At 70.3% G+C, this 115,343-nt stretch carries 97 protein-coding genes (2 of these 97 cut by a window edge); 64 read left to right on the forward strand and 33 right to left on the reverse strand.

Annotation, left to right across the window (positions count from 1 at the left end; translation table 11 throughout):
• Together Vse01_RS00495 and Vse01_RS00500 are read right to left on the reverse strand one after the other, a co-directional pair.
• Positions 1–293, reverse strand: the beginning of a protein-coding gene (locus tag Vse01_RS00495; protein WP_093402152.1) for a YybH family protein. Its footprint begins 547 nt before the window's first position; the window shows 293 of its 840 coding nt (coding positions 1–293); the start codon lies at positions 291–293; its stop codon lies beyond the left edge, outside the window.
• Between the two features lie 65 nt (positions 294–358).
• Positions 359–1,348: a sigma-70 family RNA polymerase sigma factor gene (locus Vse01_RS00500; protein ID WP_093402450.1), complete on the reverse strand. Its 990-nt coding sequence runs from the start codon at positions 1,346–1,348 to the stop codon at positions 359–361.
• 272 nt (positions 1,349–1,620) lie between these two features.
• Between Vse01_RS00500 and Vse01_RS00505 the strand changes: the two genes are divergently transcribed.
• The 3 genes from Vse01_RS00505 to Vse01_RS00515 all read left to right on the forward strand — a co-directional run bounded on the left by Vse01_RS00505 (position 1,621) and on the right by Vse01_RS00515 (position 4,618).
• Positions 1,621–2,979 carry a TrkH family potassium uptake protein gene (locus tag Vse01_RS00505; RefSeq protein ID WP_239104263.1) on the forward strand — a complete coding sequence of 453 codons (1,359 nt, stop codon included), beginning with the start codon at positions 1,621–1,623 and terminating at the stop codon, positions 2,977–2,979.
• Positions 2,972–3,652: a potassium channel family protein gene (locus tag Vse01_RS00510; RefSeq protein WP_093402154.1), complete on the forward strand. Its 681-nt coding sequence runs from the start codon at positions 2,972–2,974 to the stop codon at positions 3,650–3,652. Before Vse01_RS00505 ends, Vse01_RS00510 begins: the two co-directional genes overlap by 8 nt.
• Before the next feature lie 108 nt (positions 3,653–3,760).
• A complete protein-coding gene (locus Vse01_RS00515) occupies positions 3,761–4,618 on the forward strand; it encodes a DUF4253 domain-containing protein (RefSeq protein ID WP_198413127.1) in 858 nt (285 codons plus the stop codon).
• A 12-nt stretch (positions 4,619–4,630) separates the two neighbouring features.
• Here the strand turns inward: Vse01_RS00515 and Vse01_RS00520 are convergent, their stop codons facing one another.
• Together Vse01_RS00520 and Vse01_RS00525 are read right to left on the reverse strand one after the other, a co-directional pair.
• Entirely contained in the window at positions 4,631–5,443 is an 813-nt protein-coding gene (locus tag Vse01_RS00520) for an endonuclease/exonuclease/phosphatase family protein (RefSeq protein WP_093402155.1), read from the reverse strand.
• 97 nt (positions 5,444–5,540) lie between these two features.
• Positions 5,541–6,935 carry a short-chain fatty acyl-CoA regulator family protein gene (locus Vse01_RS00525; RefSeq protein WP_093402156.1) on the reverse strand — a complete coding sequence of 465 codons (1,395 nt, stop codon included), beginning with the start codon at positions 6,933–6,935 and terminating at the stop codon, positions 5,541–5,543.
• Positions 6,936–7,152: 217 nt separating this feature from the next.
• Between Vse01_RS00525 and aceA the strand changes: the two genes are divergently transcribed.
• Both aceA and aceB read left to right on the forward strand, forming a co-directional pair.
• Positions 7,153–8,424, forward strand: coding sequence for an isocitrate lyase (gene aceA / locus Vse01_RS00530; RefSeq protein WP_093402157.1), 1,272 nt, complete (start codon positions 7,153–7,155; stop codon positions 8,422–8,424).
• The gene (gene aceB / locus Vse01_RS00535; protein WP_093402158.1) at positions 8,421–10,031 is read left to right on the forward strand and encodes a malate synthase A; all 1,611 of its coding nucleotides are present in this window, start codon (positions 8,421–8,423) and stop codon (positions 10,029–10,031) included. Before aceA ends, aceB begins: the two co-directional genes overlap by 4 nt.
• 338 nt (positions 10,032–10,369) lie before the next feature.
• On the opposite strand, the gene sthA is transcribed toward aceB, so the two are convergent.
• The 5 genes from sthA to Vse01_RS00555 all read right to left on the reverse strand — a co-directional run bounded on the left by sthA (position 10,370) and on the right by Vse01_RS00555 (position 15,502).
• Positions 10,370–11,773 carry a Si-specific NAD(P)(+) transhydrogenase gene (sthA, locus tag Vse01_RS00540; RefSeq protein WP_093402452.1) on the reverse strand — a complete coding sequence of 468 codons (1,404 nt, stop codon included), beginning with the start codon at positions 11,771–11,773 and terminating at the stop codon, positions 10,370–10,372.
• A gap of 131 nt (positions 11,774–11,904) precedes the next feature.
• On the reverse strand, positions 11,905–12,876 hold the full coding sequence (locus Vse01_RS00545) for an ATP-binding protein (protein WP_093402159.1): 972 nt from the start codon (positions 12,874–12,876) through the stop codon (positions 11,905–11,907).
• A gap of 21 nt (positions 12,877–12,897) precedes the next feature.
• On the reverse strand, positions 12,898–14,046 hold the full coding sequence (locus Vse01_RS00550) for an LLM class flavin-dependent oxidoreductase (RefSeq protein WP_232511072.1): 1,149 nt from the start codon (positions 14,044–14,046) through the stop codon (positions 12,898–12,900).
• Positions 14,036–14,428 carry an SCO5389 family protein gene (locus Vse01_RS29200; RefSeq protein WP_232511073.1) on the reverse strand — a complete coding sequence of 131 codons (393 nt, stop codon included), beginning with the start codon at positions 14,426–14,428 and terminating at the stop codon, positions 14,036–14,038. The genes Vse01_RS00550 and Vse01_RS29200 overlap by 11 nt, the downstream gene beginning before the upstream one ends.
• A gap of 114 nt (positions 14,429–14,542) precedes the next feature.
• Positions 14,543–15,502, reverse strand: coding sequence for a TIGR03557 family F420-dependent LLM class oxidoreductase (locus Vse01_RS00555; protein WP_093402161.1), 960 nt, complete (start codon positions 15,500–15,502; stop codon positions 14,543–14,545).
• A gap of 134 nt (positions 15,503–15,636) precedes the next feature.
• Here Vse01_RS00555 and Vse01_RS00560 point away from each other — a divergent pair, with 134 nt between their 5' ends.
• From Vse01_RS00560 to Vse01_RS00570, 3 genes are all read left to right on the forward strand, one after another.
• The gene (locus tag Vse01_RS00560; protein ID WP_093402162.1) at positions 15,637–15,999 is read left to right on the forward strand and encodes a metalloregulator ArsR/SmtB family transcription factor; all 363 of its coding nucleotides are present in this window, start codon (positions 15,637–15,639) and stop codon (positions 15,997–15,999) included.
• Entirely contained in the window at positions 15,996–16,493 is a 498-nt protein-coding gene (locus Vse01_RS00565; RefSeq protein ID WP_093402163.1) for an SRPBCC family protein, read from the forward strand. Before Vse01_RS00560 ends, Vse01_RS00565 begins: the two co-directional genes overlap by 4 nt.
• A gap of 103 nt (positions 16,494–16,596) precedes the next feature.
• The gene (locus tag Vse01_RS00570; RefSeq protein ID WP_093402164.1) at positions 16,597–18,858 is read left to right on the forward strand and encodes a catalase; all 2,262 of its coding nucleotides are present in this window, start codon (positions 16,597–16,599) and stop codon (positions 18,856–18,858) included.
• Positions 18,859–18,980: 122 nt separating this feature from the next.
• Here Vse01_RS00570 and Vse01_RS00575 read toward each other — a convergent pair whose 3' ends face one another.
• From Vse01_RS00575 to Vse01_RS00595, 5 genes are all read right to left on the reverse strand, one after another.
• Positions 18,981–21,611 (reverse strand): DUF6493 family protein, encoded by a 2,631-nt coding sequence (locus Vse01_RS00575; RefSeq protein WP_232511074.1) that lies wholly within the window; start codon positions 21,609–21,611, stop codon positions 18,981–18,983.
• Positions 21,608–22,945 carry an SWIM zinc finger family protein gene (locus Vse01_RS00580; protein WP_093402165.1) on the reverse strand — a complete coding sequence of 446 codons (1,338 nt, stop codon included), beginning with the start codon at positions 22,943–22,945 and terminating at the stop codon, positions 21,608–21,610. Before Vse01_RS00580 ends, Vse01_RS00575 begins: the two co-directional genes overlap by 4 nt.
• A gap of 53 nt (positions 22,946–22,998) precedes the next feature.
• Positions 22,999–24,225, reverse strand: a complete 1,227-nt coding sequence (locus tag Vse01_RS00585; protein ID WP_093402454.1) for a multidrug effflux MFS transporter — start codon at positions 24,223–24,225, stop codon at positions 22,999–23,001.
• A gap of 379 nt (positions 24,226–24,604) precedes the next feature.
• Positions 24,605–26,290 (reverse strand): sodium:solute symporter family protein, encoded by a 1,686-nt coding sequence (locus tag Vse01_RS00590; protein ID WP_093402166.1) that lies wholly within the window; start codon positions 26,288–26,290, stop codon positions 24,605–24,607.
• The gene (locus tag Vse01_RS00595; protein WP_093402167.1) at positions 26,287–26,640 is read right to left on the reverse strand and encodes a DUF4212 domain-containing protein; all 354 of its coding nucleotides are present in this window, start codon (positions 26,638–26,640) and stop codon (positions 26,287–26,289) included. The genes Vse01_RS00590 and Vse01_RS00595 overlap by 4 nt, the downstream gene beginning before the upstream one ends.
• A 393-nt stretch (positions 26,641–27,033) precedes the next feature.
• Between Vse01_RS00595 and Vse01_RS00600 the strand changes: the two genes are divergently transcribed.
• The 10 genes from Vse01_RS00600 (at position 27,034) to Vse01_RS00645 (ending at position 37,834) form a co-directional block, all read left to right on the forward strand.
• Positions 27,034–27,447: a hypothetical protein gene (locus tag Vse01_RS00600; RefSeq protein WP_093402168.1), complete on the forward strand. Its 414-nt coding sequence runs from the start codon at positions 27,034–27,036 to the stop codon at positions 27,445–27,447.
• Positions 27,448–27,651: 204 nt separating this feature from the next.
• On the forward strand, positions 27,652–28,320 hold the full coding sequence (locus Vse01_RS00605; RefSeq protein ID WP_093402169.1) for a hypothetical protein: 669 nt from the start codon (positions 27,652–27,654) through the stop codon (positions 28,318–28,320).
• An 85-nt stretch (positions 28,321–28,405) separates the two neighbouring features.
• A complete protein-coding gene (locus tag Vse01_RS00610; RefSeq protein WP_093402170.1) occupies positions 28,406–28,924 on the forward strand; it encodes a sigma-70 family RNA polymerase sigma factor in 519 nt (172 codons plus the stop codon).
• The gene (locus Vse01_RS00615) at positions 28,914–29,663 is read left to right on the forward strand and encodes a hypothetical protein (RefSeq protein ID WP_093402171.1); all 750 of its coding nucleotides are present in this window, start codon (positions 28,914–28,916) and stop codon (positions 29,661–29,663) included. The genes Vse01_RS00610 and Vse01_RS00615 overlap by 11 nt, the downstream gene beginning before the upstream one ends.
• 222 nt (positions 29,664–29,885) lie before the next feature.
• On the forward strand, positions 29,886–30,647 hold the full coding sequence (locus Vse01_RS00620; RefSeq protein ID WP_093402455.1) for a DeoR/GlpR family DNA-binding transcription regulator: 762 nt from the start codon (positions 29,886–29,888) through the stop codon (positions 30,645–30,647).
• Between the two features lie 57 nt (positions 30,648–30,704).
• A complete protein-coding gene (locus tag Vse01_RS00625; RefSeq protein WP_198413128.1) occupies positions 30,705–32,072 on the forward strand; it encodes an ABC transporter substrate-binding protein in 1,368 nt (455 codons plus the stop codon).
• A gap of 56 nt (positions 32,073–32,128) precedes the next feature.
• A complete protein-coding gene (locus Vse01_RS00630; protein ID WP_093402172.1) occupies positions 32,129–33,061 on the forward strand; it encodes a carbohydrate ABC transporter permease in 933 nt (310 codons plus the stop codon).
• Positions 33,058–33,900 carry a carbohydrate ABC transporter permease gene (locus Vse01_RS00635; protein ID WP_093402173.1) on the forward strand — a complete coding sequence of 281 codons (843 nt, stop codon included), beginning with the start codon at positions 33,058–33,060 and terminating at the stop codon, positions 33,898–33,900. The genes Vse01_RS00630 and Vse01_RS00635 overlap by 4 nt, the downstream gene beginning before the upstream one ends.
• Positions 33,897–34,883, forward strand: a complete 987-nt coding sequence (locus tag Vse01_RS00640; RefSeq protein WP_093402174.1) for a zinc-dependent alcohol dehydrogenase family protein — start codon at positions 33,897–33,899, stop codon at positions 34,881–34,883. Before Vse01_RS00635 ends, Vse01_RS00640 begins: the two co-directional genes overlap by 4 nt.
• A 155-nt stretch (positions 34,884–35,038) precedes the next feature.
• Entirely contained in the window at positions 35,039–37,834 is a 2,796-nt protein-coding gene (locus Vse01_RS00645) for a DEAD/DEAH box helicase (protein ID WP_232511076.1), read from the forward strand.
• Positions 37,835–37,887: 53 nt separating this feature from the next.
• Here Vse01_RS00645 and Vse01_RS00650 read toward each other — a convergent pair whose 3' ends face one another.
• From Vse01_RS00650 to Vse01_RS00660, 3 genes are read right to left on the reverse strand one after another with little or no spacing between them, the layout of a single operon-like run.
• The gene (locus tag Vse01_RS00650; protein ID WP_093402175.1) at positions 37,888–38,109 is read right to left on the reverse strand and encodes a hypothetical protein; all 222 of its coding nucleotides are present in this window, start codon (positions 38,107–38,109) and stop codon (positions 37,888–37,890) included.
• The gene (locus tag Vse01_RS00655; protein ID WP_232511077.1) at positions 38,106–39,299 is read right to left on the reverse strand and encodes a helix-turn-helix domain-containing protein; all 1,194 of its coding nucleotides are present in this window, start codon (positions 39,297–39,299) and stop codon (positions 38,106–38,108) included. Before Vse01_RS00655 ends, Vse01_RS00650 begins: the two co-directional genes overlap by 4 nt.
• Positions 39,300–39,327: 28 nt before the next feature.
• Positions 39,328–39,465 (reverse strand): hypothetical protein, encoded by a 138-nt coding sequence (locus tag Vse01_RS00660; RefSeq protein WP_170863320.1) that lies wholly within the window; start codon positions 39,463–39,465, stop codon positions 39,328–39,330.
• A 247-nt stretch (positions 39,466–39,712) separates the two neighbouring features.
• On the opposite strand from Vse01_RS00660, the gene Vse01_RS00665 reads away from it, so the two are divergent.
• Complete coding sequence (locus Vse01_RS00665) at positions 39,713–39,949, forward strand: GntR family transcriptional regulator (RefSeq protein ID WP_093402177.1); 237 nt, start codon at positions 39,713–39,715, stop codon at positions 39,947–39,949.
• Between the two features lie 95 nt (positions 39,950–40,044).
• Here Vse01_RS00665 and Vse01_RS00670 read toward each other — a convergent pair whose 3' ends face one another.
• The 3 genes from Vse01_RS00670 to Vse01_RS00680 form a co-directional block, all read right to left on the reverse strand.
• Positions 40,045–40,545 (reverse strand): hypothetical protein, encoded by a 501-nt coding sequence (locus tag Vse01_RS00670; RefSeq protein ID WP_139233089.1) that lies wholly within the window; start codon positions 40,543–40,545, stop codon positions 40,045–40,047.
• A gap of 89 nt (positions 40,546–40,634) precedes the next feature.
• On the reverse strand, positions 40,635–41,090 hold the full coding sequence (locus Vse01_RS00675; protein WP_093402179.1) for a GNAT family N-acetyltransferase: 456 nt from the start codon (positions 41,088–41,090) through the stop codon (positions 40,635–40,637).
• Positions 41,091–41,184: 94 nt separating this feature from the next.
• Positions 41,185–42,357, reverse strand: a complete 1,173-nt coding sequence (locus tag Vse01_RS00680; protein ID WP_093402180.1) for an MFS transporter — start codon at positions 42,355–42,357, stop codon at positions 41,185–41,187.
• Positions 42,358–42,399: 42 nt separating this feature from the next.
• Between Vse01_RS00680 and Vse01_RS00685 the strand changes: the two genes are divergently transcribed.
• The gene (locus Vse01_RS00685) at positions 42,400–42,855 is read left to right on the forward strand and encodes a MerR family transcriptional regulator (RefSeq protein ID WP_093402181.1); all 456 of its coding nucleotides are present in this window, start codon (positions 42,400–42,402) and stop codon (positions 42,853–42,855) included.
• Between the two features lie 100 nt (positions 42,856–42,955).
• Here Vse01_RS00685 and Vse01_RS00690 read toward each other — a convergent pair whose 3' ends face one another.
• Both Vse01_RS00690 and Vse01_RS00695 read right to left on the reverse strand, forming a co-directional pair.
• Positions 42,956–43,762: an SDR family NAD(P)-dependent oxidoreductase gene (locus Vse01_RS00690; protein ID WP_093402182.1), complete on the reverse strand. Its 807-nt coding sequence runs from the start codon at positions 43,760–43,762 to the stop codon at positions 42,956–42,958.
• Positions 43,759–44,607, reverse strand: coding sequence for a fumarylacetoacetate hydrolase family protein (locus Vse01_RS00695; protein ID WP_093402458.1), 849 nt, complete (start codon positions 44,605–44,607; stop codon positions 43,759–43,761). The genes Vse01_RS00690 and Vse01_RS00695 overlap by 4 nt, the downstream gene beginning before the upstream one ends.
• A gap of 240 nt (positions 44,608–44,847) precedes the next feature.
• Between Vse01_RS00695 and Vse01_RS00700 the strand changes: the two genes are divergently transcribed.
• From Vse01_RS00700 to Vse01_RS00735, 8 genes are all read left to right on the forward strand, one after another.
• A complete protein-coding gene (locus Vse01_RS00700; RefSeq protein WP_170863321.1) occupies positions 44,848–45,312 on the forward strand; it encodes a universal stress protein in 465 nt (154 codons plus the stop codon).
• A 31-nt stretch (positions 45,313–45,343) separates the two neighbouring features.
• A complete protein-coding gene (locus Vse01_RS00705) occupies positions 45,344–45,976 on the forward strand; it encodes a M23 family metallopeptidase (protein ID WP_093402184.1) in 633 nt (210 codons plus the stop codon).
• Between the two features lie 38 nt (positions 45,977–46,014).
• Positions 46,015–46,476, forward strand: coding sequence for a hypothetical protein (locus tag Vse01_RS00710; RefSeq protein WP_093402185.1), 462 nt, complete (start codon positions 46,015–46,017; stop codon positions 46,474–46,476).
• Positions 46,477–46,675: 199 nt separating this feature from the next.
• Positions 46,676–48,211, forward strand: coding sequence for an ABC transporter substrate-binding protein (locus tag Vse01_RS00715; RefSeq protein ID WP_093402186.1), 1,536 nt, complete (start codon positions 46,676–46,678; stop codon positions 48,209–48,211).
• An 18-nt stretch (positions 48,212–48,229) separates the two neighbouring features.
• Complete coding sequence (locus tag Vse01_RS00720; protein WP_093402187.1) at positions 48,230–49,174, forward strand: ABC transporter permease; 945 nt, start codon at positions 48,230–48,232, stop codon at positions 49,172–49,174.
• On the forward strand, positions 49,171–50,061 hold the full coding sequence (locus Vse01_RS00725) for an ABC transporter permease (RefSeq protein ID WP_093402188.1): 891 nt from the start codon (positions 49,171–49,173) through the stop codon (positions 50,059–50,061). Before Vse01_RS00720 ends, Vse01_RS00725 begins: the two co-directional genes overlap by 4 nt.
• A complete protein-coding gene (locus tag Vse01_RS00730) occupies positions 50,058–51,041 on the forward strand; it encodes an ABC transporter ATP-binding protein (RefSeq protein ID WP_093402189.1) in 984 nt (327 codons plus the stop codon). The genes Vse01_RS00725 and Vse01_RS00730 overlap by 4 nt, the downstream gene beginning before the upstream one ends.
• Positions 51,038–52,111 carry an ABC transporter ATP-binding protein gene (locus tag Vse01_RS00735; protein WP_093402190.1) on the forward strand — a complete coding sequence of 358 codons (1,074 nt, stop codon included), beginning with the start codon at positions 51,038–51,040 and terminating at the stop codon, positions 52,109–52,111. The genes Vse01_RS00730 and Vse01_RS00735 overlap by 4 nt, the downstream gene beginning before the upstream one ends.
• Before the next feature lie 27 nt (positions 52,112–52,138).
• Here the strand turns inward: Vse01_RS00735 and Vse01_RS00740 are convergent, their stop codons facing one another.
• Positions 52,139–53,335, reverse strand: a complete 1,197-nt coding sequence (locus tag Vse01_RS00740; protein WP_093402459.1) for an epoxide hydrolase family protein — start codon at positions 53,333–53,335, stop codon at positions 52,139–52,141.
• A 101-nt stretch (positions 53,336–53,436) separates the two neighbouring features.
• Between Vse01_RS00740 and Vse01_RS00745 the strand changes: the two genes are divergently transcribed.
• On the forward strand, positions 53,437–54,369 hold the full coding sequence (locus Vse01_RS00745; protein WP_170863322.1) for a low temperature requirement protein A: 933 nt from the start codon (positions 53,437–53,439) through the stop codon (positions 54,367–54,369).
• A 49-nt stretch (positions 54,370–54,418) separates the two neighbouring features.
• Here Vse01_RS00745 and Vse01_RS00750 read toward each other — a convergent pair whose 3' ends face one another.
• The gene (locus tag Vse01_RS00750; RefSeq protein ID WP_093402192.1) at positions 54,419–55,384 is read right to left on the reverse strand and encodes a glycoside hydrolase family protein; all 966 of its coding nucleotides are present in this window, start codon (positions 55,382–55,384) and stop codon (positions 54,419–54,421) included.
• A gap of 74 nt (positions 55,385–55,458) precedes the next feature.
• A complete protein-coding gene (locus Vse01_RS00755; protein ID WP_093402193.1) occupies positions 55,459–56,484 on the reverse strand; it encodes a LacI family DNA-binding transcriptional regulator in 1,026 nt (341 codons plus the stop codon).
• A 375-nt stretch (positions 56,485–56,859) separates the two neighbouring features.
• On the opposite strand from Vse01_RS00755, the gene Vse01_RS00760 reads away from it, so the two are divergent.
• From Vse01_RS00760 to Vse01_RS00780, 5 genes are all read left to right on the forward strand, one after another.
• On the forward strand, positions 56,860–58,221 hold the full coding sequence (locus tag Vse01_RS00760; protein WP_093402194.1) for an ABC transporter substrate-binding protein: 1,362 nt from the start codon (positions 56,860–56,862) through the stop codon (positions 58,219–58,221).
• On the forward strand, positions 58,218–59,186 hold the full coding sequence (locus Vse01_RS00765) for a carbohydrate ABC transporter permease (RefSeq protein WP_093402195.1): 969 nt from the start codon (positions 58,218–58,220) through the stop codon (positions 59,184–59,186). Before Vse01_RS00760 ends, Vse01_RS00765 begins: the two co-directional genes overlap by 4 nt.
• Positions 59,186–60,013: a carbohydrate ABC transporter permease gene (locus Vse01_RS00770; protein ID WP_093402196.1), complete on the forward strand. Its 828-nt coding sequence runs from the start codon at positions 59,186–59,188 to the stop codon at positions 60,011–60,013. Before Vse01_RS00765 ends, Vse01_RS00770 begins: the two co-directional genes overlap by 1 nt.
• A 4-nt stretch (positions 60,014–60,017) precedes the next feature.
• Complete coding sequence (locus Vse01_RS00775; protein ID WP_093402197.1) at positions 60,018–61,166, forward strand: serine hydrolase domain-containing protein; 1,149 nt, start codon at positions 60,018–60,020, stop codon at positions 61,164–61,166.
• A gap of 81 nt (positions 61,167–61,247) precedes the next feature.
• Positions 61,248–62,048, forward strand: coding sequence for an inositol monophosphatase family protein (locus tag Vse01_RS00780; protein ID WP_093402198.1), 801 nt, complete (start codon positions 61,248–61,250; stop codon positions 62,046–62,048).
• 11 nt (positions 62,049–62,059) lie between these two features.
• On the opposite strand, the gene Vse01_RS00785 is transcribed toward Vse01_RS00780, so the two are convergent.
• A complete protein-coding gene (locus tag Vse01_RS00785; protein ID WP_093402199.1) occupies positions 62,060–62,521 on the reverse strand; it encodes a VOC family protein in 462 nt (153 codons plus the stop codon).
• Positions 62,522–63,278: 757 nt separating this feature from the next.
• On the opposite strand from Vse01_RS00785, the gene Vse01_RS00790 reads away from it, so the two are divergent.
• From Vse01_RS00790 to Vse01_RS00805, 4 genes are all read left to right on the forward strand, one after another.
• On the forward strand, positions 63,279–64,343 hold the full coding sequence (locus Vse01_RS00790) for a sugar ABC transporter substrate-binding protein (protein ID WP_093402200.1): 1,065 nt from the start codon (positions 63,279–63,281) through the stop codon (positions 64,341–64,343).
• Positions 64,340–65,881 (forward strand): sugar ABC transporter ATP-binding protein, encoded by a 1,542-nt coding sequence (locus Vse01_RS00795; protein WP_093402201.1) that lies wholly within the window; start codon positions 64,340–64,342, stop codon positions 65,879–65,881. Before Vse01_RS00790 ends, Vse01_RS00795 begins: the two co-directional genes overlap by 4 nt.
• Positions 65,874–66,914, forward strand: coding sequence for an ABC transporter permease (locus Vse01_RS00800; RefSeq protein WP_093402202.1), 1,041 nt, complete (start codon positions 65,874–65,876; stop codon positions 66,912–66,914). Before Vse01_RS00795 ends, Vse01_RS00800 begins: the two co-directional genes overlap by 8 nt.
• Before the next feature lie 73 nt (positions 66,915–66,987).
• Positions 66,988–68,316 carry an enolase C-terminal domain-like protein gene (locus Vse01_RS00805; RefSeq protein ID WP_198413134.1) on the forward strand — a complete coding sequence of 443 codons (1,329 nt, stop codon included), beginning with the start codon at positions 66,988–66,990 and terminating at the stop codon, positions 68,314–68,316.
• Between the two features lie 281 nt (positions 68,317–68,597).
• Here Vse01_RS00805 and Vse01_RS00810 read toward each other — a convergent pair whose 3' ends face one another.
• Positions 68,598–69,293, reverse strand: coding sequence for a FadR/GntR family transcriptional regulator (locus Vse01_RS00810; protein ID WP_093402460.1), 696 nt, complete (start codon positions 69,291–69,293; stop codon positions 68,598–68,600).
• Between the two features lie 169 nt (positions 69,294–69,462).
• Here Vse01_RS00810 and Vse01_RS00815 point away from each other — a divergent pair, with 169 nt between their 5' ends.
• Complete coding sequence (locus Vse01_RS00815; RefSeq protein ID WP_198413129.1) at positions 69,463–69,798, forward strand: L-rhamnose mutarotase; 336 nt, start codon at positions 69,463–69,465, stop codon at positions 69,796–69,798.
• A gap of 388 nt (positions 69,799–70,186) precedes the next feature.
• The gene (locus tag Vse01_RS00820) at positions 70,187–73,189 is read left to right on the forward strand and encodes a glycoside hydrolase family 95 protein (protein ID WP_093402205.1); all 3,003 of its coding nucleotides are present in this window, start codon (positions 70,187–70,189) and stop codon (positions 73,187–73,189) included.
• A 109-nt stretch (positions 73,190–73,298) separates the two neighbouring features.
• Here Vse01_RS00820 and Vse01_RS00825 read toward each other — a convergent pair whose 3' ends face one another.
• Complete coding sequence (locus tag Vse01_RS00825; RefSeq protein WP_139233090.1) at positions 73,299–74,609, reverse strand: hypothetical protein; 1,311 nt, start codon at positions 74,607–74,609, stop codon at positions 73,299–73,301.
• 505 nt (positions 74,610–75,114) lie between these two features.
• Here Vse01_RS00825 and chvE point away from each other — a divergent pair.
• The 12 genes from chvE to Vse01_RS00885 all read left to right on the forward strand — a co-directional run bounded on the left by chvE (position 75,115) and on the right by Vse01_RS00885 (position 91,995).
• Positions 75,115–76,245: a multiple monosaccharide ABC transporter substrate-binding protein gene (gene chvE, locus Vse01_RS00830; RefSeq protein WP_093402207.1), complete on the forward strand. Its 1,131-nt coding sequence runs from the start codon at positions 75,115–75,117 to the stop codon at positions 76,243–76,245.
• A gap of 80 nt (positions 76,246–76,325) precedes the next feature.
• Complete coding sequence (gene mmsA, locus Vse01_RS00835; RefSeq protein WP_093402208.1) at positions 76,326–77,873, forward strand: multiple monosaccharide ABC transporter ATP-binding protein; 1,548 nt, start codon at positions 76,326–76,328, stop codon at positions 77,871–77,873.
• Positions 77,870–79,117, forward strand: coding sequence for a multiple monosaccharide ABC transporter permease (mmsB, locus tag Vse01_RS00840; RefSeq protein ID WP_093402209.1), 1,248 nt, complete (start codon positions 77,870–77,872; stop codon positions 79,115–79,117). Before mmsA ends, mmsB begins: the two co-directional genes overlap by 4 nt.
• Positions 79,118–79,226: 109 nt before the next feature.
• Positions 79,227–80,480, forward strand: a complete 1,254-nt coding sequence (locus Vse01_RS00845) for an ROK family transcriptional regulator (RefSeq protein ID WP_093402210.1) — start codon at positions 79,227–79,229, stop codon at positions 80,478–80,480.
• A 167-nt stretch (positions 80,481–80,647) separates the two neighbouring features.
• The gene (araB, locus tag Vse01_RS00850; protein WP_093402461.1) at positions 80,648–82,318 is read left to right on the forward strand and encodes a ribulokinase; all 1,671 of its coding nucleotides are present in this window, start codon (positions 80,648–80,650) and stop codon (positions 82,316–82,318) included.
• Positions 82,315–83,007, forward strand: a complete 693-nt coding sequence (locus Vse01_RS00855) for an L-ribulose-5-phosphate 4-epimerase (protein ID WP_232511079.1) — start codon at positions 82,315–82,317, stop codon at positions 83,005–83,007. Before araB ends, Vse01_RS00855 begins: the two co-directional genes overlap by 4 nt.
• 121 nt (positions 83,008–83,128) lie before the next feature.
• A complete protein-coding gene (locus tag Vse01_RS00860; protein ID WP_373870606.1) occupies positions 83,129–84,133 on the forward strand; it encodes an ABC transporter substrate-binding protein in 1,005 nt (334 codons plus the stop codon).
• A 179-nt stretch (positions 84,134–84,312) separates the two neighbouring features.
• Entirely contained in the window at positions 84,313–85,854 is a 1,542-nt protein-coding gene (locus tag Vse01_RS00865; protein WP_093402212.1) for a sugar ABC transporter ATP-binding protein, read from the forward strand.
• The gene (locus Vse01_RS00870; protein WP_093402213.1) at positions 85,851–86,924 is read left to right on the forward strand and encodes an ABC transporter permease; all 1,074 of its coding nucleotides are present in this window, start codon (positions 85,851–85,853) and stop codon (positions 86,922–86,924) included. Before Vse01_RS00865 ends, Vse01_RS00870 begins: the two co-directional genes overlap by 4 nt.
• Before the next feature lie 76 nt (positions 86,925–87,000).
• A complete protein-coding gene (gene yjfF / locus Vse01_RS00875; protein WP_093402214.1) occupies positions 87,001–87,987 on the forward strand; it encodes a galactofuranose ABC transporter, permease protein YjfF in 987 nt (328 codons plus the stop codon).
• A 27-nt stretch (positions 87,988–88,014) separates the two neighbouring features.
• Complete coding sequence (araA, locus tag Vse01_RS00880; RefSeq protein WP_093402215.1) at positions 88,015–89,517, forward strand: L-arabinose isomerase; 1,503 nt, start codon at positions 88,015–88,017, stop codon at positions 89,515–89,517.
• Positions 89,518–89,898: 381 nt separating this feature from the next.
• Positions 89,899–91,995, forward strand: coding sequence for a family 43 glycosylhydrolase (locus Vse01_RS00885; RefSeq protein WP_093402216.1), 2,097 nt, complete (start codon positions 89,899–89,901; stop codon positions 91,993–91,995).
• Between the two features lie 195 nt (positions 91,996–92,190).
• Here Vse01_RS00885 and Vse01_RS00890 read toward each other — a convergent pair whose 3' ends face one another.
• A complete protein-coding gene (locus Vse01_RS00890; protein ID WP_093402463.1) occupies positions 92,191–93,987 on the reverse strand; it encodes a family 43 glycosylhydrolase in 1,797 nt (598 codons plus the stop codon).
• Entirely contained in the window at positions 93,984–95,636 is a 1,653-nt protein-coding gene (locus Vse01_RS00895) for a glycoside hydrolase family 27 protein (protein WP_373870607.1), read from the reverse strand. The genes Vse01_RS00890 and Vse01_RS00895 overlap by 4 nt, the downstream gene beginning before the upstream one ends.
• Positions 95,637–96,214: 578 nt before the next feature.
• On the opposite strand from Vse01_RS00895, the gene Vse01_RS00900 reads away from it, so the two are divergent.
• The gene (locus tag Vse01_RS00900; RefSeq protein WP_170863337.1) at positions 96,215–97,204 is read left to right on the forward strand and encodes a LacI family DNA-binding transcriptional regulator; all 990 of its coding nucleotides are present in this window, start codon (positions 96,215–96,217) and stop codon (positions 97,202–97,204) included.
• Positions 97,205–97,310: 106 nt separating this feature from the next.
• Here Vse01_RS00900 and Vse01_RS00905 read toward each other — a convergent pair whose 3' ends face one another.
• On the reverse strand, positions 97,311–98,684 hold the full coding sequence (locus Vse01_RS00905; RefSeq protein WP_093402219.1) for an endo-1,4-beta-xylanase: 1,374 nt from the start codon (positions 98,682–98,684) through the stop codon (positions 97,311–97,313).
• Positions 98,685–99,149: 465 nt separating this feature from the next.
• Positions 99,150–101,894 carry a beta-L-arabinofuranosidase domain-containing protein gene (locus Vse01_RS00910; RefSeq protein WP_093402220.1) on the reverse strand — a complete coding sequence of 915 codons (2,745 nt, stop codon included), beginning with the start codon at positions 101,892–101,894 and terminating at the stop codon, positions 99,150–99,152.
• An 80-nt stretch (positions 101,895–101,974) separates the two neighbouring features.
• Between Vse01_RS00910 and Vse01_RS00915 the strand changes: the two genes are divergently transcribed.
• The 6 genes from Vse01_RS00915 (at position 101,975) to Vse01_RS00940 (ending at position 108,166) form a co-directional block, all read left to right on the forward strand.
• Positions 101,975–102,133, forward strand: a complete 159-nt coding sequence (locus tag Vse01_RS00915) for a hypothetical protein (protein WP_170863323.1) — start codon at positions 101,975–101,977, stop codon at positions 102,131–102,133.
• 97 nt (positions 102,134–102,230) lie between these two features.
• Positions 102,231–103,556 (forward strand): MFS transporter, encoded by a 1,326-nt coding sequence (locus tag Vse01_RS00920; RefSeq protein ID WP_232511080.1) that lies wholly within the window; start codon positions 102,231–102,233, stop codon positions 103,554–103,556.
• 15 nt (positions 103,557–103,571) lie between these two features.
• Positions 103,572–104,453 carry a bifunctional helix-turn-helix transcriptional regulator/GNAT family N-acetyltransferase gene (locus Vse01_RS00925; RefSeq protein WP_093402222.1) on the forward strand — a complete coding sequence of 294 codons (882 nt, stop codon included), beginning with the start codon at positions 103,572–103,574 and terminating at the stop codon, positions 104,451–104,453.
• 81 nt (positions 104,454–104,534) lie between these two features.
• A complete protein-coding gene (locus Vse01_RS00930) occupies positions 104,535–105,839 on the forward strand; it encodes a M48 family metalloprotease (RefSeq protein ID WP_093402223.1) in 1,305 nt (434 codons plus the stop codon).
• A 102-nt stretch (positions 105,840–105,941) separates the two neighbouring features.
• Positions 105,942–106,541 (forward strand): TetR/AcrR family transcriptional regulator, encoded by a 600-nt coding sequence (locus Vse01_RS00935; RefSeq protein ID WP_093402224.1) that lies wholly within the window; start codon positions 105,942–105,944, stop codon positions 106,539–106,541.
• A complete protein-coding gene (locus Vse01_RS00940) occupies positions 106,538–108,166 on the forward strand; it encodes an isovaleryl-CoA dehydrogenase (RefSeq protein WP_093402225.1) in 1,629 nt (542 codons plus the stop codon). Before Vse01_RS00935 ends, Vse01_RS00940 begins: the two co-directional genes overlap by 4 nt.
• Positions 108,167–108,212: 46 nt before the next feature.
• Here Vse01_RS00940 and Vse01_RS00945 read toward each other — a convergent pair whose 3' ends face one another.
• Entirely contained in the window at positions 108,213–109,295 is a 1,083-nt protein-coding gene (locus Vse01_RS00945) for a glycoside hydrolase family 19 protein (RefSeq protein ID WP_093402226.1), read from the reverse strand.
• 323 nt (positions 109,296–109,618) lie between these two features.
• On the opposite strand from Vse01_RS00945, the gene Vse01_RS00950 reads away from it, so the two are divergent.
• The 5 genes from Vse01_RS00950 to Vse01_RS00970 form a co-directional block, all read left to right on the forward strand.
• Positions 109,619–111,727 (forward strand): cellulose binding domain-containing protein, encoded by a 2,109-nt coding sequence (locus tag Vse01_RS00950; protein ID WP_093402227.1) that lies wholly within the window; start codon positions 109,619–109,621, stop codon positions 111,725–111,727.
• Between the two features lie 194 nt (positions 111,728–111,921).
• On the forward strand, positions 111,922–112,752 hold the full coding sequence (locus Vse01_RS00955) for an alpha/beta hydrolase family protein (protein WP_093402464.1): 831 nt from the start codon (positions 111,922–111,924) through the stop codon (positions 112,750–112,752).
• Positions 112,753–112,868: 116 nt separating this feature from the next.
• A complete protein-coding gene (locus tag Vse01_RS00960; RefSeq protein ID WP_093402228.1) occupies positions 112,869–114,026 on the forward strand; it encodes an acyl-CoA dehydrogenase family protein in 1,158 nt (385 codons plus the stop codon).
• Complete coding sequence (locus Vse01_RS00965; protein WP_093402229.1) at positions 114,023–115,144, forward strand: acyl-CoA dehydrogenase family protein; 1,122 nt, start codon at positions 114,023–114,025, stop codon at positions 115,142–115,144. The genes Vse01_RS00960 and Vse01_RS00965 overlap by 4 nt, the downstream gene beginning before the upstream one ends.
• Positions 115,145–115,231: 87 nt before the next feature.
• Positions 115,232–115,343: the 5' end (the start) of an ABC transporter ATP-binding protein gene (locus Vse01_RS00970; protein WP_093402230.1), read on the forward strand. The gene runs 671 nt beyond the window's last position; the window shows 112 of its 783 coding nt (coding positions 1–112); its start codon is at positions 115,232–115,234; the stop codon falls past the right edge of the window.

A 115,343-nucleotide genomic window follows, 5' to 3' on the forward strand; every position in this document is an offset into this window, starting at 1 on the left:
GCCAGGTCCGCCGGCGTGCCGCAGCGCAGCAGGGCGTACGCGAATGCCACCTCGTCGCCGGCGGTGACCTCCAGCGACTCGATGTCGAACGACGCACCCTGAGCCTGCCAGCGGAAGAACGGCGGCCAGGTCTGCCGGTACGCGTCGAGGCCACGCACTCCCTGCTGCGGCGGTGGCACGTCGAACATCACGATGTCCTCGGCGTGGTCGGCGAGGACCGTGCCGAGGTCCCCCCGGTGTACCGCCCTGGCCCAGCGTTCGATCAGTTCGCGAATCTGTTCCTCGTGGGTCATGCTCGGCTCGGTCCTTCCGGGTCGATCGGGTCCGTCACCCCTACAACCCCGATCGGCACGCGAACTCACCGCGAGGTGGCCAGGTCGTCCTCGGAAAGTCGGGCGGGCAGGCCGAATTCCGGGAACGGTGCGTCGAGGAAGGAGACCACCTCGCTGACCCGGCTGCCGTCCAGCGTCAGCAGATCCAGACCCGCCGGCCGGTAGCCGCCCTGGGCGTCGTCCCAGAGGTACGTGCCGAACGCCAGCTGTCCGTTCGCCGAGGCCGGCAGGAACCGCCAGCGGTGTGACAGCACCGCCTCGGCGAGGAAGCCGCGGATCGCGGTGCGGCCCTGGTACCAGACCCGTTGCGGCGGCATCGAGTAGCGCGCGTCCTCGGTCAACATCGCCACCAGGGTCTCGACGTCACCGGTCTCCCAGGCTGCCGCGTACCGCCGGGCGAGATCGCGCCGCGCGGGGTCGCCGAGCGCGCCGAGGGCTCGTTGCTGGGTCCGGTCCGGCAGTAGGCCGGCGAGCACCGCACGGGCCCGCCGCAACGCACTGTTGACCGCCACGACCGTGGTGTCCAGCAGGTCGGCGACCTCGCGGGCCGGATAGCCGAGCACGTCACGCAGCAGCAGGACCGCGCGTTGCCGGGCTGACAGGTGTTGCAGCGCGGTGACGAACGCCAACTCCACGCTTTCCCGGGCGATCACCCGAGCTGCCGGGCCCAGGTGGTCGGCCCAGGCCATCAGCCGATCCGGGTACGGCTCCAACCAGGCGACCTCGCTCGTCGGCCTGGTGTCGGCGCGCAGGTCGGTGGGCAGCTCCCGCCGGTGTCGCCGCCCGATCAGGGTCAACGCCCGGTTCGTCGCGATCCGGTACAGCCAGGGCCGGATCCCGGCATGGTCGTCGAGGCGATCCAGACCGTGCCAGGCCCGATCGAGCGTGTCCTGTACCGCGTCCTCCGCGTCGTGCAACGAGCCCAGCATCCGGTAGCAGTGCGCCCGCAAGTCGTCGCGCAGCGACCCGACCAGAAGGCCGAACGCCGCACCGTCGCCGGCGCGTGCCGCCGACAGCAGCTCCGCCTCCGACCCTTCCGCCCGGCGCGGTCGCTGCCCGGGCGTCCGATCAGGCTCCACACCGGCACGGTACGCCGCCGGACCTTGATGCGCCGGTCACCTCCACCTGCCGGGCCGGGACCGGGACGGTTCGACCGTGGGAGGATGCGCCCTATGGTGATCGCTGCTGACCAGAGGCGACCGGTGGACCGGTTCGTCGGACGGGTTGTCAGCACCTCGGATCGTCCCAGCCGGCGCGAGCAAAGGTCGGGCGGCCGATCGTGCGCCCGTTGACCCGACGGCCCGCCTGGCAGCGACGTGGTGACCGGTTTCGACATCCGGCGCAGATGATCGCCGTGGGCTTCGCCGGAGCGATCATGGTGGGCACCGGTCTGCTGTCCCTGCCCGCGGCGACGCGATCGGGAAATCGCACAGAACTGGTGGACGCACTCTTCACCGCCACCTCGGCGGTGTGCGTCACCGGCCTGGTCACCGTCGACACCGGCAGCTACTGGTCCACCTTCGGGCAGGTGGTCATCCTGCTGCTCATCCAGATCGGTGGCCTCGGAATCATGACCCTGGCCACGCTGTTCACCGTGCTGCTGTCGCGTCGGCTCGGGCTACGTGCCCGCTTCCTCGCGCAGGCCGAAACCAAGAGTCTCAACCTGGGCGACGTACGCGGCGTGGTGCGTCGTATCGTCGTGTTCAGCCTCGTCAGCGAGGCAGTCGTAGCCACGCTGCTCACCATCCGGTTCGCCACCGCGTACCAGCGCCCGTTCGGTACGGCGCTCTACGAGGGCGTCTTCCATGCGATCTCCGCGTTCAACAACGCCGGCTTCTCCACGTACGCGGACAGCCTGATGGGTTACGTGACCGACCCCTGGATCACCCTGACCATCACGGCGGCGGTCATCCTCGGTGGGCTGGGATTTCCGGTCGTGTTCGAACTGGTCCGCACCTGGCGTCGCCCGGCGTACTGGTCGGTGACGACCCGGATAACCGTCGCGCTCACCGTCGCGCTGCTGGCGATCGGCACCGTGGTGTTCACTCTCGCCGAGTATGCGAATCCGGGGACGTTCGGCCCGTTGAACGGGCCACAGAAACTGCTGGCCGGGTTCTTCGCCTCCGCGATGACACGTACCGCCGGTTTCAACAGCGTCGACATCGGTGCGATGCGTCCGGAGAGCCTGCTCGCCAGCGACGTGCTGATGTTCATCGGCGGTGGCAGCGCGGGGACGGCCGGCGGCATCAAGGTCACCACCTTCGGGCTGCTCGCCTTCGTGCTGTGGTCCGAGATGCGGGGCGAGACTCAGGTGAACGTGGGCCACCGCCGGATTCCTGCCAGCAACCAGCGTCAGGCTCTCGCGATCGTTCTGCTCAGCGCGGGCACGGTGGCCGTGGCCACTTTCATCCTGCTGGCCATCACCCCGTACCGGCTCGACGCGGTCCTGTTCGAGGTGGTGTCGGCGTTCGGCACCGTCGGCCTGTCCACCGGCATCACCGCTGACCTGCCGCCGCAGGCCGACGTGCTGCTCGTACTGCTGATGTTCGCCGGCCGGATCGGACCGCTCACGTTGGCCTCCGCGCTGGCGCTGCGGGACCGTAATCGGCGTTTCGAACTACCCGAGGAGAGGACGATCGTTGGCTGACATCCGTAACGAGCCGGTCGTCGTGATCGGTCTGGGCCGCTTCGGCAGCGCTCTGGCTCTCGAACTGGCCAAGCGGGGTACCGAGGTGCTCGGCATCGACAGCCAGCCGAAGACCGTGCAGAGCCTCGTCGGGCAACTTCCGCACGTGATCACCGCGGACTCGACCGACATCGAGGCGTTGCGGCAACTCGGTGTCGGCGACTTCCACCGGGCGGTCGTGGCGATCGGCACCGACATCCAGGCCAGCATCCTGACGACCAGCCTGCTCTCGGAGCTAGGCATCCCCGACATCTGGGCCAAGGCCGTGAGCGGGCAGCACCGCAACATCCTGACTCGCGTCGGCGCCCACCACGTCATCGCACCCGAGCACGACATGGGTGAACGCACCGCCCATCTGCTCACCGGCCGCATTCTCGACTACGTCGAGGTGGACGCGGACTTTGCGGTCATCAAGACCAAGCCTCCGCACGACGTGGTCGGCATGCCGCTGCGTGAGTCCCGGCTGCGCAGCCGGTGGGGGGTGACAGTGGTGGCGGTGAAGCCTGAGGCGGCCGTGGGCGGGCGACGGCCGGGTTTCACCCACGCGACCCCCGACACTGTCCTGAGCTACGGGGACCTGATCCTGGTCGTCGGCCCGGTCGACAACGTCGAGAGATTCGCCGCTGCGGAGTGAGCGGGCCTGACCTTGACGGCGGTCCGGCTTCTCGGCTGCGTCCACCGCCCGGCGACCGGCCGGCCTGTCGCGGAGGATTGTCGGAGTTGGCCGCTATCCTCACGCGTCGTGACCGCACAGCTGAACGAGATGCCGCCCGACCTGCTGGAGCTGTTCGTGGACGCCGCTGCGCGTCCCCGGACATTGTCCGTGCCGCTGCCGCCCGGCCGGACGGTGCGCGGTGACGGGGGTGACGCGGACCGGCCCACGCTGTGGCTCAGCGACGATCCCGCGCCGGCCGGGCTGTGGTCGCGGTTGCACGCGGCGCACGGGCAGTCGGGGCTGTGGCCGTTGCTGCTGGAGGGTTACGACGGTGAGCCGACGCGGCCCTGGGAGGACGGCGAGTTCTGGCCCGAGCGTGGCTCGTCACCGGCCGAGCACGATCCGGACCAGCTGCTCGCCGGCTGGTGGGCCGGCCAGACGGCCCCCTACGACGGTGACGACCAGCTGTCCAACGACCGGCGGGTCGCCGTCACCGCCCCGTACGGGCTGGACTGGCCGGGGCTGGCGCCGCCCGGCGAGCCGTGGATGGCGCCGGAGCGGCACGCGGACCACTGGGCCGAGCAGCTGTCGCTGGCCCAACCGGCGATGCGCCTCGGCCTGGTCCCCGCCGAGCGGGGCAGCGACGCCCTGGCCGTCCTCGGCTGGCTGGGCGCGGCCAACCACACGAACGATCCCGGGATGCTGTCGGCCGTGCTGCGCAGCTGGGAGGACCGGTTCGGGGTCCGGGTGATCGGTGTCGGCTTCGCCGAGCTGTATCTGAGCGTCGCCGCGCCTCCGGAGGAGACCACCGAGGCGTTGCGGGTGGCGGCCGAGCATTTCGCCTTCTGCCCCGACAACGTCTGGCAGGGGCAGCGGCCGTGCACCCTGGCCGCCTACGCCGAACGCATCGTCGACGCGCCGACCTGGGCGTTCTGGTGGGACTGACCCGGGTGGTCCTCAGTGGGCGGGGTCGCCCTGACCGGGCAGGGTGAGCGTCACCAGAAAGGCCGCGTGGTCGGTGGTCCGTTCCATGCTGACCGACCTGGTCGCCTCGATCCGCAGGTCCGCCGTGGCCATGAACTGCTGCACCCCGCCGTCGTGCCGGTGGCGGTAGTCCTCCGGTACGCAGGAGCGCACGTCGGGCGTGCCACCCTGCCGCAGGTTGAGGTCGCCGCTGACCACGGTCGGCCGGTAGCGACCGTCGGCGTGCAACTGCGGGATCGCCGTGCCGACCAGGTGTGCGCACTGGGCGAGGGCCAACGTCGAGCTGGTGTACGCCAGGTGGGTGGTGCAGGCGAAGAAGAGGGTGCGGGCCTCGACGCAGAGCCAGGCCCGCTGCTCGGGGTCGGCCGGGTCCTGTGCCGGGTAGATCCCGGCGTGCACCTCGTGGTCGCCGGCGGGTGCCGCGATGTGCGTAAGCACCCCGACTCCGTACTGCTGCCCGTTGACGCAGCGGTACGGCTCGCCGGTGCGGCCGTTTCGCGCCGGCTGGAAGGCGGCCACCACCGTGCCGTCGTGCACCTCCGTCATCGCCCGTTCCAGGGTGTCCACGTCGCCGGAGCAGATCTCGTTGAGGGTGACGATGTCGGGGGCCTCGGCCCGGATCACCTCGGCGGCACGGGCCACCGAGCGGCCGGTGTAGCAGCCCGTGGCCATGCCGCTGTTGCACAGGTTCAGCTGGAGCACCCGCAGCGGTGCCGGTGCGACAGGTGCGACGACCGAGCAGCCGACCAGCAGCACGGCGACCGAGAGCAGGGCGATGGCGGCCACCAGTGGCCGCGGAACTGTCGGACGAGAAACCATGCACCAGCCCTGGGCTCGCGGAGGGGCTGAAAGTGTATCCGTACCGGCGGGCGGTGGTCCGGGGTCAGGTCCGCAACGGGTACGGGATGAAGGTGCTGCGATTCTCGTCCACGTCCAGTTGTCGGCTGATCGGCGGGGCGGCCCGCTGCGGGCAGGTCATCCGCTCGCAGGTCTTGCAGCCCGGCCCGATCGGGGTTGCGGCCTCGGCCGCGTGCAGGTCCATCCCGGTGGAGTAGACCAGCCGGCTGGCGTGCCGCACCTCGCAGCCCAGCCCGATTGCGTACACCTTGCCGGGTTGGCCGTAGCCGCCGTGGTGCCGGGTGATGGTGCGGGCGATCCACAGGTAGCGCTGCCCGTCCGGCATCGCGGCGACCTGGGTCACCACCCGCCCCGGCGCGCCGAACGCCTCGTAGACCGTCCACAGCGGACAGGTGCCGCCGGTACGCGAGAACGGGAAACCGGTGGCCGACTGGCGTTTCGACATGTTGCCGGCCCGGTCGACCCGGACGAAGGAGAACGGCACGCCACGCGCCCGGGGCCGCTGCAAGGTGCTGAGCCGGTGGCAGACCGTCTCCCAGCCCATCGCGTAGTGCTGGGTGAGCAGGTCGATGTCGTACCGACGCTGCTCGGCGGCGGCCAGGAAGTGTTCGTACGGCAGGATCAGCGCCGCCGCGAAGTAGTTGGCCAGGCCGACCCGGGTGAGGATCTGGGTCTGCACGTCGTCGAACTCCTCCGACTCGACGATCTCGTCGATCACGTCGGCGAACTCCAGCAGCGCGATCTGTGCCGCCATCCGCATCGCCTCCTGTCCGGCGCGCAGCGACGTGGACAGGTGCAGGGTGCGGGTCTGCGGGCGGTACCGGTGCAGCTCACCGCCGAGTGCGGCAGCGTCCTCGCGGGTGACGTGTACGCCGTGCCGCTGCGCCAGCCGGTCGCGGAGCAGGGCGCGGACCTCGCCGCGACGCAGCGCCATCCGCCCGGCCAGCCGCTCGGCCTCCTCGTCGAGATCCGGTACGTAGTTCTGTCGCCGGTAGAAGAACTCGGTGACCTGGTCGTGCGGGCTGCGACCGATCCGCTCGCGGTCGCCGACCAGCTCGGCGAGTTGCTCGTCGGCCTGCTGGTAGCGACGGTGCAGCTCGATGACCGCCGCGGCGACCTCCGGCAGCCGGTTGGCCAGTTCGGTGAGTTCGGTCAGCCCGGCGCGGCCGGGCAGGGCCTCGCGCAGCCCGGCGACCAGCCGCGGGGTGTCGTGCGCGGCGAACACGGTCGGGTCGACGCCGAACAGTTCGGTGATGCGCAACAGCACCGGGACGGTCAGCGGCCGGCTGTCGTGTTCGATCTGGTTGAGATAGCTGGGGGAGATGCTGAGGTGTCGGGCCAGCTCCGTCTGACTCAGCCCACGCTCCTCGCGCATCCGGCGTAGCCGGGCCCCGGCGAAGGTCCTGGCGACGGCCCTCACCTCCCTGGTCCGGCAGTCTGATCCGGCCACATTAGCACTGCTGCGAATAGGCGCTTTCACAACTTCGCAGAATCGCCCGTCGACTTTTCAATAATTGGCTTTTTCCGTCCCTCGACCACCTCCGGCGTGCCGTGTGACCGTGGGCAACACACCCGGCGACCCGGCGTCTCGCGCAGCGTCACCAGGTGACGACGGAATTCGAAGGGAATGAGCAACGATGGTTACCGCGGTCGAGCAGTTGCAGCACGAATGGGACACCAACCCCCGCTGGCGGGGTGTGCGACGCAGCTATCGCGCTGAGGACGTGGTGCGGTTGCGTGGCGCGATCCAGGAGGAGCACACCCTGGCCCGACACGGCGCGAACCGGCTGTGGCGGTTGCTGAACAGCGAGGACTACATCCACGCCCTCGGTGCCCTCACCGGCAACCAGGCCGTGCAGATGGTCCGGGCCGGGCTCAAGGCGATCTACCTCTCCGGCTGGCAGGTTGCCGCCGACGCGAACCTGGCCGGGCACACCTACCCCGACCAGAGCCTGTACCCGGCCAACTCGGTGCCTGCGGTGGTGCGCCGGATCAACAACGCCCTGCTCCGCGCCGCCCAGATCACCACCGCCGAGGGCGACAACTCCGGCATCGACTGGCTGGCACCGATCGTCGCCGACGCCGAGGCCGGCTTCGGCGGAGTGCTCAACGCGTACGAGCTGATGAACGCGATGATCGCGGCCGGCGCAGCCGGCGTGCACTGGGAGGACCAGCTCGCCAGCGAGAAGAAGTGCGGTCACCTCGGCGGGAAGGTGCTCATCCCCACTGGCCAGCACATCCGCACCCTGGAAGCGGCGCGGTTGGCCGCCGACGTGGCGGGCGTGCCATCGGTCGTCATCGCCCGCACCGACGCCCAGGCCGCCACGCTGCTCACCACCGACGTCGACGAGCGGGACCAGCCGTTCGTCACCGGCGAGCGCACCGCCGAGGGCTTCTACCGGGTCCGCAACGGCGTCGAGCCGTGCATCGCCCGTGGCCTGGCGTACGCGCCGCACGCCGACCTGCTCTGGATGGAGACCAGCACGCCGGACCTGGAGGTCGCTCGGCGTTTCGCCGAGGCGATCAAGGAGGAGTACCCGGACCAGCTGCTCGCCTACAACTGCTCGCCGTCGTTCAACTGGCGCAAGCACCTCGACGACGCGACCATCGCCAAGTTCCAGCGGGAACTCGGTCACATGGGATACAAGTTCCAGTTCATCACCCTGGCCGGCTTCCATGCCCTCAACTACTCGATGTTCGACCTGGCCCGGGGCTACGCGGCCGACGGCATGTCGGCGTACGTTTCGCTCCAGGAGCGGGAGTTCGCGGCCGAGCCGGCCGGCTACACCGCGGTCAAGCACCAGCGCGAGGTGGGTACCGGTTACTTCGACCTGATCAGCACGGTGCTCAACCCGGCCGCCGAGACCACCGCGCTGCGTGGCTCCACGGAGGAGGAGCAGTTCGCATGAGATACGAGATCATCGGCCCGATGGCCGAACGCTTCGACGAGGTCCTCACCGGCGAGGCGCTGGACTTCCTGGTCGCGCTGGACAGCGAGTTCGCCGCCCGCCGGGTGGCCCTGCTGGACACCCGCCGGGCCCGTCGCGACCGCTACGCCACCGGTCAGCTGCCCGACTTCCTGCCGGAGACCGCCGCTGTCCGCGACGATCCGACCTGGCAGGTGGCGTCGCCCGCGCCCGGTCTGGAGGACCGGCGGGTCGAGATCACCGGGCCGCCGGACCGGAAGATGACCATCAACGCGTTGAACTCCGGCGCCAAGGTGTGGCTCGCCGACTTCGAGGACGCCACCGCGCCGACCTGGCACAACGTCATCGGCGGTCAGCTCAACCTGATCGACGCGCTGGACCGCCGGATCGACTTCACCGACGCGCGTGGCAAGCGGTACGCGCTCGGCGACGAGTTGGCCACGATCGTGGTCCGGCCGCGCGGCTGGCACCTGGTGGAGAAGGGGATCGTGGTTGACGGGCGGCCGATCTCGGCCAGCCTGGTCGACTTCGGGCTGTACCTGTTCCACTGTGCCCGGCGGCAGCTCGACGCCGGGAAGGGCCCGTACTTCTACCTGCCGAAGTTGGAGAGCCACCGCGAGGCGCGGCTGTGGAACGACATCTTCGTCTTCGCCCAGCGCTACCTCGGGCTGCCACAGGGCACCATCCGGGCCACCACGCTGATCGAGACGATCACCGCCGCGTTCGAGATGGAGGAGATCCTCTACGAGCTGCGCGAGCACTCGGCGGGTCTGAACGCCGGCCGGTGGGACTACATCTTCAGCATCATCAAGAACTTCGGCCAGTGGCCGGACTTCATCCTGCCGGACCGCGCCGCGGTGACGATGACCGTGCCGTTCATGCGCGCGTACACCGAACTGCTGGTGCGCACCTGCCACCGGCGTGGCGCGCACGCGATCGGCGGGATGGCCGCCTTCGTCCCGGCCCGCGACCCGCAGGTCAACGAGGACGCGTTGCGCAAGGTGCGGGCGGACAAGCAGCGCGAGGCCGGCGACGGCTTCGACGGGTCCTGGGTGGCCCACCCCGGCCTGGTGGCGACCTGCCGGGAGGTCTTCGACGGGGTGCTGGGCGAGCGCCCGAACCAGCTGGACCGGCGCCGCGACGAGGTGACTGTCACCGCCGCCGAGCTGCTCTCGGTGGACAAGACCCCGGGACAGGTCACCGAGGCGGGGGTCCGGGCCAACGTGGCGGTGGCGCTGCGCTACATCGACGCCTGGCTCGGTGGCACGGGCGCGGTGGCGCTGTGGAACCTGATGGAGGACGCGGCCACCGCCGAGATCGCCCGCTGCCAGCTGTGGCAGTGGCTGCACCACGGCACCCCGCTGGCCGGCGGGGGATCGGTGACCGAGGAACTGGTCCGCTCGATGCTCGCCGAGGAACTGGCCACGGTGACCGAGGGGCGCGAGGGCGTCGAGCGGGAACGCGCCGAGCAGGCCGCGCGGATCGTCGAGGAGACCGCCCTCGCCGAGGACCTGCCGTCGTTCTTCACCACCAGCGCGTACGCCCGGCACCTGCGGCCCACCCGGGAGCCGGCCCTGGCAGCTGCCTAGGCCCTGTGTCGCGGTCCCTGGCCGGCTGCGGCTGGACCAGGGACCGCGACGGGCACCCGGAGGCACCAGCCGCGCGGCCGTTCACCATCCGTATCCGCCTCCCCGCCCACCTACCTCCCACCCCGCCTGCTTTACTCTGCTTCAACCCACGCAACGGTTACACGAAGTGACTGATCGCCGAGCCGGCCGACTACGGCCGCTGGAGTTTGCCCAGCTCAGTCGCTGCTGCGTTGGTTGAAGCAGAGCAAAGTGCGGAAAGAGGTAAGTGGCCGGGCGGGTGTGGCTGTCACGCCAAGTGACTGTTCTGGATCGAGTCTGCTGTTACTGAGGGTGAGGTGTCAGCCGTCGATCCGGGTGATGTTGCGGATCTTGTTGGACGCGTCCAGGGCGGCCACCTTGTACGCCTCGGCCAGCGTCGGGTAGTTGAACACCGTGTCGACCAGGTACTCCACCGTGCCGCCGCAGCCCATCACCGTCTGCCCGATGTGGACGATCTCGGTGGCGCCGGTGCCGAAGACGTGCACGCCGAGCAGTCGACCGTCCTCCGGCGAGACGAGCAGCTTCAACATGCCGTACGAGTCACCCACGATCTGGCCGCGCGCCAGTTCGCGGTAGCGGGCGATGCCAACCTCGAACGGAGTCGCGCTGTCGGTCAGCTCCTCCTCGGTCTTTCCGACGAAGCTGATCTCCGGGATGGTGTAGATGCCGATCGGCTGCAACTCGTGCATCGGGCGGTCCGGCTCGCCGCAGGCGTGCTGCGCGGCCAACCGTCCCTGCTCCATCGACGTCGAGGCCAGCGCCGGGAAGCCGATCACGTCGCCGACGGCGTAGATGTTCTCCACCGCGGTGCGGTAGTTCGCGTCGACCTCGATACGACCGCGCCGGTCCGCGGTCAACCCGGCCGCGGCCAGGTCCAGCCCGTCGGTCTGGCCCTGCCGGCCGGCCGAGTACATGACGGTGTCCGCGACGATCTTCTTGCCGCTCTTGAGGACACACAACGCGGCGGTCTGGTGCTTCTCGACCGAGGCCACCTCCTCACCGAAGCGGAATGTCACGGACAGGTCCCGCAGGTGGTACTTCAGCGACTCGACGACCTCCTCGTCGCAGAAGTCCAGCATCCGCTCCCGCCGTTCGACCACGGTGACCTTCGTGCCGAGCGCGGCGAACATCGAGGCGTACTCCATGCCGATCACGCCCGCGCCGACCACGACCATGCTGCGGGGCACGGCCTGGAGGTTGATGACACCGTCGGAGTCCACGATGGTCCGGTCGTCGAAGTCGACGCTGTCGGGCCGGGCCGGCCGGGTGCCGGCGGCGATGATGGCCTTGTCGAAGGTGACCTTGGATTCGCGTCCGGAGTCGCCGTCCACCCAGACCGAATGGGCGTCGGCGAACCGCCCGGTGCCGGTGATGATCGCGACCCGGTTGCGGGCCAACTGGTTGCGGATGACATCGGTCTGCCGGTTGATGACGTGCTGGGTCCGGGCGGCCAGATCGCTTACCGTGATCTCGTCCTTGACCCGGTAGCTGCTGCCGTAGAGGTCTCGCTGACTGAGGCCGGTCAGGTAGAGCACGGCCTCGCGCAGGGTCTTGGAGGGCACGGTGCCGGTGTTGATGCACACCCCGCCGAGCATGTCGCGCCGCTCCACCAGGCCGACCCGCCGGCCAAGCTTCGCGGCGGCGATGGCGGCCTTCTGACCGCTGGGTCCGGAGCCCAGCACCAACAGGTCGTAGTCATACACGATCACCAGCGTCGCAAGATGTCGCGCCCGGCGCCAGACCTGTCGCGTACGCGGCAGGTGACGTTAACCAGGTTGGAACAAACGCGACGGGCCGCCGGGCACGACGCGAGCCGGCCCGACAGCGCGGTGCCTCAGGCGTGGGAGACCGCGCCGGCCAGCGCGGCCGGTCCCATCCGGAAGTCCGGGTCGATCTGCGTGGTGAGGTCGATTCCGGCGCGCTCGTTGGCCCACGCCTCGGCGTTGCGTCGGTGGAACTCGTGGGCCCACCGGGTGAACGCTGTCCAGTCCTGGGTGGTGCCGTCGACGGCGTCGGCCATCAGGCTCAGCACGGCCCGGTTCGGCTCCTCCAGGTCGTCCAGCGGGCCGACCGTGCCGCGCTCGGCGCGGCGCACGTAGGCCGACCGGCTCATCCAGGTCAGCAGGTCGGCGCCGACGTGCTCGCGGAGGAACTCCACATCGGTGGCGTCCTCGACCTTGTTACCGATCACCGACAGGGCCACCCCGTAGTCGCGGGCGTAGCCGGCGTACTGGCGATAGACGCTGACGCTGCGCACGGTCGGCTCGCAGACCAGGAAGGTGCGGTCGAAGCGGGTGAACAGCCCTGAGGCGAAGGAGTCGGCACCGGCGGTCATGTCCACCACCACGTACTCGCCGGGGCCGTCGAGCAGGTGGTTCAGCAGCAACTCCACCGCGCCGACCTTGGAGTGGTAGCAGGCCACCCCCAGATCCTCGGCACTGAACTCGCCGGTTGCCGCCAGTCGTACGCCACCGACGGTGCCGACGCACTCCGCGTAGATCGGGTTCTCCTCCGCCACCCGGAGCAGCCGCGAGCCCCGCCCCGGTGGGGTGGTCTTCACCATCTGCGTGGCCGAGCGGATGCGCGGGTTGTCGCCGCGCAGGTACTCCTTGATTGCTGGCAGGTGCTCACTCAACGGCCGCATCGTGCCCACGGCGGCCGGGCCACCGAGAGCCACCGCGAGGTGCTGGTTGATGTCGGCGTCGATGGCCAGTACCGGGCGTCCCGCGGCGCTCAGGTGGCGGGCGTGGAACGCGGCGAGGGTGGTCTTGCCGCTGCCACCCTTTCCGACGAAGGCGATCTTCATCGGCGTCCCTCCACCGAAATGCTAACGGAAATCGTTTCCATGAATCGCATGGTAGCGGGTCGCTTCGCCGTCCGACGCCGAACCCGCCGCCTGACTCGCCGAGGTCGGCGTGAGCGGCTGAGGATCGCCGGCCGGGGCGAGGTCGAGCACGTCGGTGGCCAGCCGACGCATGTTGGCCAGGCCGATCTCGGGTCCGCCGCCGGCCTCTACCATGAACAGCAGATGGCGTACCCCGGGCAACGCGGCGGCCCGGGCGACCGCCTGTCGGCAGCGGTCGGGCGCACCCACCGGATGAATGTCGATCAAATGCTCGACGTAGCCGGCCGGGTCCCGTTGCCCCGCTGGTGCGCCATCCAGACGGACGTACTCCCGGGCGCCGGCCAGCAGTGGGGGAAGCCCGGTGGTGACCGCAAGACGCGCAGCCGCGTCGGTCTCCGCCACCTGGGCGAGGTGGGCGCTGGCATGCTCGATGCCGGCGGAATTCTTGCCGTGGGCCTCGGCCGTCCGCGCGTAGCGGTCGAGTAACTCCGCCTTCTCGGCGAGGTCGGCGTGCAGGCCGAGCAACAGCGGCAGGCCGTGCCGGGCGGCGACCTCGACCGTGCCGGTCGAGGTCGCCGCGACCCAGACGGGCAGCCGGCCACGCGGTCGCGGCACCACCGGCACGGCACGAAACGGAAAGCGATGGTTCCCGGCCACCGTCGGTTGCCCGGACAGCCACCGGGTCAACAGCTCCAGCGCGTCATGGAACCCGCCCGCGAACCGCTCCGTCCCGGTGCCGAAGACCTCCAGATCCACCCAGGGGCCACCCCGACCGACGCCGAGCCGGAACCGCCCACCGGACAGTTCGTGCAGCAGCGCCGCCTCCTCGCCCAACGCCACCGGGTGTCGGTTGGACAGGATGCACGCGGCGGTGCCCACCTCGATGCGGCGGGTGGCCCCGAGGAGGTGTGCGGCGAAGGTGATCGCCGACGGGCAGACGCCGTAGGAGATGAAGTGGTGCTCGGCGATCCACACCCCGGCGAAGCCGGTCGCCTCGGCCGCGCGACCGTACCGGTGGGCGGTCGCCAGCGCCTCGGCGTGCGAGTCGCCGGGGCGCTGCCCGGCGAGCAGGAACAGGTGCGCACTCGCGCGCCCGCCGGCCCGCCGGGCCCCGCTCGGATCAGCAGTCACGCAGCTCGGGGGACTGGTTGAGCAGCTGGCCCCGCATCGAGATGAACCGGCGGTAGGTGTCGGAGTCGACGGCGGACGGCCGGAACGCCGCGACCCGGTGGCAGTTCTGGAAGGCGAGCTTGATGCCGAAGTGGCGCTCCAGGCTGGACCGGATGGCGTCACTGGCCAACGCCCGCAACAGCTGGCCCCGTTCCGCCTCGCTCGGCGGGGGCACCTCGTTGTCGGCGAACTCGGCGTCGGAGGACGCCAGCTCCGACGCCACCCGACTGACCGTCTGCCAGGCGTACGGCAGCGACTCGCGGACACAGGCCACGAAGTCCTCGTCATCGACGGGGCCGGACTCGGCGGCCCGCAGCAGGCTCGGCGGCACGGTGAGAGACATGCTCCTCCTCAGGTAACGATCACGGTTGTCATTATCGCTACGCTGGGAGCACATCACGTCACTGTCGGCGGTGTCAATGCTCGCCACACCGGCCGATGCCGGCCGGTGCGCAGGTCAGCCGAGGGACCGCAGCCGGGTGGCGAGAACGTCCTGGAAGAAGTCGAGGAAGCCGTCGGGGTCGGGACCGGCGTTCTGCAGCACGATGTGGTCGAAGCCCGCGTCGACGTACGTCCGCACGGCCTGGACGTGCACGTCCGGGTCGGGACCGACGGCGAACTGCTGCCGGATGTCGTCCTCGGTGACGGTGCGCGAAGCCGCGTCGAAGTTAACCGGGTTCGGCAGTTCGCTCATCACCTTCCAGCCGGTGACCGCCCAGCGGCTGGTCTCCCAGGCCGCCCGCACGGCCTGCTGCTCGTCGGGCGCCCAGGCCAGTGGCACCTCGGCGTAGCGTGGCCCCTGTCCGCCGAGTCGCTGGTACGTCTGCACGAGGTCGGCTTCGGGCTCGGTGGCGAACAAGCCGTCGCCGAGTTCTGCGGCGATGGTCACGGACGCCTCGCCGCTGGCGGCGACGGCGATGACGGGCAGTTCATCGGGCAGGTCGAACACGCGGGCATCGTCCAGTTGAAGATGCTTCCCCTCGTACGACCGGTAGCCGCCGGACCAGAGCAGTCGGATGATCTCTAGCGCCTCGCGGAGCCGTTCGTGTCGCCCCCGCGCCCCTGGGAAGCCCTGGCCGACGACGTGTTCGTTCAGGCGCTCGCCGGCGCCGACGCCGAGGGTGAACCGGTTGTCGGAGACCAGGGCGAGTGTGGCGGCGGCCTGAGCGATGATCGCCGGGTGGTAGCGCACGCTCGGGCAGGTGACCCCGGTCGCCAGTTCGAGCCGGTCGGTCCGGGCGGCGATCGCCCCGAGCACCGTCCAGGTGAACGACGAGTGACCCTGGCTGTCCAGCCAGGGGTGGAAGTGATCACTCATCTCGACGAAGTCGAACCCCACCTGCTCGGCGCGCACCGCCTGCCGGATGATCTCGTTTGGCCCGAAGCCCTCACTGGACAGCTTGTATCCGATCCGCATCAGATCTCCCGACCATGAATCAGCTCTGTCTCTGCCACCTTTGCACTAGTTCGGGCGGTGCGAGGACGAATTCTGGGAGGCTGCGGCCCGCTGCCTGGGCTCCGAAAGCGTAACCCATAGGTTACGCTTTGACGGTGGACGACGTGGCCGCCGCGATCGCGGACCCGGTGCGGCGGCGCATCCTCGAACTACTGCGCGAGCGTCAGCTGCCGGCCGGACGGATCGCCGAGGAGTTCGAGATCAGCCGTCCGGCGATCAGCCGACACCTGCGCGTGCTGCGCGACTGCGGCCTGGTCCGCGACACCGTCGTCGGCCGCCAGCGGTTCTACGAACTGGATCCGACCCGGCTCGCCGAGTTGGTCCGGTGGCTGACCCCGTTCACCCGGACCGCGCTCTGGGAACGTCGCTTCGACGCCCTGGAGACCGAGGTCTACCGTGCCCGCCGCGACCGCCGATCCGGCGACTCGCCACCCGCCACACAGGAGCGCACCGCATGACCCACGTACCGACCGGCCGACTCTTCGGCACCGAGAACGGCATGGACCTGGTCCTAACCCGTACGTTCCCCGCCCCCATCGACGACGTGTGGGCCAGCCTCACCGAGTCGGAACGCACGGCACGATGGTTCGGCCCGTGGGAGGGCGACGCCGGGCCCGGCCGCACCATCCGGGTGCAGATGGCTCTGGAGGAGGAAGCGCCCTGGTCAGATCTGCGGATCGACGCGTGTGAGCCACCCCGGCGGCTTGCCGTCTCCATGCGCGACGAGTACGGCCACTGGGTGCTGGAGCTGCTGCTGACCTCCCACGGCGAGCGGACCGAGCTGCGCTTCGTCCACCACCTCGACGACGCCGATGGCATCGGTGAGGTGGGGCCGGGCTGGGAGTACTACCTCGACTGTCTGGTGGCCGCCCGCGACGACACGGCGTTGCCGTCGTTCGACGACTACCACCCGCCGATGAAGGCGTACTACGAGCAACTGCGGCCGGAGTGATCGAAGATACCCACATCCGCGCCATTCGCTCCGTTTTGCTCGGTCTTCCCCGGGTACCGCCCTGGCCATCTGGCTCTCGTGCCCCAGGGAGGTACCTGTCAAGATGAACGCCCGCAACCCCGCCGAGGCGGTAAGGAATGTCGTGGAGGCCGCGGCGGAGAAGGTGACCGACGCCCTCACCCCGCAGGTGCCCGGTGCGCCGGGCAGCGCTCCGCCGACGCTCGACGAGCCGACGACGCCGCACGAGCCGCTGCCACCGAAACCCGAGCAGGGTGCCCCGCAGACCCGTACGCCGACCGGCGCCGAGACCGGCGCGCCGGCCACCGCCAACGGTCAGCAGGGCACCTTCCTCACCACCGCGCAGGGTGCGCGGCTACGGGACACCGACCATTCCCTCAAGGCCGGCCCGCGCGGGCCCGTCCTGCTCCAGGATCACCACCTGCGGGAGAAGATCACCCATTTCGACCACGAGCGGATCCCCGAGCGGGTGGTGCACGCCCGCGGGGCGGGCGCGCACGGCGAGTTCACCGCGTACGGCACCGCTGAGGCCGTCACCCGGGCGGGCTTTTTGAAGAAGGGGCGGACCACCGAGGTCTTCGTCCGCTTCTCCACGGTGCTCGGTTCCCGGGGCTCGGCCGACACCGTCCGCGACACCCGGGGCTTCGCCACGAAGTTCTACACCGACGAGGGCACCTTCGATCTGGTCGGCAACAACATGCCGGTCTTCTTCATCCAGGACGCCATCAAGTTCCCCGACATCATCCACGCTGGCAAGCCGCATCCGGACCGTGAGATCCCGCAGGCCCAGAGCGCGCACGACACCTTCTGGGACTTCGTCTCGCTGCACACCGAGGCCCAGCACCACACCATGTGGAACATGTCCGACCGGGGCATCCCCCGCTCGTACCGGACCATGGAGGGCTTCGGCGTCCACACCTTCCGGCTGGTCAACGCGGCGGGCGAGACGGTGCTGGCCAAGTTCCACTGGAAGCCGAAGCTGGGCGTGCACTCGCTGGTCTGGGAGGAGGCCCAGCTGCTCGGCGGCATGGACCCGGACTTCCACCGACGTGACCTCTACGACGCCATCGAGGCCGGCGCGTTCCCCGAGTGGGAACTCGGCCTTCAGGTCTTCCCCGACACGCCGGAGGAGACCTTCGCCGGCATCGACCTGCTCGACCCGACGAAGATCGTGCCGGAGGAACTCGCACCGGTGCAGCCGGTCGGCAAGCTCACGCTGAACCGCACGCCGACGAACTTCTTCGCCGAGACCGAGCAGGTCGCCTTCCACGTGGGGCACCTGCCGCCGGGCATCGACGTCACCAACGACCCGCTGCTCCAGGGACGGCTCTTCTCGTACGTCGACACGCAGTTGACCCGCCTGGGTGGGCCGAACTTCGCGCAGATCCCGATCAACCGGCCGCACGCTGCGGTCAACGACATGCTGCGCGACGGCTTCCACCAGCAGGCCGTCCACGCGGGCGTGGCACCGTACCGGCCGAACTCCCTGGACGGTGGCAACCCGTTCCCGGCCGGCGCGGACGACGACGCGTTCGTCGACGTGCCGGTGCAGGTGGCGCAGGCCCCCAAGATGCGCGCCAACCCGGCCTCGTTCGACGACCACTTCAGCCAGGCCCGCCTGTTCTGGCTGAGCATGTCCCCGGTCGAGCGGGAACACATCATCCGGGCGTACACCTTCGAGCTGGGCAAGTGCTACCACCAGGCGATCAAGGAGCGGCAGCTCCAGTGCCTGGCCAACATCGACCCGGTGCTCTGCGCCCAGGTCGCCACCGGCCTCGGTCTGCCCGCGCCGGAGCCGACAGTGCCGGTGGCCGACGTCGAGCCCAGCCCCGCGCTGTCCCAGGTGGGCCGGCAGTGGCCGGCCGACGGGCGGATGGTGGGCATCGTCGTCGACCCCGAGGTCGACCTGGACAGCGTCCGGGCGGTCCGCGAGGCGGTCTTCGCCGCCGACATGGTGCCACTGCTGATCGCGCCGCACGGCGGAACCATCGGCGACCTGCCCGCGCAACGCAGCTTCGCCACCGGCCGCTCGGTCGAACTCGACGCGCTCCTGCTCGCCTCGGCGCCCGCGCCGGCCCCGGACGCGATGCCGGCCCGCGACGCCAAGGCGGGCGCGGCCAGCTCGACCGCCGTCGACCCCCGGGTCCTGCTGATGGTCGAGGAGTGCTGGCGGCACGCCAAGGCCATCGGCGCGTGGGGCAGCGGCGTCACGGTGCTGGAGCAGGTCGGCGTCGCCGACACACCCGGCGTGGTCACCGGCGACTCCGCCAGCGACGTCCTGACCGCCGTCCAGCAACTCATGGCCGACCACCGCGTCTGGCACCGCTTCCCCACCTCGGTCGCCTGACCCACCTCGCGCCGTAGGAATCTTGGTCCGTGAGCGCCCCCAGGAGGGTGCTCACGGACCAAGATTCACCGTGTCAGCGGACCACGCGAGGTTCGGTAGGTCCGGGGTGGCGTACCGGTACGTCAGGTCTCGGACAGGGCCTTGTGCAGGCGGCGGGCTTCGGTGACCACGCGGCTGGAGCCGCTCCGCCCGGCGAGGTCGGCCAGGCCGGGCACGTCGATCCGGACGCCCGTCGTGGTGGCCGTCTCCGCTGCCAGGGTCAGCAGATCCGGCACGCCACGCGGTGGCGTGGGCGCGGCCAGCACCGCCGGAAGCGCGGCGGCCAGCAGCCGCCACACGGTCAGCGGCGCGCCAGCCTGCGCGGCGTCGCGCAGCGGTTCGACGACCCGGGACAGCTTCACCAGTTGCCGGGCGGCCAGCGTGCCGAGCTGCTCCCCGGTGCCGGCGGCGTCGAAGTCACCGGCGGCGGCGAGGGCGAGCAGCGCATCCACCGTCGCCACCCGGTCCGGGCCGTGCCGGGCAGCGAGCCCGTAGGCCACCGCCAGGTCGAGAGCCACCCCGCCAGGGCCACCGACCTCCGCGAGCAGGGGCAGCACCGTCGCGCCGCCGCGCTCGTCCATGTCCGCGGCACCGGCGACCAGCGGCAGGGCGTACGCGGTGACCGCACCGCGGTGGCTGGGCAGCAGCGACGGCCACAGGTGCACCCAGCCGGAGTGGTCGCCGCCGAGCGGGGTGGCCGGCGCGGTGAGCAGCCCGTAGCGGTCGATCGTGCCGGTGGGTGGTGCCAGCTCGACCAGGATGCGCTCGGCCGGCATGTACGCCCACTCCCAGTGGCGGTTGCCCCGGCGCGGGTCTCGGGTGACGGTGCGGGACCGGATGACCGGCTGTGGCAGGCCGCCGTCGCGTAGCCAGCCGGCGAGCCGTTGGCCGGCTGCGGTGCCGAGCGCCGCCGCCTTCGCGGCGACTGACTCGTCGACGTCGGCTGGCAACCGCAGCAGCGCCTGGGTGAGATCCCAGTGGCCCGGCTCCCGGTGACCCAGCGCGGTGAGCCGTTCCAGGAGGGCCATCGGGTCGAGCAGACCGTTGGTCGAGGTGGGCAGTGCCAGCAGGCCGAACTGTCCCGGCTCGTCGAGGTACGCGCCGATCTCGGCCAGCCGGGCACGCAACAGCCGGTGGATCGGCGGCACCTTGGGATCGGTGACCGCCAGCTCCGGCACCGCGTCGGGCCGATGTACCGCCTTCAGCAGTTTCTCCCACCGCTCCCGCCGCCGGTCGGTGCGGCTGACGCCGGCACTGCCGAGCACCTCGACCACCGTCTCGCAGAGACAGAGCGGATCCCAGCGGTGCTCGTTCGCCCACGACCAGTGCCGCCGCTCGATCACCGGGTCGAGTGCGGCGCGTACCCGGGGCCCGTCGGCTGCGGTGAGCCGGACCAGCCCGTCGAGGATCCGCTCCAGGGGTGCCCCTTCGTACGGCGTGCCCAGCAGGGCGGCGACCTCCTCGGTCAACTCGTCCACGTCGTTGATCGGGCCGGAGGCCGGTGCGGGCGGCGCGGGCGGGGACAGGTCGTCGCCGCGTGGCCGGGTCAGCGCCGGGATGACCGGTGCCGGCTCGACACCGTGCCGGGCCGCCAGAGCCGCCGCCCGCTCCCGCAGCTCCACCGCCGGATGGTCGGCGGCCACCGCGATCACCTCGCCGATCTCGGCGGCCCGGTCCCGGTGCTGGCGGGCGAGTTGGTCGAGCCAGGTGAGCTGGGTCCTGACGAGTGTCTTGTCGGGTCGCGTGAGCATCTGCCGGGCGGCGTCGAGGATCGGCTCCAGCTCCAGCTCGGGCAGTTTCCGCAGCGCCTTCTGGGCCATGGTGGCCACCGGCGCGGGAGCGTCGACGAGCAGCCGCAGGTAATCGGTGACCCGGGCGGTGACCTCGGCGGGGGTCGGCGCGAGCTGGTCGAGCAGGGTGGTGAAGGCGCGCAGCGCGGCGGGCCGGTCGCCGCGCAGCAGCCGACTGATCGAACCGTCGAGCAGCATCATCCGGTCGACCACCCCCTCGGTGGCGAGCTGGGCCAGGGCGGCCGGCAGGGCGGGCTGACCGTGCTCGTCCCAGTTGTCGTGGGGGGCGACGAACATCATCTGCACGCCGATGCCGTCCACCTCGAACAGCCGGGGCAGCATGGCGGCCAGGAACGGATCGTCGCGCAGCCGGTCGACCACCGGCGCCGGCTGGCCCTGGTGGAACCGGTCGGGGGCCTCGACCCCGGTCAACCACAGCTGCACGCACCGGTCGTCGGTGGGTGGCGCGCCCCCCTCGGCGTGCAGCAGCGCGGCGATGAAATGCCACCGGCCCACCCAGGTGTCCTGACGGAACCGAGCGGCGATCCGGTGGGCCAGGTCGACGAGCCAGTCGACACCCCGCTCCTGCGCTGTTCGACGGATCAGCTCGGCCGCGCGCCGACCGTGCGGGTTGACCGAGGGACGACCGAGGATCGCCGCGGCCTGAGCTGCGGTGGGCAGGCAGCCGACCACGGCGACCGCCAGGGCGGTCCCGGTGCCGGCCGCCCACCAGGTGTCCCGCTGCTGCTTGAACCAGGCGGTCAGCTCCACGCCGATCTCCCGGCGGCGCTGCTCCGGCAAGCCCTCCAGCGCCGCCGCGACCGAATCGGCGTCACCGCTGCTCACCAGGTCGAACAGGTCGCTCGTGCCGCCGGCCGCCAACTCCCGCCGACGACGTACGGTGCTCTGCACCGGCCGCGTCACACCCGCTCCTCGACCCGCTCGGCGGCCAGCATCCGGGTGGCCAGGGCGTGCCGGCACGGCCCGCGTTGCCCCCGGTGTTTCGCCCACCAGGGGCAGGTGCAGGTCAGCCCGCCGTCGGGGAGCTGGCGGACCCGGTACACCTGGTCCCCGCTGCGTACCGTCGCTGCCGTGCCGTCGAGCTGCACCGCCTCGGCGTCGAGCAACGCCCGCGCACCGACCAACCGGGGGTTGTCCCGCTCGGCCCGGCCGGCGTCGTACGGCATCACCCGGTGGAAGTACGCCGCCTCGGCCACGTCGTAGCCGACCCGACCGGCGGTGCCGAGCTGGGCCAGTGCGCCCCGGACCCGCTCCGCGTCGATGCCGGCCTGCTCGGCCAGCCGGTCGGGCTCGATGGTCGGATCCCAGGAGAGCAGGGCGGAGATGAGGTCGGCGTCGTCGACGACATCGTCTCCGGCGAGCGCGGCGAGAGCGGCCCCCTCGCCGGAGAAACCCCGATACGGCTCGGGGGAGAGGGTCAGCGACAGCCGCAGCGCGCCGGTGTCCAGTTCCCAGACGCTCGGGGCCGGGGCGGCGCCGGGAGGCACCGTCGGCCCGTACACCCGGAGGGTTTTCGCGAAGCGCAGCATCGGTTGCAGCGCGACCAGTCGGCCGGCCCCGGCCAGGCAGACCGCTCCGGGAACGGGTCGGGAGGTCAGCCGCAGGGACCGGCCGGCCGGTACCACCCAGAGCACCGACCGTTCGCTGCCCCTGGGTAGCCGGCGCAGGAAGGCGCTGGCCTCGGCGGCCGGCAGCTCCGCCCGAGGCTCGAAGCGGGCCGCGAGGACCTGAACCTCGGCGAAGCCGCGCAGCCAGCGCGCCGGCAGCGGCACCTTCTTCTCCACCACCGCACCGTCCAGTGTGGAGACGGTGAGATCGTCGGGACCGACCGACAGGTGCAGCGGATCCAGACCACCGACCCGGGCCAGTGCCTCGCGCAGCGGGGTGTTCACGTCGACGTTCGTGGTGCCGTGCTCGGACACGTCACCGTCGAGCCCGGTGGGCAGCACGTCGAGCCGCGCGTACACCCCGCAGCAGCCGGAGAATGATTCGAAGCGGAGCCGGTCGCGGCTGCCGGTGACCACCGGGTCGAGGCTGGCCGGGCTGACCGGCCGGTGGTAGCGGGTGCGGGCCACCTCGGCCACCGCCAGCAGACCCACCGCGGCTGCCTGCCCAGTGGTGAGAAAACCGGTGAAGAAGCGGGGATTCGGCGCGGGACCGCCGCTGGTCTGCAGGGCGAGTGATCGCTGCGCGAGGGTGGAGGGGGCGAGATACCGGTACGTCTGGACTACGCTCACGCCGCCGCACGGTAGTGCAACCCACCGACACCGGAGCGCCGTGCCGGGAGTCCTCAGTGGGCGGCGACGGCCATCGCCTCCACCGGCTCCGGCACGGCCAGCTGGCCGGGGCGGACCACCACGACGAGCACGAGCAGGGCCGAGACCATTCCGCCGGCGATCACCAGGGCCATCGCCACGGCACCGGTGCCGAGCACGCCCACCAGCGGAGCGGCCACCGCCCCGATGCCGAACTGCACCGCGCCGAGCAGAGCGGAGGCGGTGCCGGCCGCCTCGCCGTGTCGGGTCAGGGCCAGCGCGGGAGCGTTCGGCAGCGCCAGGCCGGCCGCCGCGAGCACCACCCAGAGCGACGCGAGCAGGGCCGGCAGGCCGCCGATCCCGGTCGCGGCGAGGCCGAGCAGCAGCACGCTGGCGGCGGAGCCCACGATCAGGGCGGTCACCAGGATTCGTTGCGGGGACCAGCGACGCAGCAGCCGTACGTTGCCCTGGGTGGCCGCGATCAGCCCCACCGCCCCGGCGCCGAAGGCCAGCCCGAACTGCTGCTCGTCGAGCCCGTACCGCTCCTGCAGGACGAACGATGAGCCGCCGACGTAGGCGAACAGAGCCGCCATGGCCAGCCCGGCCACCAGCACCAGCCCGACGAAGGCGCGGTCACGCAGCAGTGCGCCGTAGAGCCGGACGGTGGGCAGCACCCCACCGCGTTGACGCCGCAGCGGTGGCAGCGTCTCCGGCAGGCCCAGCATCGCGATCAGCAGCAGCAGTACGCCGAAGACCGCGAGGGCGGCGAACACGCCACGCCACTGGGTCCACCGCAGCAGTTCGCTACCGAGGGTCGGCGCGAGGATCGGAGCGGCGCCCATCACGAGCAACAGGCGGGACAGCAGTTGAGCGAAGGCCGCGCCGCTGAACAGGTCGCGGACCACGGCCATGGCGATCACGGCAGCCGCCGCCGCGCCCAGGCCCTGGACCACCCGCAGCGCGCCGAGCACTGTGATGTTCGGGGCGAGGGCGCAGCTCACGGACGCCACGATGTGCAGTGCGGTACCGGCGATCAGCGGTGTCCGCCGGCCGACGGCGTCGGAGAGCGGACCGATCAGCAGTTGTCCGAGGGCGAGGCCGATCAGGGTGCCGGTGAGCGTCAGCTGGACCGCCGCCGAGGTGGTGCCGAAGTCGTCGACGATCGAGGGCAACGCCGGAAGGTACATGTCGATGGTGAGCGGGCCCACCGCGATCAGCGAGCCGAGGACGAGAATGAGGCGGAGGCGCTGGCGACGGCTCATCAGGTCGCCCGGCATCAGCGCGGCCGGCGGCGCGGCGTCGTCGACGGCGCTCACCGGGAGGTCTCCCGCCGGACCGGAGCCGGGGCGGATCGTGGTGCGACGGTCATACCTGGCTCCAACCCGCAGCCGCCGACCTGATTCCCCACAACACCGGTAACACACCTCACACATCCCACCGCCCCCAGCACGCCCCTCCTGACGGCGACACCGGCCGAGGGGGACAACATCGGGGAACCTGCTGCCTCCGGCCGGGCTGGGGCAGCAGGTTCCCCGATGTTGCGCGGATCTTGAGCGGACCCAGGTCCTCCGGAACGGGCCGGTCGCCGGCCCCATCATCGATGGTGGGACCGGCGACCGGTGATTCTCGATATGAGGTGGGTCAGGCGGCGTCGGCGGCGGTGCCGGCGGTCACCTCCCGCCGGGCGGCCGGGTAGCGGATGCTCTCCACCATCTCGACGATCTCGTCCGGCGGTGGCGCCGTCATCTTCGACACCACGATGGTGACGACGAAGTTGACGATCGCGCCGATGGTGCCGATGCCCTCCGGGCTGATATTGAAGATGTGCGGGTTGGCCGCGGTGCCGAACACCGGCAGCGTGTAGATCATGTAGCTGGCGGTGAAGATCAGGCCGGTCACCATGCCGGCCGCCGCGCCGGTGGCATTACATCGTTTCCAGAAGATGCCGAGCACGATGGCCGGGAAGAAGGTCGACGCCGCCAGGCCGAAGGCGAAGGCGACCACCTGCGCCACGAACGCCGGCGGGTTGATGCCGGCGTAGATGGCGACCAGCACCGCGAGGCCCATGGCGATCCGGCCGGCGAGCAGTCGCTGCTGGTCGGTGGAGTCGCGCTTGACCCGGCGGAAGTACAGGTCGTGCGAGAACGACGACGAGATCACCAGCAGCAGGCCGGCTGCCGTGGACATCGCGGCGGCCATGCCGCCGGCCGCCACCAGACCCACGATCGGTGCCGGCAGGCCGGCGATCTCGGGACTGGCGAGGACCAGGATGTCGTTGTTGACGATCAGGTCGGCGCCGGATGTCGGGCTGTTGCTTACCGTGTTGATGGTCGTCGCGCCGTCGCTGACCGTGACCAGCCCGGTCGCCGCCCAGTTCTCGATCCAGCTGGGCAGGGCGTTGGCCGAGACGCCGTTGACGTCCTGGAGCAGGTTCAGCTTGGTGAAGGCGCCCACCGCCGGGGCGGTGGTGTAGAGCAGGGCGATGAAGAACAGCGCCCAGAACGCCGAGTAGCGGGCACCGCGTACGGTCTTCGTCGTGTAGAACCGGACGATGACGTGCGGTAGACCGGCGGTGCCGATCATCAGCGCCATCGTCACCAGGAACACGTCGATCTGTGGCCGGGCCGCGAACGCCTCGGTGTACTGGTTCAAGCCCATCTCGACGCTGATCGCGTCGAGTTCGGCGAGGATCTGCCCGAACGACACCTGTGGGACCGGAAATCCGGTCATCTGCTGCGCCACCGCGAAGGCGGGAATCAGATAGGCGACGATCAGCACCGTGTACTGCGCCACCTGGGTCCAGGTGATGCCCTTCATGCCGCCGAGCACCGCGTACAAGCCGATGATCACGGCGGCGAGGATGACGCCCTGGGTCACGTCCAGCTTCAGGAACCGGCTGAAGACGATGCCGCCACCGCGCATCTGCCCGACCACGTAGGTGAAGGAGATGATGATCGCGGCCACCGCGGCGATGGTGCGCACGGTTTCCGAGTACCGGTCGCCGACGAACTCGGGCACCGTGAACTTGCCCCACTTACGCAGGTAGGGGGCGATCAGCAGGGCCAGCAGCACATAGCCGCCGGTCCAGCCCATCAGGTAGATGGTGCCGTCGGAGCCGAGGAAGGCGATCAGGCCGGCCATCGAGATGAACGACGCCGCCGACATCCAGTCGGCGGCCACAGCCGCACCGTTGGCGATGGTGGGGATGCCCTGGCCGGCGACGTAGAAGCCGGCGGTCTCCTTCACGCGGCTGCGCCAGGCGATGTAGAGGTAGACGGCGAACGAGCCGACGATGAAGACGAGGGTCCAGATCTGGATCTGACTCATTTGCCAGCCCCCTCGGTCTCCTGCTCGTCAACACCGAACTGGTTGTCGAGGCGATCCATCATCTTCGCGTACACGAAAATCAGAATCACGAAGACGTAGATCGATCCCTGCTGGGCGAACCAGAACCCGAGTGGGAATCCGGCGATGACGATGTTGTTGAGCGGTTCGACGAGCAGGATTCCGAAGCCGAACGAGACAACGAACCAGATGGCCAGGAGAATCACCATGAGCCGCAGATTGCGGCTCCAGTACTCTTTGCGCCAGCTGTTGTCCGGCGGGGAAGCCGGTGGTGGTGCCGCCGGTGGCGGTTCACCGCCACGGGTCTCCTTATCGGGGGTTACCTCGGTCATGTCTGGAGCCTCCTAGTCGGTATGGAACCGGTAGATCCGGCGAGGGGCCTGCGACACGGCGCCCGGTTGGTGGTGACGCGGTGCTGGTGCCGTGGCCCGACCCGCCCAGCCGCGTCGCCGTACTGCTCGACGTGGTTGTGCGGTCGGTCACACCTTTGGTCTGGGAAGCGAACGTGATGCAGCCTGGCCAGGCAAGAGTTGATCCGTCAGGTGCGGCCTCGGGTCGCTGAGCGGTCTGTTGGACCCCGCGAACGGTCGAGTGGGGCGAACCGGAGCGCGAAATCGTCCCGTTTCGCGGTTTTCGCGGGCCCGGCCTGTCCGCCCACCGACCCCGCCCGACCGCTCACCGATCGGCCCGTTCGATCAACGGTGCGGAGCGCCTAGCATCCGGACATGGCCGACACCGCATCCACCGCCGCCCCGGTTCGCCGGCGCGTCTTCCACGCCGGCAGTCTCGGCATGATCGTCGGCGGCGTGCTCGCGCTTGTCGGCTCGCTGCTGCCCTGGGTCATCACGCCGTTCGGCTCGCTCTCCGGCGCGGCCGGTCCCGGTCTCTGGACGTTGAGCATGGCGTTCCTGGCCGTCGCCGGTGCCCTGCTGCCGTACCGCAAGGTGGCCATCGCGCACAGCCTGATCCCCGGGTTGGTCGTCGCCGCGATCGTCGGATGGCAGGTGGCCCGCCTGATCAGCCTCAGCGCCAGCACCGGCGCCTGGGGGCAACTGATGCCCGGCGTCGGCCTGGTCATGGCCGCCGGTGGCGCGGTGGTCCTGATCCGCACCGGCATGCGCCTGGTCAAACTGAGCTGACGGCCGACCGCGCCGCGCCGACAGGTACCCCGCCGGCCGCGCCGGGCCCCAGCCTGTCGGCCGCGCCGAGTCTGAGGTGAGAGATCCGGCCGAGCCGTGAAACCTTCCGCCGCCGGTACGCGTCATCCCGCTGAATCGACCGAGGATCACCCGCCACCCGCCACCCGGCGGCTGGCCTCGGTGCCGACCAGCTCGGGAGGAATCGTGTCGCTGGGTAGGTGGCTCGCCGCTGCGGGCCTGGTGGTGCTGACCGGCACCGCCGTCGCGGTATACACCATGGGTCCGGCCTCCGGCGACGGGCCGGCGCGCGAGGCGGCGACGCCCGTGGAAGCTCCGGCGGGGGTGGCAGCGGGACGGACGCCGCCGCCCGTGGACGCCCCGTCGGGGGTGGCAGCAACGCCACCGCCCACAGTGGCGGCGGACCCGCTGCTGTCCGGCAAGCGTCGGATCACCATGGTCCGGGTCGGTGCCTTCGAGTCGGGGCTGGCGCTGCTCGACGGCGGCCGGCTGGCCGAGGTGGACGACGACCGGGGCCGACAGGTGTTCGTACCGACGCCGGTGGGTTCGGGACAGTTCCTCGTCAAGGCGTACCACGGTGGCGGCGCCGGGCAGCCGGTCTGCTGGCAGGTGCGCAACCCGGGCGACACCCGGCCGCTCCACGTACGGGGCGCCGTCTGCCGGGCCGACGACCCCGCCCAGCGTTTCGAGATCACCGCCGTGGCCGACGGTGGTCCCCGCGAGTACCTGATCAGCAACCGGTGGGCCTACCTGCGGAACTCCGCACGATCCGGCCTGATCATGGAGGAGTTGGGGGATGCCCCGCCGGCGAGTAGCTTCCGGTTCACCGACACCGGACCGGCACCCCGGAGGTAGGGCGCGGTCACGCCCCCCGGGCACCGGTCCCGGGGGCGTGACCGCCAGGCCACGACAAGCAGCGACAGTACGGGTGGGAACGTGAGTGAAACGCGACGCTGAGGAGTTCGACGCCTTCTACTCGGCGTCGGCGCAGCGGGTGCTGGGCCACCTGGCGGCGATGACCGGCAGCCGGGCCGAGGCCGAGGACGCGGTGGCGGAGGCGTACGCCAGAGCGTGGGACCGCTGGGCGTCGGTACGGGAGTGCGACAGCCCGGAGGCGTGGGTGCGCCGGGTCGCGTACCGGATCGCGGTGAGCGCCTGGCGCAAGACGGTGAACCGGCTCCGTGCCCACCGCCGGGAGATGGCCGGCCAGCAGGTCGAGCCGACCTCGGTCGATCACGTGGCGGTGGTGTCGGCGCTGCGACGCATCTCCGCCGAGCAGCGGCGGGTGGTGGTCCTGCACCACCTGGTCGGGCTGAGCGTGACCGAGATCGCGGCGGAGATCGGCAGCAACGTGAACACCGTCAAGACGCGGCTCGCCCGGGGACGCCGGGCCCTCGCCGCGCACCTGAGCGACGACGCATACGAGACCACCGGCGGGGGAGGCAGTCATGGGTCCTGAGCCGCGTCTCGACGAGGCCCTGCGGGCGTTGGCCGGGCATGGCCGGCAGGGGAGGGTGCCGGCCGCCGTCGACATCCGACGTCGGGGCGACACCCGTCGCCGCCGCCGACGTACCGCTTCCGCCGCCCTGGGCGTCGTACTCGTCGGTCTGCTCGGTGCCGGCGCGGTCCTGGCCCGTCCCACCGGGGGCTCGGACTCCCTCCCCGTCGGCCCGGCCGGCCCGACGACACCGCCGGCGGCCGCGTCGGCGACTCCCGACGCGGCCGGCACGTCCGGTCCGCCGAGCAACGATCCGCTGCTGTCGGGGCGGCGGCAGGTGACGATCGTCCGGGCGGCCGAGCAGAGCGGCGGGCTCTCCCTGCTCGCCGACGGTCGCCTCGCCGAGGTCGACGGCGACGAGGGCCGCCAGCTGTTCGTGGTCACACCGCAGGGGCCCGGCACCTATCTGGTCCGGGCCGCCGAGCGGGGCGGCGAACCGACCGACAGTTGCTGGGAGGTGCGGTCGTCGGGTAGCCAGCCGCTGCGGGTGGTGGCGGCCACCTGTGCGCCGGAGGAACCGAGGCAGCAGTTCACCATCGTCCGGGACGGGCAGCGCGGCGGCGCGCCGACGTACGCGATCAGCAGCCAGTCGGCGTACCTGCAGAACTCACCGACCCGTGGCCTGATCCTGGAGGAGCTGGGCGACGCACCACTGACCACGCGGTTCCGGCTGGTCGACAACGGAGCGGCACCGGGATGACCGGTCCCTGCCCGAGCGGGCAGCGCGGGTACCGGTCGGGCAGGCAGTGCCACGAAACGGGCAAGGTATTTGCGCCGGTTTGCCGGCCGTGACGGATATGGGCTGCCCGTTCGGCGGTGGAAGCCGGTCACCAAATCCACTGGATTGAACGGCAGGTGACCGGGGTCACCTGCCGTTCATCGGTGTTACAAAAAAGCACCCGAGCCGAACGGAGGTGTGCAGGTGGACCCGACCCAGCGCCGGCAGCACATCCTCACCTTGGCTCGCCGTCAGGGTGACGTCGACGTGCGTAAGCTCGCCGCCGACCTGGGCGTGGCGCCGGAAACCGTCCGACGTGACCTGAGCCTGCTGGCCCAGCAGGGGCTGGTGCGCCGCACCCACGGCGGGGCGTACCCGGTGGAGACGGCCCGCTTCGAGACGACCCTGGAGACCCGGGCCACCCGGATGGTCGTGGAGAAGCGACGGATCGCCGCCGCGGCGGTGGAACACCTCGGCGACGCCGAGTCGGTCTTCATCGACGAGGGCTACACCCCGCAACTGATCGCCGAGGCGCTGCCCACCCACCGCCCACTGACGGTGGTGACCGCCTCCCTGCACACCGCTGCGGCGCTGGCCGCGTACCCGAGCCTCACCGTGCTGTTGCTCGGCGGCCGGGTCCGTGGCCGGACCCTGGCCACCGTCGACCACTGGGCCACCCGGATGCTTGCCGGATTCGTCATCGACCTGGCCTACGTCGGGGCCAACGGCATCTCCCGCGAGCACGGGCTGACCACGCCCGACCCGGCGGTGGCCGCCGTCAAGGCCCAGGTGATGTCGGTGTCCCGGCGGGTGGTGTTCGCCGGGGTGCACACCAAGTTCGGTGGGCACAGCTTCTGCCGCTTCGCCGACGTCGCGGACGTCGACACCATCGTCACGGACACGGCACTGCCGGCGTCCGAGGCGCACCGCTACTCACTGCTCGGCCCGGTGGTGCTGCGCGTCTGAGCGCCGCCGTCCGACCCACCTTTCCCTCACCACCACACCCCACCATGGAGGTTCGCTGTGCCTGAAACACGAACTCCTCGTCGACGGCGTGGGCCGGCCGCGCTCGCCGCCGTCCTCGCCGTCACGTTGGTCTCGACCGCCTGTTCCGGAGCGGGCGGTGGTTCCTCAAGCGACGGCACCGCCATCACCGTGCTGATGGTCGGCAACCCGCAGATGGAGGACCTGGCGAAGGTCACCGCCGACAACTTCACCAAGGACACCGGAATCGAGGTGCGGTTCACGATCCTGCCGGAGAACGAGCTGCGCGACCGGGTCACCCAGGACGTCGCCACCCAGGGCGGCCAGTACGACGTGGCGACGATCGGGGCGTACGAGGCGCCGATCTGGGCGCAGAACGACTGGCTGCACGAACTCAGCTCGTACGCGGACGCCGACACTGCGTACGACAAGGGTGACCTGCTGGAGCCGATGGTCGCCTCGCTCTCCGGCACCGACGGGAAGCTCTACGCTGCCCCGTTCTACGGCGAGTCGTCGTTCCTGATGTACAACAAGGAACTCTTCGCCGCCGAGGGCCTGACCATGCCGGAGCGGCCGACCTGGCAGCAGGTGGCCGAGTTCGCCGAACGGCTCGACGACGACGCGGCCGGCGTCTCCGGCATCTGCCTGCGCGGGCTGCCCGGCTGGGGTGAGCTGTTCGCCCCGCTGACCACCGTGGTGAACACCTTCGGTGGTACCTGGTTCGAGCAGGACTGGACGCCGAAGGTCAACGCACCCGAGTTCACCGAGGCGACGAAGTTCTACGTCGACCTGCTGCGCGAACACGGCCAGCCCGGCGCGCCGCAGTCCGGCTTCACCGAGTGCCTGAACACCTTCGGGCAGGGCAAGGCGGCCATGTGGTACGACGCCACCTCCGCCGCCGGCACCCTGGAGGACCCCAACGCCAGCACCGTCGCCGGCAAGGTCGGCTACGCGTACGCGCCGGTCGACAAGACCGAATCGTCCGGCTGGCTGTGGGCGTGGGCCCTGGCCATGCCGAAGACCACGAAGAACGCCGACGCCGCCTGGAAGTTCATCTCCTGGGCCACCGGCAAGGAGTACGAGAAGCTGGTCGGCTCGTCACTCGGCTGGTCCCGGGTGCCGGCGGGCAAGCGTCAGTCCACCTACGAGATTGCCGAGTACCGGCAGTCCGCCGAGGCGTTCGCCGACATCACGCTGAAGTCCATCCAGGAGGCCGACCCGGTCAGCCCCGGGGTGCAACCGCGCCCCGCCCTCGGCGTGCAGTTCGTCGGCATCCCCGAGTTCGCCGACCTGGGAACGAAGGTGTCGCAGGAGGTGTCGGCCGCCATCGCCGGCCAGACCACCGTCGAAGAGGCGCTCGCCGACGGCCAGCGGTTGGCCGAGGAAGCCGCCAGCAACCACCGGTAGCCGCCCGCCGGGGCCGGTCGACCGACCGGCCCCGGCCCTGCCCCCGAGGCGGATCGATGACCACCACCAGCACCACCGGTGCGGACGCGCCCCCGCGACCCACCGTCCGTCCCACCCGTGACGACCGGCGACACCGTTGGACCCGTCGGGCCCCGCTGCTGCCCGCCCTGGTCTTCGCCATCGTGGTGACGCAACTGCCCTTCCTGTTCACCCTCTACCTGTCCACCCAGAGCTGGAACGCGCTGCGGCCGGGCAGCCGCGAGTTCATCGGCCTGGCGAACTACGCGACCGTGCTCACCGACGGTCGACTGCGTGCCGCGCTGCTCAACACGGTGGTGCTCACCGCCTCGTCGGTGATCGCCTCCGTGCTGCTCGGCCTCGGCCTGGCCATCCTGCTCGACCGCAAGTTCCCAGGTCGGGGGATCGTCCGCACCCTGCTCATCACCCCGTTCCTGGTGATGCCGATGGCGGCGGCGCTGCTGTGGAAACACGCGATATACAACCCGTCCTACGGCCTGATCAACGGCATCCTCGGCGGCAGCACCGACTGGGTGTCGCAGTACCCGATGGTCTCCGTGGTCGCCGCGCTGGTCTGGCAGTGGACCCCGTTCATGATGCTGATCATCCTGGCTGGCCTGCAGAGTCAGTCCCTGGAGACGCTGGAGGCGGCCCGGGTCGACGGCGCCGGCCCGTGGCAGACCTTCACCCGGATCACCCTGCCCTACCTGCGGCCCTACCTGGAACTGGGTGCCCTGCTCGGCTCCATCTACCTGGTGCAGACCTTCGACGCGGTCTTCACCATCACCCAGGGCGGCCCGGGTCGGGCCACCACCAACCTGCCGTACGAGATCTACCTGACCACCTTCCGCAAGTTCGAGTACGGCGAGGCCGCCGCGGCCGGCGTCGTGGTGGTGATCGGCACCATCATCGTCGCCACCTTCGCGCTGCGGGTGATCTCCAGCCTGTTCCGGATGGAGGACGCACGATGACCCGTACCGCGAGTCCGGCCCGGCGCAGCGCGGGCCGCACCGGGGCCGCGTGGACCGTCCTGGCGTGGCTGGCCGGCCTGCTGTTCTTCCTGCCGGTGGCCTGGATGGTGCTCACCGGCTTCAAACGCGAGGTCGACGCCGCCAGCAACCCGCCGTCCTGGTTCTTCACCCCGGTGCTGGACGGCTACCGGCAGGTCTTCGACCGGGACATCACCCCGTACCTGCTCAACTCGGTGATGGCCAGCGTGCTGTCCACCCTGCTGGTGCTCGTACTGGCCACCCCGGCGGCGTACGCGCTGTCGATCCGGCCGGTCGAACGTTGGCGCGACGTGCTGTTCTTCTTCATCAGCACCAAGATGCTGCCGGTGGTCGCCGCGCTGCTGCCGATCTACCTGCTGGTGCAGGACCTCGGCATGCTGGACAACGTCTGGACCCTGATCGTGCTCTACACCGCCATGAACCTTCCGCTCGCGGTGTGGATGATGCGGTCGTTCCTGCTGGAGGTGCCGGCGGCGCTGATCGAGGCGGCGGCGATGGACGGCGCCGACCTGCTCGTCACCATCCGGCGGATCCTGGTACCGATCGTGGCGCCCGGCCTGGCCGCGACCGCGCTGATCTGCTTCATCTTCAGCTGGAACGAGTTCTTCTTCGCGGTCAACCTGACCGCCACCCGGGCCGGCACCTCGCCGATCTTCCTGGTCGGCTTCATCACGTCCGAAGGGCTGTTCCTGGCCCGGCTCTGCGCGGCGGCGACAATCGTGTCGCTACCGGTCGTGCTGGCCGGCTGGATCGCCCAGAAACAACTCGTCCGAGGACTCTCCATGGGGGCGGTCAAGTGAAGGCAGCAGTCATCGTCAAGCCGGGCCAGATCAGCGTCGAGTCGGTACCGGACCCGACGCCCGGCACCCGGGACGTGGTGGTCGAGGTCGCCGGGTGCGGGATCTGCGGCACCGATCTGCACATCATGGACGGCGAGTTCGCGCCCGCGTACCCGATCGTGCCGGGCCACGAGTTCGCTGGCACGGTGGTCGCGGTGGGGCGGGACGTCACCGAGGTGCGCGTCGGCGACCCGGTCGCCGTGGACCCGTCGCTGCACTGCGGCGAGTGCTACCAGTGTCGCCGGGCCCGGGGCAACCTCTGCGAACGGTGGAACGCCATCGGGGTCACCGTCTCCGGTGGGGCGGCGGAGTACGCGCTCGCCCCGGTACGCAACTGCGTGGTGCTGCCGTCCGGTGTGGCCCCGGCCGACGCCGCCCTCATCGAACCGCTCTCCTGCGCGGTACGCGGCTTCGACGTGCTGCCCCGCCGGCTGGCCGACCACTATCTCATCTACGGTGCCGGCACCATGGGCCTGATGATGCTGGAGCTGGCGAAGCGCTGCGGTGCGGCGTCCGTCAGCGTGGTCGACCTGAACCCCGACCGCCTCGCCACCGCCGTCCAGTTGGGCTGCTCGGCGAGCGCCGCCAACGCGGACGAGCTGGACCGCCCGCGCGGCTGGGACGTCGTGATCGACTGCACCGGCGTCGAGGCGGCGATCGCCGACGGCCTGACCCGGGTGGCTCCCGCCGGCACCTTCCTCCAGTTCGGCGTCTCCGAGTACGCCACCCGGGTGCCGGTCGAGCCGTACCGCATCTACAACAAGGAGATCACCGTCACCGGCTCGATGGCCGTGCTGCACAGCTTCGACCGCGCCGCCGAGCTGTTCGCGGCCGGCGTCCTGGACCCGCAGGTCTTCATCAGCCACCGCTTCCCCCTGGCCGCCTACGCCGACGCGATGTCGCAGTTCCGCTCCGGCATCGGCCGCAAGCTCCTCATCACCTGACCCTGCGCCCACCCCCCACCCACCCACTGGGAACCTCCCCGACGGGGAACGGAAGCAGCAACATCGGCGATGTTGTCCCCTCAAGGGCGCCCGAGGCAGCAACCTCGGGGAAGTTGCTGCCTCATGGCGGTCAGCTGTGCGGCATGCTCGGGTGGGTGGCGGGGTACCGGGCCGGGGTGCGGATGGACAAGGCCGAGCGCGTAGAGCTGCGTCGGCTCGTGGCGGACTTCAGGCGGTGGGGTCGGCTCGCCCAGGACGTACGGGACTGGCACCGGGGCGTCCAGCAGGCGGCCAGCAGCGCCGAAAGGGGATTGCGGGACCGCAGCGTTGTGGTCGATCGCTCCGGCCAGGGGGCGTGGCGCGTGCTCGCGTTGCGGGCGAACGACCGTGACGCCGTCCGGCGACTCCAGGAGCGGGCCGTGCTTCCCGCGACGACAGCCGCCGACCACGCCCTGCTGCGCCTGCTCACCGATGACGCCCCGCGCGCCGTCGCCGACCTCGCGCCCATGCTCGACGTACGCCGTCACCTCGCCGGGCCGGCCAGGAAGCAGTCAGCGGCCACCGCCGCGATGTTCCTCCGCGACCGGCACGCGCAGGTCATCGCCACTGGCGGTCCCGAGCGCCTGGCGTACCTCGGCGTCCCCACCGCAGCTTCCGACCCGGTCCGGGACGACGTCCGCGACCTGCTCGACCCGTCCCTTCGCTTCGCACTCCTCGCCGAGCGCACCGGCCCGGAGCCCGAACTTGTCGAGCAGACGGGGCAGGAGCGCGGGCCCACCGGCCGGATCGGACCGGAGCGGGAGTCGGCCGGGTGGACCGGTCCGGAGCCGGAGCTGGTGGACCGGTCGGTCTTCGGAGGGCTGCCGGCGGCACTTGCCGCCATCGACAAGGTCGTGGCCGGCGAAGCCTCGTACCGGTCGGCGGCCCGTGACGCGGGCGAGCAGGTCAGACAATCCGAGGTGCACCGCATCCTGCGGGACATGCCGGTGGAGGCGCTGCGAACCGTCACCCGCGACCGGTTCCGCCTCGGGCCACTGGCCGACGCCGGAGTCGTCACGGTGCAGGACGTGCTGCACCATGGCCCGTCGCTTCAGGCGCTTCCGGGTGTCGGGGAGACCTCGGCTCGTCGCCTGATCGGAGCTGCCCGCACCCTCTGGCAGACCACCTACGACGAGACGCCGGTCCGCATCGACGTCGACCACCGCCACCCGGAGACCACTCTTCTGCTGCGGCGGCTCGCCGAGTGGGACGCGCGCCGGCGCACGCGTGGCGCGGCAGCCGACCTCGAACGCGCCGCGGAACTCGCGCCGCTGGGCGGCACCGTCGACCGCCGGACCAGCCACCTGCTGGTGGTGCCGATCCGAGGGCTCGCCGCCAGCGATCTCCGCGAGAGCATCGAGATCGTCGAACGACGGGCCGAGTTGCTCGGCAGATCCTCCGCACCGGGTCGGCGGAACCTGCCTGCCGACCCGTGGGACGACTTCCTCACTCGCCCCGCCGACTACTTCGCGATGCTCTCCGAGCTGGGGTTCGCCAGCGGCGACGGGAACGCCGCGCACGGCGACCTCCCGGACGAGATCATCGAGGCGGTACGCGACCAGGTGCTCGACGGCGCACACCTGACCGCTTCGCTGCGCGGCTACCAGAGCTTCGCGGCGCGCTTCGCCCTGGTCCAGCGCAAGGTCATCATCGGGGACGAGATGGGCCTCGGCAAGACAGTCGAGGCGCTCGCGGTACTGGCGCACCTGCGCAGCAGCGGAAGCACTCACTTCCTGGTGGTGTGTCCCGCCGCCGTGGTGACCAACTGGGTCCGCGAGATCAGCGGCAAGTCGAGGCTGCGTCCACACCGGGTGCACGGCCCGGAACGCGAGACCGCCGCCCGTGCCTGGCAACGGGACGGAGGCGTGGCGGTCACCACGTACGAGACCCTCGCCTGGTGGGGGCCGCAACTGCGGGAAGTCCCCGAACTGGCGTGTGTGGTGGTCGACGAGGCCCACTACGTCAAGAACCCACAGGCGCAGCGGTCGATCAGGACGAAGGAGATTGTCGCGCGCGCCGAACGGGCCATCCTGCTCACCGGTACGCCGCTGGAGAACAAGGTCGACGAGTTCCGCAACCTCGCCCGCTACGTACGCCCCGATCTCACCGTCGACGCCACCGACCCGTCACCCGCGCGGTTCCGGCGGCAGATCGCGCCCGCGTACCTGCGCCGCAACCAGGACGACGTGCTCGACGAACTGCCCGAACTCATCGAGGTCGAGGAGTGGCTGCCGATGTCCTCGGCGGACACCACGCGTTACCGCGAGGCGGTCGAGCGGGGGAACTTCATGCAGATGCGCCAGGCAGCCATGCTTCAGGCCACCGAGTCCACAAAGGTGCAGCGCCTCGTCGAGATCGTCCGGGAAGCGGCGGAGAACGAGCGCCGCGTCATCGTCTTCTCCCACTTCCGGGAGGTCCTCGACCTGGTCACTCGTACCCTTCCCGGCCCGGTCTTCGGTCCGCTGACCGGCTCGGTGCCCGCCAACCACCGGCAGCGGATGGTGGACGACTTCTCAGCCGCCCGCCATGGGGCCGTCCTGGTGGCCCAGATCGTGGCCGGTGGTGTCGGGCTCAACATCCAGTCCGCCTCCGTCGTCGTCATCTGTGAACCGCAGCTGAAACCCACCACCGAGGCGCAGGCCATCGCCCGGGCACACCGGATGGGGCAGGTCCAGTCGGTGCAGGTCCACCGGCTGCTCTCCGAGGAGGGCGTCGACCAGCGGATCACCGAACTGTTGGCGGGCAAGCGACGCATCTTTGACGACTTCGCCCGGGTCAGCGACACGGCCGACGCGAGCCCGGAGGCGGTCGACCTGTCCGAGGCCGAACTGGTCCGAGAGGTGGTGGCTGCCGAGCGCCAACGCCTCCTCGACCCGGCACCCGAACTCCCGCCCCAGCACGCGCCGTCGTAACCCGTCGCCGAAGGATCCGTGGCGGCAAAGGCGTCAGATGGTCGGCGTGTCGACTACCGCGACTGCCACGGATCCAAAGTGTCACCGTCCCCGGTCCAGCGGGTCTGCCTGAGGGTGGTGAGGAGGTTGCGGGCGGCGGTGGCCACGGCACAGTCGGGGACGCGGCAGAGCGGGCAGCGGCCGTCGGAGCCGGGTTGGTGATCGCGCAGGGTCCAGCGGGCGGTCAGGGTGAGCCGGTTGAGGATCTGTGCCAGGGTGAGCAACGGTGCGGTCATGCGCGGGCCATCCCGAGGGTGGCGGCCAGCGCGACGATCGTGGCGGGAGCACCCGGATGGCGGACCGTGGCGGCGAGTACGTTGCGGGCGGCGGGTCGGCGGCGTACCTCGGCGGGGGCGGTCCGGTCGGCCTCCAGCAGCACCCGGGCCGCGTTCACCGGGTCGGCAACCTGAAGGTACGCACGCCCGGCGTCGATCAGGTGAGCGGCCCGATGCTCCGGCGGCAGCCACCGCCAGCCGTCCCGTCCGACAGCCTTTTCGTGTCGGACGATCGCCTCGTCCGGCGTACCCAACTCGATCGCGACAGCGACCCGGGCGAGCGCCACGGCCGTCGGTCCGAAGCTGGTGTGATGATGATCGTTGCCGTCGCCGACCTCGGCGGCCAGGTCGGCGGCCTCGTCGACGCGGGCGGCGGCCCGGTCGTCGCCGTGCCGGGCTGCCGCGAGCGCCGCCTGCACGAGCAACGTCCCGCAGAGCGACATGCGTGCCACGTCGAGGTCGGTCTGGCCGATCCGGTACGCCGCCGCCAGCGTCGCCGTGCCCGCCTCCCGCCCCCGACCAGCCGCCCGCAACGCCTGGCCGAGCTGCACGGTGGCGGCGGCCACCAGCAGCGGATCACCGATCGCGACCGTCATCGCCCGGTCGGCGGCGAGCCAGGCCAGCTCGGGCTCGTCGAGCTTCACCAGCAGCGACGCGGTCACCCGGTACGCCTCCACGAGCGGCACCCGGCCCGCCTGCGGATCGTGGGCGTGGCCGCGCTGCGCCCCGGCCAGCAACTCCGGCAGCAGACCGACAAGCGCCTGGTACCGCGCATGCTGGAAACTGGTCCAGGCATGCGCGAGGCCGCGCGCCAGCCGAGCGCCGTCCGGCGCGTCCCGGCGCGCCGCCGGCCGATCCAGTGCAATGTCGTACGCGGACAGTGCCGCCCGGATCAACTCAACGCCCTCGACCCTGGTGGTCGCCTCGGCAGGTCGACTCTCCTGACCGAGCAGCAACGCCTGATCGATCCGCAGCGCGGCGGCGATGTCCCGCAGCGTGGAAACCCTGTCCAGGGCCCGTACCCCGCGCTCGACCTTGTCCACCCAGCTCTTGGACTTGCCGAGCCGGTCGGCGAACACCTGCTGCGACATCCGCCGCCGCGCCCGCCAGTACGCCACCCGCCGCCCGATCGGCACCTCGTCCCTCTTCACGCCGCGCTCCTGTTCAGCTGCGCGTTGACTATCCATGGATTGCCGACCGGGGGCACTTGAGGAGGCCGAACGCCAGTTCCCGCAGTTCCTCTCCCTGATCGTCCAGGACACTGATCTCGTCCGGAGGTACGGCGGCATTCGACTGCATGTCAACGGGGTCGACCATGTGGCACCTTCCGCCCGGTGTCGAATAAGTGCCCACCCCGAACGTGGGCGTAGCACTGTCCGAGGTGGGTATGCGGGCCGGAACCGCGGAGTTTGCCGAAACCAGGGAACCGACCCGGACAGCAACCTACTCCAACAAGTTGGAGTAGGTCAAGGAGGCGCATGCAGCTAGAGCATGAAACTTGCTGGAACAGGTTCCCTCGTGATCAGATTGGCGTGCCGAAACCAGGGAACCGACGGAGATCGACATGCCGACCGAGAGAGTCGACTACCGCCGCATAGCGAACGAGATCACGAGCAAGATCAAATCTGGCGAACTCGCGCCGGGGGAGAAGCTGCCGTCCACGCGCCAACTCGCCGAGCAGTACGGCGTGCACATCTCCACGATCCACCGTGTCATGTCGTTGCTCAAAGACAGAGAGTTGGTCGAAGGGCATCCCGGGAAAGGCGTATACGTAGCCGAGCCGGAGCGCGAATCCGAGTAACTCGTTCATCGCTGACTATTCAGCTAACGGAATTTTCCAAGATCCCGTTCCTGGCTGACCGACAGTAAGCGAGGCGCTGGCGGTGCCGACGCAGGTCAGTCGACTCGGAGTGAACGGACGATCGCTTCGGCGACTGCCGGGTTGCTGGACACCGCGACGAGGAGTACCTGTCGGTCGGGGACCACCACCACCTGCCGCGTCCGGCCATCCGGCAGCACGTCGCCGCCCCCCAGGACGGGGTGGCCGAATGCCTCGCCCGCCTCGGTGGCGAGCTGGGCGACCGGGTCGAGATCGAGATTCGCGCGCTTTATCTCGGCGTAGTCGACGCGAGGCTGCGGCAACACGGCGCAGCCCGCGATCACATCGAGGTCCACGATGTAGGTGTCGCGCATCGGCGTACCGCATTTGAGGGCATTGCGTGGCCACTCAGCTGGCACCGAGATCCGTACGCCCTCGCTGGCCACCTCCTGCTGGGGAGTTCGACCTCGATCACGTATGGCCGCAGTCACCACCGTGGCGAGGGCGAGAACCGCCCCGATCGCGACAGCGGCGACCGCCATCCGTAAGCCCGGGCGGCTCCTCAGATCGAGGCTCATTCATGCCCCTCGCCAGTTGTCCCGTCACTCATGCGAACTTGGAATCGGCCCGAACCGAATCTATCCGTAGGCCGAGACGAGACCTGTGCTCAGAGGTCGAGCATGCCGACCGTCTCGCCGCCGCTCTGCTCGCCGGTAGGCCGGAAGCCGAGCTTCAGATAGAAGGCTTCCGGGCCGCCGGCCCGAGGCTTCCAGGTCGCGTACGCCCGCGTGCCGCCCCGGACCCGGATCTCCTGACACACGGCTGCCACGGCGAAGCGACCATACCCGCGTCCCTGGGCGTCAGCCGCGATGTTCAGCCGCCAGAGGCCGGACCGTCGGTCGTCGGGATCGCGACCGGAGTTCCACCGGATGTCCAGGAAGGCCATCAGGAACCCGACAAGCGAGTCTCCGTCGTAGATCAGTCTCGGCCAGGCGTTGTCGGGAAAGACATACGCTTCGGCGAGCGACTTGACCACCGGTCCGACCAGGTCCTCCTGGTCCGGGCGCACGGACAGCGCCAGCGCCGCCTCGTAGTTCTCCGGGGTGACCCTTGCCAACCGCATGCGGCGGACCGTAACGGGCTGGCGACGGCGCTGGCGACCCCGTTTCCACCGGCCTCGCACGCTCCGAGTTCCGCCGAGCCGGCAGACGCTCGCCTCACCGTTGAACCAACGCCTCGCGCGAAGGCCCACGCGACGACGTGACCCGGTGGAGGCGGGTGGCGACGATGGTGGCGGCCAGGACGGAGACGGCGGCGACCGGGCCGATCCAGGCCGGGCCGAGGCCGACGGCGAGCACCGTCCCGCCGAGCGCGGCGCCAAGGGCTCCGGCGGCACCGGCGACCGAGATGTTGACGGCGGCGACCAGGCCGGTGGTGGCCGGGTCGACCTGACCCATCAGCCAGGTCTGGACCAGCGGCACGACCAGGAACGCCGCCGCGCCCAACAGGGCCAGCCCGGCCAGCGCCAGCGGGGCGACCGGCAGCAGCAGCGGCTGCGCCAGCAGGATCGCGGTCAGCACGGCGACGGCGAGGGGCAGCCGGCGGGTGATCGCCTCGGGGCGTACCCGGCCGGCGAGGAGGTTGCCGGCGATGGTGCCGAGGCCGTAGCCGACCAGGCCGACGCTTACCCAGCCGGGGCTCAGTCCGGTGACGGTGCGCAGCATCGGCGCGACGTAGGTGAAGGCGGCCACGAAGCCGGTCAGCGCCAGCAGGGTGACGCCGAGTCCGGCGTAGATGCCGGGGCGCAGCAGCGCACCGATGCTGTCGCGGACACCGGCCGGTGGTGGGGTGGGAACGCGAGGGCAGAAGACGAGCACGCCGAGCAGCCCCAGCGCGGCCAGGCCGGCCACCGCCACGAAGGTGACCGGCCAGCCGTACGCCTCACCGATCAGGCTGCCCAGCGGCAGGCCGAGCACGGTGGCCAGGGCGAACCCGCCGAACAGTCGGGCCACCGCGACGGTCTGCCGCTCCGGCGGAACCGAGGCCATCGCCACCTGGGAGGCCACCGCCATGAACAGCGCCTGCGCCAGCGCCGACCCCAGCCGGGCCGACAGCAGCATCGGGTACGAGGTGGCCATGGCGCTGGCCACCGCGGACACCGTGGCCAGCGCCATGGTGCCGGCGAGCAGTTCCCGGCGTGGCAGCCGACGGGTCAGCACGGTGGCGACCGGGCCGCCCACGGTCACCACGATCATGTACGCGGTGACCAACTGCCCGGCGGCGGCCACGGAGACGTCCAGGTCGGTGGCGACCTGGGGGAGCAGGCCGACGAGCACGAACTCGGCGGTGGCCACGGCGAAGGAGCAGACGAAGAGTACGTAGATGATCACAGAGGGGACGCTAAAGCCTCACACCGACGTTAGAGTCAAGCGATGCGGATCGGTGAGTTGAGCGCGCGGACCGGCGCGTCGGTGCGGATGCTGCGCTACTACGAGGAGCAGGGCCTGCTGACGCCGGTACGCACCGAGTCGGGCTACCGGATCTATCAGGAATCCGACGTCGACCGGGTGGCCCGGATCCGGTGCATGCTGTCGGCCGCGCTGCCGTCCGGAGTGGTCGGACAGGCGCTGCGGTTCCTGCTGGACGGTCGGGCCGCGATCCCCGACGAGCCGGCCGACCGCGCCCGCCTGGCCGACACCCTTCAGGGCGAGTTGGACCTGCTGACCGAGAAGATCGAGTCGTTGCGGTCCAGCCGGGACCTGCTCGCCACAATCGTCGCCGACGTACGCGGTGACGTGGTGGGGCCCGGCCATCCCGGTGACCCGGGCGGCGGGGTGGCCCGCCGGTCGGTCCGCAAGGCGGGCCCGGCGGTCGGTCTCGCCCGCTGAGCTGCCGCTCAGGACCGGCTCGGCGGCCTCGCGGGAAACCGTGGACCGTGCCGCTCAGCCCCGCTCGGCGTCGGCGTGGGCGAGCCGCGGACCGGGCAGCTCAGGCCCTGCCCGGCTGCGTGGGCAGGCGGAGGCCGTGCATGCCGCCGTCGACGGCGAGCACGCTGCCGGTGGTCGATCCGGACAGCGGACTGGCCAGGTACGCGACGGCCGCAGCGACCTCCCGCGGGGTGGTGAGGCGACCGGTGGGCTGGCGGGCCCGCAACGCGGCCAGTTCCGCCGCCGGATCGTCGGCGGCGTCGAGCAGCCGACGTACCCACGGGGTGTCCGCCGTACCGGGGTTGACGCAGTTCACCCGGATGCCGGCGGTGACGTAGTCGGCGGCCATCGCCAGGGTGAGCGCCTGCACCGCCCCCTTGCTGGCGCTGTAGAGGGCCCGCTGCGGCAGTCCGAGCCAGGCGGCGATGGAACCGATGTTGACGATCGCGGCGTGCGCGGAGGCGCGCAGGTGCGGCAGCGCGGCCCGGGTCACCCGGACGATGCCGACCACGTTGACGTCGAGAACCTGGTGCCACTGCTCATCGGTGTCGGACTCGATGGTGCCGACCGCACCGACGGCGGCGTTGTTGACCAGGACGTCCAGGCCGCCGAACGTCTCGTGGGCGGCGGCGATCGCGGCCCGTACCGACGCGTCGTCGGTCACGTCGGCGGCCAGCCCGAGCAACGGCTCGGGTACGTGCTGTGCGTTCAGGTCCAGGCAGGCCACCCGGGCGCCCCGCTCGGCCAGCAGGGTGGCCGTGGCCAGGCCGATGCCGGAGGCGCCGCCGGTGACCACCGCCGCCAACCCGGTGAACTCGCCCGAGCCGGCGACGGGTCCGCCAGCGAACCCCGACCCGTCGCCGGTCATGCCGGTGCCAGCGTCTGACGTTGCCGGCCCAGGCCGTCGATCTCCAACTCGACCACGTCCCCGGCGACCAGGTACGGCTTGGGCTCCGGCTGCCCGAGGGCGACGCCGGCCGGGGTGCCGGTGTTGATCACGTCGCCGGGGTAGAGCACCATGAACTGGCTCAGGTAGCGGACGATCTCGGCCACCGGGAAGACCATGTCCTTGGTGGTGCCGTCCTGCCGCAGCACGCCGTTGACCCAGAGCCGCAGCCGCAGGTCCTGCGGATCGGGGACCTCGTCGGCGGTCACCAGCCACGGGCCGAGCGGGTTGAACGTCTCGCAGGACTTGCCCTTGTCCCACTGGCCGCCCCGGTCGAGCTGGAATTCCCGCTCGGAGACGTCGTGGGAGATGGCGTACCCGGCGACGCAGTCCATCGCCGCCTCGGCCGACGGCAGGTAGCGCGCCTTGCGGCCGATGACGACGGCGAGTTCGACCTCCCAGTCCGTCCTGGTGCTGCCGCGGGGCACCAGCACCGGGTCGTCGGGACCGACCACCGTGTCCGCCGCCTTGAGGAAGACCACCGGCTCGGCGGGCAGGGCCGCCCCGGTCTCGGCCGCGTGGTCGCGGTAGTTCAGCCCGATGCAGACGATCTTCCCGGGGCGCAGTGGGGGACCGATCCGCAGGTCGGTGGGGTCCATCGGAGACAGATCGTGCCGGGAGATGCCGGCCAGGCGGGCCAGGCCGTCGGTGGCCAGGAAGGCGGGGTCCAGGTCGTCGGTCACGCCGCTGAGGTCACGGAGTTGGCCGGCCTCGTCGAGCAGTGCCGGCGTCTCCCGCCCCGGAGGGCCCACTCGCAGCAGCTTCACCGTCACCCCCAGATACCGCGGCGCGAACGAGCCGCAAGACATGTGATGTCTACCAGGTGATCGTGACGCCTCACAAGGCCGATGATCGACGGCGATCTTCCGTGGAATTCGGGCGGCTCGACCGGGTCGCAGGTCCTGCCCGGCCCAGGGCCGTCCGACCCGTCCGGAGGGGACTCCGGCCGCTGGTCCGCGCCACGTCCGGGCGCTGCACTGGAAGCAGGACGGAGAGAGGTGAGAACGATGACGTATCTGATTGTCGTAGGCGTCGATGGTTCGGACGGTGGGCGGCGTGCCCTGCGGTGGGCGGTCGGTGAGGCGGCCGAGCGCAACGGCACCGTGCAGGCGGTGACCGCCTGGCGGTGGGACGGCCTGGACGGTGGCACCATGGTCGCGCCCAATCCGGTCGAGGAGGAGGAGCGGGCCACCGCCCTGCTGGCCCGGGAGATCGGCGAGGTCACCCGGGGCACGTCAGCAGCGCCGGTGTCGGCCGAGGTCGTCGAGGGCCGGCCGGCCGACGTGCTCACCGCCGCCGCCCGCGGCGCCGACCTGCTGGTGCTGGGCAGCCACGGGCACGGCCGGCTGCGGCACACCGTGCTCGGCTCGGTCAGCGAGGAGTGCGTACGCAAGGCGACCTGTCCGGTGGTGGTTCTCCCGGTGCCGGTGCCGGCGCCGAGCGGTCCTGCCGTGCCGGCGGTGCCGGCCTGAGGGCGACCGACGGGGGTTGCCGGTCTCTGACATGCTCTGGGCCGTGACGACCGGCCACCCCCGTTCCCACCGCCGCGCCCGCCGTACCCGGTTCGGGCTCCTGTTCGGCCTCGGCATCGTGATCGCCCTGGCCGTGGCGGCGGTGATCGTGCTGCGCCCGCCGGGGCCCCGCCCGCTGTTCCAGATGCCGGTCGGCTGCGGCGAGACCTGGCAGGTCGGCACCTACCCGGGGCACGGCGACTACGACGTGGACTTCTTCCCGCTCTCCGGCGACCCGTGGGGACAACCGGTGCTCGCCTCGTACGAGGGCACCGTCACCGTGGCCGGGATCAACGGGTCGCTTGGTGGTCGTACCCCGGACAATCCGGACGGCCCGCGGGGTCGTGGTGGTGGTTACTGGGTGAAGATCGACCACGGCGGTCGGTGGGAGACCCAGTACCTGCACCTGCTGGAGCCGCCGCTGGTGCAGGCCGGCCAGCGGGTCGTCCAGGGCCAGCAGATCGGCCGGATCGGCAGCACCGGCAACTCCGGCGCCCCGCACCTGCACTACGAACAGCGGCGCGGCTGGCAGAAGGTGGAGACCTACTTCGACGGCGCCCCGTCGGGCATCACCAACGACGACGCCGAGTACACGCTGCGGCTGACCAGCAACAACTGTCCGTAGCGCGGGCGCTGTCGTACCCACCTGATGAGGTACGGCGCATGGGTGTTCTGTATGACTACTTCCGGGCGGCTGACGACGCCGCCGCGATCGGGTTGATGGCGGAGCTCGACGGCGGCCCGGTCGCCGTGTCCGGGGGCCGCCCCGGGGTGGACGCGATCGACCTCAAGGGCATCGAGCCGGCAGTGACCCTCGGCAAGCTGGTCGGCTTCGTGCGCGGGCTGGCCTGGTCCACCAACCTGATCGAGCAGCGGCTGATCTGGAGCGGTGGCGACGAAGGGCCATGGTTGATGGTCCTCGACGACGCCACCAGGGACACCCTGGCGTCGATCACTGCCGCTCAGTCTCCCGAGCTGTCGGCGCGGTGGGGGCAGATCGAGGAGCTGGCCTGGGGTGAGCCGCTGCCGCCGGATGAACTGCTGCCGGTGATCGAGGAGATCAGCGCGCTGGCCCGCCGTGCCCAGGCCGCCGGTCACCACCTCTACTGCTGGTGCTGCCTCTGACAGTCCGGGTCACAGCTTGACGGCGAACGTGTCCGCCCACCGGTCCGAGCCCTGCCGGCCGGCGGGTTTGCGGTTAGCGTGGGCGAGCAGGGCGGCGGCGACCAGGGCAATTTGCCACGTTTTGTGTTGACATCGCTAGGTCGGGGGACCAGACTCGCAAGATCTTTCGACTGCCGGGGAAGAATCCAGGGGGAGGACCATGTCCAGGACCAGATTCAGGTTGGCCGGCGCGACGATCGCCCTGATGCTCGCCGCCGCGGCGGGCTGCAGTGGGGGCGAGGGCGTCGACGTCGACGGCAACGACACGGCGGGCGCCGGAGGCGTGCTCAACGCCGCGATCGGCGGTGAACCCGACCAGCTCGATCCGCACAAGACCTCCGCCTACTACAGCTTCCAGGTGCTGGAGAACGTCTTCGACACGCTCGTCGAGCCGGACGCCAACCTGGAGATGAAGCCTTCCCTGGCCACCGAGTGGACGACCAGCGAGGATCAGCTGACCTGGACGTTCACCCTCCGCGAGGGCGTCAAGTTCTCCGACGGTTCGCCGCTTACCGCCGAGGACGTCGTCTACTCCTACAACCGGATCATCGACGAGAAGCTGAACAACGCGTACAAGTTCGGCACCGTGAAGTCGATCGAGGCCACCGACCCGAAGACCGTGGTGGTGACCCTCAACGCGCCGACCCCGAACCTGCTGGCCAACCTCGGTGGCTTCAAGGGCGTGGCGATCGTCCAGAAGGCCAACGTGGAATCCGGCGAGATCACCACCAAGCCGGTCGGCAGTGGCCCGTTCGCCGTGGAGAACTACAGCTCCGGCGACAGCATCCGGCTGGTCCGCAACGACAACTACTGGGGCGAAAAGCCCAAGCTGGACGGCGTCCGGTACACCTTCGTCAGCGACCCCACCGTCGCCCTGCAGAACCTGCGCGGCGGTGAGGTGCACTGGACCGACAACCTGCCGCCGCAGCAGGTGCCGGCGCTGCTCGACGGGGACGACCCGACGGTGCAGTCGGTGCCCTCGACCGACTACTGGTACCTCGCGCTGAACCAGGCGCGCAAGCCGTACGACGACGTCAACGTCCGCCGGGCCATCGCCTTCGCGCTGGATCGTGAGGCGATCACCAAGGCCGCCAAGTTCGGGCTGGCCACGGTCAACCAGACGGCCATCCCGCAGAACAGCGCCTTCTACTACGAGTACGCGCCGTACACCCACGACGTCAACCAGGCCAAGCAACTGCTCGACCAGGCCGGGGTGAACGGCCTGACCATGGACCTCATGGTCACCAACGAGTACCCGGAGACGGTCACCGCCGCCCAGGTCATCGCCTCCCAGTTGGAGGCCGTCGGGATCACCGTCGAGATCCGTACGCTGGACTTCGCGCAGTGGCTCGACGAGCAGGGCGCCGGCAAGTTCGACTCGTTCATGCTCGGCTGGCTGGGCAACATCGACCCCGACGAGTTCTACTACGCCCAGCACCACAGCGACGGCACGTTCAACTTCCACGAGTACGCCAACCCGAACGTGGACCGGCTGCTCGACCAGGCCCGGACGGAGACCGACCAGGCCGCCCGCAAGCAGCAGTACGAGCAGGTGGCCAAGCAGATCGTGGACGACGCCAGCTACATCTACCTCTACAACCCCGACGTCGCCCAGGGCTGGTCGAAGCAGGTAAGCGGCTACGAGGTACGCACGGACCGGGCGATCCGGTTCCGCGACGTGGCTCTCGCTCGGTGACCCGGCGGGGGACCTCAGGTGGCCCGCTTCGTCATCCGTCGGCTGTTGCAGTCGGCCGTCGTGCTGCTCGGCGTGACCCTCGTGGTGTTCCTGCTGCTCCAACTGGTGCCGGGTGACCCGGTCCGGGTCGCCCTCGGCACCCGCTTCGACCCGCAGACGTACGAGGCGTTGCGGGCCCGGGCGGGGCTGGACCAGCCACTTGTGGTGCAGTACTTCGACTACCTGCGGCGGGCGCTGACCGGCGACCTCGGGGTCAGCTTCCGCAGTGGACGCCCGGTCACCGCGATCGTGCTGGAGCGGCTGCCGGCGACCCTGTCGCTGGCGGTCACCGCGGTGGTGTTCGCCATGGCGGTCGCCTTTCCGCTGGGGATCGTCTCGGCCATCCGCAGCGGCTCGCTTGTCGACCACGCGGCCCGGGTGTTCAGCCAGTTCGGTGTCTCGGTGCCGGATTTCTGGATGGGAATCATGGGCATCCTGCTCTTCTCCGGGGTGCTCGGCTGGCTGCCGCCGTCGGGGTACGTCGCGCTCACCGAGGATCCGGGGCGCTGGGCGTCCCACGTGGCGCTACCCGCCGCCACGGTCGGCCTGGTCACCGCCTCGATCCTGACCCGGTTCATCCGCTCGTCGATGCTGGAGGTGCTCTCCGAGGACTACGTGCGCACCGCCGAGGCGAAGGGACTGCGTACCCGGGTGGTGGTGTTGCGGCACGTGCTGCGCAACGCCCTCATTCCAGTGGTGACCGTGGTGGCGGTGCAGTTGGCCAGCCTGCTCGGCGGGGTGATCGTGATCGAGGTGCTGTTCGCCTGGCCCGGCATCGGGCGGCTCACCTACGACGCCGTCGCAGCCCGGGACTATCCGGTCCTGCAAGGGGCGGTGCTGCTGGTGGCGGCGTTGTTCCTCCTGGTCAACCTGCTGGTCGACATCCTCTACGCCCGTCTCGACCCGAGGATCACGGTCAAATGAGCGAGCAGACGATCAACCATGAGGGGCAGCTGCGCCGGGTGCTCGCCGCGCTGCGGCGTGATCCGCTCGCCCTGACCGGCAGCCTGGTGCTGGTGGTGCTGGTCGTGGTGGGCGTGGGCGGCTCGTGGCTGGCACCGTCGGGCATCAACGAGGTGAACGTCGACCAGATGCTTCAGCCGCCGAGCTGGGCACACCCGTTCGGCACCGACGAGTTGGGCCGTGACGTGCTCAGCCGGGTCATGGTCGCCGCCCGGGTGTCGTTGCAGGTCGGCCTGGTCAGCGTCGGCATCGCACTGGTGGTGGGGGCGACCCTCGGGCTGTTCGCCGGCTACTACCGGGGCTGGCTCGACAACGTGCTGATGCGCTGCATGGACGTGCTGTTCGCGTTCCCGGTGCTGCTGCTGGCGGTGGCGATCGTGGCGGTACTCGGTCCGGGCCTGGTCACCGCGATGGTGGCGATCGGCGTGGTCTACACGCCGATCTTCGCCCGGGTGACCCGGGCCGGCGTGCTCTCGGTGCGGGAACAGGTTTTCGTCCGGGCCGCGGTCTCCGTCGGCGCGTCCGACCTGCGGATCATGCGCCGGCACGTGTTGCCGAACATCGCGGCGCCGCTGATCGTGCAGACGTCGCTCTCCCTGGCCTTCGCGATCCTTTCCGAGGCGGCGCTGTCCTTTCTCGGCCTCGGCGTCCAGCCACCCGATCCGGCCTGGGGCCGGATGCTGTTCGACGGGCGTGGCTTCGTCACCGATGCCTGGTGGCTGGGCTTCTTCCCCGGTGCGGCGATCTTCCTCACCGTCCTGGCGTTCAACCTGGTCGGTGACGCGCTACGGGACGTGCTGGATCCTCGCCAGCTCACCGTCAGCGAAGCCAGGAGGAGCACCGCATGAAGCCCGTACTGGCCGTGGAGGACCTCACCGTCACCATCGGCACCCGGCGTGGGCCGGCCCACGCGGTCGCCGGGGTCGACTGGGCGGTGCGGCCCGGGGAGACGCTGGCGCTGGTCGGTGAGTCCGGCAGCGGCAAGAGCATGAGCGTGCTCGCCGCCACCGGGCTGGCGCCCCGCACCGCGCGGGTGACCGGCCGGGTGCACCTGCTCGGCATGGAACTCACCGGGGTGACCGAGGAACGCCGTCGACGACTGCGGGGGCGGCACATCGGGTTCGTCTTCCAGGATCCGATGACCTCGCTCAACCCGGTGCTCACCGTCGGCCGGCAGGTCACCGAGGCCGCCGAGGAACACCTCGGGCTGACCCGGCGGGCCGCCCGGTCCCGCGCCGTCGAACTGCTGGACATGGTCGGCATCCCGTCGGCCGGGCAGCGGGTGGACGCGTACCCGCACCAGTTCTCCGGCGGCATGCGCCAGCGGGTGGTGATCGCCATGGCGCTGGCCTGCGAGCCGGACCTGCTGATCGCCGACGAACCGACCACGGCCCTCGACGTCACCACCCAGGCCCAGATCGTCGAGCTGGTCGGCGACCTGCAACGGCGGCTCGGCACCGCGGTCGTCTGGATCACCCACGACCTGGGTGTGGTCGCCGGTATCGCCGACACCGTGGCGGTCATGTACGGGGGCCGGATCCTCGAACAGGGGCCGGTCGACGCCGTCTTCGGCACGCCGTCGCACCCGTACACCAAGGCCCTGCTGGCCGCCCGGCCGGACCCGGCGGCCGGCAGTGCGGAACTGGTCACCATCGCCGGTGCGCCGCCCAGCCCGCTGGATCTGCCGGCGGGCTGCGCGTTCTGGCCCCGCTGCCCGGTGCGGGGTGACGCCCGCTGTGAGCACGAGCTGCCGCCGCTGGTACCGGTCTCGGCCGGGCACCAGGTCCGCACCTTCTATCCGCAGCCGAGCGACGGGGAGCGCCGATGAGCGAGCGGCAGCGAGCGGATGATCAGCTCAGCGCGGTCGGGTCCGCCGACGGCACGGCGCACGGCGGGGTGCCGAAGCAGCGGGAACCGGGCGAGGTGGTGGCCGAACTCGACGATCTGGCGGTGTGGTTCCCGACACCGGCAGGTGTGGTGCGGGCCGTCGACGGCGTGTCGCTGCGGGTACGGCGGGGGGAGACGCTGGGGCTGGTCGGTGAGTCGGGCAGCGGCAAGTCCACCACCGGGCTGGCGCTGCTCCGGCTGGTGGATCCCACCTCCGGTACGGTCCGGGTGGGCGGCGAGGACGTCACCCGGTGGTCCCGGCGACGGCTGCGGGCGCTGCGTCGCCGGGTGGCAATGGTGTTCCAGGATCCGCAGGCGTCCCTGGATCCCCGGCTCACCATCGGGGCGAGCATCGCCGAGCCGTTGATCGTGCATCGGCTCACCGACGGTGGTGCCGCCCGCCGCCGCCGGGTCGACGAACTGCTCGACATGGTCGGGTTGCGCGGCGACCTGGCCGACCGGCATCCCCACGAACTCTCCGGCGGCCAGCGGCAGCGGGTCGGCATCGCCCGTGCCCTGGCCGGCGAACCGGACCTGATCGTGCTGGACGAACCGATCGCCTCGCTCGACCTGAGCGTGCAGGCGCAGATCATGAACCTGCTCCGCCGGCTGCAACGGGATCTGGGCCTGACCTACCTGTTCATCGCCCACGACCTGGCCGCCGTGGAGCACATGAGCGATCGGATGGCGGTGATGTACCTGGGGCGGATCGTGGAGAGCGGCACCCCGGCGCAGATCTGGCGGGATCCGGCTCACCCGTACACCGCAGCGCTGCTGTCCGCGGTGCCGGTCGCCGACCCGCAGGCCGAGCGGGAACGCCGTCGGATCATCCTCAGCGGTGACATTCCCAGCCCGGTGGACCCGCCGGGCGGCTGCCGGTTCCGTACCCGCTGCCCGCAGGCCCGGCCGGAGTGCGCCGAGACCGATCCGGTGTTGGCCGAAATCGACCCCGACCACCGCGCGGCGTGCCTGTTCGCCAAGGAGGCCGTGCGCGCCATGCGCTCGGCGTGACCCCGGTGCCCGCCGGCAGCTGGCGGGTCAGGGCTGCCGCAGCGGCCGGAACGCGGCCCGTACCTCGGCGGCGAAGAGTTCCGGCTCCTCCCAGGCCGCAAAGTGGCCGCCACGGTCGACCTCGTTGAAGTACGCGAGGCCGGGGTAGACGGTTTCGGCCCAGCTGCGGGGCGCGGCCCAGATCTCGCCGGGGAACGCCGTGAAGCCGACCGGGACCGCGACCGGTGGCGGCGGCTGGCCGGCCGCGTCGGCGGCCGCCTGGAAGCGCCCGAACTCCCAGTACCACCGGGCGGACGAGGCGCCGGTGCCGGTCAGCCAGTACAGGGTGATGTTGTCGACGACGGTGTCCCGGCTGAGACCACCCACCGGCTCGCCGTCGACGAAGGCGCGGGAGATCTTGTAGTAGCTGTCCGTGTCGTGGTCCAGCATCCAGGCCGCCAGCCCGACGGGTGAGTCGAGCAGCGAGTAGCCGATCGTCTGCGGTCGGGTGGTCTGTTCCAGGAAGTAGCCGAAACCGTCAGTGGTGAACGCGGTGAGCGCCTCGTGCGCCGCGCGTTCCGGCTCGGATTTCGCCGGCAACTGGTCCTTGAGACCGATCGCCGCAGCGAGCAGGTTGACGTGGATGCCGACCAGCCCGTCGGGTGCCTGACGGCCCATCGCGTCCGTGACGGAGGCGCCCACGTCGCCCCCCTGTGCGACGTAGCGCGGGTAGCCGAGGCGGTTCATCAGCTGTGCCCACGCGCGTGCCATTCGGGCGGAGTCCCAACCGGGCTCGGCCGGCTCGCCGGAGAAGCCGTAACCGGGCAGGGACGGTAGCACCAGGTGGAAGGCGTCCTCGGGCCGCCCGCCATGCGCCGTCGGATCGGTGAGCGGGCCGACCACCCCGAGCAGTTCGACGACCGAGCCCGGCCAGCCGTGCGTCATGATCAGCGGCAGCGCGTCCTCGTGCGGCGACCGTACGTGGATGAAGTGAATCGTCACGCCGTCGATCTCGGTCGTGTACTGCGGCAGGGCGTTCAACCTGGCCTCGCACGCGCGCCAGTCGTACTCGGTGGTCCAGTAGCGGGCCAACTCCTGGACCGTCGCCAGTTGCACGCCCTGGGAACGGTCGGCGACCAGCTCCCGGGTGGGCCAGCGGGTGGCCGTGATCCGGCGACGCAGGTCCGTCAGCGCCTCTTCAGAAGTGTCGAGCCGGAAGGGACGGATTCCATCGTCGGGGGACATGCTCACCACCTGTCGGGTCGGATCGCGCGGCACCGGCCTGGCCGAGCCTGTACGCGCTCATCTTCACATCGGCTCGGCGACCGGGGGGTCGGAACAGGGTTGTGGGTGGCGCTGCGCCAGGTTCTGCCCGGCCCCGCCCGCTCAGCGCTGGTCTGGACGGGCCGCTGCTGCTGGCCCTGTCGTACGTGCTGCTGCGCGCGGTCCACCTGGCGCTCTACCACTGGGCGGGCGAGCCGGCGCTGCGGCGGCGGATCCGGCGTTTCGCCGTGGCGAGTGTGCTGGCCTGGTTTCCGCTGCTGGTCGGTGCCGCGCTCGGCGGATGGGCGCAGACCTGGCTGTGGGCCCTGGCCTTCCTGGTCGAGATCGGCGGGCAGCGCGGCGTGGTGCAGAACCGCCTGGGCGGGTGGCCGGTGCGCAGCCCCGAGTACTTCGCCGAACGGCACGGGCTGGTCCTGATCATCGCGCTGGGCGAGTCGTTCCTCGCGGCCGGGGTGGGTGTCGGCACCATGGTCACCAAGCTTCCGGTGCTCGCCGGCGCGGTGATCGGTTTCATCCTGATCGCGTGCCTGTGGGCGGTCCACTTCGACCGGGTCAGTCCGCTCGCGGAGCAGGCGCTGTTGCGGGCCGACGGTGAGCGGCGGGACCGGATCGGCGCGGACGCCTACTCGCTGGGACATCTGCCGCTGATCGCCGGCGTGCTCTACACGGCGCTCGGGTTCGAGGACGTGCTGGCGTTGATCTCCGCCGCCGACACGCCGGGTGGGGAACCCCTCGGCTGGCCGGGAGTGGTGGCGCTCTACGGAGGCACCGCGCTCTATCTGCTGGGCACCCTGCTGGTGCGCTACCTGTCCGGGTGGGGCACCCGGGCGGGCCACCTGGTCGTCGCCGTCGTACCGCTGCTTCTGCTGCCGGTCGGCCGGGCGCTACCGGCCCTGCTCGCCATCGGTCTGCTCGCCACCTACCTGGTCGGCCTGGTCCTGCTGCCCCGGCTGACACCCGGTGGGCGTCAGCCGTGGGCGTCAGCCGCCCGGTGACACGGTCAGCGGAAGGACCAGGTCACCGGCGCCGGGCCGGCCGGACTGATCAGGCGTTTCCGGTACCTGACTCACCGACCGTCACCGCGACCCTGGGAATCAGCCCGACGGCGGGGTCGTAGCGGACCGGGACGGGATCGCTGAGTTCCCCGACGAACTCGCCGTCGGCGTGCTCGACGAAGCCGATGAGGGACCAGCCGTCGCCGTCGGGGACCAGGCGGGGCGCGTACAGGTGCGGCTGCGCGACCGGCCGGGCGGCGGCGATGTCCCAGGGCCCGCGCACCGTGGGCCCGGCGGCGACCCAGAGTCGCGACTCGGGCTCCCGGCCGGCGGCGAAGGCGTTGGTGCAGAACAGCAGCAGCGGCTGTCCGTCGACGACGGCGACCTGCGGCACCTCCAGGTGACCGAAGCCGGCCGGCGTGGACAACGGCGGCCGGACCGTCCAGTTGACCAGGTCGGGGGAGGTCGCGTGGCCGACGACACCGCGGGTGTCGCCCGGTCCCTGGTTGGTGCGGGCGGTGATCAGCATGTGCCAACCGTCGCCGTCGGGGTCCGGGAAGACCCATGGGTCGCGCCAGGCCTGCTCGTACCACAGCTCGCGGTCGAGCAGCTCGTACCAGGTCGGGTCGGCCTCCAGCAGCAGCCCGTCGCCGTGCCGCTGCCAGCTGACCAGGTCGTCGGAGACGGCCAGCCCGATGCGCTGTACCAGGCCGTCCTCGGCCCGGCCGACCCCGGTGTAGAAGAGGTACCAACGCTGGTCCGGGCCGCGGACCGTGCAGCCGGTCCAGGTCGCCAGGTCGTCCCAGGCGGGTGCGTCGGCGGGTACGAGCGCGTCGGCGCGCAGCTGCCAGGTGCGCAGGTCGGTGGAGACCGCGTGGCCGATCGAGGCGCGCCGGTGGCGGCGATGGGGGTCGAGCAGGGCCCGGGAGGCACGCAGGAAGAACGCGTGCCAGCGGCCGTCGTCGTCCTGGGCGTACCAGCTGTCCCACACCCAGTGGTCGGGCAGTCGAAGCATGGCCGGAAACGTACCAGTGAATCGGTTTAGCGACTACAGCGGGTGCGGTGCTGCTGTCGGGGAGACGGTGAAGTTCAGGCGTCGGGGGCGGCCACGGACCGTCGCCGCCGCAGCGGCATCGGCACGAGCGACGCGCCGCCGTCACCCCCGTCGAGTAGCACCTCCACCGCACGGCGGCCCATCTGTTCGTGCGGCAGTGCCGCCGTGGACAGCCCCGGCCGCAGCCACGCGGCGATCGGGTCGTCGTCGAAGGAGATCACCGAGAGGTCGCCGGGAATGCTCAGGCCGGCCTCGCCGAGCGCCTGGTACGCGCCGAAGGCGAGTCGGTCGTTCATGCAGATCACCGCAGTGGGCCGGGTCGGGCGGTCCAGCAGCGTACGCATGGCGGCGTAGCCGTGCTCCGGCAGCCACTCGGGGCAGAAGCCCTCGGTGAGCAGCGCGACACCGGCCGCGGCGAGGGTGCTCCGGATGCCGCGCAGCCGGGCGTCGGCGGCCAGCGAGATCTCCGGGTCGAGTTCCTTCTGCCGGTTGCGGCCGATCAGGGCGATCCGGTCCCGGTGGCCCTGGGCGAGCAGCGTCTCGGCGATCATGGCGCCGGCGCCCTCGTCGTCGGGCAGCACGCAGGGCAACGGCTCCGGACTTGTCGCGTTGAGCAGCACCACCGGACCGCCGAGGATGGCCGGTGGCACCGCCAGTCGGCGGGTCGCCATGGCCGCGTAGATCACCCCGTCGACCTGGCGGTCGAGGATGGCCTCGATGGCGTACCGCTCGAACGTCGCGTCGCCCTGCGTCTCGGTGATCAGCAGGACGTGGTCGCGCTCGCGGGCGGCGTCCAGCGCCCCGCGGATGAGGCCACCGGCGAAGCGGGTGGTGGCGACGATGTCGGAGACGAACGCGATGGTGGCGGTCTTGCGGGTCCGCAGGCTGCGGGCGGCCACGTTCGGTCGGTAGCCGAGTTCCTCCGCTGCCGCGAAGACCCGCTGGTGCGCCTCGGCGGAGAGCCGGGTGCCCTCGCGCCCGTTCAGCACCATCGACGCGGCGGTCTTGGACAGGCCGGCCCGTCGCGCCACGTCGGCCAGTGTCGCTCTCTCACGGCCCATTGCGTCCTCCGATCACGGCGGCCGTCCCGACGCCGCCGTGGTCCCATCATGCTGGGTCGAGTCACTTCCGTGGTCACCGGCGGTGTGTCCGGCCTGGTCGGGGGCCGGTGAACCAGTTGTTTCCAGACCGTTGCGAACTCGTCCTTGACAGTCCCCGGCGACGCGCGCATGCTCTGCTAAATCAGTTTAGCGACGTGGTTTCGCCTCTGCGGTGGACGCCTTCGCGTCTTCCGACGTCATATTGGGTACCGCGGGCCGCGAGCCGGGGTTCGGCACGCGACGTGCGACACGTGGTGGCCGACGGGCCGGACTCGTGGCGGTCGCCACGGGCGGCCGTCAGTCGGTCCGGCGCGCGGATGAGTCAAGGAGCATGAGGTGCCGGAGTTCTCGACAAGATTCACCCGACGCCGGTTGGCCCTGCTGGTGCCACTAGTGGGCGTCAGCCTGGCCATCACCGCCTGTAGCGCACCGGGTTCGGAGGAGACCCCCGCAGGGGACTCCGACGCTCCGGTGAGCACCGAGCTGGGTACCGACCCGATCACCCTGGAAATGTACGCCGAGACCGGCTTCCCGCTGGCCAAGGCCCTCGCGGACGAGTTCACCAAGCAGCACCCGAACGTCAAGTTCAACGTCCGCGAGGACCAGTTCACCGTCATCACGGAGAATGCGCCCCGGGTGCTCGCCTCGGACAACGCGCCCGACATCATCCGCCTGCCCACCATGGTCGACCTGGTGAAGGACGGGCTGCTGAAGAACCTGGACCCGTACTTCGACGCGTACGGCTGGGACAAGTTCCCCGCCTCCCAGCTCGTCCAGCTGCGCCTGTCCGACGGCGGCGCGGTGCGCGGCAGCGGCTCGCTGTACGGCATGGGCCTGGGCTACAGCGTGACCGGCGTCTTCTACAACAAGAAGCAGGCCGAGCAGGTCGGCATGACCCAGCCGCCGGCCACCATCGCCGAGTTCGAGGAACTGCTGGCCAAGGCGAAGGCGGCCAACCTGCTGCCGATCATGCAGTTCAACAAGAACACCGCCGGCATCAACTTCCCGCACCAGGCGCTCCAGAACCAGTACGGCGACCCGACCGCAATCGCCGACTGGATCTTCCAGAAGCCGGGCGCGACCTTCGACACGCCGGCAGCGCTCAAGGCCACCCAGACCATCCAGAAGTGGGCGGAGGCCGGCTACTTCCCGAAGGACGCCAACGCCATCGACTACACAGCGATGATGGGCGAGTTCCAGAAGGGCAACGGCCTGTTCATGTTCAACGGCGACTGGGAGTCGGGCAACCTGGACAAGAACATGGCCGGTGAGGTCGGCTTCTTCCTCTTCCCGGGTGAGACCGCCGACGCCAAGCGGGTCGCGATGTCCGCGCCGAACACGTTCGGCGTGGGCGCCAAGGCGAAGAACCCGGACGCCGCTGCCTTCTTCCTCAACTGGGTGCACACCAACGACAAGGCCCGGGAAATCTCGGTCACCATCGGCGGTTCGCACCCGGGCGGCCCGGCCGACCTGGCTCTGCCGCCGGTGTCGGAGGGCACGGTGCTCGCCGAGACGCTCAAGGCGTCCCAGCAGCTCGGCGCGGACAACGGCGCGGTCGACTTCACCGCGAACGCCACCGGCGGCATCTTCGCCGCCGCCATCACCCCCGAGATGCAGAAGCTGATCGCCGGCCAGCAGACCCCCGAGGGGTACGTGAAGGCGGTCCAGGCCGAGTACGAGAAGGAACTGTCCCGATGACGTCTGCCCTCGGCAGCGCCCCGGCCGGGTCGGGCACCGCGTCCCGACCCGGCCGGGGGGACACCCGGTCACCCGCGCGGCCCCACCGGAAGCGGTGGGGCCGCACGGTCCGGTGGTCCGGGTGGCTCTGGGTCCTGCCCGCACTGATCATGTACGGCGTCTTCGTGCTGCGTCCGCTCGTGCTGACCATGCAGTACTCGCTGTACCACTGGAACGGCATCGGTGCGGCCCGGTGGGCAGGGCTGGACAACTACCTCACGGTCTTCACCGACCGGGACCTGTTGAAGATCATCTCGAACGCGTTCATTCTGATCATCTTCTTCAGCTTCATCCCGGTCCTGCTCGGCCTGCTGGTGGCCAGCCTGGTCCGGCGGATCACCACCGGCCCGGCCGGCACCATGGTCCGGACCGTGCTGTTCCTGCCCCAGGTGATCCCGCTCGTCGCCGCCGGCATCGCCTGGAGCTGGGTGCTCTCCACCAACGGCCTGGTCAACCAGGCGCTGCGGGCGGTCGGGCTGGGCGGCGTCACCCGGGCCTGGCTCGGCGAGTTCGACACCGCGCTGCCGGCGGTGGGCGTGATCGGCACCTGGGTCATGCTCGGCCTCTGCACGATCCTGCTGATCACCGGGATGAGCAAGATCGACCCTTCGCTCTACGAGGCCGCCCGCATCGACGGCGCCGGCCCGGTGCGCGAGTTCTTCGCGGTCACCCTGCCCAGCCTGCGTCAGGAGATCGGGATCTGCCTGACCGTGACCATCATCGCGGCGCTGGCCAGCTTCGACATCGTCTACATCTCCACCAGCGGTGGCCCGGGGATCCAGACCACCGTGCCCGGCCTGGAGATCTATCGGCTCGCCTTCTCCCAGCGTCAGGTCGGCCTCGCCTCGGCCCTCGCGGTGGTGCTGATGGCGCTGGTGCTGGTGTGCGTACTGCCGATCCAGCGGCTGACCCGGGGAGAGAAGTGATGAACCTGACCACCCGCAGCGAGCGGCTGACCGGACGCATCTTTCTGATCGCGCTGGTCGTGGTCACCCTGCTGCCGTTCCTGAGCATGCTGTCGGCGGCATTGCAGCCGCGTGGCACCGTGCCCACCGGCCTGGCCTGGCCCACCGATCCGCAGTGGGGCAACTTCGTCGACGCCTTCAACGCCGCGAACATGGGCGCGCTGCTGAAGTCCAGCGCGCTGATCGTGGCCGGGGTGGTGCCGGTCGGCGTACTCATCGCGACCATGGCCGGGTTCGGCCTCGGCCACCTGCGGGTGCCCGGCGGTCACCTCGCCTTCGGGCTGCTGCTGCTCGGCCTGACCCTGCCCTTCGAGGCGGTGGTCACCCCGCTGTACTACCAGATGCGGGACCTGGGCCTGCTCAACACCCGTTGGGCGATCGTCCTGCCGTTGATCGGCCTCTACATGCCGTTCGCGGTCTTCTGGATGCGCGCCCACTTCATAAACGTGCCCCGGGAACTGTCCGAGGCGGCGCGGGTGGACGGCAGCAACACCTGGCAGCTGTTCTGGCGGGTGCACGTACCGCTGGCTCGGCCGGCCATCGCCTCGCTGACCATCCTGCTGTTCCTGTGGACCTGGAACCAGTTCCTGCTCGCCATCGTGCTCGTCGACGATGCGACGAAGCGGACCATGGCGGGTGCCCTCGGCGCCTTCCAGGGACAGTGGGGAACCGATCTGGTGCTGCTCTGCGCTGGCTCGCTGCTCATCCTCACGCCTACCCTCATCGTGTTCCTGATCTTCCAGCGACAGTTCATCAAGGCCCTGCTTCAGGGCTCCGTGAAGGGATAGCGGGTTGAGCGACAGCCAGACCCACGGTGACGTCGAAGAGGGCTTCGGCCCGGTCGCCGACGTGTTTCGGGACAACTTCGCCCACCGGCAGGAGGTGGGCGCGGCGGTCGCCGTCTACCTGCGCGGCCGTAAGGTCGTGGACCTGCACGGCGGGCTGGCCGACGTCCGGTCCGGACGCCCCTGGACGGCGGACACGCCTGCCGTCGTCTTCTCCTGCACCAAGGGGATCATGGCGATCTGCGCCTACCTGCTGGTGCAGGAGGGGCGGTTGGACCTCGACGCGCCGGTCACCCGCTACTGGCCGGAGTTCGGCCAGCACGGCAAGGCGGAGATCCCCGTTCGGTGGCTGCTCACCCACCAGTCCGGCCTGCCGGCGCTGGACAAGCCCTTCTCCCGCGAGGAGGTGCTCGCCTGGGAGCCGGTGATCAAGGCCATCGAGGCGCAGACTCCCTTGTGGAAGCCGGGCACCGCGCACAGCTACCACGCGATCACCTACGGCTGGCTGATCGGCGAGGTGATCCGGCGGATCACCGGTGAGATGCCCGGCGCCTACTTCGCCCGCGTTCTCGGAGAGCCGCTGGGCCTGCGTACCTGGATCGGGCTGCCGGCCGCCGAACGGGACGCCGTCGCCTGGATGCTGGCGCCGATCGGCGAGCCCGTCCCGGCCAGCGACCCGGTCGCCGAGCGCGGCATCACCATGGGCGGCGCCTTCGCCTTCCCCGCCGACGAGAACGGCCTGGTCAGCTTCAACGACCCGGCCATTCAGGCCGCCCAGATCCCGGGCGCGGGCGCGGTCAGCACGGCCGAGAGCCTGGCCCGCCTCTACGCCGCCTGCGTCTCCGAGGTGGGTGCGGCGCGGCTGCTCAGCCCCGCATCCGTCGACGACGCCGTCACGGTCCGGGTGAGTGGTCAACAGGTCTACGGGCTGCCCGATGCGGGGCATCGCTGGGGCACCGGTTTCCTGGTGCACTCGGTGCCACGCCCGATGCTCGGCGTACGCAGCTTCGGGCACGACGGCGCGGGTGGACACCTGGCCTTCGGCGACGACGCCCACCAGGTCGGCTTCGGCTATGTCGTCAACCAGATGGGCGGCTTCGACGACGAGCGGGCCAACCTGCTCTCCGCAGCGGTCCGGGACTGCCTCGGGCGATAGGTGACCGACGCGGGTGGCCCGGCGAAGCCGCTCGGCTGAGCCGGGGCACACCCGCGACCGGGATAGCCGTACGCTGGTCGGATGTCGCTTGTCGATGCTGATCTCGCGATCCGGGCGGCGCAGGCCGGCGCCGAGGTGGTGCGCTCGCACCACGGCACAGCGGTGGCCCGGTTCGCGAAGTCGGGTGGGGATTTCGCCACCACCGCCGACGTTGAGGCGGAGCAGGCGATCCTCGGCGTGCTGCGGTCCGCGCGACCCGACGACGCCGTGCTGGCCGAGGAGAGCGGACGCAGCGGCTCAGGCGGGAACGGGCGCGTCTGGCTTGTCGATCCGCTCTGCGGGACGCTCAACTTTGCCGTACACACCACGCTGGTCTCGGTAAACGTGGCCCTGCGGGTCGGCGCGCAGGTCGTGGTGGCGGCCGCCGTGGACCCGTTCACCCAGGAGGTCTTCTGGACCGACGGCACCGACGCCCGGGTGCGGCACGCCGGTGCCGACGAGCAACTCACGCCTTCGGCGGCCTCCGGGCTGGTGGACGTCAATCTCGATCCGCCATACCCGAACGAGCGGGTGTTCCGGGCCGTCCGGCTGTTGGCTCACGGAAGGTTCGTCGAGCGATTCCGGCCCCGGGTCGTGTCGACCACGTTGGCACTGACCTGGGTCGCGGCCGGTCGGCGCGCCGCGTACGTCACCGATGGCCGACTGCGCGACAACGTGCACTTCGCGGCCGGCATCGCGCTCTGCGAGGCGGCCGGCTGCGTGGTGACCGGGCTCGACGGCCAACCCTGGGCCAGCGGCCTGGGCGGGCTCGTCGCGGCGGCCGACGCGCCTACGCACGCCGACCTGTTGACGCTGATCGCGGAGCAGGGGGAGTCGGCGTAAGGCCGGCCCGGTCAGTCGAGGCAGAACTCGTTGCCCTCGGGATCGGTCAGCACGATGAAGCCGGCCTCAAGTGGCGGCGCGGGCTCGACCCGGCGCACCTGCGTGGCGCCCAACGCGACAAGCCGATCAGACTCGGCCTGTAAGGCTGCCATTCGTTCCGCTCCGGTCAGCCCGGGCGCGGCCCGCACGTCGAGGTGCACCCGGTTCTTGACGATCTTGTCCTCCGGCACCTGTTGGAAGAACAGCCGTGGGCCGTGCCCTTCCGGGTCCTCAATGGCCGACCTGGTGTTGCGCTGCTCCGGCGGTACGCCGATCCGGGCGAGGAAGTCGTCCCACGCGGCCAGCGGGTCGGCGCCCTCGGGAAGGTCGACGCCGGGCGGGCCGGGGTGTACGTAGCCCAGTGCGTCCCGCCAGAACGTCGACAGCGCTGTCGGGTCGTGGGCGTCGAAGGTGACCTGGATGTGGCGGCTCATCGCGTTGCTCCATTCCGTTCGCGTTCCGGCAGTCACCCTGCCAGGCAGGGCCGACAATTCGGTGCGCGACCGTGGTGGGCGGGCGATGACGCTGGCGGCTCAGATTCTCCTGATCGCGTCCGCAACAAGCTAGCAATCTCAGCGACATCGATGTTAGCGTTCGCATCTAGCGTCCTCACGCCCGGACGAACAACGGTGGTTATGCCGATGTGATCGCCAACATCGGTGGCCGAGGTTCCCGCTCGTGGCGGTCACGCGCCGGGTCCGTTTGGCCGGCCGTGAGGTGCGGGGCGGTGGTGTCCGCGCTGGCGGGTCGCCAGCCCCCGGTGGGCTGGAGTGCTGCTCATTGATGCAATCAATCTGATGTCTAAGACGATCCGACCTCACCGCCGCCGGGTTTCGCGCGATCCTGGACGTTGACGTCACATGTCTGCAAGCTCTAACGTCTGATGTCTAAGTCACGTGAACTCCACCACCCCGCCACCGTGCCTTGGAGGGATCGCCATGTCCCGCACTCCGTTCCTTTGGGCCGTTGCTCGGCCGGGCCGCCACCGCGGGCCCGTCCGACTGCCTCGGCAACTGCGGACCAGTGACGGCGCGGCGGATTACCAGGCGCCCGGCGACGGCGGCGATCTGGGGTGGACCATCGCCACCCCATGAACCCTTCGCACATCACGTCCGACACGCGCGTTGCCGCGACCGGACCCCGGTCGCGACGACGCACCTGCGGTGACGTCCCGGATATGGAGGAACGACAATGAGAAACAGGGCATTGACGAGCGTGGGGCTGACGCTGCTGCTCGGCGTGTCGGCCTCCCTGGCGGCCTGCGGTGACGGCGCGGCCGACGGGACCGGATCGGGCGGCTCGCAGGTCATCGGGGTTGACTACCCCCGCTCCGACACGGACTTCTGGAACTCCTACATCAAGTACGTCCCGCAGTTCGCCGACGAGTTGGGCGTCGAGGTCAAGACGACGAACTCGCAGAACGACATCGCCAACCTGATCTCGAACACCCAGACCTTCATCAGCCAGGGCGTCAAGGGTGTGGTGATGGCGCCGCAGGACACCGCCGCCATCGCGCCGACCCTGTCCCAACTGGACAGCAAGAAGATCCCGGTGGTCACCATCGACACCCGGCCGGACACCGGCAACGTGTTCATGGTCGTCCGAGCCGACAACCGCGCCTACGGCATCAAGGCGTGTCAGTTCCTCGGCACCAAACTCGGGGGCAAGGGCAAGGTCGTGATGCTCCAGGGTGGCCTCGACTCGATCAACGGTCGGGACCGTACCGAGGCGTTCAACGAGTGCATGCAGCAACAGTTCCCGGACATCACCGTCTTCGGCGAGGCCACCGACTGGAAGGCCGACGTGGCGGCGTCGAAGCTCCAGACCCGCTTCGCGTCGGACCCGGACATCAAGGGCATCTACATGCAGTCCTCGTTCGCCCTGTCCGGGACCCTTCAGATCCTCAAGCAGCGCGGTCTCCAGGTACCGCCGAGCGATGCGAAGCACGTCTTCGTGGTCTCCAACGACGGCATTCCCGAGGAGCTGAAGAACATCGGCGAAGGGCTGATCGACGCCACGGTCAGCCAGCCGGCCGACCTCTACGCCAAGTACGGCCTGGAGTACGTGCAGGCGGCGATCGAGGGCAAGACGTTCCAGCCTGGCCCGACCGAGCACGGCAGCAACATCATCCAGGTGCGCGACGGCCTGCTGGAGGACCAACTGCCGGCGCCACTGGTGACGCTTGACGGTGCGCCGATCGCGGGGGAACCCACCCTCAAGTTCGACGACCCGTCCCTGTGGGGCAACAACGCATGAGCGTCACCCCGAGTGGGTCGACCGACGGGCTGGGCGATGCCGGCCAGCCCGTCGTCGAGGCCGTGCGCATCACCAAACGATTCGGGTCGACGGTGGCGCTGGCCGACGCGGGGATCGTGGTCCGCCGCGGCGAGACCCACGCCCTGGTCGGGCGCAACGGCGCCGGCAAGTCCACCCTGGTCAGCATTCTCACCGGCTTGCAGGCGGCCGACGACGGCGCGGTGGCCTTCGACGGGCGTCCGGCGCCGCCGCTCGGCGACCGCGACGCCTGGCGCAAGCAGGTGGCCTGTGTCTACCAGAAGTCCACGATCATCGGCAGCCTCACCGTGGCGGAGAACCTCTTCCTCAACCGGCACGCCCGCGGTCGGGCCGGGTTGATCCGCTGGTCGCGGCTGCGTCGCGCGGCCGAGCACTTGCTGGCGGAATGGTCGGTGGAGGTCGACGTGCGCCAGCCCGCGTCGACGCTCTCCGTCGAGCAGCGGCAGTTCGTCGAGATCGCCCGGGCGCTCTCCTTCGGTGCTCGGTTCATCATCCTCGACGAGCCGACCGCCCAGCTCGACGGGGCTGGCATCAATCGGCTGTTCGCCCGGATCCGGCAGCTGCGGGCGCAGGGCGTGACCTTCCTGTTCATCAGCCATCACCTTCAGGAAATCTACGAGATCTGCGACCAGGTGACGGTCTTCCGCGATGCCCGGCACATCGTGACCGCCCCGGTGGCGCAGCTGAGCCGACCCGCACTGGTGGCCGCGATGACCGGCGAGGACGTGACCATGCCCGAGGCCGACCACCGGCCGCTGCTCGCCGACGCGCCGCTGCTGCTCGCCGTACGCGATCTGGTCACCAGCTCCGGCGCCGAGCTGTCCGTCGAGGTCCAAGCGGGCGAGGTGGTCGGCCTGGCGGGCGGCGGTGGCAGCGGCAAGGTCGAGGTGGCCGAAGCGATCGTCGGCCTGGCCCGGCCAGCGGACGGGACGGTGGTTGTCGACGGGCGTGCGCTGCGGCCCGGCAGCGTGCCCGACGCCCTGGACGCGGGTGTCGGGCTGGTGCCGCAGGACCGGCACCGCGAAGGGCTGGTGCCGCTGCTGTCCATCGCCGAGAACGTCACCATGACCGTGCCGCATCGGATCGGCCGGCGGGGCCTCATCTCGCCGGCCCGGCGTGACGCCCTGGCCCGGGACACCATCACCGACCTGGCGATCAAGGCCGCCGGGCCGCAGGTACCGGTCGCCGAGCTGTCCGGGGGCAACCAGCAGAAGGTGGTGATGGGTCGGGCACTGGCCAGCGATCCGAAGCTGCTGGTGCTGATCACCCCGACCGCCGGGGTGGACGTGCGCTCCAAACAGACCCTGCTCGGTGTCGTCGAGGAGGTACGCCGTCGCGGTACCAGCGTGCTTGTCGTCTCCGACGAACTCGACGACCTACGGATCTGTGATCGCGTACTGGTGATGTTCCAGGGGCGGGTGGTCCGCGAGATGGCCCACGGCTGGAGCGACAACGAGCTGGTAGCCGCCATGGAAGGGGTGGATCTCCACCATGTCTGAGACGCTCTCCACCACCGCGCGGCCGGCCGAAACGCCACCACCACCCCGGGCCGCCGCATCACGGAGCCTGGCCATCGCCCGGCTACGGGACCTGGCGCTGGTGCCGGCGATCATCGCGGTCGCGATCGTCGGGTCCATCGTCAGCCCGGTCTTCCTCAGCACCGACAACATCATCAACGTGCTGCAGAGCATGTCGGAGATCGCGATCGTGGTCCTCGCCCAGACCATCGTGCTGATCACCGGCAAGATGGACCTGTCGCTGGAGTCCACCTTCGGCCTCGCCCCGGGTATCGCCGCCTGGCTGGTGGTGGACCCCGCGTTGACCCGGGGTCTCGGCCTCGACGTGCTACCGGACGCCTGGGCGGTCCCGGTCGTGCTGCTCGTCGGCGCTCTCGTCGGCGCCTTCAACGGGCTGCTCATCGTCCGCTTCGGCCTCAACGGCTTCGTCGTCACGCTGGGCATGCTGATCGTCCTGCGCGGCCTGCTCACCGGCATCTCCGGTGGTCAGACCTTCTTCATGCTGCCTGAGTCGATGACCTATCTCGGCTCCGCCACCTGGGTCGGCGTGCCGGCCTCGATCTGGCTGTCGCTGCTGCTGTTCGCCGCCGGGATCGTCGTTCTCGGTTACACCCGGGCGGGTCGGGCGTTGTACGCGATCGGCGGCAACGCCGACGCGGCCCGGGCGGCGGGTATCCGTACCGACCGGGTGCTCTGGTTGACGCTCATCGTGGCCAGTGTGCTCGCGGCGCTCGCCGGTCTGCTGATCAGCGGCCGGCTTGCGGCGGTGCCGTCGGCCCAGGGCAGCGGCGCCATCTTCCAGGTCTTCGCGGCGGCGGTGATCGGCGGCGTCAGCCTCAACGGCGGTAAGGGCAGCGTCTTCGGCGCCTTCACCGGAGTCCTGCTGCTGTTCATGATCATAAACGTGTTGACCCTGGCCGGGGTGCCTGCGCAGTGGACGAACTTCCTCAACGGCACCGTCATCCTGGTGGCCCTGGTGGTCTCCCGCATCACCGGAGGCAAGGCGCAGACGTGAGGCGGCCCGCCCGTCGGCCGGGCCCAACGCGAGGCAGGAAACCAGGCCCACCTGCTCGACCCCTCAGGAGTTACTGGTGAGTGAGCGCATCTCGTCCGTAGAGACCATCGACGTACGGTTCCCCACCTCCCGGCATCGCGACGGGTCGGACGCGATGAACCCGTTCCCCGACTACTCCGCCGCGTACGTGGTGCTGCGCACCTCAGCCGATGCCGAGGGACACGGGCTGGTCTTCACCGTGGGCCGGGGCACCGACCTCCAGGTCGCGGCGGTGCAGGCACTCGCCCCGATGGTGGTCGGCCAGCCGGTCGACGAGCTGGTCGCCGATCCGGGGGCACTGGCCCGCCGGCTCGTCGGCGACAGCCAGATCCGCTGGCTCGGGCCGGAGAAGGGGGTCGTGCACATGGCCGCCGGCGGTCTGGTCAACGCGGTGTGGGACCTCGCGGCCCGGCGGGCGGAGAAGCCACTGTGGCAGCTGCTCGCCAACCTCACCCCGGAGCAACTGGTCGCCCAGGTCGACTTCCGCTACCTGCGCGACGCCCTCACCGAGGACGAGGCGGCGGCGTTGCTGCGAGCCGCCGAGGGTGGGCGGGCCGAGCGCGAGCGGCGGCTACGGGCCGAGGGCTACCCGGCGTACACCACCACCCCCGGCTGGCTGGGCTACGACGACGAGAAGCTGGCCCGGCTCTGCCGGGAGGCGGTCGCGGCCGGCTACCGGCTGATCAAGCTCAAGGTGGGCGGGAACCTGACCGACGACATCCGCCGGATGGGCATCGCGCGACGGGCTGTCGGCCCGGACATCCGGATCGCTGTCGACGCGAACCAGATCTGGGGTGTGCCCGAGGCGATCCGCTGGATGCGGGAGCTGGCCGAGTTCGACCCGTACTGGATCGAGGAGCCGACCTCGCCGGACGACGTGCTCGGGCACGGTGCCGTCCGCAAGGCGCTCGCCCCGGTCAAGGTGGCCACCGGCGAGCACGTGCACAACGCGGTCATGTTCAAGCAGCTGCTCCAGGCCGACGCCGTCGACGTGGTGCAGATCGACGCCTGCCGGGTGGCCGGCGTCAACGAGAACCTGGCGATCCTGCTGCTCGCCGCGAAGTTCGGGGTGCCGGTCTGCCCGCACGCCGGGGGAGTGGGACTGTGCGAGCTGGTGCAGCACCTGGCCATGTTCGACTTCGTCGCGCTCAGCGGCAGCACCGAGAACCGGGCCATCGAGTACGTCGATCACCTGCACGAGCACTTCGTCGATCCGGTACGCGTCAGTGGCGGACGTTACCTCGCGCCCGACGCGCCCGGCATGAGCGCCCGGATCCTGCCCGACTCGTTGGCGCAGTACCGCTTCCCGGGCGGCCCGGCGTGGGCGGACGCGTCGGTCATGGCGGGAGCACGGCAGACATGATCAGTGTTGCGGCCGGGCGGTACGGCACCGTACTGGTGCGGGGCGGCCGCTGCCGTCCCGACGAGGCCGCCGAGTTCCTCGGCCACGCCGCCGTCCGGCGTGGGTCGTCTGATGTCTGGCTCGACTCAGTCGGTCCGCCCGATCCGATCCGGCTGACCGCGGGTTCTCGGACACCGCCGACAAGGCAGACCCGGCGGGGCGTGCCGGCGGCCGGCCTCCGCCCCGGTCCGGACGACCGTCGGAGCGATTCCGACAGACCCCCGGTCCGCGCCGGGCGGTGTCTACCCGTCCGCCGACGTCGCGGCGAGCACGGTGCGCAGCCACGCCTCGGAGGTGTTGACGTGCAGCAGGGCGCTGGCCTGTGCCAGCAACTGGTCACGCGCGCGCAGCGCGAGGTAGATCGTGTGGTGCTCCTCGATGGTCTGGTGCGCCGCGTTGCCCTCTATCAACCCGCGCCACACCCGGGCCCGCAGCGTACGGCCGGAGAGCCCGTCCAGCAGCGAGGTGAGGGTCTCGTTGCCGGTCGTGGCGACGACGGTGTGGTGGAACGCGGTGTCGAACTGGATCAGCTTCTCGGCGTCGTCGGCCGCCGCGCGCATGTCCTCCAGGATCCGGCCCAGCTCGTCGAGGTCGGCGTCGGTCATCCGCAACGCCGCCAGGCCGGTCGCCATCGGCTCCAGCATCCGGCGTACCTCCATGACCTCCAGGAGGGTGTCGTCACGCAGCAACTCCACCGCGACGCCGAGCCCTTGCAGCAACAGCCGGGGGGCGAGGCTTGTCACGTACGTCCCGTCGCCGCGTCGCACGTCGAGCACCCGAGCCGATTCGAGCACCTTCACCGCTTCCCGGACGCCACTTCGGGAGAGCCCCATCTGGGCGGCCAGTTGCGGCTCCGGTGGCAACCGCGTCCCCGGGGGCAGCTCACCGCTCTGGATCATGCTCCGGATCTTCGCGATCGCGTCGTCGGTAAGTGCCATGCGCGCCCCCTTCGGACGGGTCAGCCGGACGCCGGCCTGCACCCGATGCCCGTGAGGGGCGCCGGCGACCCCCACCACTATAGAGACATCGGACGTTTGTCGGCGACGCTGCTCGCTCGCGGTGCGGCTGCCGGGACCAGGATCAACCGACCTCGCCGGAGGATGTGACGTGCGACGTTACGGCATGGTGATCCGGCTCAGGCCGGAGCACCGGGAAACCTACCTGCGGCTGCACGCCGCGGTCTGGCCCGCTGTAGAGCAGACGCTGCGCGAGAGGAACATCCGCAACTTCACCATCTTCCTCCACGGCGACCTGTTGTTCGGCTACTACGAGTACGTCGGCGACGATCACGACGCGGACCAGCGTCGGATGGCCGACGACCCGCAGACGCAGGCGTGGTGGAAGCTGACCGACCCCTGCCAGGAGTCTCTCGCCGAACCCGGATCGGGGCACTGGTGGGCCCCGATGCAGGAGATCTGGCACCTGACCGAGGAGGTGCCCTGACCTGTCCGACCGGAACACCCCTGACTGGTGGGCGGCTGTCCTGCTCACCGTGTCGCCTGAGCGCGTCGCGACGGACCGGCGCTGACGCCGATCCGACCGGCAGCTCATCTGATGAATATGGCTAGTCGAGCTTCCCGTTCGGTGTGTGCTCCGGTCTACCCGGGCGGCCGACGGGAGCGGGGTCACCCTGCCCACAGGCCGTAGAACACCTGGTGGAAGCGGCATCGACCGCTTGGCGAATGCGTCGTTCCGATGCCTGGATCGACCGTTGCCTATCGGCTTGCTCGGCGGTAACCTACGCGAAACACATCAGACGTCTGGGCCGTTCTGGGTCTGCCGGCGATCAGTGAGGCTTCGCATGGCCGGATCGGTCTCGGTTGGAGGATCGATGTCAGACCTGACTCGACGGCAGGCCCTCAAGATCGGTGCGGCGGGTGCGGGTGGAGCCCTGCTGCCGCTGCCGTGGACCGCTGCGGCCCGTGCGGACTCGGCGGCACCGCCACAGGTGTTGGCCGCCGGTGACCTGGCGCTCTGGTACGACGAGGCCGCCGGCACCGACTGGTTGCGGGCGCTGCCGATCGGCAACGGCCGGCTCGGCGCCATGGTCTTCGGCAACGTCGACGCGGAGCGGTTACAGCTCAACGAGGACACCGTCTGGGCCGGCGGACCGCACGACCCGAGCAACCCCCGCGGCCTGGGCGCGCTGGCCGAGATTCGGCGTCTCGTCTTCGCCAATCAGTGGACCCAGGCTCAGAACCTGATCAATCAGAACATGCTCGGCAACCCGGTCGGGCAGTTGGCGTACCAGACCGTCGGTAACCTCCGGCTGGCCTTCCCGACCTCCGGCGGGGCGTCGCAGTACAACCGACAGCTGGACCTCACCACGGCGACGACAAGCGTGTCGTACGTGATGAACGGCGTGCGGTACCAGCGGGAGACGTTCGCCAGCGCACCGGACCAGGTCATCGCGATGCGGCTGACCGCCGACCGGGCCGGCTCGATCACCTTCACCGCCACGTTCGACAGTCCGCAGCGGACCTCCGCCTCTAGCCCGGACGGCAGCACGATCGCCCTTGACGGGGTCTCCGGCAATCAGGAGGGCGTCAACGGTGCGGTGCGTTTCCTGGCGCTGGCCAACGCCACGGTCAGCGGCGGCACCGTGAGCAGTTCCGGTGGCACGTTGCGGGTCACCGGCGCCACAAGCGTGACCCTGCTGGTCTCGATCGGTTCCAGCTACGTCAACTACCGCAACGTCGGCGGCGACTACCAGGGCATCGCGCGGCGGCACCTCACCGCCGCGCGGGCCAGCAGCTACGACCAGCTGCGCGCTCGGCACGTCGCCGACTACCAGGCGCTGTTCGGGCGGGTCAGCCTCGACCTGGGCCGAACCTCCGCCGCGGACCAGCCGACCGACGTGCGGATCGCGCAGCACAACAGCGTCAACGATCCGCAGTTCTCCGCGCTGCTGTTCCAGTTCGGTAGGTACCTGCTGATCTCGTCCTCCCGGCCGGGCACCCAGCCGGCCAATCTCCAGGGCATCTGGAACGATTCCCTCACGCCGGCCTGGGACTCGAAGTACACAATCAACGCCAACCTGCCGATGAACTACTGGCCGGCCAACACCACGAACCTCTCCGAGTGCCACGCACCGGTCTTCGACATGGTCCGGGATCTCGCGGTGGCCGGGGCCCGCACCGCCCAGGTGCAGTACGGCGCGGGCGGCTGGGTCACCCACCACAACACCGACGCCTGGCGCGCCACCTCGGTGGTCGACGGTGCCTTCTGGGGCATGTGGCAGACCGGCGGCGCCTGGCTGGCCACCCTGATCTGGGACCACTACCTGTTCACCGGGGACGTCGAGTTCCTTCGGGCGAACTACCCGGCGATGAAGGGTGCGGCGCAGTTCTTCCTCGACACCCTGGTGACCGAGCCGAGCCTCGGCTACCTGGTGACCAACCCGTCGAACTCGCCGGAGATCGGTCACCACGCCGACGCCAGCGTGTGCGCCGGACCCACGATGGACAACCAGATCCTGCGGGACCTCTTCGACGGGTGCGCCCGAGCCAGCGAGATCCTCAACACCGACGCCACCTTCCGGGCGCAGGTCCGGGCCACCCGGGACCGGCTCGCGCCGAACCGCATCGGGTCGCGCGGCAACATCATGGAGTGGCTGTACGACTGGGTCGAGACCGAGCGGAACCACCGGCACATCTCGCACCTCTACGGGCTGGCGCCCAGCAACCAGATCACCCGGCGAGGCACCCCACAGCTGTTCGAGGCGGCCCGGCGCACTTTGGAGATCCGGGGTGACGACGGGACCGGCTGGTCGCTCGCCTGGAAAATCAACTTCTGGGCCCGGATGGAGGAAGGCAACCGCGCCCATGACCTGATCCGCTTCCTCGCCACCCCGGCCCGGCTCGCGCCGAACATGTTCGACCTGCACCCGCCGTTCCAGATCGACGGCAACTTCGGCGCCACCGCCGGCATCGCCGAAATGTTGCTGCACAGCCACGTCGGTGAGCTGCACATCCTGCCGGCCCTGCCGGCGGCCTGGCCCAGCGGACGGGTCAGCGGACTGCGCGGTCGGGGCGGTCACACCGTCGGCGTCACCTGGAGCAACGGCCAGGCCACCGAGATCCTCGTCCGGCCGGACCGGGCCGGCACCGTCCGGCTGCGGGGCCGGATGTTCACCGGCGACCACACCGTTGTCGATGCCGCCGACGGCACCCCGGCCCGGACCACGAAGGTCGAGAACGACCTGATCGAGGTCACCGTCGCCGCGGGGCGCACCTACCGGGCCACCGGCTCCGGCGGCACGCCCACCGCACCGCCGCTGGAGCAGAGCTTCACAAACGTCAGCACCACAAACGACAACAACACCGGCGCCGGCAACTTCGACGGCAACGGCGCCACCCTCTCCGCGCAGGCCCTGGCCCAGGCCGGGGTGACGCCGGGCAGCACGGTGAGCCGCAACGGGGTCACCTTCCGCTGGCCCAACGTCGCGCCGGGCGGCGCGGACAACGCCATCGCCTCCGGGCAGTCGATCGGGCTGACCGGCACGGGCCGTACGCTCGGCTTCCTCGCCACCGGCACCTACGGGGCCGTGTCGGGCACGGCCGCGGTGGTCTACGCCGACGGCACCCGGCAGACGTTCACGTTGAGCACCCCCGACTGGTACGGCGGCCCCCACGCCGGTGGCACCGCCGCCGTCGTGATGGCGTACCAGAACCGGCCCGGCAACCAGCGACACAACACCACCGCCTGCGTCTACTACGTCGGGGTGGGGTTGCAGAACAAGCCGGTGGCCCGGGTGGAACTGCCGAACATCAGCGCACGTCCGGCGGCCAACGTACCGACCATGCACATCTTCGCCATCGCGATCGGCAGCTGACGGTCGAGGGCGGTCTCCGACTCGCCGCCGGGCGGCAACAGATCGGGCTCGCCGGCCGCGACGGGATGTCGCGGCCGGCGAGCCCGGTGTGCTCAGTACCGGCCGGCACTCACTTCCGTTGGGCCAGCAGCCACTGCAGGATGCTCTGGTCGTCGTACGTCGGACCGTAGGCCGCGTGGTAGTCGGGCAGCGTGAACGCCTCGTTGTCGTACTCGGTGTAGTGCAGCAACTCGGCGATCTGCTCGGGCGTCTTGCCCTGCGCCTCGTACGCCGATCGCAGCGCCGCCCGCGAGTTGCGGGCCAGCGAGATGTTCAGCAGGTGGTCGTTGACGCCGTGGGTGATCCACAGCGGGATCTCGGCGGCGGCGATGGCCTCCGCCTGGCTGGTGCTCACCTGGAACCCGCCGGTCACCAGGCCGGCGGTGAACAGGTCGGGGCGCTTGGCGTACGCCTCCCACAACAGCCGCGAGCCGTACGAGACCGTGGTGGCGTACACCCGCTCGGTGTCCACCGCGTGGTCCTTGCTGAACTGCTCCACCAGCTTGACCAGCAGCTCCGCCTCGGCCACGTCGCCCACCCGCTGGTTCTGCGGGGCGAGCACGATGACGTCCTCACGGCTGCCGGTGACGCTCGGCTGGAGCCAGGCCGTCGCCGGGATGTCGGCGGCGATCTGTACGCCCGTGTTGTCGCCGTCCCAGCCCATGCCGTGCCCGGGCAGAACGACCATCAGCGGGTACTTCCGGCCGGGCTGGTAGTTCTTCGGCAGGTGGTAGTGGTACGGCAGCACCATGCCGCCACTGAGGTACGAGCCGTAGCGGAACTCGTCGACAAGCAGGTTCACCGGTGCCTCCGTGACACCGTGCGAGGTACGCGGCGCGCCCTTGGCCAGCACCGGCCCGGCGCCCTTGCCCTTGCCCGGCTGGGCGTGCACGTCCTTGCGCTGGGTCACCCGGGTCGGCAGCTCAGGGTTCACCTTCACCGTGCACAGGAACGTCGGGCACTTGGAGACGATGACCGTCCAGCCGGCGTTCTGGTCCGGGTCCAACTCGACGATGACGAACCGGCCCGGAACGGACCGGCGGTCGGCGCGGACCGTGGCGCTGCTGTTGGTGTAGGTGTGGGTGATCTTCCGCTCGGTCAGCTTGGGCAGATCCTCGATCGGGTTGAAGCGGAAGTTGTAGCTGGTGTCGGAGACCGCGAAGGTCGAGTTGTCGAGCTTGCGGGGGTTGACCGTCGCACCGTACTCGACGGCGACGGCGGAGACCTTCTGGCCGTAGGTGTAGACCGTGGTGATGGGGGTGACGCTACGGATGCCACCGGTGCCGCCGCCGTGTTCCCTGGTCGCGGCATAGGCAGCCGTGCCGGACGTGGCCAGCAGCAGCACCGCGGCGACGGAGACGAGCGTCCTGCGCAGTCTCATCGGCCCTCCTCGTTGGACGCGTCCGTCTGGTCCGGCTTCGCGCCGGAGCGGCTCTGTCGAGCTCCGAATCAGCGGGCGCTAAACTGATTTAGCAGAGCATCGGCGTCGGTCGGATCGATGTCAAGGCCGCCTTTGGTGACGGGGTCGAAACCGAGTGTTCACATCTTCGGGAGAATCGCCGGCTCGCCACCGGTCCACCCGGCGGCCACGGTCGGGTGTGGACGTCGCTCGGCCCTGGGGTTTTCGCCGCCCCGGGCTTGCCGTATTCTCTGACGTCGATGATCGCCGTCCGGTAGGTCCGCGCGACGCCCTGGTCGCACCTCGTGATCGCCGCCCTGACCTGCGGTGATTCGGTCGGATGGGGGACCGGGGCGTTCGTTACGAGACCGTGACCGCAGTATTTCCAACCAGGTGTTGACCTAGGCATTGTGAGCGCTAACACTTGGGCCCCAAGTGCGACCCGCGCAGCCGGTGCGACGGCGCGAGTTCCAGATTGGGGAAGCCAGTGAACAGAAGAGTCCTGGCCGCTCTCGGTAGCGCCGCCCTGGCGCTGAGCATGGCGGCCTGTAGCGGCGACGGCGCCGGCAGCGGCGGAAACGACAGCGACCAGCCCGGCGACCTGACCATCGGCGTCTCGATGCCGACCCAGACCTCCGAGCGGTGGATCGCGGACGGCAACTCGGTCAAGGAGAAGCTCGAAGCCAAGGGCTACCAGGTCGACCTCCAGTACGCCGGTGACGACATCCCCACCCAGTCCCAGCAGGTCGACCAGATGATCACTCGGGGTGCCGACGTGCTCATCATCGCGGCGATCGACGGCACGGCGCTGAGCGGGCAGTTGCAGGCGGCGGCCGACGCCGACATCCCGGTGATCGCCTACGACCGGCTCATCCGGGACAGCCCGAACGTCGACTTCTACGTCAGCTTCGACAACTACAAGGTCGGTGTCGCCCAGGCGACCGCACTGCTGGTCGGTCTCGGCGTGCAGACCAAGGACGGCGCGCGGGGCGAGGCGAAGGGCCCGTTCAACATCGAGCTGTTCGCCGGATCGCTCGACGACAACAACGCCCACTTCTTCTTCGACGGGGCGATGGACACCCTCAAGCCGTTCATCGACGACGGCACCCTGAAGGTGACCTCCGGGCAGACCAACATCGAACAGGTGGCGATCCTGCGCTGGCAGCAGGAGGCCGCGCAGAAGCGGATGGAGGACCTGCTCACCTCCAGCTACACCGGCGGCACCAAGGTCGACGGCGTGCTGTCGCCGTACGACGGGTTGTCGCGGGGAATCATCACCGCCCTGCAGAACGCCGGCTACAAGGGGGCGGACTTCCCCGTGGTGACCGGCCAGGACGCCGAGATCGCCTCGGTGAAGCTGATCGACGACGGGGTGCAGAGCTCCACCATCTTCAAGGACACCCGGCTGTTGGCCGAGCAGGCCGTCGTCGCCGCTGAGGCGTTCCTGACCGACAAGGCGCCGGAGGCCAACGACACCGAGACGTACAACAACGGTGTCAAGGTCGTTCCGTCGTACCTGCTGCCGGTCCAGACGGTGTTCAAGGACGACATCAAGCCGGTCCTGATCGACTCGGGCTACTTCACCGCCGAGGAGGTCGCCGCCGGCCAGGCCGGCTGACGGCACCGCCGGGCTCGGCGGCGCTACCGCGGCCGAGCCCGGCACCACCCCTGACACCCACGACGATCTGGAGGCTCAGGATGGTGAGCACCGACGACAACATCCTCGAGATGCGTCGCATCACCAAGACCTTCCCGGGCGTGGCCGCGCTCCAGGACGTCACACTCGCCGTACGCCGTGGGGAGATCCACGCCATCTGCGGTGAGAACGGCGCCGGCAAGTCCACCCTGATGAAGGTGCTCTCGGGGGTCTACCCGTCCGGCAGCTACGACGGCGAGATCCTCCTCGACGGCGAACCGGTGCACTTCCGCGGCATCCGCGACAGCGAGCAGCGGGGCATCGTCATCATTCACCAGGAACTCGCCCTGGTGCCGTACCTGTCGATCGCCGAGAACATCTTCCTCGGCAACGAGCAGCGCGGGCCCGGTGGTCTGATCGACTGGAACCGCAGCAACGCCGAGGCGGCGAAACTGCTCGCCTCGGTAGGGTTGGCGGAGAACCCGGTCACGCCGGTGGTGCAGCTCGGCGTGGGCAAGCAGCAACTCGTGGAGATCGCCAAGGCCATCTCCAAGAAGGTCCGACTGCTCATCCTCGACGAGCCGACCGCCGCGCTCAACGACGTCGACTCGGCCCACCTGCTCAACCTGATGCGACGCCTGCGCGACGAGGGCATCACCTGCATCATGATCTCGCACAAGCTCAACGAGATCACCTCGATCGCCGACTCCACCACGGTGCTGCGGGACGGGCGGACGGTGGAACGGCTCGAGATGGCCTCCGGCGAGATGACCCAGGAACGGATCATCCGGGGAATGGTCGGCCGCGACATCAACAGCTTCTACCCCGAGCGGGTCTCCACGCCGGGGGAGGAGGTGCTGCGCATCGAGGACTGGTCGGTGCGGCACCCGACCCAGGACCGCCTGGTCGTCGACGGCGCGAGCCTGAACGTGCGCGCCGGCGAGGTCGTCGGCATCGCCGGACTGATGGGCGCCGGTCGTACCGAACTGGCGATGAGTGTCTTCGGGCGCTCGTACGGTCGGGACATCACCGGTCGACTGTTCGTGCACGGCCGGGAGGTCAGGGCGCGCACCGTCGCGGAGGCGATCGGCAACGGCATCGCGTACGCGACGGAGGACCGCAAGCGCTTCGGCCTGAACCTCATCGAGGACATCCGGCGCAACGTCTCGGCGGCCGGGCTGCGCCGGCTCGCCCGGCTGGGCTGGGTGAACGACAACGAGGAGATCAAGGTCGCCGAGTCCAGTCGGCGCGACATGAACATCAAGGCGCCGAGCGTGATGTCGGTCGTGGGCAAGCTCTCCGGCGGCAACCAGCAGAAGGTCGTGCTGTCGAAGTGGCTGTTCACCGACCCGGAGGTGCTGATCCTGGACGAGCCGACCCGGGGAATCGACGTCGGGGCGAAGTTCGAGATCTACACGATCATCAACCGCTTGGTGGCCGACGGCAAGGCCGTCATCATGATCTCCTCGGAACTGCCGGAGCTGCTCGGCATGTGTGACCGCATCTACACGTTGTCGGCCGGGCGCATCACCGGCGAGGTGCCGGTCGCCGAGGCGACCCAGGAAAAGCTCATGGAACTCATGGCGAAGGACAAGGAAAGCGTCGGATGACCAGCACCAAGCCCTCCTCGACCGACCGGAAGTCGGCCGAGAGCGCCTCCGCCGCCGCACTGCACGTCGGCACCAGCGACCCACGTACGCTGATCCTGAACAATCTGCGGCAGAGCGGCATCTTCGTCGCTCTCGTCGTCATCGTCGCCCTGTTCGCGTTCCTGACCGACGGTCTCTCGCTGAGCCCGGGCAACATCACCAACATCGTCCTTCAGTATTCGTACATCCTGGTGCTCGCCATCGGCATGGTCATCGTGATCATCGGCGGGCACATCGATCTTTCGGTCGGTTCGGTGGTGGCGCTGACCGGTGCGGTCTCCGCAGTGGTCGTGATCCGGCAGGGACAACCGTGGTGGGTCGGCGTGCTGGCCGCCCTGGCGGTGGGGCTCGCGGTCGGTGCCTGGCATGGCTTCTGGGTGGCGTACGTCGGCATCCCGGCCTTCATCGTGACCCTCGCCGGCATGCTGCTGTTCCGTGGCCTCACCCTGCGGGTGCTCGACAACATCTCGCTGTCGCCGTTCCCGGCCGAGTACAACCGGATCGCGGCCGGATTCCTCAACGGACTCATCGGTGGCGACGGCTACGACGCCTTCACCCTGCTCATCGGCGGCATCGCGGTGGCCGGGTACGTGGTGAGCGGCTTCCGTACCCGCGCGGCGCGCGTCCGTTACCAGCAGCCCGTCGAGTCCTTCGCGTTGTTCGTCGCCCGGCTGGCGCTTGTCGGTGCCGTGGTCATGTGGTTCGCCTGGCAACTGGCCCACGCCCGTGGCCTGCCGATCGTGCTGATCATCCTGGCCGCGCTGGTGCTCGTCTACGGGCTGCTCACCCGGCGTACGGTCTTCGGCCGGCAGGTCTACGCGATCGGCGGCAACCTGTCCGCGGCGATGCTGTCGGGCGTCAAGGTCCGCACGGTGAACTTCTGGATCTTCGTGAACATGGGTTTCCTGTCCGCGGTGGCCGGGATCATCTTCTCCTCCCGCTCCAACGGTGCGCAGCCGGCGGCGGGCAACATGTTCGAACTCGACGCGATCGCCGCCGCGTTCATCGGCGGTGCGGCGGTCACCGGCGGTGTCGGTACCGTCGTCGGCGCGATGGTGGGCGGGCTCATCATGGCGGTGATGAGCAACGGGATGCAGCTGATGGGTGTGGACCAGTCGTTGCAGTCGGTGGTCAAGGGCCTCGTGCTGCTGGTCGCCGTGGCCTTCGACGTCTACAACAAGCGCCGCGCCGGCGCGAGCCGCTGAGCGACCGCCAGCTTCGGGGCGCGGGCCGGCGCTTGACGTCGGGTCGCGGTGTGGAAACACTTCCTCGGGTCGGCTCCGCGTCGCTCGGAGCTGACCTGCGGAGGTCGGATTGGTCCAGGAGGAGATTCGGCGGCGCAACGCCGGCGCGCTGCTGCGGCACGTGCATCTCCGCGGCCCGCTGTCCCGGGCCGAGCTCAGCGAAAGGATGGGCCTGAACCGCAGCACCATCATGGCGTTGACCACCGAGCTGAGCCGGCTCGGTCTCGTCGGTGAGGATTCACCGGTGGACACCGGCCGTGCCGGACGCCCGTCACTTGTGGTGCGACCGGCGTCCGAGCGCTGCTACGTCCTGGCGTTCGACGTCGCCGTGGACCGGCTGGTCGCTGCCCGGGTCGGGCTCGGCGGAAGGATCCTGGACCGGCGGGAGGCGGTGCGTCCGCGCGCCGGGCCGGACCTGCACGACGTGGTCACGGTCCTCGCCCGGTTCGGCCGCCAGCTGCACCGGGCGGCACCGCCGGGCGCCTGCTGCGTCGGCGTGGGCGCGTCGTACTGCGGCATGATCCGGCCGGGCGACGGGATGGTGCGGTACGGGCCCGACCTGGGTTGGGTCGACCAGGCGTTCGGCGACGAACTCGGCCGCCGCCTCGGGCTCGGCCTGCCGGTGTCGGTGGGCAACGAGGCCCACCTCGGTGCGCAGGCGGAACAGCAGCGCGGCGCGGGTGTCGGCCTCGACGATCTCGTGTACCTGCACGGTGACGTCGGCGTCGGCGGCGGAATCATCGTCGGCGGGCGGCTGCTGGGCGGCGACAGCGGCTACGGCTGCGAGTTGGGGCACATGGTGGTCAACCCGTACGACGGCCGGCCCTGTGGTTGCGGCTCGCGCGGCTGCCTGGAGGCGGAGGTGGGGGAGCGGGCCCTGCTCGATGCCGCCGGTCGGCCCGCCGAGCTGTTCGGGCGTGCTGCCGTCCGGACGGTGGCCGACGACGCCGACCGTGGGGATCCGATGGCGCGGGAGGCGCTGCGCCGGATCGGCGACTGGCTCGGCATCGGGGTCGCGAATCTGATCAATCTGTTCAACCCGGGTGTGGTGGTCTTCGGCGGGATGCTGTGCGACCTCTACCCGGGGGCCGCCGCCCAGGTACGCGGTCGCATCGCCCGGCACGTGCTGCCGGTGGCCCGGGAGACGGTCCGGCTGCGCACCGCGGCCCTCGGCGACGACGCCACCCTGGTCGGCGCGGCGGAACTCGGTTTCGCCCGGCTGCTCGACGATCCGTTGGCGGCGCTGACCGCACCGGTGTCGCCGGAGGTCGGCGTGCCGACGTCCGCGCCGGTGCCGGGTTTCCGGCGGCGACAACAGGTCTGAGCAGGGCGGCCGGCGCCGACGACGCGGTCGGGCCGGTGGCATGGGGTAGCCGACCGGCGGGTGGGCCTGCGACCATGCAGTCCGTTACGGAGCTGTTGCCGGGAGGTGTCTTGACGACATCGGATGTGAGCGTTAACACTGAGGTCCGTCATCGGCCGGAGGTGAAGATGAGCGGTGTGGCAGCGGGCGACAAGTACGTCGTCGGCGTCGACTACGGCACCCTGTCGGGGCGGGCCCTGGTGGTCCGCGTCCGCGACGGTGCCGAGCTGGGGACCGCGGTGCACGAGTACCGCAACGCGGTGATCAGCTCAGCGCTGCCGGACGGGGGTACGCCGCTGCCGCCGGACTGGGCGTTGCAGGACCCGGAGGACTACCGCGACGTGCTGCGCCACGCGGTGCCGGCGGCGGTGGCCGCCGCCGGGATCGACCCGGGCGACGTGGTCGGCATCGGCACCGACTTCACCGCCTGCACCGTGCTGCCGACGCTGGCCGACGGTACGCCGTTGTGCGAGGTGCCGGAGCTGCGGCAGCGTCCGCACTCCTGGGTGAAGCTCTGGAAGCACCACGCCGCCCAGCCGCACGCCGACCGGATCAACGCGTTGGCCCACGAACGTGGCGAGCCCTGGATCGGTCGCTACGGCGGGAAGATCTCCGCCGAGTGGCAGTTCGCCAAGGGCTTGCAGATCCTGGAGGAGGATCCGGAGGTCTACCACCGGGCCGAGCGGTTCATCGAGGCGGCGGACTGGATCATCTGGCAGTTGTGCGGTGTCGAGACCCGCAACGTCTGCACCGCCGGCTACAAGGGCATCCACCAGGACGGCAGCTACCCGTCGGCGGAGTACCTCACGGCGCTCAACCCCGGTTTCGGTGACTTCGTGGCCAAACTGGACGGCCCGCTGATGCCCCTCGCCGCCCGGGCCGGTGGACTCACCGCCCGTGCCGCGGCCTGGACGGGGCTGCCGGAGGGGATCGCCGTCGCGGTCGGCAACGTCGACGCGCACGTGACCGCGGCCGCCGCCCAGGCGCTCGACCCGGGCCGGCTGGTGGCGATCATGGGTACCTCGACCTGTCACGTGGTCAACGGCACCGATCTCGCCGAGGTGGCCGGGATGTGCGGGGTGGTCGACGGTGGCATCAGCTCAGGTGCGTGGGGCTACGAGGCCGGGCAGAGTGGTGTCGGCGACATCTTCGGCTGGTTCGTCAAGCACGCCGCGCCGGCTGGCGTCGACTCGCACGAGCGACTCACCGAGCTGGCCGCCGCGCAGCCCGTCGGCGCGCACGGCCTGGTCGCGCTGGACTGGTGGAACGGCAACCGGTCGCTGCTGGTCAACCACGACCTCAGCGGGTTGATCGTCGGGCTGACCCTGGCCACCCGCCCGGAGGACGTCTACCGGGCCCTGCTGGAGGCGACGGCGTACGGCACCAGGATGATCATCGAGGCGTTCGTCGAGGCCGGCGTGCCGGTCGACGACCTGGTGATCGCCGGTGGCCTCACGTCGAACGAGCTGCTGATGCAGATCTACGCCGACGTCACCAACCGGCCGTTGGGCATCATCGGCTCCGCGCAGGGGCCGGCGCTCGGTTCGGCGATCCACGCCGCCGTGGCCGCCGGCGCCCACCCCTCGATCCATCACGCGTCGCAGGTGATGGGGCGGATATCGGCGGCGGTCTACCAGCCGGACCCGGACCGGGTACGCGCCTACGACGCCCTCTACGCCGAGTACCGGGCGCTGCACGACCACTTCGGTCGCGGGGCCAACGACGTGATGCTGCGGCTGCGGGCGATCCGCAACGCGGCCGTGGAGTCGGCTACGTCGCAGCAGGAGGTCTTCGCGTGAACGTCGAAGTGAGCCGACAGATCAGCGAATTGCGCGAGAGCGTGGCCCGGCTGCACGGCGAACTGACCCGGTACGGTCTGGTCGCCTGGACGGCCGGCAACGTCTCCGCCCGGGTACCCGGGCACGAGCTGATGGTGATCAAGCCGAGCGGCGTCGACTACGACGACCTGTCGGCCGACAACATGGTGCTCTGCGACCTCGACGGCGTGCCGGTCGAGGGGGAACTGTCGCCGTCGAGCGACACCGCGGCGCACGCCTACGTCTACCGCGCCATGCCCGAGGTGGGCGGCGTCGTGCACACCCACAGCACGTACGCCACCGCCTGGGCGGCGCGGGGCGAGTCGATCCCGTGCCACCTCACCGCGCAGGCCGACGAGTTCGGCGGGGAGATCCCCGTGGGCCCGTTCGCCCTGATCGGCGGCGACGATATCGGCAAGGGGATCGTCAGCACCCTCACCGGGCACCGATCGCCCGCGGTGCTGATGCGCAACCACGGCGTCTTCACCATCGGGCGCAACGCCCGGGCCGCGGTCAAGGCCGCGGTGATGTGTGAGGACGTCGCCCGAACCGCGCACCTGGCGCGCGCGCTCGGGCAACCGGTGCCGATGGCGCAGGCCGACATCGACGCCCTCTACGACCGCTACCAGAACGTCTACGGCCAACGTTCTTCGCCCCCGGCGAACTCCTGACCGACCCGGTGAACCGGGTCGCCTGGCACCACCTGACGCACAGATTCCGCACCACCAGCGCTGGCTGCTCGTGTACCTCTGCGGCCGGCGTGGACAACCGCACCCCACCCGAGGAGATCCGATGAGGAACATGCGAATGCCCATGGCGCGTCGGCGCGCCATCGCGGTCGTCGCCGCCGTGCTGCTCGCCGGCGGCGTGGCGGCCTGCGGCAACAGCGACACCGGCGGCGGCGACGGAGGCGACGACGGCAAGCTCGTCCTGGGCTTCTCCCAGGTCGGCGCGGAGAGCGGCTGGCGTACGGCCAACACCAACTCCATCAAGGAGGCGGCGGCCGAGGCCGGCATCGAGCTGAAGTTCGACGACGCGCAGCAGAAGCAGGAAAACCAGATCAAGGCCATCCGCAACTACATCCAGCAGAAGGTCGATGTGATCGCCTTCTCGCCGGTGGTGGAGTCGGGCTGGGACACGGTGCTCAAAGAGGCCAAGGACGCCGGCATCCCGGTCATCCTGACCGACCGCGCCGTGGACTCCGCCGACAAGTCGCTCTACAAGACCTTCCTCGGCTCTGACTTCGTCAAGGAGGGCCGGCTCTCCGGCGAGTGGCTGGTGGAGAACAAGAAGGACGCGACCGGCGACGTGAACATCGTCGAGTTGCAGGGCACCACCGGCTCCGCCCCGGCCAACGACCGGAAGAAGGGCTTCGCCGAGGCGATCGCGGCCGACCCCAAGCTGAAGGTCATCGCTTCCCAGTCCGGTGACTTCACCCGCGCGGGCGGCAAGCAGGTGATGGAACAGTTCCTGAAGGCCCACCCGAAGATCGACGTCCTCTTCGCGCACAACGACGACATGGGTCTGGGCGCGCTGGAGGCGATCACCGCGGCGGGCAAGGAGCCGGGCAAGGACATCACCATCATCACCATCGACGCGGTCAAGGACGGCATGCAGGCCCTGGCCGACGGCAAGTTCAACTTCATCGCGGAGTGCAGCCCGCTGCTCGGCCCACAGCTGATGGACCTGGCCAAGAAGGTGCACGCCGGCGAGGAGGTGCCGCCGCGGATCGAGACCGAGGAGACTACCTTCACCCAGGAGCAGGCCAAGGAGGCCCTGCCCAACCGCAAGTACTGATGACGCATGGGGCCGCCGCACCCACGTGGCGGCCCCGCCGCGTCGCCCATTCCTGACGGACTGGGCGTCCGGCCCGACGTCCCGTGCCACGCCGCCCGGCCGGCCCGCTGGCCGGCCGGGCGGCGTGCCGGGAGAACTGGCCCTTCCGCATCGATGAAAATTAGAAGAGGATCGATGGGATGACGGATAGTCGTCCGGTCCTGACGATGACCGGGATCAGCAAGTCCTTTCCCGGGGTGCGCGCACTCCACAATGTCGACTTCCGGCTCCTTCCTGGCGAGGTGCACGCCCTGATGGGCGAGAACGGCGCCGGCAAGTCGACCCTGATCAAGGTGTTGACAGGCGTCTACGGCATCGACGAGGGCAACGTCACCCTCGACGGCGAGCAGGTGGCCTTCAACGGACCGATGCAGGCTGCCGCGGCCGGGGTCAGCACGGTCTACCAGGAGGTCAATCTCTGCCCGAACCTGTCCGTGGCGGAGAACATCTTCATCGGGCGGGAGCCGCGCCGTTTCGGGGCCGTCCGCTGGGGCGAGGTGCGTCGGCGGGCCCGACAGCTGCTCGCCCGGCTGGACCTCGACATCGACGTCACCGCGCCGGTGGCGAGTTACTCGCTGGCCGTGCAGCAGATGGTGGCGATCGCTCGGGCGATCGACGTACAGGCCCGGGTGCTGATCCTGGACGAGCCGACCTCCAGCCTGGACGCCGGCGAGGTCGCGCAACTGTTCCGGATCATGCGGCAGTTGCGGGACGAGGGCATCGCCATCCTCTTCGTGACCCACTTCCTCGACCAGGTCTATGGCATCGCCGACCGGATCACCGTGCTGCGTAACGGCACGCTGGTGGGGGAGTACCCGATCGCCGAGCTGCCGCAGCTGGCGCTGGTGGAGAAGATGATCGGCAAGGAGCTCGACGTCCTCGATCGGATCGACGAGCAGCCCCGGCCGACGACGGCGGCCATCGAGAGCGGCGCCCCGTTCGTCCAGGTGTCGCAGCTCGGGCGCAGGGGCGCGGTCGCCCCGTTCAGCCTGACCATCCACGCCGGTGAGGTGGTCGGCCTGGCCGGGCTGCTCGGCTCCGGGCGTACCGAGGTGGCGCGGCTGTTGTTCGGTGCTGATCGGGCCGACCGCGGCGAGGTCCAGGTGGACGGCGCCCGGACCGGCCTGCGCAACCCGGTGCAGGCGATCGAGCGGGGCATCGGTTTCTGCTCGGAGAACCGCCGTGCGGAGGGGATCATCGGCGACCTGTCGGTCCGGGAGAACATGATCCTGGCCATGCAGGCCGCCCGGGGCTGGCTGCGCCCGATCCCACGTCGCCGCCAGGACGAGCTGGTCGACCGGTACATCAAGGCGTTGAGCATCCGTCCGGCCAACCCGGACATGCCGGTGCGCAACCTCTCCGGCGGCAACCAGCAGAAGGTTCTGCTGGCCCGCTGGCTGATCACCGAGCCGCGACTGCTAATCCTCGACGAGCCGACCCGGGGAATCGACATCGGCGCGAAGGCCGAGATCCAGAGGCTGGTGGTGGAGCTCTCCGACGGTGGGATGGCGGTGCTGTTCATCTCCGCCGAGCTGGAGGAGGTGCTGCGTCTCAGCCACAAGATCGCGGTGATGCGCGACCGGGAACTGGTCGCCCAGCTCGACAACGACGACACTGTGGATGCCGACCGCGTCATGCAGACCATCGCCAGCGGGACCGAGCGTGAGGAGGCGAGCCGATGAGCGACGCCGGGAACCGCTTCCGTACCATGCTCGGCCACCGGCTCTTCTGGCCGGTCGCCGTGCTCGTGGTCATGTTGGCGGCCAACACCATCTACCGTCCGGGGTTCCTGGCCATCGAGGTCAACAACGGGCACCTGTACGGCACCCCGATCGACATCCTGCGGTTGAGCGCCCCGCTGATCCTGGTCGCGCTGGGCATGACCCTGGTGATCTCGACCGGCGGCATCGACCTGTCGGTCGGCTCGCTCTGCGCGATCAGCGGCGCCATCGCCTGCCTCTACATCAGTCGGGCACCGGACCAGAACAACCTCGTCACCGTGCTGACCGCGCTCGCGATGGCGCTCGGGGTCGCGCTGGTGCTCGGTGCCTGGAACGGGGTCCTGGTCTCCGTCATCGGCATCCAACCGATCATCGCCACGCTCATCCTGATGGTGGCCGGTCGGGGCCTCGCACAGTTGATCGCCGAGGGCCAGATCATCACCATCAACTCCGGGCCGTACCGGGCGATCGGGCTGGGGCACCTGTTGACCCTGCCCCTGGCGATCTTCATCGCCCTGGCCGCGGCCCTACTCGTCGCGGCGTTCACCCGCCGTACCGCGCTCGGCATGATCGTCGAGTCGGTCGGCGGTAACCGGGAGGCCAGCCGGCTGGCCGGCATCCGGTCCGGTCGGGTCGTCTTCCTCGTCTACGTGGTCAGCGCCGCCTGTGCCGCGATCGCCGGGTTCATGATGACCGCCAACGTCTCCAGCGCCGACGGCAACAACACCGGCCTGTGGGTGGAGCTGGACGCGATCCTCGCGGTCGTCATCGGCGGCACCTCGCTCGCCGGTGGCCGGTTCTACCTCGGCGGCACCATCCTCGGCGCCCTGATCATCCAGACCCTCACCACCACGGTGTACGCCATGAACATCTCACCCCAGACGGCGCTGCTGTTCAAAGCGGTAGTCGTCATCGCCGTCTGCCTCATCCAGGCGCCGGCCTTCCGGGCGAAGTTCCGCCGTCGACGGCCCGGGGCACCGCCGCCGCCCCAGCCGTCTCCGCAGCGGCAGAAGGAGCAGGTGCCGGCATGAGCGAGCGTCAGCGAGCGAATCGTCAGTTCAGGGTGTTGGTGCCTCATGGCGGCACGGAGCGGAGCGGAGTGTCGGCATGAGTACTTTCCCGATCTCCGCTCCGAGTTGGGCCAAGCTGCCTCGGCGGCACATGCCGGTGCTGGCGACGTTGGCGCTGCTGTTGGTGATGTACGGCATCGGTGTGTCCCAGTACCGGGCGTTCTCCAACGTCCAGGTGGTTTTCAACGTCTTCATCGATAACGGTTTCCTACTCGTCATCGCCGTCGGGATGACCTTCGTGATCCTCACCGGCGGTATCGACCTGTCGGTCGGCTCGGTGGCGGCGATGACCGCGATGGTCTCGGCCTGGTTGTTGCAGTCCGGGCTGCCCGCGTTGCTGGTGCTGGTGATCGCCCTGCTGATCGGGCCGACGCTCGGGTTCCTGATGGGCTGCGCGATCCATTTCTTCGACATCCAGCCCTTCATCGTCACCCTGGCCGGGATGTTCTTCGCCCGGGGCATGTGCACGTTCATCAGCGACGCGTCGATTCCGATCACCGACGGGTTCTGGACCACGATGTCGCAGTACCGGATCGGCGATCCCCGGGGCAACTTCGTCTCGATCAGCGTGCTTGTGGCGTTCGCGGTGGTCCTGATCGCCGCGTACGTGCTGGCGTACACGCGACTGGGACGCAACGTCTACGCGATCGGCGGCAACCCGCAGTCGGCGCTGCTGATGGGGCTGCCGGTGGGCCGGACCCGGATCGCGGTCTACACCATCAGTGGCCTGTGCGCGGCGATCGGCGGGATCCTGCTCTCCTTCTACACGCTGTCCGGCGCCCCGTTGATCGCCATCGGGATGGAACTCGACGTGATCGCGGCCGTGGTCATCGGTGGCACGGTGCTCACCGGTGGCTCGGGGTACATCTTCGGCACGGTGCTCGGTGTGCTGGTACTCGGCGTGATCCAGACCTTGATCACCTTCGACGGCAGCCTCAACTCCTGGTGGACCAAGATCGTGATCGGAGGCCTGCTCTTCGCGTTCATCCTGCTCCAGCGCCTCATCGGCATCCGCTACAAGTGACCGCCCCTCTCGCGGAAGGCAACTCCCATGGCAACACACCCTGAACCCGAGGTCTGGTTCCTCACCGGAAGCCAGGCAATGTACGGCGAGGACACGCTCCGGCAGGTGGCCGACCAGTCCCGTCAGATCGCCGCTCTGCTCGACGAATCGCCGCACATTCCCGCCCGGGTGGTCTGGAAGCCGGTCCTGACCACCAGCGCCGACATCCTGCGGACCTGCCGGGATGCCGCGTCGCAGGGGGCGGTCGGGGTGATCGCCTGGATGCACACCTTCTCGCCAGCGAAGATGTGGATCTCGGGCCTGGACGCGTTGCAGACGCCGTTGCTGCACCTGCACACCCAGGCCAACGTCCTGCTGCCGTGGGACGAGATCGACATGGATTTCATGAACCTCAACCAGGCCGCGCACGGCGACCGGGAGTTCGGGTACATCCAGACCCGGCTCGGGGTGGCCCGCAAGACGGTCGCCGGGCACGTCTCCGACCCCCGGGTGGTCTCCCGCGTCGGTGCCTGGACCCGGGCGGCGATCGGCTGGTCGGCCATGCGCTCGCTGCGGCTGGCGCGATTCGGCGACAACATGCGCGACGTGGCCGTCACCGAGGGGGACAAGGTCGAGGCGGAGCTGCGCTTCGGCGTCTCGGTGAACACGTACGGGGTCAACGACCTGGTGCGGGTGGTCGACGAGGTGTCCGAGGCGCAGATCGACGATCTGGTCAAGGAGTACGACGACACCTTCCGGGTCGCCCGCGAGCTACGACCCGGCGGCGAGCGGCACGATTCGCTGCGGTACGCCGCCCGGCTGGAGCTGGGGCTGCGCACCTTCCTGGACGCCGGTGGCTTCCGCGCCTTCACCACCAACTTCGAGGACCTGGGCGGGCTGCGTCAACTGCCCGGCATCGCGGTGCAGCGACTGATGGCCGACGGCTACGGCTTCGGCGGCGAGGGCGACTGGAAGACCTCGGTGCTGGTGCACACCCTCAAGGCGATGGCCGTCGGCACCGAGGGCGGAACCTCGTTCATGGAGGACTACACCTACGACCTCACCCCCGGCGAGGAACTGGTGCTCGGTGCCCACATGCTCGAGGTCTGCCCGTCGATCGCCGGTGACGTGCCGAACGTGGAGATCCATCCGCTGAGCATCGGCGGTCGTGAGGATCCCGTCCGGCTGGTCTTCGACGCCGCGCCGGGGCCGGCGGTGGTGCTCGGCCTGGCGGACATGGGCGAGCGTTTCCGGCTGGTGGCCAACGAGGTCGACGTGGTCTCCCCACCGCAACCACTGCGCCGGTTGCCGGTCGCCCGGGCGGTCTGGCGGCCGCGACCGCACCTGCCCGGCTCCGCCGAAGCGTGGATCACCGCTGGCGCGCCCCACCACACCGTGTTGTCCCAGGCGGTCGGGGTGGAGGAGTTGCACGACCTCGCCGAGATGAGCCGTACCGAACTCGTCGTCATCGACGCCGAGACCGATCCCCGGCGGTTCGCCGACGAGCTGCGCTGGAACCAGGCGTACTACCGGCTGGCCCGGGGGTTCTGACCGCCCGCTGACGCTGGTGTGGCGGAGCTGCCGTAGCGGCCTCTCCGCCCCGCCAGCGGCTGCCCGCGCCCGCGGGTGGCAGGGTCCCCGGCCGGCGCGCCACCCCGCCGGCCGGGGACCGCGAGCAGGCTTCTGCGAGCCGTACGGCGTCGTTGATGTTACGTCTTGACGAAGGCCGTGTTATCGCTCACAGTCGTAGTGAAGACGGACGATATCTGTGGCCGTCCGGGACGCGCCACGTTGCTGTGAAGCTGGTGGTCACCTGATCTCTCCCTTGGGCAGGGCGGTCATGTTAGCGATCACACGCCGCACCGGATCAGCGACGGCGTAGGCCGCAGAGGAGCCGTCCTGTTCGTTCTGCTCGTATCCCGAAGGAGAATCATGATTGCCAATGGTGAGGTCCCACGGACCGCGCCGGGCCGGCGCGGCTGGCTGTCGCGCGCGGCGGCCATCCTGACGGCGATGGTGGTGGGCGGCTCCCTCGCCGCGGTGGCGCCATCGCCCGCGGCCGCGGCCACGGTGGACACCAACGCCTGGTACGTGCTGGTCAACCGTAACAGCGGCAAGGCTCTCGACGTCTACAACCTGGCCACCAACGACGGAGCCCGGATCACCCAGTGGTCGCGTAACGACGGAAACCAGCAGCAGTGGCAGTTCGTCGACTCCGGCGGCGGCTACTACCGGCTCAAGTCGCGGCACTCGGGCAAGGTGCTCGACGTCTACAACTTCTCCACCGCCAACGGCGCCTCGATCGTGCAGTGGTCCGACCACAACGGGACCAACCAGCAGTTCCGACTGGCCGACTCGGCAGGTGGCTACGTACGGCTGATCAACCGCAACTCCAACAAGGTGATGGAGGTGCAGAACGCCTCGACCGCCGACGGCGGCAACATCGTGCAGTACGACGACTGGGGCGGCGCCAACCAGCAGTGGCAACTCGTCCGCGTCGACGGCGGCGGCAACCCCACCGACCCGCCCCCCGGCGGCAGCTTCACCAACCCCGTCGTCTGGCAGGACTTCGCCGACGTCGAGGTCATCCGGGTCGGCGAGGTGTACTACATGACCGCCTCCACCATGCACTACTCGCCCGGCGCCCCGATCCTGCGCTCGTACGACCTGGTGAACTGGGAGTTCGCCGGGCACTCGGTACCCCGTCTGGACTTCGGCACCAAGTACGACCTGCCCGCCGGGCAGCAGGCGTACGTGGAGGGCATCTGGGCCTCGACGCTGAACTACCGGCCGAGCAACCAGACCTACTACTGGGCCGGGTGCATCAACTTCGCCCAGACCCACATCTACACCGCGACGGCCGTCGACGGTACCTGGAGCCGGCACGCGACCCTGCCGCAGTGCTACTACGACGCCGGGATGCTGATCGACGACAACGACACCATGTACGTCGCGTACGGCAACGGCACCATCAGCGTGGCTCAGCTCTCCGCCGACGGGCGCAGCCAGGTCCGGGCCCAGCAGGTCTACCAGACGCCGTCGAGCATCGGCACCCTGGAGGGCGCGCGCTTCTACAAGCGCAACGGCGCCTACTACATCTGGCTGACCCGCCCGGCCAACGGCCAGTACGTGCTCAAGTCCACAAACGGCCCCTTCGGCCCCTACGAGCAGCGCCAGGTGCTGCTCAACATGCAGGGCCCGATCTCCGGCGGCGGGGTGCCCCACCAGGGCGGGCTGGTGCAGCTGCCGAACGGATCCTGGTACTACATGGCATTCACCGACGCGTACCCGGGCGGCCGGATGCCGACCCTCGCGCCGATCAACTGGACCGCGGACGGCTGGCCGCAGGTGCAGACGGTCAACGGCGCCTGGGGCGTCAACTACCCGAACCCGCTGCCGTTGCGTCCGGTCAAGCCGCTCACCGGCGTCGACACGTTCACCGGCACCACCCTCGGTCCGCAGTACGAGTGGAACCACAACCCCGACAACAGCCGGTGGTCGGTGAACAACGGGCTTCGGTTGCAGACCGCCACCGTGACCAACGACCTCTACCGGGCACGCAACACGATCACCCACCGAATCCAGGGGCCGACCTCGACCGGCACGGTCGAGATCGACTACTCGACGATGCGCGACGGCGATCGTACCGGCCTGGCCATGCTGCGGGACGTCTCGGCGTGGATCGGCGTCCGGCGGGACAACGGTGCCACCCGGGTGGTGATGACCAACGGGCTGAACATGAACAGCAACTGGGACACCAGCAGCACCGGTAGCGAGATCGCCAGCGCCGCGGTCTCCGGTGGGCGGATCTGGCTGCGGGCCAACGCCGACATCCGGCCCGGCTCCGGTCGGCAGGCGCGTTTCTCCTACAGCACCGACGGGGTCAATTTCGTCCCGCTGGGCAACGCCCTGACGCTCAACAACAACTGGACGTTCTTCATGGGTTACCGGTTCGCCATCTTCAACTACGCCACCCAGGCGTTGGGCGGATCGGTGACGGTTCGCCGTTTCGAGTTGGCCACGCCATGAGGTGACGGTGGACGGTCCGGCGTCGTACCGATGCCGGGTCGCCACCCACGGACCGGGGCCTGTCGCCTGCCCGCCGAGCGGGCGACAGGCCCCTCCTCCGGCCCGGCGATTGCCGCCGCCGGCAGCCGGGGGACACGCGGGTGCCGGGTGGGAGACATCCCACCCGGCACCCGTCCGGCCTCGGCTACCTGTGGCTCAGGCGGCGCGGGACCACTGCATGCTCGACGCGGAGCTGCACGTACGCTGCTCCAGGGCGGCACCGAGAGCGGTGGAGCCGCCAGCCACGTTCAGGCACTTGTTGCTGTTGACGTTGACCAGCTGGTGGTAGCCGTCGCCGGTCGATCGCCAGCTGAAGACCTGGTTCAGGCCATCGTGGCAGGTGTACTGGATGATCTGCGCCCCGTCGGCCGTGGAGACGTCGCGCACGTCGACGCACTTGCCACTGTGCACGCTCTGCAGCCGTACGTTGCCGTTGCCGGCGTCGAGGAAACGCCACTGCTGCCAGGCGTTGCCGTTGCTGCTCCACTGACCGATCACCGCGAGGTTGTCGAGGTTCGGCTGCTGGACGTCGACGACCTGCCCGCTGTTGCGATTGGTGATCCGGTAGGCCGTCGGTGCGCCACCGCCACCGGCGAACTGCCACCAGTTGACGTTGAACAGGCTGCCGCTGCCGCCGGCGAAACGCAGGTAGAGATCGCGTGTGCCGGTGGCGCCGGACACCCCGCAACTGGTGGTCGTCCAGGTCTGCCAGCCGCCCGTACCGGCCACCGTGCAGGTGCCCACGAGCGGACCGCTGGCGCTGTCCAGCCGTACCTCGATACGGCCGCCGCTGGTGGCCGAGGCGACCCGCGCGGAGAAGGTGGTCGCTCCGGTGCCGAAGGCAACCCCCTTTACCTTGATGTGGTCGCCGTTGTCGATCCAGCCGACGTTCATGCCACCCTCGCTGGCCGGCTCGGTCTCGATACCCGATCCCCAGGCGATCGTCTCGGCCTCCTGGCGTACGTACGGGTTCAACGTGCCGACCTGGGGTGCCCCGGCGGTGGTCATGTTCATGGTGGGGATGGTTCCGTTGGAGTTGTAGGTGAACTTCTCCACCGCGACCGACCGGGTGTAGCCGCCACCGCCGGGCAGCGCACCGTTGTGGTAGAAGAAGTACGACCCACCGGCGAAGTCGATCACGCCGGGGTGGTTGGTGAAGCTGGAGCCCTGCCGGGGCATGACCGTTCCCCGGTACGTCCACGGGCCGGTCGGGCCGGGTGCCGTCGAGTAGCCGATGAACTCCGAGCAGCACTCCGCCGCGAACACGTTGTAGTAGAGCCCGTTGCGCTTGTAGACCCACGGCCCCTCCTCGTAGAGGGTGGGTCGGCTGGCGTTTCCGGTCCGGGTACCGAAGCCCGCCGTGGTGAGCGGGATCTGGGTCGGACCGCCGGAGAACGAGATCATGTCAGGGTTGAGGCGTACGTACCACAGGTTCGGGTTGCCCCAGTACAGGTACGCCTGCCCGTCGTCGTCGATGAACGCGTGCGGATCGATCTCGCCATTGCCGACCAGCGGGCGGCCGAGCGCGTCCCGGAACGGCCCCGTCGGGCTGTCCGCGACCCCGACCCCGATGACCATCTGCCCGTTCGAGCGTTGCCGGACCGGCACGTACCAGTAGAACTTCCCGTTACGGGCGATGACGTGCCCGGCCCACGCGTTGGCGTCCGCCCAGGCGAACGTGGCCAGACTCATCGGCGTGCCGTGGTCGGTCCAGTTCACCATGTCGGCCGAGGAGAAGACCCGCCAGTCACGCATGGTGAAGTAGGTCGAGCCGTCCTCGTCGTGGCCGGTGTAGAGGTAGACCCGTCCGTCGTGCAGCATCGGTGCCGGGTCGGCGGTGTAGATGTGCTGGACGATCGGGTTGTCGGCCCGCGCCGCGCCGGGTAGCAGGGCGATCGCGCAGGTCATGCTCACGAGCACGGCGACGACGCGGCGGAGCGCCGTGATGCTCATGCCCGGCTCCACCGCTGGTTGGCGTTGCCGTGGCAGGACCAGAGGATCACCGCGGTCCCGTTGGCGGTGCCGGCGTTGTTGACGTCCAGACACAGCGACGGGAAGCGGCCGTTGCTCACCGTGCCGTTGGCGTTGAACGTCCACTGCTGGTTGGTGCCGCCGTTGCAGTCCCAGACCTGCACCCGGGTGCCGTTGGTGGCGTTCGTCGGCACGTCCAGGCACTTGCCGAGGATCCGCAACGTCTGGCCGTCCTGGGTGATCTGCTGGTTGGCGTTGCCGTGGCAGTCCCAGATCAGGGTTCCGGTGCCGTTTGCGGTGTTCGAGTTGTCGAGATCGAGGCAGCGTCCGGCCGACTCGCTGCGCAGCCGGAAGGTGCTCGGGACCGGTGGGTTGGTGGTGCCGCCACCGCTTACCCGGTACACCACGGTGCCGTGTGCCGGCACGCTCGCGGAGATGGTCCCGGTGGTCGTGGAGGTGCCGCCGGTCCACGCGTTGAGCAACGTGAACGAGCTGCCGGTCTTGCCGATCGCCGCCGCCGTGGTGGAGATCGTCGTGGTGGAGTTGCCCTGGTTGAACAGCGCGACCGCGACGTCACCGTTGGCCAGCCGCTTGGCCAGTACCCGCCGGGTGCCGTCGTGCGAGACCTGCACGGCCTGGAGCCCCAACGTGTCCTGGTTGATCGCGATCAGGTGCTGGTTGCGCAGGATGTCGAGCGTCGCGGCGCTGGCCGAACGCAGGTCGTTGCCCATCATCAGCGGCGCGGCCATCATCGACCACAGCGCGAAGTGGCTGCGCATCTCGGTGTCGTTCATGCCGCCGTTGCCGACCTCCAACATGTCCGGGTCGTTGAATCCGCCCGGTGCGGCGTAGCCGGCGAGTGGCACGTTCACGTTGACGATGTTCTGGATGCCCATCGGGTAGCCGTTGGTCTGGCCGCTGTCCCAGGTGTTGGTGATGTCCTCGGTGGTCCGCCAGAGGTTGGCCACGTCGCTCCAGTTGCGTTGCGGCCCGGTCTTCTCGTGGATGCTGTTCGAGTTGATGCTGTAGACGATCGGCCGGCCGGTGGCCGCCAGCGCGTCGCGCATGATGCCGAACCGGGCCACCTGGTCGTTGATGGTGCCGGTGGGGGAGCACCAGTCGTACTTGAGGTAGTCCACCCCCCAGGCGGCGAACTGCCGGGCGTCCTGGTACTCGTGTCCGAGGCTGCCCGTGGAGCCGGGGAAGGAGTCGAAGTACTGGGCGCAGGTCTGGTCCAGGGGGCCCTGGTAGATGCCGAACAGCAGGCCGCGGGAGTGCAGGTAGTCGCCGAGGGCCTTCATGCCGCTCGGGAACCGCTGCGGGTGGGCCTGGAGGTTGCCCTGCGCATCCCGGTCCGGGTTGAACCAGCAGTCGTCGACGACGACGTACTTGTACCCGAGGTCGCGCAGACCGTGGTTGACGATCGCGTCGGCCATCTGGCGGATGAGGGTCTCGTTGATGTTGCAGCCGAACGTGTTCCAGGTGTTCCAGCCCATCGGCGGGGTACGGGCGACGCCGTTGTTCAGCGCCTGTGCCGGCTTGGGGGAGATGACCCCGTCGGCGAAGCTCGCGGTGAGCGTCACCGCCAGGATGCCGAGGGCGGCGGTCAGCCACCTTCTTGCGCTACGCACGTCGAATCCTCCTTGCGTCGGTGTGGTGATCGGTCCGGTCGCCGGCATCGCGGCGTTCGGCGGGGTCCGGCCGGGTGGAACTCTGCGGGCGGATCCTGCGCACGCCGCCCACGTACGCGTGCAGTCGTCCGGGACGCCGATGTGCAGGGCCCGGATATCGCCGGTCGGCACGCTGTTTCGGGCCCCGCACGGTTGCCGCCGCGCCGTGTCGGCAGGCACCGTTCCGATGACAGGAATGTTATCGCTATCATCAATGCCTGTAAATTGTCTGTTGCTTGCCCACACAGCCTCTCGGAGCAACAGATCTGCGTCGAAGCGAACGGAGTGGAAACCGGGTGTGACCGCTAACAGACAGCGATGAAGGACGCTGTGTGGCGTACGCGGACGGCCCGGCGGCCACCGGGGCGGCTACTGGCGCTAGACTGTGCGTGATCTAGCGCTCTCCACCCGGACGGCACGGGCCGGCGTGGGCACCGCGCGAGGGGATCTTTGTACCTGAGCCGTGCCAGTCATCGCCGACGGGCTGCGGCGAGCGACTGGATTGCGGGGAGTGTGAGATGGCCGTACGCGATCCTGCGATGACGGACGTGGCCCGCCTCGCCGGTGTTTCCCATCAGACGGTCTCGCGGGTGCTCAACGGGCACCCGAACGTACGCGAGCAGACTCGACTGCGCGTCCAGGCGGCCATCGCCGAACTCGGCTACCGGCCGAACCGGGCGGCCCGCGCGCTGGTCACCGGCCGCTCGCAGGTGATCGGGGTGGTCGCGCAGAACACCACCCTCTACGGTCCGGCCTCGCTGTTGGCCGCGCTGGAGCAGACGGCCGCCGAGTCCGGTTTCGCGGTAAGTGTGGGCAGCGTGCGTGACCTCGATCATCGGTCGATCTCGGCGGTGGTGGAGCGGCATCTGGCGCACCGGGTCGCCGGCATCGTGGTGATCGCGCCGGTGGAGTCGGCCGGCGAGGCGTTGGAGCGTCTGCCGAAGGACGTGCCGCTGGTGACCGTGGACGGGGATCCGCATCGGCCGATGCCGCTGGTGACGGTGGACCAGGCGGCCGGTGCCCGGGCCGCCACCCAGCACCTGCTCGACGCCGGTCACCGTACGGTCTGGCACGTTTCCGGTCCGTCGGACTGGTTCGACAGCGCCGGCCGGATCGAGGGCTGGCGGGCGGCCCTGACCTCGGCCGGCGCGGAGATCCCGCCGCTGGTGCCGGCGGACTGGTCCGCGGCGGCCGGCTACCGGTGCGGGCAGATGCTGGCCCGGATGCCCGACGTCACCGCCGTCTTCACCGCCAACGACCACCTGGCCCTCGGGGTGCTGCGCGCCCTGCACGAGCACGGCCGCCGGGTGCCGGACGACATCAGCGTGGTCGGCTTCGACGACGTGCCGGAGGCCGCCTACTTCATTCCGCCGTTGACCACCGTACGACCGGATTTCGGCGCGGTGGCCCGGGCGAGCCTGGAGATGCTGCTCACCCAGATCGAGTCGGTGAGCGGTGGCGCCCTGCGCCGGACCATCGCCCCGACCCTGGTGGCCCGCCGAAGCGTAGGCCCCCCACCCCGCCCCTGACCCACCCCTCCACCGAAGGGTTGATCAAGAAGTTTTGGTCGGCCTGCGCGCTGGACGCGACCAAAACTTCTTGATCAACCGGCGATTCGTACCCGGGTGGGGTGGGTCAGGTTGCGGTGCAGGTGGGGGTGCCGGAGGGGCCGACGCCGGTGCCCTGGAAGCCGAACTCGGTGCTACCGCCCGCGCCGACCTGACCGTTGTAGCTGACGTTGCCGAAGCTCACCGTCCCGGTGCTGCCGCTGGCCTGCGCGTTCCAGGTGCCGGTGACCGCCGCGCCGCCGGGCAGCGTGATCCGCACGGTCCAGCCCCGGATCGCGGCACTGCCGGCGGTGACCCGTACGGTGGCCACGAAGCCGCCGTTCCAGGAGTTCAGCGACACCGAGGCCGAGCAGGCACCGCCGCCCGGCGGAGGCGCGGTGGTGGTCGGCGGCGCGGTGGTCGGGTTCGGTCCGCTGACACTGTTCAACGCGTTGAGCACCGAGGTGTACGCGGGCTTCTTGTTCCCGTTGCCGTCGAACAGCAGCGGGTTGTCATCCCGCCAGGAGGCGGCGTCCCAGACACCCCAGACCGTGATCCCGGTGCAGCGCGTCACGGCCAGGCAGGCCCGGGTCACCCGTTCGTAGATGCTCGCCTGGTTGGGGCCCTGAGCGACGTCCAGCTCGGTGATCTGCACGTCCACGCCGAGGTCGGCGAAGCGTTGCAGGTTGGCCTGGTAGTCACCGGCGAGGGTGGTGCCGAGGTGGGACTGGAAGCCGACGCAGTCGATCGGGACGCCGCGCTGCTTGAAGTCGCGCACCATGTTGTAGATGCCTGTCGACTTCGCGTTGATGCCGTCGGTGTTGTAATCGTTGTAGCAGAGCTTGGCGCCGGGGTCGGCCGCGCGGGCGGCCCGGAACGCGGCCTCGATCCAGTCGTTGCCGGTGCGTTGCAGGTTCGAGTCCCGCCGCGCGCCGCTGCCACCGTCGGCGAACGCCTCGTTCACCACGTCCCAGGAGTGGATCTGACCCCGGTAGTGGGTGGCTACCCGGGTGACGTGGTTGATCGCCGCGTTACGCAGCGCGGTGCCGGACAGGTTCTGTGCCCAGCCGGGCTGTTGCGCGTGCCAGAGCAGGGTGTGGCCACGTACGGACATCCCATTGGCCCGGGCGTGCGCGACGAGCCGGTCACCCGCGCTGAAGCTGAAGGAGTTCTGCTGGGGCTCGTTGGCGTACCACTTCATCTCGTTCTCGGCCACGATCGAGTTGAACTCACGATTGAGGATCGTGGCGTAGGCGGAGTTGGAGAGCTGGAACGAGTTGGTGGCGGCGCCGAAGTAGCGACCGCTCTGCGCCGCCGCCGCGCCGAGGGTGCTGGCGGCGGCGTGGGCGGAGGGCGCGACCAGCGCGGTGGAGACGAGCAGCGCGGCACCGGCCGCGACGGACATCAGCACGGTACGCGGTCGGATGCCCACGACCCTGCCTCCGGTGGTTCTGGATTTCATCGACGTGCCCTTTCGATGGTGGTGGTTCGGGATGCCACCCCGGATCAGCCTGCTGGCGGCCGCCTACCGGCGCGGAGGTGTGGATCCGGGCACGGCGAGGCGACCCGAGCGCGGATCGCACGGGTTGCGGGGTCGGTCGGGATGTGGCGGTCGCCGATGACAGCGGCCATGTCGGGATGACGCGACGATCGGTGCCGTCGAGGCGTGCCCTTCCGCGCGGATTGACAGCGCGCGGCGTCTCGCGGATGCCGGCCCGGACAGGCCGCCAGGCGGGGTCGGCTTGGTGGCCGCCTCGGCCCGGTGACCGGTGACCTGAACAGGAGCGTGCCCGTGGCTCCCTGCCCCGAAGCTAGCATGTTATCGATAACATGCTCAAGCGATGACGATGGATGCAATGACGGTCGAGGCCGCCGGAGACGACCCCGTGGTGGGTCGCTCCGACGGCCTCGGTGACAGCGGTCAGGCTCAGATGAAACGCCAACGGTGGTCGCCCGCGCCGTTGTCGTCCCAGATCACGATCTGAGTGCCCTGGCTGGACGAGGCGCCGGTGACGCCGAGGACCCGCCCACCGTTGGCGGACTGGATCCGGAAGTAGCCGTTCGCGGCGTACCGCAGCCGCCACCGGTTGCTGGCCGCGCCGTTGTCGGCCCACTGCACCACCCGGGCGCCGTTGCCGCTGCTGCCGTTCTCCACCCCCAGCACCTTGCCGCTGTGGGAGTTGCGCAGCCGCAGGTAGCCGCCACTGTCCACGATCGCGGTCCAGAGGTGGTCGGCGGTGCCGGTGTCGCCCCACTGGATCACCAGGCCGCCGTCGGCGGTGGACATGTTCTGCACGCCCAGCACGAGACCGGTGGCCAGGTTCTGGATCCGGCGGGCACCGTTGGGCACGAACCGCCACTGGTTGTCCGGCGTGCCGTTGTCCGGATCCTGGACGACCCGGGCACCCTGCGCGGTGGACCCGTTGAGGGTGGCGAGCAGCTTGCCGGTGTGCCCGTTACGGATCTTGTGTGACCCGTCGCCGACGTCCACGATCGTCCACCGGTGGTCGGCCGTGCCGGTATCGGACCATTGCAGGACCTGCGCGTTGTCGGCGGTCGACATGTTCTGCACCCCGAGCACCTTGGCACTGTTGGCGTTGCGGAACTTCACCGCGTTGCCGTCGACGACCAGCTGCCAGTCATGGTCGGCGGTGCCGTTGTCGCCCCACTGCAACGCCGGCGCCCCGTCGGCCGTGGACATGTTCTCGATGCCGAGCACCAGGCCGCTGGCGGCGTTGGCGAGCCGGAACGTCGCCGTTCCGGTGCCCGGGGACTGGCCGTTGGCGTTCCAGTAGACGGTGTAGTTGTGCCCGTGCGCGTCGTAGAACGGGCCCAGGTTGACCGTGGCGCCGTTGGCGGTGGCGGTGAAGGTCAACGCCGAGGTGCTGGTCCGGTTGACCGAGGTGGTGGCCAGGGCGGGCAGGGCGGAGAGCGCGGTGTTGCCGTAGTTGCCGGAGAGCACCGCGGGCCCGTAGGTGAGTGCCACCACGTTCGGATCGTCGTTGGCGGGCTGCACGATCACGCGCATCGGGAGCCGTACGGTCACCGTGTCGCCGGAGGCCCAGGATCGGGTGAGGGTCGCGTACGTGCCCGGGGTGGTGCTGATGTTCTGCGCGGCGCCGTTGACGCTGACCGTCGCTCCCTGCGTCCACGCCGGAATGCGGATCCGCATCGTCCACGACCCGCCGACGTCGCCGGTCACGGTGAGGGTCGTGGTGTCGCTGACCGGGTAGGTCGTGCTCTGGGTGACCGTGATGCCGCGCTGCGACCAGTTCAGCACCGAGGGCAGGAACAGGTTCACCGTCAGCGTGGTGTCGTTGTGGAAGTAGATCGAGTTCATCAGGGTGGTGTTGGTTTCCAGTTGCGAGCCCTGGCAGCACCAGAAGGAGTTGTAGTCCGTACTCCAGGTGCCGCCGCCCCACGCCGGTCCGACACCTCGCCGCCCGCCGGGGTTCAACGGGGTGAAGTACGTGATGTGGCCGTGGTTGTCGGCCGGGTTCTGCGCTCCGATCAGGTGGTTGAGCAGTGCCCGCTCGTAGAAGTCGAAGTACGCCACCCGGTTCGGGTCAAGCAGCCACAGCTCCCGGGTCAGCTTGAGCATGTTGTACGTGTTGCACGCCTCGCAGGTGTCGTTGCGCAGGTAGCTGGCGATGGCGTTGGGCGCCCGGAAGTGTTCGGCCTGGCTGTTGCCGCCGATGACGTAGGTGTGGGCGTTGACCGTCATGTTCCACGCGTTGCTGGCGATGTCCCGGTACCGGGTGGTGCCGGTGGCCTTGAACTCGCGGGCCGCGCCGATCCACTTCGGTACCTGGGTGTTCGCGTGCAGCCCGTTGAGTTGGTCGGAGTTGGCCGCCAGGGGATTGAACACGGCGTTGTGGTCGAACCGCTGGGCGGCGGTCAGCCAGCGGGCGTCGCCGGTCTGCTGGTACAGGTCGGTCAGCACGGCGTTCATTCCGCCGAACTCGGTGCCCAGCATCGCCTGCATCTGCGCCGAACTCAGTCGGCTGGTGCGCCAGTCCACCCAGCCGGCGAACGCCAGTAGGACGTCGCGGGCCTGGTTGTTGCCGATGTATCGCCACACGTCGAGCAGCCCGGCCAGGGTCTTGTGGATGGCGTAGTACGGCACGTTGCCGTTGTTGAGCGTGCGGTTCTCCACGGCGGTGAAGTCGGACTCGGGAAAGCCGCTGAGGTAGCCGGTGTTGAAGCCCGCGGCACCGTTGTTGGCCTGGCACTTGGCCAACTCGGCCACCATGTAGTTGGCCTTGTCCCGGCAGGTGGTGTCGCCGAGCACGGCCCACAGGTACGACCAGGCGCTCAGGAAGTGCCCTTGGGAGTGGGTGCGGAACGGGAAGTTGGGCGCCTCCCAGCCGCCCAGGGCCGCGGCGCCGGCGGTGGAGAGCCGGTGGTTGGCGCGGAAGTTGTAGAGCAGCCGGTTGACGTCGACGAAGCGCAGGTAGTTGACCGTGCGGTTCTGGTTGTCCAGCCAGCGGCTGGCGGTCAACCGCACCTGACCCGGCTCGAAGGCGTACGCGGAGACGCCGAGGTCGGGGCGTACCGGGGGGAGCCCCGCACTGGCGGTGCCGTTGGCCAGCGCGGGGCCGACGGCGGCGGCGACGGCGGCCGCGCCGGCGGCCCGGAGCACGTGTCGACGGTTGAGGGACGGGTAGGGCATCACGACCTCCGTGGTGGCATGGGGGAGCGCCGCCCGACCCGGCGGGAGTGGTGGCCGACCGGGCGGCGAGGAGTGGTGCGATGACGTCGATGCGCGGCGCGCAGCGCGCAACGATCGGACCCGGCGCGTTTGCTGCGGTGGCGGCCTTGCCAAGCCCATCAATGTTATCGCTAACATACGCGGCTCTGTATGGCGACCGCAAGACGTTGATGACGGGGCTGCGGGTCGACCCGGATTGACCCTCGACCCGGTCGAGGCCGGAGGGTGCCGAGGGCAGCCGGCCGGCGTCCTCGCCGAGACCGGTCGGGCGATCGGCGACGGCAGGGGTACGTGGTGGTGGCAAGTGGGGGCCGGGCGACGATGCCGGGTGCGTACCGGGTGTGGTTGGGCGGCAGCGCGCTGAGTCTGGTCGGCGTACAGGCGATGGCGTTCGCGATGGCCTGGTCGGCGGCCGGGCAGGGGGCTCGGTTCGCCGCCCTGGTGCCGACCGCGATCGTGCTGCCCCGGGTGCTGCTGCTGTTGGTGGGCGGTGCGGTGGCCGACCGGTTCGGCGTCTGGCTCGTCCTGCTCGCCTCGAACGCGGCCATGGTGGTGGTCACCGTGGCATTGGCCGCCGTCACGTGGTCGCCGCTCGACCTGCGGCTGCCGCTGCTGCTCGCCGCGCTGGCGATCGGCACCGTGGACGCCTTTCAGCTGCCGAGTTCGGGCTCGATGCCACGGCGGCTGGTACCGCCGGAGGCGCTGGCCCGCGCGATGTCGGCCCGGCAACTCGTCGGGCAGTTCGCGATGTTCACCGGCCCGCCGCTGGGTGGCGTGCTGCTCGGGATGGCCGGGCTCGCCGGGGCAGCTCTGGCCAACACCGCCACCTTCCTGGCGATGCTCGCGGTCCTGCTGGTCGTCCGACCCGCCGCCGAGCAACCGCAGGACGCCGGGCCGGACTGCGAGGGGCCCGCCGCCGGGTCGGCCGGCGGGCGGCCACCGAACACCGGACGAGGCCACAGGCTGCCCGCCGCCGGGGTGGCTCACCGGCGGTCGCCGGTGTCGGCCGCGTTGGACGGGCTGCGCCTTGCCTGGTCGGTGCCGGTGCTGCGGGTGGCGCTGCTGGTGACCGGCGTCGCGGCGGGGTTCCTCCTGCCGGTCGGCACGCTGCTGGTGCCCCTGCTGGCCCGGCAACGCGACTGGTCGGCGTCGGCCACCGGCGCGGTCGTCGCGGCGATGGCAGTGGGCACCGCCGCCGTCGCGCTGGGGGTCCTGCTGCGCGGCGGGTCCTCCCGTCCCGCAGCGGTGGCCGCCGTCGGCCTCCTGGTCGCCGCCGCTGGCGTGGTCGCGCTCGCGGTCGCCCGCGTTCCGCTGCCGGCCGTCCTGGCCGGTGTGCTCGTCGGTGCCGGCGTCGGCTGCTTCGCCACGCACGTCGGTCCACTGGTCCTGGCCGCCACGCCGCTCACCCACCTGGCTCGGGTGCAGTCCGTGCTGGTGCTGGCGCAGAGTCTGCCGTTGTTGGTGACGGCCAACGCGTTCGGCCTCGTCGTCGAGATCGTGGACGTCCCGGCGGTGCTGTTCGGCTGCGCGGGCGTCCTCGCCGTGACCGGGCTGGCGACCCTGGCCACGCCGGCCCTGCGCGGCTCATCGTCCCCGGCGACTGTTCGTCACTCGAATATCTGACTAAAGTCAGCAATCGTGGATCGTGCACTCGTGGACGTGGTGCGGCGCTTCAACCGCACGGTGACCCAGCGCGTCGGCGCGCTCGACGACAGCTATCTCGCTCGGGATCGACCCCTGGCGCAAGCACGGCTGCTCTGGGAGATCGGACCCGACGGTGCCGAGGTCGCGGCCCTGCGTACCCGGCTGGATCTCGACGCCGGCTACCTCAGCCGGCTGCTCCGGACGCTGGAGGGTGCGGGCCTCGTCGTGGTGGGGCCCGCTGAGGGAGACGGCCGGGTGCGGACCGTCCGCCTCACCGACGCCGGCCGCGCCGAGTGGCAGCTGCTGGACGGCAGGTCCGACGAGCTGGCCTGGTCGGTCCTCGCGCCGCTCACCGCCGGCCAACGCGCCCGGCTCACCTGCGCCATGGCCGAGGTCGAGCGCCTGTTGATGGCGTCGCTTGTCACCATCGAACCCTGCCATCCCGGTGAGCCGCGTGCCCGCGCCTGCCTGCGGGCGTACGTGCGGGAACTCGCCGCCCGGTTCGACTCCGGCTTCGAGTTGGGTCAGGGCGGCGCCGACGAGCAGGAATACGTGCCTCCGGCCGGCCTCTTCCTGGTCGCCACCCTCTCGACCGAGGCGGTGGGCTGCGGTGGGCTGCGGCTGTCCCCGGGCGAGCCCGCCGAGATCAAGCGCCTCTGGGTGTCGGCCGCGGTGCGCGGGCTCGGCGTCGGGCGTCGCCTGCTGGGCGAGTTGGAGCGGCACGCCGTGGCGGCCGGCGCGGCCAGCATCCGCCTCGACACCAACCGCACTCTCACCGAGGCGATGCGGCTCTACCGCGCCGAGGGTTACCAGGAGATCCCGCGCTACAACGACAACCCGTACGCCCACCACTGGTTCGCCAAGCCGCTGACCTGAAACGCGCGCTGGCAGGTACCCGCCGAAGCCCGGCGATGGTGAGCCGTTGACGGAGACATAGCAGTTGATCACACTGTCGCGGTGCCCATCGCGCGTGACCACATCATGTCCGAGCCCGGCGTCGGCTCCTGCCCGGATTGCGCCAGCACGGAGCTGCGGACCGTCGTCGATCAGCCACCCTGGTGCGGACGTTGTGAGTGGAACCTCGACGTCGCCGCTTCGAGTGCCGTCGGCCGTCTCGGCCGGTCTCTCGAACGGCTCGATCGTCGTGCCGGGTTCCGGGCGGACCGCCGCCTGGCCCACATGGCCACGCAGTTGGGTGCTTCCCACTCCTGGCTGACGCCTGCCTTCCTGCTGCTCGTGCTGGTCTCGTTCGCGCTGGTGCTTCTTCCGTTAGGTGCGCTGGCCGCCGCCGTGTGGCTGCTGGTCGACGGCGTGGGGCCGTTGATTCTGCCGCTGCTGCTCGCCGCCGTGGCCTACGCGCTGCGTCCCCGCCTGGGCAGCGTCCGACAGGTGGTCAAAGGCGCCTACCGGTTGACTCCGCAGCGACAGGCGGCGCTGCACCGTCTGGTCGAACGGGTCGGCGACTCTGTCGGCGCACCGAAGCCCGACCTCATAGTGCTCAACGACGAGTGGAACGCGGCGGCGGCAGTCGTCGGGGTGCGCAGGACCCGAGTACTGCTGCTCGGTGTACCGCTGCTCGTGGGCCTGTCGCCGCAGGAGATGGTGGCACTGATCGGTCACGAACTCGGACACTTCCGCTGGGCCGACTCGCGCCGTCGTCTCCTCACGCAGCCGGCCCGGACCTTCTTCGGCATGCTCGCGACCGCGACCCGGCCGCCACACGGAGACGCGCACGACAGGGACGTGGCGGGTATCTACGCCCTCTTCTACACACTCTGGCAGTTGGTCGGAGGTGCCGTCAGCTGGCTGCTGTTCGCCGTACACCTCGCGATGAACACGCTCGATGCCCGGGAGGGGCGTCGAGCGGAGGTGCGAGCCGACGCGATGGCGGCGAGTGCGGCGGGCAGCACCGCGGCTCTCAGCATGATCGACGTCTTGGCGTTGTCGCCTCTGCTGTCGCCTCTCGTCACCGCGCATCCAACGCCGGGGGTCGCGATGGACGTGTGGCGGCGGGCCATCGCCACCACCCGTGCGGAGCAGGCGGTGCGGCTGCCGATGCTGCGTCAGCTCACCATCCGCGAGTACGCGTCACTGCTCGCCAGCCATCCGGCGCCGGGCCGGCGGCACCAGGTGATCTCGGGAATGCCCCACCGGGACGCCTCGGTCGTGGTGACCCCGGACGAAGCGGCCTCCCTCGATGCCGAGCTGCGGCCATTCGTCGAGGCGCTGCGCAAGCAACTCGCGCAGGCGTACGACCTGTGACCGTGGCCGCCTGAGGCTCACCCGGCGGGGACGTCCCGGCGGCGGTACTGGTCGCCGGTCGGGTGCTTGCCGGCAAGAAATGAATGATGGTTCAATCCTTTGGTGGCCTACCGGAGCACGGAGCGGGTGAAGGCGCGGCTGACCGCCTCGCGGGAGCGCATCGTGGCCGCCGCGATCGGCATTCTGGCCGATCATGGCTATGCCGGCTGCTCGGTCGCTGCCGTCGCGGCGCGGGCCGGGGTGGCGACCGGCAGCGTGTACCGTCACTTTCCTGCCAAGGCTGACCTCTTCGCCGAGGTGTTCCGTTCCGCCGGCCAGCGCGAGATCGACGCCGTCACCCGGGCCGCTGCGGCCGAGAGCACGGCCGCGGCGCGGGTCCGCGCGGTCATCGAAACCTTCGCCGGCCGGGCCCTACGGTCGCCACGGCTGGCGTACGCCCTGCTCGCCGAGCCGGTCGATCCGGCGGTGGAGGCGCAGCGACTGGTCTTCCGGCGTGCCCATGCGGCGCTGCTGGCCGGCTACATCGCCGACGGGGTGGCCGACGGTGAGCTGCCGGCGCAGAATCCCGAGCTGACGTCCACCGCAGTGGTCGGCGCGCTGGCTGAGGCGATGGTGGGCCCGCTGGCCTCCGGTGTCGCCGGCCCGGACACCGTCGGCGGCCTGATCACCTTCATCCACCGCGCGTTGGGAGTTCCGTCGTGAGCACACACGAGGTGTTCAATCAGGTGCCGCCGCTGGTCGGCCACGACACGGCCGACGAGCCCGCGCTGCTCGACGCGCTGGCCCGGGAGGGGGCCGACTGGGCCACGGCCGAGGTGCACGAACTCGGCCGGCTGGCCGGCACCGAACAGGCGGTCGAGCACGGCCGGCTGGCCAACGAACATCCGCCGGTGCTGCGCACCCACGACCGGTACGGACACCGGGTCGACGAGGTGGAGTTCCACCCCTCCTGGCACGAGTTGATGCGTACCGCCGTGGCGCACGGCCTGCACGCCGCTCCCTGGGCCGACGAGCGACCCGGCGCGCATGTCGCCCGGGCCGCGAAGTTCCACGTCTGGCGACCCGACGCCGGCCACGGTTGCCCGATCTCGATGACGTACGCGGCGGTACCCGCGCTGCGGCACGCCCCCGACCTGGCCGCTCGCTACGAACCGCTGCTGACCGCCCGCAGCTACGATTTCGGGCTGCGGGAACCGCAGCGCAAGCAGGGGCTGCTCGCGGGCATGTCGATGACCGAGAAGCAGGGCGGGTCGGACGTCCGGGCAAACACCACCACGGCCCGCCCGACGCCCGACGGCAGCTACCGGCTGGTCGGGCACAAGTGGTTCACCTCGGCGCCGATGTGCGACCTCTTCCTCACCCTCGCCCAGGCGCCGGGCGGGCTCACCTGCTTCCTGGTCCCGCGGGTGCTTCCCGACGGCACCCGGAACCCGATGCGGTTGATGCGGCTGAAGGACAAGCTCGGCAACCGCTCCAACGCCTCCGCCGAGGTGGAGTACGACGAGGCGGTGGCGTGGCGGGTCGGCGACGAGGGCCGGGGCGTCCGCACCATCATCGACATGGTGAACCTGACCCGGTTGGACTGCGTGATCGGTGCGGCGTCCGGCATGCGCCACGGGGTCGTCACCGCCACCCATCACGCCGCGCACCGGCGGGCGTTCGGTCGGTACCTCGTGGATCAGCCGCTGATGCGCAACGTCCTGGCCGACCTGGCGGTGGAGTCCGAGGCCGCCACGGTGCTGATGATGCGCCTGGCCGGGGCGACCGACCGTTCGGCACGTGGCGACGCGGCCGAGACGGCGTTCAAGCGGATCGCCCTCGCCGTGGGCAAGTACTGGGTCTGCAAGCGGTGGCCCGGTCACGCCGCGGAGGCCCTGGAGTGCCTGGGCGGCAACGGCTACGTGGAGGAGTCCGGGATGCCGCGGCTGTTCCGCGAGTCGCCGCTGAACTCCATCTGGGAGGGCTCGGGTAACGTCGCCGCGCTGGACGTGCTGCGGGCGCTGGCCGGCCAGCCCGAGGTGATGGCGGCGTTCCAGTCGGAGGTGGACGCCGCCGCGGGCGCTGACGCCCGGCTCGACGCCGCGGTCCGCCAGGTGCGGGCGGCCCTGGCCGATCCGGCCGATCTGGAGGTACGTGCCCGCCGGGTGGTCGAACAACTGGCGCTGGTGTTGCAGGGGGCGCTGTTGGTGCGTCACGGTCACCCGGCGGTCGCCGACGCCTTCTGCGCGTCCCGGCTCGGTGGCGACCGGGGGCATGCCTACGGCACGTTGCCGGCCGGCGTCGACTTCGCCGCGATCATCGACCGGGCCACCCCGAAGGTGGGCTGACCGGTCCGGCGCCGCCGCGGTGGACGGCGACGCCGGAGCCGGGGGATCAGCAGTAGAGGTTCGCTCCGGCGGGCACCCCGAGGATGCCCACGAACTGCTGGTACCGGGTGACCCGACTCTGCACCTGGGCGGGGTTGCCGCCGTTGCACTCGATCGAGCCGTTGATGCTGCGGATGGTCTGCCCGAAGCCGGCCCCGGTGACCATCGCGTTGTGCGCGGTCATCGTGCCGGGCCCGTGCTGCGTCATCCAGTACCAGATGGCGGTCTTCCAGGCCACGGCGGCGTCGTTCTGCACCAGCCACGGGTTCGTCAGCAGTGGCAGCCCGAGGGCGGCGCCGGCCGCGTTGTAGTTGAAGTTCCAGCTCAGTTGGATCGGCCCCCGCCCGTAGTAGGCGGCCTGGCCAGCCGGGCACCCGTACGGCTGGCCGCTGTCGCAGTAGTGCGGGTAGTTGGCGGTGTTCTGCTCCACGATGTGCACCAGGCCGCCGGTCTCGTGGTAGACGTTCGCCAGGAAGGCCGCCGCCTCCTGTCGCTGCACGGTGGCACTACCGGTGCGCGCGAACGCCGGGTAGGCGTTCAGCGCGTTGATCAGCCCGGAGTACGTGTAGAAGGAGTTCCGGTTCGGGAACATCTGACGGAACTGGGCCTCGCTGACCACGAAGCCACCCGGGTTGGTCGGCGGCGGGCTGCTGGTGGGCGGCGTGCCCGAGCAGGTGTACGGGTTCCAGTACCAGGTGCTGATGATCGGGTCGTAGCCGGGATTGTCGTGCTCGGCGATGTAGTACTGGCCGTTGGTGTACCGCACGATGCTGCCGGCCGGGTACCAGGTGCCGGCGATCCAGTTGGGATGGTTGCAGGTGCCGTCCGGGGGCGGCGGGGTGCTGCCGCCGCAGGCGCCGAGATCCTGCCAGACTCCGGTGGTGCCGGGCGGGGCCTCGCTCTGCGTCCACCACTTCGCCTGGTAGTTGCGGCCGTTGTGGGAGACCTGCATGCCCGAGGTGTAGACCGCGGCGGACTGCCACGGGGTGGCACAGGCGGCGGCGGAGGCGGCGGTCGACGGGATCACCGCCAGCAGCGCGCCGGTGAGCGTCAGTGCCGCGAGCGCGGCCAGGGCGCGCAATCTCGACATGCGATCACTCCTTTCCAGGGGGAGCGGTACGTCGAGAGCCGGAACGGTCATCGACGACTGTGATGGTAACACCCACTGTTCATAAACCTTACTATTAGTTCCGAGCAGTGAACCGGGCGTTGAGCCGGACCGATTGCTGTGGGATTCTTGGACGCCGATGCGTTGTCGCGCGTGTGAGTGACCGTCGCTCGATGGGCAACCGGGACCGTCACGGTTCCGGGGGGTGACGGCCGAAGACGGATTCGTCTCCGATCCATCGGCCCCGGGCCCGGCACGTCGGGCTCGGGGCCGGTGGGTCTCCGCGTGACCAACGAAGGAAGATCATGAAACTCTCGGACCGGCACGGGGTTCGACACCTGGCCCGACCTCGACCATCCGTCCGACGCGCGCACTCCCTCTTCGCGGTCGGCCTGCTGCTCGGCACGGCACTGGTCGGGATCGACCAACCGAACGCCGTCGCGGCGAGCACGTCGGCGGCGATCACAGTGAATGCCCGGGCCGGGCTGGCCACCGTGCCCGACACCGCGCTCGGCGTCAACCACGCCATCTGGGACTCGCAGCTGGGCACCACCGAGACGTCGGACCTGCTGCGGACGGCCGGTGTGCAGATGATGCGTTATCCCGGCGGCTCCTACGCCGACATCTACCGCTGGGAGGACCACACCGCGCCCGGCGGCTACGTCGCCCCCGGCACCGACTTCGACACCTTCATGGCCGGCGTACGGCGGGCCGGCGCCCAGCCGATGATCATCGCGAACTACGGCACCGGCACCCCGGAGGAAGCGGCCGAATGGGTCCGGTACGCCAACGTGACCAAGGGCTACGACGCCCGGTACTGGACGGTCGGCAACGAGAACTACGGCAACGGGCACTACGGGTCGGCGTGGGAGGCCGACCACCACCCCGACAAGAGCGCCACCTACTACGCGAACCTGGTGGTCGAGTACGCGGACGCGATGAAGGCCGTGGACCCGAGCATCAAGGTCGGCGCGGTGCTCACCATGCCGGCGAACTGGCCCGACGGGCTGACCGCTGGTGACGATCCGGGACCGTGGAACCAGACCGTGCTGGACATCGCCGGCCAGAAGATCGACTTCGTCGACGTGCACTGGTACCCGGGTGGCAGCGCCGCCGAATCGCTGCCCCGGACCAGCCACATCACCGACGCGGTCCACCTGCTCCGGGAGCAGATCACCAGGTACGCCGGCCCGGACGCCGGGCGCATCGGCATCAGCCTCACCGAGGTGAACGTCACCTCCCAGGGCATGACCAGCCAGCCGGCCGCGCTGTTCCTCGCCGACGCGTACAGCGGCCTGTTGGCCAACGGTGTGTTCACCGTCCACTGGTGGAACGTGCGCAACGGCATCGGTCAGGTGTCGACAGTGGCCGGGCAGACCGACTACGGCGACTTCGGCATGCTCTCCAGCGGCACCTGCACCTCGGACGGATCGGTCTGCGAGCCGCCGTTGAACACCCCCTTCGCCGCATACCACGGGCTGTCGATGATGAGCCGCTTCGCCCGTACCGGCGATCAGTTCATCCGGGCGGCCAGCGACGACCCGCTGGTCGCCGCGCACGCGGTACGCCGGGCCAACGGCGAGGTCGCGGTGCTGCTGGTGAACCGGGATCCGGACCACGCCCACGAGGTGACCATCGACTACGCCGGCTTCGCCCCGTCGAGTGGGGAGCCGACGGTGCACACCCACACCAACGGCGCCACCGCCATCACCACCAGCAGGTCCGGCAGCGCGACCAGTCGGACCCTGCCGCCGTACTCGCTGACCACGCTCGTGGTGCAGTCAGCCGCCCCGGCCACCGGGCACCCCGGTGCGCCGGGGCAGCCCACGGCCACCGAGGTCACCGACCGGACCGCGACGATCTCCTGGCCGGCGGCTACCCGAGGTGCGAGCCCGATCGCGAAGTACGAGGTGCACCGGCAGTACGGCGCGGTCAGCGAGCAGCTCGGCGAGACCTCGGGCACCTCGCTGACCGTCGACAACCTCGTCCCCGGGCGCAGGTACACGGTCAACGTGCTGACCCGGGACACCGCCGGCCGGGTCTCGTGGGCGTCGCCGCCGCTGAGCTTCACCACCGGCGCCCCGACCACCAGCAGCTGCGGCGTCCGCTTCACCCGCACCACGGACTGGGGCAACGGTTACGTGGCGAACGTCGACATCGTCAACAACACCGACACCGAGATCGACGGCTGGACGCTGACCTGGACCTGGCCGACGACGTGGCAGCGGGTGGGCAGCGGCTGGAGCGCGAACTGGGAGCAGGTCGGCACCACCGTCCGGGTCACCAGCACCGACGACAACCGTCGGATACCCGCCGAGGGTGGCACGAGCGCCGGCTTCGTCGGGGAGTACAGCGGACCGAACGTGACACCTACCGCCTTCCGGCTCAACGGCACCCTCTGCGCCGTGCTGTGAGGCCACCGGCGTCGTCGGTGGCGGCATCGCGCACCACCGACGACGCCGGGACTGGTGATTTTGCCGATGCGGGGCTGGTGGGACGCCCCAAACACTGATCGCAGTCGATACCACTCCAACCCAAGGGAGTATCCGACGTGCGATCTACCACCACCACCCGTCCCCGTTCCCTCTCCCTGCTGGCCCGGCTGGCGATGGCCGCCGTCGTGGCCACCGGTGGCGTCGTCGCCGCCTCGTCCCCGGTCCAGGCCGCCAACCCGTACGAGCGGGGACCGGCACCGACAAACGCCATCCTGGAGGCCAGCCGCGGCCCCTTCGCCACCTCGTCGACGAGCGTCTCCTCGCTGGTCAGCGGCTTCGGCGGCGGCGTCATCTACTACCCGACAACCACCACGGCGGGCACCTTCGGCGCGGTGGCCATCTCGCCCGGCTACACCGCCTCCTGGTCGAGCCTGGACTGGCTCGGCCCGCGGATCGCCTCGCACGGCTTCGTGGTCATCGGCATCGACACGATCACCCGGTTCGACCAGCCGAGCAGCCGGGGTCGGCAGTTGTTGGCCGCGCTGGACTACCTGACCGAGCGCAGTTCGGTGCGCGGCCGGATCGACGCCAGTCGGCTGGCCGTGGCCGGGCACTCGATGGGTGGTGGCGGCAGCCTGGAGGCTGCGGCGAGCCGGCCGTCGTTGCAGGCCGCCGTGCCGCTGGCGCCGTGGAACCTGACCAAGAACTGGTCCAACCTGCGGGTGCCGACGCTGATCGTCGGCGGCGAGTACGACACCGTGGCCTCGGTCTCGTCGCACTCCGAGCCGTTCTACAACAGCATCCCGGCCTCGGCGGAGAAGGCGTACCTCGAACTCAACGGCGAAGGTCACTTCTTCCCCAACACGGTAAACACCCCCACCGCCAAGCAGATGGTGGCCTGGCTCAAGCGGTTCGTCGACGACGACACCCGGTACGAGCAGTTCCTCTGCCCGGGGCCGAGCGGCCTGGCGATCGAGGAGTACCGCGACACCTGCCCGCACTGAGGTCGGTCCGGGGCGGTCGCGTCGCGTCCGCCCCGGCCGTCCGGCCGCCGGTCTTCCGTCCCGTGGACCGGCGGCCTTATATTGCATCAGCAGTGCAAAAATATTGGAGGTGGCGAGTGTCCGACCACACGGCCGACGGGTTGCGCGGGCTGGTCGCCGCGTTCCTGCGGACGCACGATCCGAGCGGTGACCGCACCGGCTTCCTGCGCGCTCGCTTCGACGCCGGACTGGCCTGGGTGCATCACCCGCCCGGTCGCGGAGGCCTGGGCGCACCGCCGCATCTCCAAGCGGTGGTGGACGACGCCTTCGCCGAGGCCGGTGCGCCGGACAACCAGCCCCGGCGCAACAGCATCGGGCTCGGCATGGCCGCGCCCACCCTGCTGCGGCACGCAAGCGAGGCCCAGTGCCGGCGCTGGCTGCGACCGTTGTGGACCGGCGAGGAGGTGTGGTGCCAGCTGTTCAGCGAGCCCGATGCCGGCTCCGACCTGGCGAGCCTGCGTACCCGGGCGGTGCCCGACGGGGACGGCTGGGTGGTCGACGGCCAGAAGGTGTGGACGTCGCTGGCCCACGAGGCGCGCTGGGCGATCCTGCTGGCCCGCACCGACCCGGCCGCACCGAAGCATCACGGCCTCACCTACTTCGTCTGTGACATGGCGGCGCCGGGGGTGCAGGTGCGGCCACTACGGCAGGCCACCGGTGAGGCAGAGTTCAACGAGGTGTTCCTGACCGGTGTCCGGATACCCGACACCCACCGCATCGGCGAGGTCGGACACGGTTGGCGGATCGCCCGCACCACCCTGATGAACGAACGGGTCGCCATCGGCGGCCGGCCGCTGCCCCGGGAGGGCGGGATGGTCGGGGTGCTGGCCCGGCTGTGGCGGGAGCGACCGGACCTGCGCACCGGTGGCCTGCACGAGGAGGTCCTGCACGCGTGGGTACGCGCCGAGGCCGCCCGGCTGGCCGCGCTGCGTCTGCGCCAACTGGTCGCCGCCGGCCAACCCGGCCCCGAGGGATCGGCGGTGAAGCTCTCCTTCGCCGAGCTGAGCCAGCGGATCAGCGGGCTGGAGGTCGAGTTGCGCGGCGCCGAGGGGCTGCGGCACGACGACTGGACGATGCGTCGGCCGGTGGCCCCGGACCTGCTCGGCCGCACCGCCACCTATCGATATCTACGCGCCCGGGGTAACTCCATCGAGGGTGGCACGTCGGAGATCCTGCGCACCATCATCGCCGAGCGGGTGCTCGGGCTGCCCGCCGAGCCCCGGGTGGACCGATGACCGATCTGCTCTACGACTCCGACGAGGAGGCGCTGCGCGGCAGCGTACGCGCCCTGCTGACCACGCACGCGCCGTGGCAGCGCATCCTCGCCGCCGTCGACGCCGATGCGCCGTACGACGCGGAGCTGTGGCGTCGGCTGGTCGACCAGACCGGGGTGACCGGCCTGGTGGTGCCGGCCGAGCACGGCGGCGCCGGGGCCGGGTTCCGCGAGGTGGCGGTGGTGCTGGAGGAACTGGGCCGAGCGGTCGCGCCGGTCCCTTTCCTGGGCACCGTCGTGGCCACCCGGGCGCTGCTCGCCTGCGGCGAGTCCACGCTGCTGCGTCAGGTCGCGGCCGCCGAACGCGACGTGGCGCTGGCCGTCGGTCTCGCCACCGCGCCCGACGCGGCTCCCGGCGCGGTCACCGCCGGCCCCGGGCCGACGCTGTCCGGCCGGGTGGCCGGCGTCGCCGACACCGCGCCGCGTGGCCTGCTGCTGGTCCCGACCGGCGACGGACTGTACGCGGTGGACGCCGCCGATCCGGCGGTGCGGACGACTCCCGTGGTGTCGCTGGACGCCACCCGGCCGCTCGTCGACATCGAGTTCACCGCCGCGCCCGCCCGCCGGGTCGCGGCGGGCGAGGTGGCCGCGACGGCGGTGCGGGCGGCGCTCACCGCGGGTGCGGCGCTGCTCGCCTCCGAACAGGTCGGGGTGGCGCAGTGGTGTCTGGACACGACGGTGGACTACGTGCGGCAGCGTCGACAGTTCGGCCGACCGGTCGGCTCGTTCCAGGCGGTCAAGCACCGGCTGGCCGACCTCTGGGTGGAGCTGACCGAGGCTCGGGCGGTGGCCCGGTACGCGGCCGCCAACGCCGCCGGTTCCGAGGCGTCGCTGGCCGCCGCGTTGGCGCAGGCGTACTGCGGCCCGGTGGCGGTCCGGGCGGCGGAGGTCTGCGTCCAGTTGCACGGTGGCCTGGGCTTCACCTGGGAGCACCCGGCCCATCTCTATCTCAAGCGGGCCAAGAGCGCCGCGATCGCCTTCGGCACCGCCGACCGGCACCGGGCCGCCCTGGCCCGGCTGGTCGACCTGCCCGGGCCGGGCACCGCCGACGGCGTCACGAGTCGCTGTACCGACAGGTAACAACCAGGCATCGAGGGTGTTGACGAAACACGCGAGAAACGTACACTCCGAGTGTAATAATGTGGCGGCGAGGCGAGGAGCGGGCTGATGGCGGACGGTCTCGCACTGCACCAGGTCGGCGTCCGCTTCGGCGGCCTCATCGCCCTCGACGACGTCTCGTTGACGGTCGGGCCGGGCGAGGTGGTCGGGGTGATCGGTC

This window comes from Micromonospora sediminimaris, assembly GCF_016863575.1.
Lineage (GTDB): Bacteria > Actinomycetota > Actinomycetes > Mycobacteriales > Micromonosporaceae > Micromonospora > Micromonospora sediminimaris.

Coding starts and splice junctions, on each gene's coding strand:
- aceA (WP_093402157.1), top strand. CDS start 7,153: ATGGTTACCGCGGTCGAGCAGTTGCAGCACGAATGGGACACCAACCCC.
- aceB (WP_093402158.1), top strand. CDS start 8,421: ATGAGATACGAGATCATCGGCCCGATGGCCGAACGCTTCGACGAGGTC.
- Vse01_RS00545 (WP_093402159.1), bottom strand. CDS start 12,876: ATGAAGATCGCCTTCGTCGGAAAGGGTGGCAGCGGCAAGACCACCCTC.
- Vse01_RS29200 (WP_232511073.1), bottom strand. CDS start 14,428: ATGTCTCTCACCGTGCCGCCGAGCCTGCTGCGGGCCGCCGAGTCCGGC.
- Vse01_RS00555 (WP_093402161.1), bottom strand. CDS start 15,502: ATGCGGATCGGATACAAGCTGTCCAGTGAGGGCTTCGGGCCAAACGAG.
- Vse01_RS00565 (WP_093402163.1), top strand. CDS start 15,996: ATGACCCACGTACCGACCGGCCGACTCTTCGGCACCGAGAACGGCATG.
- Vse01_RS00570 (WP_093402164.1), top strand. CDS start 16,597: ATGAACGCCCGCAACCCCGCCGAGGCGGTAAGGAATGTCGTGGAGGCC.
- Vse01_RS00585 (WP_093402454.1), bottom strand. CDS start 24,225: ATGAGCCGTCGCCAGCGCCTCCGCCTCATTCTCGTCCTCGGCTCGCTG.
- Vse01_RS00590 (WP_093402166.1), bottom strand. CDS start 26,290: ATGAGTCAGATCCAGATCTGGACCCTCGTCTTCATCGTCGGCTCGTTC.
- Vse01_RS00595 (WP_093402167.1), bottom strand. CDS start 26,640: ATGACCGAGGTAACCCCCGATAAGGAGACCCGTGGCGGTGAACCGCCA.
- Vse01_RS00600 (WP_093402168.1), top strand. CDS start 27,034: ATGGCCGACACCGCATCCACCGCCGCCCCGGTTCGCCGGCGCGTCTTC.
- Vse01_RS00615 (WP_093402171.1), top strand. CDS start 28,914: ATGGGTCCTGAGCCGCGTCTCGACGAGGCCCTGCGGGCGTTGGCCGGG.
- Vse01_RS00630 (WP_093402172.1), top strand. CDS start 32,129: ATGACCACCACCAGCACCACCGGTGCGGACGCGCCCCCGCGACCCACC.
- Vse01_RS00635 (WP_093402173.1), top strand. CDS start 33,058: ATGACCCGTACCGCGAGTCCGGCCCGGCGCAGCGCGGGCCGCACCGGG.
- Vse01_RS00650 (WP_093402175.1), bottom strand. CDS start 38,109: ATGACCGCACCGTTGCTCACCCTGGCACAGATCCTCAACCGGCTCACC.
- Vse01_RS00660 (WP_170863320.1), bottom strand. CDS start 39,465: ATGGTCGACCCCGTTGACATGCAGTCGAATGCCGCCGTACCTCCGGAC.
- Vse01_RS00665 (WP_093402177.1), top strand. CDS start 39,713: ATGCCGACCGAGAGAGTCGACTACCGCCGCATAGCGAACGAGATCACG.
- Vse01_RS00670 (WP_139233089.1), bottom strand. CDS start 40,545: ATGAGCCTCGATCTGAGGAGCCGCCCGGGCTTACGGATGGCGGTCGCC.
- Vse01_RS00675 (WP_093402179.1), bottom strand. CDS start 41,090: ATGCGGTTGGCAAGGGTCACCCCGGAGAACTACGAGGCGGCGCTGGCG.
- Vse01_RS00685 (WP_093402181.1), top strand. CDS start 42,400: ATGCGGATCGGTGAGTTGAGCGCGCGGACCGGCGCGTCGGTGCGGATG.
- Vse01_RS00690 (WP_093402182.1), bottom strand. CDS start 43,762: ATGACCGGCGACGGGTCGGGGTTCGCTGGCGGACCCGTCGCCGGCTCG.
- Vse01_RS00700 (WP_170863321.1), top strand. CDS start 44,848: ATGACGTATCTGATTGTCGTAGGCGTCGATGGTTCGGACGGTGGGCGG.
- Vse01_RS00705 (WP_093402184.1), top strand. CDS start 45,344: ATGCTCTGGGCCGTGACGACCGGCCACCCCCGTTCCCACCGCCGCGCC.
- Vse01_RS00710 (WP_093402185.1), top strand. CDS start 46,015: ATGGGTGTTCTGTATGACTACTTCCGGGCGGCTGACGACGCCGCCGCG.
- Vse01_RS00715 (WP_093402186.1), top strand. CDS start 46,676: ATGTCCAGGACCAGATTCAGGTTGGCCGGCGCGACGATCGCCCTGATG.
- Vse01_RS00725 (WP_093402188.1), top strand. CDS start 49,171: ATGAGCGAGCAGACGATCAACCATGAGGGGCAGCTGCGCCGGGTGCTC.
- Vse01_RS00730 (WP_093402189.1), top strand. CDS start 50,058: ATGAAGCCCGTACTGGCCGTGGAGGACCTCACCGTCACCATCGGCACC.
- Vse01_RS00735 (WP_093402190.1), top strand. CDS start 51,038: ATGAGCGAGCGGCAGCGAGCGGATGATCAGCTCAGCGCGGTCGGGTCC.
- Vse01_RS00740 (WP_093402459.1), bottom strand. CDS start 53,335: ATGTCCCCCGACGATGGAATCCGTCCCTTCCGGCTCGACACTTCTGAA.
- Vse01_RS00750 (WP_093402192.1), bottom strand. CDS start 55,384: ATGCTTCGACTGCCCGACCACTGGGTGTGGGACAGCTGGTACGCCCAG.
- Vse01_RS00755 (WP_093402193.1), bottom strand. CDS start 56,484: ATGGGCCGTGAGAGAGCGACACTGGCCGACGTGGCGCGACGGGCCGGC.
- Vse01_RS00765 (WP_093402195.1), top strand. CDS start 58,218: ATGACGTCTGCCCTCGGCAGCGCCCCGGCCGGGTCGGGCACCGCGTCC.
- Vse01_RS00770 (WP_093402196.1), top strand. CDS start 59,186: ATGAACCTGACCACCCGCAGCGAGCGGCTGACCGGACGCATCTTTCTG.
- Vse01_RS00780 (WP_093402198.1), top strand. CDS start 61,248: ATGTCGCTTGTCGATGCTGATCTCGCGATCCGGGCGGCGCAGGCCGGC.
- Vse01_RS00785 (WP_093402199.1), bottom strand. CDS start 62,521: ATGAGCCGCCACATCCAGGTCACCTTCGACGCCCACGACCCGACAGCG.
- Vse01_RS00790 (WP_093402200.1), top strand. CDS start 63,279: ATGAGAAACAGGGCATTGACGAGCGTGGGGCTGACGCTGCTGCTCGGC.
- Vse01_RS00795 (WP_093402201.1), top strand. CDS start 64,340: ATGAGCGTCACCCCGAGTGGGTCGACCGACGGGCTGGGCGATGCCGGC.
- Vse01_RS00800 (WP_093402202.1), top strand. CDS start 65,874: ATGTCTGAGACGCTCTCCACCACCGCGCGGCCGGCCGAAACGCCACCA.
- Vse01_RS00810 (WP_093402460.1), bottom strand. CDS start 69,293: ATGGCACTTACCGACGACGCGATCGCGAAGATCCGGAGCATGATCCAG.
- Vse01_RS00820 (WP_093402205.1), top strand. CDS start 70,187: ATGTCAGACCTGACTCGACGGCAGGCCCTCAAGATCGGTGCGGCGGGT.
- Vse01_RS00825 (WP_139233090.1), bottom strand. CDS start 74,609: ATGAGACTGCGCAGGACGCTCGTCTCCGTCGCCGCGGTGCTGCTGCTG.
- mmsA (WP_093402208.1), top strand. CDS start 76,326: ATGGTGAGCACCGACGACAACATCCTCGAGATGCGTCGCATCACCAAG.
- mmsB (WP_093402209.1), top strand. CDS start 77,870: ATGACCAGCACCAAGCCCTCCTCGACCGACCGGAAGTCGGCCGAGAGC.
- araB (WP_093402461.1), top strand. CDS start 80,648: ATGAGCGGTGTGGCAGCGGGCGACAAGTACGTCGTCGGCGTCGACTAC.
- Vse01_RS00860 (WP_373870606.1), top strand. CDS start 83,129: ATGAGGAACATGCGAATGCCCATGGCGCGTCGGCGCGCCATCGCGGTC.
- Vse01_RS00865 (WP_093402212.1), top strand. CDS start 84,313: ATGACGGATAGTCGTCCGGTCCTGACGATGACCGGGATCAGCAAGTCC.
- Vse01_RS00870 (WP_093402213.1), top strand. CDS start 85,851: ATGAGCGACGCCGGGAACCGCTTCCGTACCATGCTCGGCCACCGGCTC.
- yjfF (WP_093402214.1), top strand. CDS start 87,001: ATGAGTACTTTCCCGATCTCCGCTCCGAGTTGGGCCAAGCTGCCTCGG.
- araA (WP_093402215.1), top strand. CDS start 88,015: ATGGCAACACACCCTGAACCCGAGGTCTGGTTCCTCACCGGAAGCCAG.
- Vse01_RS00885 (WP_093402216.1), top strand. CDS start 89,899: ATGATTGCCAATGGTGAGGTCCCACGGACCGCGCCGGGCCGGCGCGGC.
- Vse01_RS00890 (WP_093402463.1), bottom strand. CDS start 93,987: ATGAGCATCACGGCGCTCCGCCGCGTCGTCGCCGTGCTCGTGAGCATG.
- Vse01_RS00900 (WP_170863337.1), top strand. CDS start 96,215: ATGACGGACGTGGCCCGCCTCGCCGGTGTTTCCCATCAGACGGTCTCG.
- Vse01_RS00905 (WP_093402219.1), bottom strand. CDS start 98,684: ATGAAATCCAGAACCACCGGAGGCAGGGTCGTGGGCATCCGACCGCGT.
- Vse01_RS00910 (WP_093402220.1), bottom strand. CDS start 101,894: ATGCCCTACCCGTCCCTCAACCGTCGACACGTGCTCCGGGCCGCCGGC.
- Vse01_RS00915 (WP_170863323.1), top strand. CDS start 101,975: ATGACGTCGATGCGCGGCGCGCAGCGCGCAACGATCGGACCCGGCGCG.
- Vse01_RS00945 (WP_093402226.1), bottom strand. CDS start 109,295: ATGTCGAGATTGCGCGCCCTGGCCGCGCTCGCGGCACTGACGCTCACC.
- Vse01_RS00950 (WP_093402227.1), top strand. CDS start 109,619: ATGAAACTCTCGGACCGGCACGGGGTTCGACACCTGGCCCGACCTCGA.
- Vse01_RS00955 (WP_093402464.1), top strand. CDS start 111,922: ATGGCCGCCGTCGTGGCCACCGGTGGCGTCGTCGCCGCCTCGTCCCCG.
- Vse01_RS00965 (WP_093402229.1), top strand. CDS start 114,023: ATGACCGATCTGCTCTACGACTCCGACGAGGAGGCGCTGCGCGGCAGC.